This is a genomic window from Pseudomonas sp. NBRC 111133 (assembly GCF_001320605.1).
Taxonomy (GTDB): domain Bacteria; phylum Pseudomonadota; class Gammaproteobacteria; order Pseudomonadales; family Pseudomonadaceae; genus Aquipseudomonas; species Aquipseudomonas monteilii.
Genome location: NZ_BCBJ01000001.1, coordinates 1 through 113444 on the forward strand (window position 1 = coordinate 1; position 113444 = coordinate 113444).

Sequence of the window (113444 nt, forward strand, 5' to 3'; positions counted from 1 at the left end):
GGGAACCCGGGGCGATTCAGTGGACCTTGTCGGACGGTTCCATGTGTTCGACATCGGCGGCAACAAGATCAGGCTGATAGCTGGGGTGTCTTACAGCACGCAGCAGGTCTACATAAAGTATGTACTCAGCCACGCTGAATACGACAAAGATAAGTGGAAGGATTGAATATGAATGCTCTGGTAAAAGCTGCCGTCGACCACTGGGCCTTCGTGGCGCCTCTGCTCAGTTCGCCGAAAGACGAGGCTGCTTACGACACGCTGGTGGCTGCGCTTGACGAGCTGCAAGAGATCACCGGTTATGACGAAGGGCACCCGCTGGATGGCTTGGTGCAGTGTATGGCTAACCTGATCAGCGATTTCGATAAAAAGCACTTTCCCATCCCCGAAGCTACCGGCGTCGAAGTGCTGCGTTCCATCATGGAAGAGCACGGGGTCAGCCAACGCGACCTTCCCGAGATCGGCAGCCAGTCGACCGTCTCCCAGCTGTTGTCGGGCAAGCGCAAACTCAACGTTCGCCAGATCCGGGCGCTGGCCGACCGCTTCGGTGTGAACCCGAATGTGTTCCTTGGCTGACGTAGCGCAGTGATGAAAATGATATGTCGCCTGTACCGGCCCCTTCGCGGGCAAGCCCGCTCCCACAGGGATAGCGTGATCTCAAAGGCGACGTAGTACCTGTGGGAGCGGGCGTGCCCGCGAAGAGGCCCTCAAGATCAATCATGGCTGCTGATGCTGCTGATTCTGACTCAAATACTTGTCCACCGTAGGCTTGCCATCCGCTGGATCCCCCGCCACCTGCCACAACCGCCGTTCAATCCCCTGCGCCAGCAAATGCCCCACCGCCGCTTCAATTGCCGACAGCACGCACAGCTGCGCCGGTTCGTTGGTGGTGTAGCCCACCTCGGCTTCCAGCAGTTTCTTGAACTCGATGAACTTGAACACCCCGGCACTGCGCCCGACCGAGTAGATGGTCTTGCTGGTCATCACGTTGGCCAGCACCTGCCCGGTGCGCACGTCTACCGCTCGCAGGTTCACGGTCACCTGGTCCACCCGGTACTCGCGTGAGATGTCTATCCCCAGGTAGCGGGCGCCCTCCCCGCCGCTGCGCACGTTGGTGTCGTAGGCAATGATGCCGCCCTCCAGCATCAGGTTGGCGGCCTGCAGCGGTGGCAGCTCGCCCATGATGTTTTCCGGTACATCCGGTTTTTTCTGCGAAGCACGGATGATCTTGCGCTCGGTCAGCAGGTTCTGCAGGCCTTCACGCTCCAGCACCACGAACCAGCCGCTGGCGCTCAAGGCGTCCATCAGCATGCTGGCTGCGCCCTGGGTGACACTGGTGGAGAACGAGCTGGCCGGGGTGGGTTTGTACTGGCCGGTCTGGTCGCGGAAGCCGTACACCACGGCCATCAACCGGCCTTTGGGCCGTGGCATGTTGATCAGGTCGTAGTAGGTCGAGGCGCGTGGGGTCAGGGTCGGGGTTTCCGAGTCCTGTTCGGCCGACATGGGTTCGCGCAGGCTGCAACCACTTTGCAGGCCCAGGGCGGTGAGGATCAGCAGCGTGCTCAGCAGACGTTTCATGGTGTTCTCTCCCCAACAGAAAAGCCCTTCCCTCTCAGGGGTTCAGGCCGCTGACCTCAATGATCGAAATTTCTCCTGTGGCGCGATCGGTGACCTTGATGCTCAAGGCCCCGGAATCGTCGATGACGTCGATGAGAAACGCATCGGTCGCCATGCTGCCGGTGCTGCCGTTACTGATGTTGTCCAGCAACTGCGACAACATCCGCGACTCCAGCTGGTTGCTGAAGCGCTCCAGGGCCGTGGTGCCGGTAAAGGCCGAGGCACGGTCCTTGAGGTCGGGGTCGTCGTAGTCGTTCTGCGCCTGGGCGTTGTTCAACAGCCAAGTGCCGTTGAGCGGGTTGCCGCCAAAAGCCGGGTTGACCGGGGTGTACACCAGCTCGGTGGCCTGGACAGCACAGGCGCTGGCCAGCAGACAGGCGGCAATGCAACGTGGAATGCGGTGGTTCATAGCTCGTCCCTCTCCAAGTCGGTGGTGTCCTGTAGCAGGCGTTGCAGCTTGCGTTGAATGATCTGCTGCTTGACCAGGTCGGCGGCTGCAACGGCCTCGTCTTTGAGCTCGGTGGTGTTCGGGGGCAGGAAGCGGCGGTACATGACCTCACGTTCGAACTCCACGGTGACCAGGCTGCCCCAGCGCGCGTCCGGGCGTTCGCGTACCACCAGGTTGAAGTCCAGGCGGCTGGTGGCCCGCAGGCGGTCGGCGAAGTAGTAGTAAAAGTCGTGGCCGATGTGCGAGATGGTGTTGTCGACGATGAAGCCCTGCATCTCGTCCTCGCTTGAGGCCTTGGCCGACGTGGCCAACGCCAGCAGCATGCTCAGGCAGAGTGCGGCCAGGGTATTCATGGCGTGTCTCCCGGGCCGCTGTGGGTTTGTACGCCATCGGCACTTTCGCTGAAGGCCTGCTCGGCGACGAACTGCCAGTCGCTGTAGTGTTCCAGCCCTTCGAAACCGGTCCACTCGGCGCTGAAGCCACTGCGCTTGAACGGGGTGGCGTCCGAGCGGGTGTGCACCCCCGTGATGCGGCCGTCGATCGAGCGCAGAAGGCCCCACTCGTCGCTGTTGGTAATGGGGTCGGGGTAGAGCCTGCGAATGTGCCGCTTGGCCTGCGGAAAGCGGTTGTCCTGCAGCAGGTCGGCCAGGTCTTGCGGGTACTGGGCCAGGCCCGGCGAGGCGCGGTAGTAGCTGCGCAGGGCCTGGGCGTACTGGCTGCCCACCCACAGCAGTTGGCGTTCTCGGTCCCGCTGGGCGGCGCTGGCCCAGAGCGTGCCGGTGGCGGCCAAGGCCACGCTGCTGACTGCAATCAGCAAGAGCACGCCCAGGTAGGTGAAGCCACCGTTGGCCTTACCATTCAGCGAAGAGGCTGCCATCACGCGCCCTCCCTGTGGCACCGCTCTTGATATCGGCCACGCCGCCAGCCACGCCTTCAGGGGGTGGCACCAGCTGCCAGGCATCGCTGCGTTCGGTGATCGGGTCGACTGGGGTGTTGCGCAGGTAGCGCTGCTCTACCAACTGCTCCAGCGAATCCGGGTAATGGCCGGTGTCGCCGTAGTAGTGGTCCAGTGCCTCGCGCAGCACCGCCAGGCTCTGGCGCAGGGTGGCCTCGCGGGAGCTTTCCAGGCTGTTGAAGTAGCGCGGCATGGCGATGGTCAGCAGCGTGGCGATGATCGCCATCACCACCAGCAGCTCGATCAGGGTGAAGCCTTTGCTGCGTTTCATGGCTGTCACCATTGCTCGTAAGGGATGTTGTTGAGGCCTTTGCCGCGGGCCTTGGAGTACACGTCGAACACGTCTTCGCCTTCGCGCGGGTTGTCGGGGCTGCTGTCGTATGCGCGCAGTCCCCAAGCGCCTTCGTCCCTGTCCTTGGCCGCCACCAGCGGGTCGTGCGGGATGCGCCGCAGGAAGTAGAACTTCGCACCCTTGGCACTGCGCACGTCGCGCACGCCCTCCACCAGCACCTGGAGGTTTGGCGGGTAACCGCTGGCGTCCAGGCGCTTCTCGATGTAGCCGGCATCGAAAGCCCGCTTGTAGGCGTCGATGGCGTCGCGAATCTGGTACAGCGCGTCACGCAGTTGCTGCTCCTTGCCGCGGCGCACCACGGTTTCGGTCAGCGGCGCGGCCATGCTGGCCAGCAGCCCGAGCAGTGCCAGGGTCAGCACCACCTCGATCAGGCTGAAGCCCTGCATGCGGCGCGGCGCTTTCATGGCCGAGGGCTCCCGTTGACCGGGGCGACTGCCATCTGGCTGTCCATCACCGGCGCGTCGGTGGTCGGCGCATTGCCGGGTACGTCCATGGGTGGCAGCGGTGCCATCTGGCGTACCTGCATGGCCGACTCGGTACCGGTGGAAAACTCCATGTCCGACGGACTCTGGTACGGCAGGTTGCGCACGATGCGCGGGGTAATCGCCAGCACCAGCTCGCTTTTGCTCATGTCGTCCTTGTTGCTGCCGAACAGCCGGCCCAGGCCAGGAATATCGCCGAGCCCCGGAATCTTGTTGCCGCTGGCGTTGTGGTCGTTGCGCACAAGCCCGGCTAGCACCTGGGTTTCGCCATCGTGCAGGCGCAGGCTGGTCTGGGCGTTGCGGGTGTCGACCTGGACCGGAATGGTGCCCTGGCGGGTGGCCTCCAGCGGGGTGGCGTTACTCACTTCCAGCGCCACCTTGATCGCCACCTCGTTGTTCAGGTGCACGGTAGGCTGCACTTCAAGCTTCAAACCGACGTCCAGGTAGGTGACGCTTTCGGTGATCACCGGGCCCTGAGTGGACGGCACCGAAGTGGCGCTGATGATCGGTACCCGCTGGCCGATGTGAATACGTGCCTGCTCGCGGTTGCTGACGCGGATCACCGGGCTGGCCAGGGTGTTGATGTCCTTGTCCTGGGCGTTGATCTTGGCCTGCGGTGCTGGCGCAATGCTGATGCGGCTGGAATCGATGCCACGCAACTGGTCGAGCACGCTCACCGGCTTGCCGTCGTTGCTTAACACGCCGAAAGTGTTGGGCCATTGCAGGCCAAGGTCGAGGATGCGCGAAGTGGCCACTTCCATCACCTCCACTTCCAGCACCACCTCGGGGTTGGATTGGTCCTGCGACTGCAGCAACTTCTCGGCCATGCGCACGGCGTCCGGGGTGTCGCGCATGGTCAGAGTGTTGAGGCGCTCGTCAACGAACACGTCGCGGGTCTTGAGCATGGTCTTGACCATGTTCAGCGCGGTGTTGGCATCGATGCTGGTGAGGTAGAAGGTGCGCATGACCAGTTCCTGGTAGTCCTTGGTCTTCTGCGGCGAGTCGGGGTACACCATCACGGTGTTTTCGTTGACGATCTTCTGGCGCAGCTGGTTCTGCTCCAGCAGCAGCGCCACGGCGTCCTCGATGCGCACCTCGCGCACGAAGATGGTGGCCTTCATGTCCGGGCGCATGTCCTTGTCGAAGATGAAGTTGATGCCGGCAACCTGGGACAGCACTTCGAAGATGGTCTTCAGGTTGGCATCGCGAAACTCCAGGGTGACCGGCCGCTCCAGCTTGCTGCGCAGCTGTGGGTAGGGCTGCGCGGTGCGCGCCTGGACGTTCTCGATGTCGCTGCGCAGCGCCATGCCTTTCTGGTTCTGCGGGTCCAGGCGCAGCACTTCGCGCATGTAGCGCTCGGCACCGAACAGGTCGCCCTGGCGCAGCGCGGCCTGGCCCAGCGCAACACGCTCGTCGAGGGTGCGAATCAACTCCAGTTGGCGGATGCCTTCCTGGGCACGGCGGTTGTTCGGCTCAAGGGTCAGCACCCGCCCGTAGCCCATGCGGGCATTGGCGAAGTCATGGCGGATACGGTCGGCATCGGCCTGGGTGATCAGCGCCTCGACAGCGGCCTGACGGCTATGGGCCAAGGCGATGTTCAGCTCCGTATCGCGCGGGTTGTCGCGCAAGGCCTCTTCCAGCCGTGCGATCCCGGCTTCGTACTGGCCCTCTTTCATCAGCTGGTCACTGTCCTTGCGCACCGCACTGGAGCCGCAGCCGGCAATGGCCACGCACAGCGCCACCAGCAGGAACGGGGCAGGTTTGCACAGCTTTGACGACTTCATGGTGCACTCCCTACAGACAAAGTCTGCGACTGATGCAAAGGCAGGTAGACCAGGCTCAGCTCTTCGGCCGATACCCGATCGAGGCGGTAGGTGTCTTCGATCACGTCGCCCTGGCGCACGACGTAGAGTTTTTCACCGCTCTGCAAAAAGATTTGCAGGTCGTCGTTGGTACCCATGCGGCCGATGAACTGGAACGGAAGCTCAGGGGCGGCTGGGGCTGCGGCCACGACCGGCGCGGCGACTACAGGTTGTTCGGTGACGGTGGCCAGGGCCTGGGGTTTGGTCCATTGCTGCTTGGGGAACAGGTCTCTGGAGGCCTGTTCCGGCCCTTTCGCGGCTAAAGCCGCCCCCACAGGTTCGGCGGCGCCCACAGGCCCTGTGGGGGCAGGTTTACCCGCGAAGGCCGCGACGCCGTCGTCCTGGCCAAACCAGTGCCCCGGCGCCCAGGCCAACGCTGCACTTACGCCGAGGAAACCGGCCCAGATGACTGCACGTTGTGTGTTCATCACGACCTCGACAGGTAAAGGGTCATGCGCAGGCGGGCGTTCAGCTCGCTGTCGCCGATGCGTTTGCGTTGCAGCTCGAGGTCTTCCAGCACCAGGGTCGGCAGTTGCTTGAGCAGGCCCTTGAGGAAGCCGCGAATCTGCGGGTAGCTACACCGCACCGGCAGCACGATCTGGTAGCGCGCCAGCTGGGTCTTGGGGTCGATGTCCAGGGCATACTCGCCACGGGCCAGGCTGATGTGCTCGGCACTGGCCAGGTGGTAAAGGCGCTCGATCAGTTCGCTGGCCTGGGGCTGGCCCGGCAGCTGCTGGCGCAGGCTGTCGAGCGCCTGCTGCTCGGGTTTGACGGCGATTTTCAGCTCGCCACGCTTGATCCGCTCCACCTGTACGCTGGCATCCGCCTCGGTGGCACGCAGCTCGCGCACGTTCTGCCACTGCGGCAGCACTCCGGCGCACACCACGCCCACGGCCAGCAGGCCTACCGCCACCGCCGCCAAGCCGACCGGGCCAACGCGGCGCAGGCGCTCCTGGAGTATCAGGCTGTTCAGCTCAAGGGCGCGCATGGCCGGTCTCCCAGGTGGCGGTGAGGGTGAAGCGCACCGGGTGCTCAGGCTGCGCGGCCAACACCTCGTGGTTGAGCAGCGACACATCGCTGAGTTCGTCGCTGGCTTCCAGCCGCTGGTGGTACTGCAGCATCGCTTCCAGGTTGCGTGCCTCGGCGGCGATGCGGACCTGGCCCTTGCGTGCGTCCGGGGTCAGGCCAAGCAACGCCACGTCGTCCTGCGGCATGGCTTCGAGCATGCTGAACAACTGCTGCCATGGGCGTTGCAGTTGCTGCGACACACTGCGCATCTGCGCCAGGCGCTCGGCCTGCTCACGGCTGGCGGCCGTGCTTTGCGGGGCGGCAGTGGCCGGACGGCGGCCCAGTTGCTGCTCCAGGCTGTGCACGCTGTCTTCCAGCTCCACCTGCTCGCTTTGCAAGGTGTACTGAAGCAGTACCAGGCTTGCGACCAGGGCACTGCCCAAGGCCAGTAGCGACCAGGCCAACGGGCCGCTGCGCCGGGGTTGGAATTCCAGTTCGAGGCGGCGCATGTCAGGCCACCGCCCGCCACATGGCGCACAACGGGTCGGCTTCGCTGGCCGGCTGGCACAGCTGCACCGCCGCCAGTTGCGGCACGTCGCCCCGGCCTGGGGCATGCAGGTACACCCGGGGCAAGTGCTCGCCATACAATTCGCAGGTGCGCTCTATCAGCGCTTGCAGGGCCTGGTCACTGTCGGCGCAACCTTGCGCCAGCACTTGCTGCCAGGCGCCACCCGCAGCCAGCAGCAGCACGCTGCGGCGCGGCTCGGCCAGCACGAACAGGAAGTCACCCTGCGCCAGCTGTGACGAGCAGCGGTTGTAGGCGGCCATCAGGTACGGCTGCACCGAGCGCAGGCTCAGGCGGCTTTCCCGGCCCAGCCCCTGCAAGCGTTGCAGGAGGGCTTCGGGCAGCGCCGTGGCGATACGGGCGGCACCGGCAGGTTCGGGCGACAGCACGATGCGCCAGTCGTCCAGCGGCTGCCCGTAGAGGTTTTCGAAGCAAGCCCGGGCGTAGGCGTCCAGCTCGCGTGGGTGGCTAATGGCATCACTCCAGGGCACCAGGCAGAAGCGGCTGTAGCGGGCCGACAGCAGCACCCGCAACTGGGCGCCACGTACAGCATGCTCGGCCAGCAGCGCGGCCAGTGCGTCGACGGCAGCTTCCCAGGCTGGTTGGGCGGCGTCGCAACTGAACTCGCGGCTGCCCAGCCACTGGTGTTGGTCTTTGTGCCAGCAACCCAAGCCGACACCTTCGGCGCCGAGCACGGCACAGAAACGATCAGATGAATGTGACACGGTTGATCTCCTCAAGGGTGGTGCGGCCATCGCGGACCAGGTCCAGGGCCGAAGCGCGCAGCAGGCGCAGGCCGCGCTGGCAGGCGAGTGTCTTGATTTGCGACAGGGGGCGGCGCTCGACGATCATCTGGCGCAGATCGTCGTCCAGGTGCAGCAGTTCGGCGATGGCGCTGCGGCCGCGGTAGCCACTACCACGGCACTGGCCGCAGCCCTGCACGCGGACGAACTTCCAGCCGGCCACGCCCTCGCGGGTCAGGCCCGAGCCATACAGGGTGTCGTCATCGTGTTCGCAGGGCGTGGCGCAGTGCGGGCAGGCCAGGCGGATCAGGCGCTGGGCCAGCACCGCGTTGAGTGCGGAAACGAAGCTGTAGGGGTCGACCTGCATCTGGCTGAAGCGGCCGATCACGTCGAACACGTTGTTGGCGTGGATGGTGGTGAACACCAGGTGGCCGGTGAGTGCCGACTGCACGGCGATCTGGGCAGTGTCCGGGTCACGGATTTCACCCACCAGGATCTTGTCCGGGTCGTGGCGCAGGATCGAGCGCAGGCCACGGGCGAAGGTCAGGCCCTTCTTCTCGTTCACCGGAATCTGCAGCACGCCGGGCAGCTGGTACTCGACCGGGTCTTCGATAGTGATGATCTTGTCCACGCCGTGGTTGATCTCGCTGATCATGGCGTACAGGGTGGTGGTCTTGCCGCTGCCGGTGGGGCCGGTAACCAGGATCATGCCGTAGGGTTCGGCGGCCAGTCGGCGCAGGGCGCGCAGGGTTTCGTCGGCAAACCCCAGGGCCTGCAACTGCACGCCGCTGACCCGGTCAGACAAGTCCTGCTTGTCGAGCACCCGCAGCACGGCGTCTTCGCCAAAGATGCTGGGCATGATCGATACGCGGAAGTCGATTTGCCGGTCACCCACGGCGACCTTGAAGCGGCCGTCCTGGGGGACGCGCTTTTCACCGATGTCCAGTTCGGCCATGACCTTGATGCGCGAGATCACCTGGTCGGCAAACGCGCTGCCACTGGCCTTGCCCGCACCGTTGAGCACACCGTCGATGCGGTACTTGATGGTCAGGCCCTGGCCGGTCATGCCCAGGTGGATGTCACTGGCGTGCAGCTTGAGGGCGTCGTACAGGGTGGAGTTGACCAGCTTGACCACGCGGCTCTGGTCTTCGCTGATGCTGGCCAACGACAGGCGTTGCAGCGGGTCGCCTTCGCTGCTGGCCTCGGCGTCATGGTCGAGGGCATCGACGGCGTGGAAGCTTTCTTCGTGGCGGGCCAGGAAGGTGGCCAGCTCGGCGGCGTGGGCCAGGTAAAGTGGCGCGCCTTGCAGCACATCGTCGATCCAGGCCAGGCGGGCGGGGTCGAAGGGGTCGGCGAACACGCCCAGCAGTTGGCCGCCCTGCTCGATCAGCACGAATTCGCGTTTCAGGCACTGGGCCAGGGCCACCTTGTCGAAGCGCGGGGTACTGGCCAGCAGGCTGTGGCTGTCCAGCACTGGGTAGTGCAGGGTCAGGCCGAGGCGGCGGGTGAAGGTGTCCGGGCTGTCGCAGGCCAGGCGTTCCAGGCAATTGAGCAGGCGCTCGTCGATGGCTTGCAGGCGGGCCTGGGCCAGCAGGTCGCGGGGGTAGGCTGAGAATGGTGGTGGATTCTTCGCGGGCATGCCCGCTCCCACAGGTTCACTGCAAACCTGAAGATCACCCGAATCCTGTGGGAGCGGGCATGCCCGCGAAGAGGCCGGTGCAGGCTGTTGCAGATCCCGGGTTGCATCGAATGCTTCTGGCATGGCCTGCGACTCCGCTCAGGGGCGCGTCGCAGGCTGGCTCGGCCAGGGGTGCGGGCGCCGCTATTCCCCTGTGAGCAGTTGATCGTCGTCGGGCCTCGGGGGCTTGGCGCCATTACGGCGGCGGTCAGCCAACACCCAGCTTCCATCGTACAACTGCAGGGGGAACGATTCGTTCCTGTTCTGGCGTCGTTCGACGAACCCTTCCGCCGGGTTGTCCGTGGCCCTGCGCCGGCGCTCGATGCCCATCAGGTCGAAGATCGCACGAGCCAGTTCCACCAGCGGGAACGGCTTGAACAGGACATGGCTAACACCGAGTTCGGCGGCCCGCTCACGCACTTCGACAGTGGGGTGGGCGGTGATCAGCACGAAGTGGCACTGCCTGTTCTTGCGTACGGCCTCCAGAACCTGAAAACCCTCCATGTCGGGCAAGCGGTAATCCAGCACGATCACTTGCGGTGCCAGGCTTGCAGCCTGTTCGATACCACTGGCACCGTCGTGGGCAACATGAACTTCCAGGCCTTGCGCCTGCAGGTACGCTTGCAGGTTTTGCGCAAGGGTCTGTTCGTCATCGACTACCAATACTCTGTTCACCAAGGTCGACTCCCAAGTACTGCCCGGTTCCCCGGTCTGCGAAGTGCGCCCTTGTACAGGCTTGAGCAGGCTTCGTGCCAGGCGTGAATAGTCATGTTGCACCGCTGTAAGTCTTTGATTCTACTAAAGCGCATGCCAAATCCCGAATCGTGGCGGGCAGGCGCACCCAGCCTCTTCCCCACAAGCGGGGAAACTGATGGCACATTGCCAAACCTTAATTCCCCAGCTTTGGGGGAAACACCATCAGGGGCCTCAGTCTGCCACCTCCACGTTAGCGGCGTCGCGCAAACGTTGGCGTACCGAGCGGCGCGCATCCGCTTCTCGTGTAGCGATGAGCGCCGCCCTGGCCAAGACCAGGCCCTGCTCACGTATGACCGAAGGGTTATCACTTTGGTTCTGCGCTCCTTGCAGTCTTTCCCGATTGGCAGCATAGAAAGCCTCCACTTCAGCCTGGCTCGGCGTGTCGACTGCGCTGAGCTGGGCGTACACCTGCTGGGCCGCCATGTCTTGCCGGGTGTACTCAGTGTACTGTGCCCTATCGAAACCCGCCTGCGCCAGACGCCGCTCGAAAATTGCCGGGCTGCCGAACGCCGCTTCGACCTCGCCCACATGCGCCGACACCTGCGCGTCGCTGATGGCGATGCCTTGGCGCCGGGCTTCCTGCCACAGCAGCTCCTTGTCGATCAGCTCGTCCAGCGCTTGATCGCGCAGGCGTTTGTACAGGCCCGGGTTGCGTATGCTGGTCAGCGCGCGGCCCTGGGCGCTCAGGTATTCGCTGAAGTAACGCTCCAGGCGCGTCACGCCGATTTCCACACCATTGACCCGCGCCGCAGGCACATCGGCCCAGCTCGCCTTGGCCAGCACCAACAGCAGGCACAGCAACACAATACGCATGGCAGCCTCCGCTCAAGGGGTATCCGGCACCGGCCGGTACGGGGTAACCGAGGTAAAACGCGGCCCTGGTAGCGCCACGGCCACCACATGGGCGCCCGCCATTCCCTGGCGGCGGCCTGGGCCAAAGCCCAAGGCCGGGGTCAGGCCAGTGGCCACATCGTGCAGGCCTTCCAACGCGGCAATCAGTTGCTCGCGACTGGCGTCACGGCCTATCTGCTTCAGCGCTTCGCTCAGCAACCGTAGCGCGCACAGGGTGTTAACCTGCAACGATGCCTGGCGCGGGTCGAGGCCCTGGCGCTGCTGCAGGCCGGCCAAGGTCGCCAGCCCCTGCTCGGTCCAGTCTTCCGGCACATAGGGATAGGCCAGGAACACCCGTTGCGACCATTGCTTGGGCAAGTGCACCACCGCACCGGCCACCTGGCTGGAGGCGGCGAACAGGTAGGGCTGACGGCCTGCCGCCTGCAACGCGTCGGCCAATTCGACAAAGGCCTGGGCTCGGCCAAGGAAGACGATGCCCTGCCCGTCCACGGCCTGGCCATCGAAGGCCTGGATGGCGGGCGCCCAGCCTTGCTGCTGCAGGCGCTCGCGAACCTGTTCAGCCAATGCGGCCTGCTCATTGCCGGCATACACCACACGTAGCTCGCCCGGGGCCAGGCCCAGCGCAGCACGGGCATAAGCGGCCAGGCTAAGCAATTGCACGGGCAGGCCGGGCAGCGGGTCGAAGATCTGTGGGCTGCCGCCGCTACGTGGCGTGCTGCCGATCAGGGGCACATTCTGTGGCGCCAGCAAGGTTGCCAGGCGTTGGTCAAGCATGGGTGCCAAGGGTGAGATCAAAGCGAACACGCGCGCCTGCTCCAGCAACCGCTGCAAGGCTTGCTCGGCGCTGGCAGGGTCGAAGCCCGGATCAAGCACGACCAGCTCCAGGCGCCGCCCGTGTATGCCACCTTGCTGATTGAGTTGTAGCACGCCGTCTTCCAGCACCGCACGTACCACCTGCCCCGCTTCGGCCAGCGGGCCGTTCGCGGGTAACAAGGTACCCAGGCGCAGCACGCCCTCCTCTACACCGGGGTCGCGTTCCTCGGCCAGGCGCTTGAGGTAGGCGGTAAGGTTACGCTGGTCGGCCAAGGTCAGCTCGAAGCGTGGCATAGCCGGGTCCAGGCGGTTGCCGGCCGGGTCCACGCCATGCTGAATGGCCCGGGCCAGGCTGCTGTCGGTATAAGCCGGGTAGCTGCGGCCGTTGGCCTCGCGCGCGCCTTGGCCAAGTACCAGACGTTGCCAGTCGAGGCTGGGCGGGCGTACGCCACCTTCCGCGCGACCACGGCCGTCGTTGCCGTGGCAGCTTGCGCAGGGCAGCACACTGGCGGGCACCGCCATGTCGCTGGCCCCAACCCGGGCTTGCAGTTGGGCGTCACTGCTGGAGACGCCCTCGCGGTAGAGGCGTTTGCCGGCTAGCTCGTGGTCGGTCAGGTCCAGCGCAGAGGCCGAAGTAGCGCATGCCAAGCCAACAAGCAAAACCGCCCAGGTGTTCATGATACTCACCGGCCTGCCAGTGGCTGGGTCAGCAGCTGCATGCGCTGGGCAATGGCCATGGCTGGCGCATCCGGACGGATCTTGCTCCAGCGTTTGCCCGCCACATCACCGGCAATCAACTGCGTCGAATGCTGCTCGGGGCTTGGCAGAAACTGGCCGATACGCCCGAGCACCAGGTCGACATTGGCCTTGTCCCCGGTCAGGAACAACCAGTTCGGCCCATCCACCCCCTGTTTCTCGGCAAACGCCTTGAGCGCCTGCGGGGTATCGTTAAGCGGGTCGCTGCTGATCGAGACGAAGGTCACCTGGCTGGCCAGCTGCGGCCCCATGGCCTCGCGCACTTCACGCAGTTTGCGGGTGATCAGCGGGCAGGCGTCGGTGCAGTGGGTGAAGATCACGTTGAGCATCACCACCTTGTCCTTGAGCACATCGCTGTAAAAACGCAGTTCGCGGCCGTTCTGGTCCTTCAGCACGGTGTCGGTGAACCAGGCCTGGGCATCGCGGGTGCCGCCGCCGCTGGTCATCGCCTGGGGCGCCGGCTGTGGCGCTGGCGCTTGCGGCGCATGGCCCTCGTGGGCGAACGCCACCGAGGCAAGGATATACAGGCAGCCACCCAGTACCAGCCAGTCGAACGCGCGCATGCCAGCGCGGCGGGAAGTGACAGTGCTCATGGTTGCACCTCGTGATGGTCGGCAATGGCCGTGCTCTTGGCATGCACACGGCGGGCGCTGAGGCGGTTGATTTCTTCGATCAGTACCGCCGGGTCGGTGAAACCGTAGTAACGCGTCCAGTGCCCGCTGCGCCCGTCACCGACCAGAATCAGCGGCGGGTGCTGACTGAGGTCGGCACTGAAGCTGCCCAGGCCCTTGAGGGTTTCGGTGATGGCGTACGGGGTTCCGGTCAGCCAGCTCCAGCCTGGCCCCTTCTGGAAGGCCTTGGCGTAGTCTTGCAGGCGCTTGGCGTCGTCACGCTGCGGGTCCACGCTGATCGACACCAGGTGGATTTCCTCGCCTACCCGGCCACCCAGTCGTTGCTGGACCTTGCCCATGATCGACGACACCACCGGGCACACCGTGGTGCAGCTGGTGTAGATGAAGCCCATCACGACCAGGTGATCACCTACCAGGTCTCTCTCCAGCCGCACCGGCATGCCGTCCTGGTTCAGCAGCGAAACGTCGGCAAAGCGCACGCTGGTCTTTTCCTGGCTCGCCGCCGGAGGCGGCTCGGCGTGGCCTTTGTGATCGTGTCCGGCGTGGGCCAGGGCCAGGTTGCTGGCCAGTGCCAGGCTCAGGGCCAACAGTGTGAAAGCAGGCTGGGTGTTCATCGCACATTCCTCACGTCAGTCTGGGAAGCGTTGGTCGCTGCAGCCGGCAGGACGCGCAGGCTGGTGTAGTTCTCTTCGGCAAACTTGCGCCCCAGCGAAGGCGACTGCACATGCAGGTACCAAGCGCCAGCCTCGGGCAGGGTCAGGGCCGCCTGGTACACGCCCTCGCCCACCTCCCGCAGTTGCAGGTTGCGGGGCATCGACGACGGCGCCAGGAAGTAGCGCAAGCTCAGGTCATTCAGGCCCAGCCGTGGCTGGCCGTCGTCGCCGACAATGCGAACGCGCGCGTTGATGGCGCTGTGCTGCGACAACGGCTGGTCCAGGCCAATGAACTCGGCATGCGCGCCCTTGCGCTTGCCGGTATTAGGGGCTTCGGCCACGTCGGTGCTGAAGCAGTGGATGATTTGCGGCTGGTTGAGCAGGAAGGCCACGTCGAACTTGCCGGCGGCAGGCAGCTTCACCGTCGAGCTGTATACCCCAGGCGCCACCTCGCGCAGGCTGCGGTCGACGACGAGGGCGGCGCGGGCCTGGTGGCCACGGTTGTTGTAACCGGACATCGGCGCGTTCATGCCTTCGGCGTAGAAGTAGGTGGTGTTGTCCACCGGGTTGACCACGAACACCGAATTGTCGTCACGCGATACCGACAACCCCTGGGCCAGCGGCAGGTCACCGGCCTGGCGCGGCGCCGCCGGGCCTGCCTCGAAGCCCTGGACAATGGGCGAGCGCCCCTCACCGAGGCTGGACAGGTTGATCATGGTCACCTTCGGCGAAGCCAGCCCACGCACGTAGGCATAACCCTTGGTGAAGGTGAGCTGGTACGGTTCGGCCGCCACCGGGATGTGGTGGATCAGCTTGTCGGTACTGGCGTCGATCACCAGCGCCTGGTTTTCCAGGGTGTTGAGCACGATGCCGTAACGGCCATCACTGCTGAAGCGCATGGGCCCCAGGCCCTGCTCGGCCTTGACCGTATGGCGCAGCTGGTGGCTGCGGGCATCGAACACTCGCACGCTGCCTTCCTCGCCATCGACCACGTACACCGCCTGGGACAGCGCCGAATAGCTGAACGACAGCGGGTGCGGGCCCACCTTGATGGTTTTGGTCAGGCGCATTTCCGGGATGTCGATCACACTCAGGGTGCCGCTGTCACGGTTGCTGACGTAGGCAAAGCGCGAGTCGGCGCTGAACGCGATTTCGTGGTGCCCGGTGCCGGTGTTGAAGCTTTTCAGGGTCGTGCGCCCCGGCACGTCGATCACCGTGACCCCACCCTTGGCCGGGTCACGGCTGTTGTTGCCCACCCACAGCCGGTGCTGATCAGGTTGCAGGGCCACACGCAACGGCTGGTCGCCAGCGTCCAGGTCGGCCACGCGGGTGAAGGTTTCGGTATCGATCACCGCCACCTTGCCACGCTCGGGGATCGACACGAATACCTGCTTATCGTCGCTGGTGGCCGCCCAGTCCATGGGCCGCCCGGGCAGGTCGATGCGCGCCATGGTGCTGGTCACGCCGCCCACCGAGACGGTGGGGTCGATCACCGTCAGGCTGGCGTCGTTGTTCAGCATCAACAGGAAGTAGCTGTTCAGGTCGAGCAGCGGTCGGGCACCGATGCTGCTCTTGAGAAACAGCGCAACCCGCGCCTTGCAGCTCAGGTCACGGTCGCCCACCGGGGCCGACTGCGCCGGGTCGATCCACGCCCCCGGCGCCATACCCGATAGCGGCTGGCCACTGGTCTGGTCGCTGAGTTTGAAGCGGATGTTGGCGAAGCCGCCTTCTTTCAGCTCGCCCCCGGCCAGCGGCCGGGCCTCGAACTCCACGGCTACGCCATCCCGGATGAGCCGGTGCGGGGCCTGCGGTTCGGCCGTTTCCTGCAACAGCTCGCGGGGATCGCACCAGAGCTTTTCATACGCCACGCCCAGGCCGATCAGTGCCACGCCCAGTACTACCCCCAAGTAAGCAGGGCGAGTCTTCTTGTTCATGCTCGCGCTCCCCTTCCGTCACTGCGCCGGGGCCGTTGCCGGCGGCGCTTCGTTGGTCACCCGCAAAATTCCCCACAACCCCGAAAGGTTGCCGTAGGCGGCGTAGTCGCGGAACAGGTAGTCACCCGCCACCGCGTTGGCACCGCCGGCACTGGGCAGCATGAAGCTGAAGTGTGCCGCTGGCAGTACGCTTTCCTGGGCGCCGATGTACATGGCCATCGGGTTGTAGCCGAAGCGCACCGAGCCGATGCCGGGCAGGCTCATCGGGTAGCCATCCGCGTCGCTCTTCTCGGCCTGGTAGTTGTGCAACGGCCACAGGTGCCCATCGAGCTGGTAGGTAATACCGCGGCTGCCACCACTGGGCATCAGCACATGGCTGCGCACAGGCTGGCCGGGCTTGGCATACATCACCGGGGTTTGCGGGTCACCGCCAACCAGGGCGTTGCTGTAGGCCATGTGCGCGTTGGGCACATCGGCCAAGCCGAAGCCGTCGGCATGGCCGAACGGTGCATCCGGCGCCAGGCCAAAGCGCAGCCACAGCGGTTCGGTCTTGTAGTTCATGGCCATGTTGCCGTTGTCTTTCGGGTCGCCCGGCACGCCGTTGCCTTCGGTGGCGATGCCTTCGACCGGGCGGCCGTCAGCCCAGCGCATGTTCATCGAGCGCTGCCACACCGTGACCAGGTCGCGGTAGTCAGGCTGACCGGTAACCTTGACGGTTGCCTGGGCCCGGCTGGCGGTGTCCTCGGTCCAGGTTGCGGTTTGCGGCAGAATGCTCATGCCACCCACCAGGCCTTTCTGCGGCTGCTTGATGAAGTCCGACGGCGTCAGGTTCAGACCACCGAACTCGATTGCCGTGGTGTTGATGTTGTCCACCGTGCGGCCCAGTTGCAGCACCGGTTTGCCTTCGCGCTCCAGGTGGCCGGCGTAGTATTGGTACACCCGGCTTGGGTAGGCTCCGCTGTTGCCCGCCCGGGGTGGTACGGTCTGCACCGGGTTGGCACCCACGTTGGCACCGTCGGACTTGGTGATGTCGTAGGCCAGCAACTGGGCGTGCAGGCCCACATGGCTGGACGGCCGCATCAGGTTGTTGTTGAAGGCGGTGGCCCCTTCGCTGTCGAAGCGGTCACGCTTGACCACGTTCTGCATCACGGCCGTGCTTGGCAGGTCTGGCATCACCAGGGGCAGGCGGTTTTCCAGGGTGATGCTGATGCAGTCGCCCGCGTTGGCGCGCAGCACCAGCGGCTCCACCGGTACGCCAGCCTTGAGCTTGCCGGTAGTGGTGTCCAGGTCGGCCTTGCGCACGTACAGCACGGCGGTCGGGTCATGCAGCGGGGCGCTGTGGCCGCCGACGGTGAAGGTGGTGCCGTCCTCTTCATCCACCACCGTGACCTGCGGGATGCTGGTTTTGCGGCTGTTGAACACCAGCGTGCCGCCATTGGCCTTCAATGGCCCGCCGACATGCTGGCCCGCACCGGCCGGGTCGTTAATGCTGACGCCGTTGCGGTTCTCAAGGATGTCGTTGGCCAGCGCCGCGACAATCTCGTAGCTGCGTTTGACCGTGGTGCGGGTACCGATGCCGTTGGGGTTGGCCGTGGTTTTCGGGCAGATACCGTCAAAGTTCACGGTATTGCGCATGGCCACCGGCTGGGTGTTGTTCGGCAACGGGAACAGGTCGGCGCGTTGGGCGGTGTAGTTGCGCATCACCCCCCAGATACCGTTCCAGTAGCCTTCCAGCGCCGCGTCCATGGAGTACAGGTAATCACCATTGGTAGCGGCGGAGCTGGAAATCATCGACACCGGTGCCATGAAGCCCATCTGTTCGGAGATACCGATCATCTGCGAGGCCTTCCAGCCCGAGCTGGAGCTGTTACCGAAGCCCGAGCCATTCTGCAGCCACTTCACACCGTGCAGGGTGACGTTGTGCTCCTCTTCATGGCCACCGGCGTGCAGGCGCAGGCGCACGTTGTCGCCAGAGTAGGTGCGCAGCATGGGCGTGAACGGGTCGCCCGGTTCGCTGCCGGCCTTGTTGATGTGCGGTGGGAACAGCGTGGTCCCACCGGTTGGGCCAACGGCCGAGGTGATCGCCGACGGCGCCATGTTCATGGCCGGGATCGCACGGTCGGTACGGCTTTGCAAGGCATAGCTCAGGTCGCCGGCCAGGCCGTCCGCCTGCATGCCGCGTTTGCCGTCGGGGCCGACCTTGTTCGGGTCGAACACGCGCAGAGCCAGCGGCTCGTTGCGGTAGTTGACGACGAACATGCCCGGGTCATCCACCGAAATCGCCTGCGGGCAAGGCCGGCTTGGACAACCAGGGGCCAGGCCACCGCGCGATTCGACCACCGATTCCAGCAGGTTGGATGCCTTCTGCCGGACTGGCGGGTTGATGGCATAGCGGAAGCTGTCGGCCGTGGCCGGGTAGGACTGGCCATTGGGGATGCCGTCCGGGCCTGCGCCCACGTACACACCGGCTTCATAGGCGTGCTGGAAGTCGCTGTACTCCAGGAAGAACTCACGGTAGCTGTCGTTCTTGCCATCGCCATCGTGGTCGCCCGTCTTGATTACCGCTTGCCACGAAGTCGGCCCACCGTCCTGGCGTGTAGCCGGGTTGTACAGCTGTTCGCCGGTTTCGGCGTGGTACCAGGTAGAGCCGGCCGGCTCGGCCAGCACGGTGGCATACAGCCCCAATTGCTGGTGGGTCGATGGGCCGAGGTGGTCGTGGGTAAAGATGGTGCCCAGGCCACGGTCGACGTTGTTCACGTTCACCAACGGGTCTGCGAACCAGCGCTGCATGGCTGTGCGCGCGCCCAGCCAGTCGGCCCGGCCGAAGCGGCCGAAGAACGGGTGCTGCTTGGCTTGCGGGCAGGCGGCGGTGCCGTCGCGGCTGTCGCCCTCGGTGCAGCCGTTGTAGGCCCGTATGGCGTGCACACGCTCCACCACGCTACCGGGCGAGAGAACGCCGTCTTCGTAGTTCCAGCCGTTGGCCGAGCCGTCGGCGGCGGTCAGGTCCCACTTGGGCAGGTGGATGTGCTGGCCGATCACGTCGGTAGGGGTGCGTACCTGGTAGTCGTCCATTTCATAGAACGACGGGATCAGGTTGGTGTGGGTGTACATGGTGCAGTCGAAGGTGTTCATGCGCATCACCAGCGGTTCTGGCGGGCGCTGCTTGGTGATGACTGGCCAGGCGTCTTCCCACAGCGCCAGGATGCGCGCCTGCGGGAAGTGATAGCCGACCTTGTTGTACACCGCGTCGAACTGGATGTTGGCGCCCTTGTAGATGCGCGGGCGGTCGGCGGTGAAGGTGGACGAACCCCGGAAGTTCATGCCGGTGAGGCTCTCGCCGCTGACAAACTCGCCTACCCCCGAGGTTTGCGTCAGACGCTTGCCGCGGTCGTCCATGCAAGGTTCGTAGAACGGGGCGCCGGCCGTGGGCAAGGCACCGTTGGTGCGGAACGCCTTGGCAACGGGTTGGCTGCCGGGCACCAGGGCAAAGCTTGGGTGCTCGGCCTTGGCGTGGAACTGCATGGCGGCCTGTTCGACATCGGTGCCTTCTTCCGGCAGGTAGATGGGCTTGGCCTTGTGCACCACCTTGGAGAAGTCCAGCTTGGTAGTGGTGGTGACTGCTTCACCGCCTGCAGACACGCCGTCCAGCGCGTGCCGGCCCAGGCCGCCATCCCAGCCATCGACCTGGTTGGGGTCCAGGTTTGCCCACAGGGCTTTGCCGCTGTCTTTCAGCTGCCGGGCCAGGGCCGGGTCGAGCATGTCCAGTGGCGGGGTTGGCGGGCGGTTGCCCACGCTGCTTTCCATGCCGCCGATCCAGAACGGATAGCCTGGGTTTTTCAGCGTGCCATCGGCGTTGCGGTTGGCATCGGTGCGGTCGACCAGTGCCAGCGAACCGACTGCCTTGCGCGCTGGCGTTTCATTGGCGTGATCGTCGTCGCCTTCTTCTTCGTCGTCATCGTCATTGGCAGCGACCAGTTCTTCAGACAGTTTGGGCACCACCACCACTTTGCCCGGCATCGGCGCCATGGCCTTGCCGGGCAGCGGCACGATAGCCGGAATCGGCGTACCGGCGACGATCTCGCCATCAGGCAACGCCCGGGCGCCAACGGCCGGCTTTCCGCTGCGCAGGGCGAACGGCGTGCTGTGGAAGCCATTTTCGCCCTGCCCGCTCACCTCCAGCCGGGTGCCTTCCTCGAACACGTCATGTACCCGCCACATGGCCCACATGCCCTGGGCGAAGTGCGGGTAGAAGTGGCAGTGGTAAATCGCGTCGCCCGCCACCCGGTTGCGGTTACCCGAACCGCCGTTGGCGATTTCGTAGGTGTAACCAATGCCCGGGCCGATGCCTTGGGCGTCGATGTAGTCGGAGTTGTCGTCGTTGGGGTTGAACAGCCACTGGTGGCCATGCAGGTGGAAAATGTGCTGTTCGTGGCCATTGTGGGTGTTGCGGAACTTGGTGAAGTCGCCAATGTAGCTGTGGTGCACGTTGGCGGGTTCTGCCGGGTACAGGGCCATGTTGGCCTTGACGCCGACGGCGCTGGCCGGCGGCGTTTCGCCTGGGCGAATGTTTTCCAGGCCGACGTTGGCTGGCACGTCCACGAGGGTGCCGATATCGCCTACGGTGTGGGCACTGAGGAAGAACTCCTCGTACGCGCACGACAGGCAGTCGTGCATCGGCCCCACGCCCAGGCGGTTGGCGACCACTTCAGCGCCCATGCCGCCAGAACCGTAGTTGATCATGAACGAATCGCGGGTCGGCTCCAGCACATGGCCCATCACCGGGTCCGCCCAGTAGCCCGGGAAGGCTTGGGTGGCGGCGACCTCATCGGCAAACTGCGAGGCGAAGTCGCGGAACGCTTCCAGCCGGTTGGGCAGTGCCGGGTTGCGCTTGTTGACGCTCTCCAGCGGGTAGGTCGAACGCGGGAAGCTGCCATCGGGGTTCGGCCCCATGACGATGGCGTCGGTTTCGCTGTTGAGGATTTCATTGCCGTCGACCATGGCAATGATCGGCTTGCCGGCCTTGCCCTCAGTGAGCCACGGTTCGGCCTGCGGGTAGCGGGCCTGGTAATCGATCACCGGCTGGCCGGTGGCGGTGCGGCCGGTGGTGGCCAGGCGCATTTCTTCTTCGGTCAGGGTATTGCGGTAGGTTCGCCCACCTTTGGGTACAACCACCACCTGGCCAAACAGGCCGTTGGCAACGTTACCCGCCCCGCCCTGGCCGCCAAAGGTCGCGCCCTGGCTGGTGGCCGCAAAGGCCCCTTCACGCTCGGCGTACAGGGTGTAGCTGCGGGTGTTGCCGGGCGACACCAAGAAGTTGCCATTGCGGCCAGTGTTGGCGGCGATGTCGCCAATGCTGTTGACCGCCTGCATGCCGTTTACCTGGAAGCCGACATGCCGGTCATTGACCTGCTCGTCGGCAACGAAATGTTCACCACCTTCGTTTTCGACCTCGGTTTCCGGGCCTTCCTCCTCGCCTTCGACCTCGTTTTCTTCGGGGTCGATACCGTGCTTGTTGGGGTTGGCCTGGTACGCCAGCAGGTTGGTCAGGTTGACCGTGAGGCAGTCACCGGCGGCCACCCGCAGCACGATCGGCCGTGGGCGCTTGTCCGGGCGCAAGGTGACCTTGCCCGGGACAGCGGCCCCGCCCTTGCTGAGGGGGACCTGCTTGTCGTCCACCACATCTTCACGAAGGGCGAACATCATGCCGTTGGCGTTTTGTGCGCCAAGGCGGTTGAACATCAGGGGCTGGTCCAGCGCCACCACGTTGGCGACCAAGGTGCGCTGGCACTGCACGGCCGCCTCGCTGGTCGTTTCCCAGCCGAGCAGGGCCAGAACGAGTGATGACAGAAGGGGGCCTTTGCGTGGCGTAGACATGCTGCACCTCCGGGGCACGGGGACTCTGCGCAGGTGTGGAGCAAGGTGTGTGCCAGAAGAATATTTATATTCTTTTCAGTTAGTTACGGTAGCAACCGAAACAGATTGGGGAGGATCACCCGGCAGCAGTCCCCCGAATTGGGGGTATCTCGCTGAATTTCTTGAAGACGACGTGATCACTGTGGGAACGGGCATACCGTCACGCTGATCATGGTGTGGGTAAACCGTGAGTCGAACACGGCCAGGCTCATCAGCCCGTGCTGCATAATCGGCCGTACCTTGTTCCAGGCCTTGGTTGAGTGGAGGTCGAAGTCATCGATATTGCGATGCATACGGTCCCGCGCCTCGGCAATGGAGGCATTGGCCTTGTGCTGCAACTGGCGCAAGTGGGCACTCTGCAGGGCGTAGTACTCGCCCAGCTTCATCTTCACTTCCAGCTCGATCAGGTGCACGCCGTTGTACAGATACTGCGTCGCACTGTTCAGGTGCCGCACGGCGTTCTGAATACCGGGCGACATGCAGGGCGCAAGGCGTTGGCTGGCGGCGTTAAGGGCCCGCTGGATTTCGGCACGCGCGTTCTTGTCGATGTAACCCTGAAACTCGATTTCCTGCTGGTCATACTCCGCCTGGAACGCTGCCCGTTTCGCTTCGTCGTAGCGTTCCTCAAGCCGCTCGTCACGCTCCAACTGTGCCCGCTCCACCAACCGCTGGCGCTCCACCGTCAGGTCGGTGAACACCGGTGGTCCGTCGCCGGTCACGGGCTCCAGCGATAGCACCTTCTGCGCCGCCCACTCCCGGTGCATAGCACGAATGACATGCAGGAGCTGCGAGGTTTGCAGCTGGTAGGCCCGCATGGGGTCTTCGCGCCAGACCTAACGCCTCACCACCCAGTTCAAGCGCTGGTGGTTGAACTCCTGAATCAGGCCAACGGTGTCGTCAAGCACCACCGCCAGCACACCGTTCTCCAGCGTGGGCCGGTTCATCGCGTTGACCAGGTATCCCTTCAAGGCAAACCGGCGCAGCCAGCGGGTACGGAAGCCATGCGCACTGTCGAACGGCGAGCACCCATACTGCGCGTATTCGAGAACATCCTTGTCGACCTGCAAGTTGTCGGGCGTCATGGCGATGCCCAGCAACTCGGGATTGTGACGCGCCTGAGTCAGGTCTCCCCCTTCGAAGCGATGGGCAGGCGCCTGGCCCTGCTTGGAGGCATTCAACACACTCACCGGCCAAGGGTCGCTGGAGAAGGCCAGCCAGGCGCTGCCATAGCGGTCGGTGTCGATGTTGAGGAAGGACGAGGGAATGTCGTGGTTTTCATTCACGCATTTTCGGGCAGCGATGCGGGGAGGCTCTCTGACGACTCGTAGGGGTTGAAGCGGCGCAGATGGCCCTGCTCGCTCACTTCGTAGGCATGCCAGACCTGCTGGTCGAGCAGCACGTACAGGTGCGCCTCGAAATAGCGAGCAAGCAACAGAGGGGTATCGGTTGGGCCGGGCATGAAGGGGGCCTTGTCTTCCAGCGTGCTGAAGACGGGAACACTATCGGGGAATCAGTTCTTCAAAGAGTCTGGGACTTCCTAAACAGCTGTAGAATCTGTCTCTTCGAAAAATTACCAGACATTTCCTGGGCAACATCTTGATAAATGCTGGCCTCATGCAGTGGTCGTCAGCAAGTTACATCCCCATTGAGAGCAACTGTATTGCACAAAACCGGAAAGCTGGCGCGATCGCTGTGGGAGGGTCGTACCCGCTTCCACAGCGATCGCGCCAGCTTCCCTTCAGCCGACCAGACCGCGTACGCAGAAATACAGAATCGAAGGCCCCATCAAGCACCCCAACCCGGTATGGAAGGTAGCCGTCAACGCCCCATACGGCACCAACCGCCGGTCCGTCGCCGCCAGCCCCGCCGTCACCCCCGACACGGTCCCCGCCAAGCCACCAAACACCATCGCCGAACGCGGGTTATCCAGCGCCAACAGGCTCGCCGACACCGGTGTGAACACCATCACCAGGATCGCCTTGATCAGCCCGGTAGCAATCGAAAGCGCCATCACATCCGAGCTCGCCCCCAGCGCCGCCCCGGTCACGGGCCCGACGATATAGGTCACCGCGCCCGCGCCGATGGTGGTCATACTCACCGCATCGCGGTAGCCGAAGGCATAGGCCACCGCCGCGCCGACAATGAACGGCAGCACCGTGCCCAGCAACAACGCCACCGCGCCAATCATTCCCGCCTTGCGCGCCTCGGTGGCCTGCACTTCGAAGGCCGTGGCAACGATGGCGAAGTCGCGCAGCATGGCTCCGCCCATCAGGCCGATACCGGAGAACAGCGCCATGTCGGCCAGGCCCTTCTGCCCCCCGGTGACGGTGCCGCCTACCCAGGCCAGCACCAGGCCAATGACGATGGCGATGGCCGAGCCGTGCACCCGGCCGAAGGTGAGGTACTTCGACAGCACGACCGACAGCCACATGATGGCGCCCACCACGGCAAAAGCGGTGATCAGGCCGTTGTGTTCCAAGGAATTTTCAATGATCGGCCACATGTTCAACGACCTCCTGCAGGGGCAACCTGCGCGTTGGTTTCGGGGCTGGCATCAAGCGCGGGCAATGGCTCACCCCGATGGCTGCGGCTGATCAGAGCGATGGTCAAACCGCACACCAGTACCGCGCCTACGGCGGCCAGCAGCGCCACCGGCCCGCCGTGCAGGGCGGTGACCACGTTCTGCTGGGCCGCCATGGCCACCACGACCGGGATGTACATCGCGCCCCAGAAGCCCACCCCGAATTCACATTCCTTGCTCATGCCGCCGTTGCGGTGCATGTACAGCCGTGCGCAGATCAGCAGGATCATGGCGATGCCAACCCCGCCCACATTGGATTTGACGCCCAGCAGCACGCCCAGGAAATCGCCGACGATAACGCCGGCCAGCGTGCAGACCGCCAGCAGTGCCACACCATAGATAATCATTGTTGTTGTCCTCAGGTAGTGTCGAAGTTGCTTGTTGTTGTTCTTCGTAAACACACATTGATGCGGCTATCTCGATCACTGTGGGAGCGGGCTTGCCCGCGAAGCAGACGATGCGGTGGATGGCACGGGCTTCGCCCGTGCTCGCGGGCAAGCCCGCTCCCACAAGGACCGCGCAAGCTTCCAGATCTTGAACAAGACCGTTTTCAGATTGACCGTGCCAGCAGACTGCCTCTTCATCGGTTCTTGGCCACCTCCTGGCGCAGCAGCGCATCCAGGGTGTCCCAACGGGTACCTTCCACCGCCACCACCCTGCCCTGCTCAAACACGGGCCGGGCCAGCCCGCTGAGCACGCTGCCGGGTGGCATCTCAAGGTGCAGGCGCACGCCGCGTTCATAGGCATTGCGCAACGTAGCACGCCAGTCGACCACCCGCGCCATGTTGCCGGCCAGGTCGTCACGCAGGCGCTGAGGGTCGAACACAGGGCGTGCACTGCTGCCACTGAGGTACGTAATGCATGGTCGTTGCAGCTCGACCGTGGCAAAAGCATCGGCCAGCGCCGCAGCCGGGCCATCCAGCAACGGGCAATGCGACGGCACACTGACTGCCAGACACCTCGCCACGCCCTGGCCCTGCCGGCGAGCCCTGGCGGCCACCTCAGCCATCGCCGTATCGCTACCGGCAATCACAATCTGGTTTTCACTGTTGAGGTTGGCGACGTATACCTCACCACCCACTTCGATCAGCAGGCGCTCGACGGTGGCCAGGTCCAGGCCGCTTAGCGCGGTCATGCCGTAACCTTTCGGATAGGCACCTTGCATCAGTTCGCCACGCAAGGCGACCAGGCGCACGGCATCGGCAAAGCTCAAGGCACCCGCCACGACCGCTGCAGGGTAAGCACCAATCGACAAGCCCGCCACATAATCCGGTGCCGGGCTGCGTTGCATCAACCAGCGCGCCCAGGCCACGCCACTCAGCAGCAGGCACAGCTGCACGGCGCGGGTGTTATGCAGGGCTTGCTGGCTGTCCATCTCCAGCACCTGCTGGCCGAGGACATCACTGGCCTCTTCCAGCAGTTGCCCGCAACCTTCAGGCAGGCGTTGCAGCATGCTCACCTGCTGGGCACCCTGGCCGGGGAAGGCGAACAGGCTGCTCATGCGGCACGCTCCATCACGGCCCAAGGGTCGCTGACCAGGCGCGGGCCATGGGGCGACTTGAGCAGCACGCGGGGCGTAAAGCTGGCCCACTCGCGCAGGGCGACCGCACCCGCCGGGGTTTCCAGTTGTACATCGATACGGCACGGCGCGCAGTCGAGAATATCCAGCAGCTCCCGCGCCTGGGCGCGGGCCAGCGGTCGTGGCGTGCGCAGCAGCAGGTCCAGGTCACTGTCGGCGTGTACCACTTCACTGCCGGTCGCAAGCTGGTACCCCACCCCACCCGTCGGCCCCCAGGGCAAGCCACGGGCCTGCAGTACCGGGGTGACCGAAGCCAGTGCCTGCACTGCAGGCCATGGGCTTTGCTCATGCACGCGCAATGCTTCAGGGCCTTGATGACGCTGGATATCGGTCAGGCGCATCAAGGCACCCAACCGCTGCGCCCGGCCGGGACCGCGAAGCCCAACCGCCACCCAGCCCGCTTCACAGGTGGCACGGCGCACCACCACCGGCTGACCGCTTGCCAACACCTCCAGCGCCCACTGCGGCGCGTCCGTGGGTAAGCCCGACACAGGCATCCCCCACAGCAGGTCGTGCGGCCTTGGCGCATTCATCTCAAGCGCCCTGCCACTGGCGGCGCAGCTGTTCGCGCACCTGGCGCGAAGCACTGCGGTTTTCCCCCGCTAGCCGCGACGACAGGTCAGTCGAGCTACCAATATCGCGTACCGCTTCGGCCAGGCAGGCACGCACCTGCACAATGTCGGCGCTGCGCGGCGCCTCGGCGTTGTCCACGGTCAGGCGGCGCCACAGCAGGCCCAGCGAGGCGTAACTATCCAGGTCGTAGGCCATGGGCGGCACTTCGGCGGCCAGGGTCTCCAGTTGCTCGACGCTGCGCAGGGTAATCCGCGCCGCCGCCGCCTTGCCCATTGCATGTACCATCACGCCTTCATCGTCCAGAGCAATCAGGCGCTGGGCCTGATAGCCATGAGCCAGGAAGGCACCGGACATGGCCTTGCCAACCAGCAAACCGATTATCGGGTGCCCGGCCAGCCGCGCCTGGGCATAGGCCTGCACGGCACCGGCCAAGGCCTGATGGATACCCAAGGCCTCCTCACGGCGGCCATAGGCCTGGCTGGGTACATCGATCACCGCGACAATAGCCCGCTTCTGCCCGTTGCGGTCAGCCGCCACCACCTCGCTCACGGCCTTGGCCAGGCCCCAGCCTTCCAGCAGGCCGACCTCGCCCGAGCGGGCGCGGGGGAATGGGTTTTCAGCATCAGGCACCACGGCGATGAAGCGGGCCAGGCGGTTGTCCAGTTCGCCATCGATCACCCTCAACGACGCTGGGTAACCGGGCAACGCTTGCCCGCCGGCCAGGCCCGGCAACCAGTTCATGGCACGGTTCATTGGGCTTCTCCTTGATAAAGGGCGCGTACGGCAGCGGCATCCAGTTGCGGGCAGTCATCGCCCAGCCGGGCCAGCCTGCCCAGGAACCAGGCATGCTGGCTGGCGCGATCTGTGGAAGGTGCGTCCAGCAGTTGCAGCAAGCGTTCGCGCAGCGCATCGGTGTCGTCGGCCACATAGCCGTCCACCAATCCGCTTGCATGGCGCTGTTCGCCACCGGTCAGGCTCCAGATGAAGGGGCGGTCCTTGGCGTCGTACTCGCCGATGCCGGCTTCCTGCTCGATCACCTGCGGGCCGTTGAGGCCCAGGCGGGCTTCGCGGGTAACCAGCAGGTGGCTGCACAGGCCAGCGGCGATGGACATACCACCAAAGCAGCCGACCGAACCTGCGATCAAGCCGATCACAGGTTGCCAGGCCCGCAGTTCGACAATAGCGGCCTGAATCTCGGCAATGGCTGCCAGGCCCAGGTTGGCCTCTTGCAGGCGCACCCCGCCCGTTTCCAGCAGCAACACGGCGCACGTGGGGATGCCGTTGCGGTTATCTTCGATGGCCAGCTCCAATGCGCCGGCGATTTTGGCACCGCCCACCTCGCCCATGCTGCCGCCCTGGAAGCCGCCTTCGATGGCGGCTACCACCGTTTGGCGCTCGTTCAGCCGGCCCTTGGCGATCACCACCCCATCATCGGCCTGGGGCACGATGCCCTGGCGCGGCAACCAGGGTGACATCAGCCGATCGAACGGCCCCAGCAATTCACGGAAGCTGCCCGGGTCGAGCACGGCACGCGCCCGTTGGCGGGCGCCCAGTTCGACAAAGCTGCGGCTTTGCAGCAGGCGTTCAGTGTCAGTCATGGGCAATCTCCTCGAAGCCTTGCTCAAGGCGCAGGCGCACCACGCCAGGGGTGGCGCCGAAGTCATGGATATCGATGTTCACGGCCGGCCAGGCGCGGCCCTCGAACAGGTGCTGGAACAGATGCGCCCAGCGGGCAGCACTGCCGTTGACCGAGGTGACCACCTGGATGTTCAGGCTCCCGGCAGTGCCAGGCTCGATCAGTACTTCCAGGTCGCCAGAGCTGACGCAGCCCACCCGCGTGCGACCGCGCCCCGGTTCGGCGGCGGGAAATTGAAAATTCAGGGTTTCCATGTCACAGGCTCCCGGCTTTGTCGAAGAACAGGCAGGCGGCCAGCAAGTCGGCGGCGCCGCCCGGTGAGGCGTTCAGGTGCAGCAGGTGCTGGTCCAGCTGGCGCAGTTGCCGGCGCCCGGCCAGGGTAGCGCTGCCGCCTTCGGCCAGTACGGCCAGCGCGCCCTGCTGCACGGTGGCCAGGCCGGCTGGGCCGCTGCGCCAGAGCACGCAGGTGTCGCTAAGCACGGCCATGATCGCCAGCAGCGCGTCAAGCCGGGCATGTTGCTCGCTGGCACCGGCGGCGCGGCTGCGTTGCAGTTGTGGCAGGCCGTGGCCGATGACGGCGGGGAAGCCTTGTTGCGCCTGCTCACGGGCGCCGCCGGCGCCGTAGCGGCGGCGGACCTGCTGGCCATGGCTGTCTTGCGGGACCAAGACCGGGTCGTCCAGCAAGGCGAGGCGCCCGGCGCGGGCGGCCAGGGTGCTGGCGTCGGCCTGGGTATCAAGGGCTGTGGCCGCTACCAGCAGGCCCAGTGCCCAGATGGCGCCGCGGTGGGTGTTTACCCCGCCAGTGGTGGCGAGCATGGCAGCCTCGCCTTCGCGGCCGAGCTGGCCGAGCGAGGCGCGCAGGGGTTGGCTGATTTCGCCGAAGGTTTGGGCAGCTTCGGCCATTTGCCGCAGGCAGGGCCACAGTGACAGCGCCGAGGCGTGCATCAGGGCCAGCGACATGTCGGGGTGGGTGCCGTTGCTGCGGCGGTCGACCAGGCCGGGTTTGGGGGACAGGTCGGCTTCGTCGATCAGGGCTTCTACGGCCAGGTCGGCCAGGTGATCTGCCATTGGGATTTCGGTTGCCTGAGCGGGCCTCTTCGCGGGCAAGCCCGCTTCCACAGAGACAGCGATAGTTTCGAGAATCAGGTTGTGTGCGTTCATCACCAGCTCCTGAACCGTGCAGGCGGGTTGTAGAGGCCGCCGGACCACTCGACCAGGTCGGCGATGCTGCGCGCGGCCAGCAGTTCGCGGCTGGCGTCGGTGCGGCGGATGCCGAGGTCTTCGGGCAAGGCGATCAGGCCCTGTTGGCGCATGCGCAAGGTGTCTTTCGGGTCATGCCGCAGGCCGATGGCGGTGACCCCGGCCACGGCGGCAATCATCCGCTGGCGTTCTTCCAGGCTGCGGGCCTTGTACAGGTAGGCAATGCCCTCCTCGGTCAGCAAGTGGGTGACGTCGTCGCCATAGATCATTACCGGTGCCAACGGCATACCGGCTTTCTTGGCCACTTCCACGGCATCGAGGGTTTCCACGAAGGTGGGCTTGCCGCCTTCCTGATAGGTCTCGACCATTTGCACCACCAGCTTGCGGCCGCGTTCGAGCATGGTGTCCGGCACCGTCATGTCGAGCCAGGCCGGGGTGGCGTGGCGTCGGCCGCGCGGGTCGTGGCCCATGTTCGGTGCACCGCCAAAACCGGCCAGGCGGCCGCGGGTGACGGTGGAGGAATGGCCATCGCCATCCACCTGCAACGTGGCGCCGATGAACAGGTCGACCGCGTACTGCCCCGCCAGCTGGCACATCATGCGGTTGGAACGCATCGAGCCATCCCGCCCGGTGAAGAACACGTCCGGGCGCTGGGCGATGTAGCCCTCCATGCCCAGCTCGGTGCCGAAGCAATGCACGCTTTGCACCCAGCCGGTCTCGATAGCCGGAATCAAGGTTGGGTGCGGGTTGAGCGTCCAGTTGCGGCAGATCCTGCCCTTCAGCCCCAGGGACTCGCCATAGGTGGGCAGGATCAGTTCGATGGCGGCGGTGTTGAAGCCAATGCCATGGTTCAGCGACTGCACCTGGTGTTTTTCATAAATGCCACGAATGGCCATCATCGCCATCAGCACATGCACCGGCTTGATATGGCGCGGGTCGCGGGTGAACAGCGGCTCTATGTAGAAGGGCTGGTCGGCGACCACCACGAAATCGACCCAGGAGGCCGGGATGTCGACCCGTGGCAGGTCGTCCACCCGGTCCACCAGTTGGTTGACCTGGGCAATGACGATGCCGTCGCTGAAGGCGGCCGGCTCTACCAGTGCCGGCGTGTCTTCGGTGCTGGCGCCGGTGTACAGGTTACCGTCGCGGTCGGCCATGAAGCCGGCCACCAGGGTAACATTGGGAATCAGGTCGACCAGCAGCCGCGAGTAAAGCTCGATGTAGGTGTGGATGGCGCCGACTTCGAGCAGGCCATCTTCCAGCAGTTGGCCGATGCGCAGGCTCTGCGGGCCGGCAAAGGAAAAGTCGAGCTTGCGGGCGATACCGCGTTCGAACAGGTCCAGGTGCTCGGCACGGCTAACGCTGGGCATGATCATGTGCAGGTCGTGCAGGCGCCCGGGGTCGACCTTGGCCAGCGAGCGTGAGAGGAAGTCCGCCTGCTTCTGGTTGTTGCCTTCCAGCACCACCCGGTCGCCGGGGGCCAGCAACAGTTCCAGGGCTTCGACCATACGTTCGGTGGGCAGCACCACGCCGTCGGCGAGGTGGCGTACCCGATCAAGGCGGCGCTGCTTTTCGGCACGCCGCCGCGACCATTGCGGCGGTGGATTCTGCGTTATTGTCATGGTGACTCCACGGGTTCGCTGTCGTGGGGTCAACTTAGGGCTGTGCTGCCTGACGGATCAATCAAGCTACCGGTGGGTTCTTTACGCTCAGATTAATGATTTGCCGGGCTGCGCGACTGGCCAACGGCAAAAATGCACGATACCCCTGCATAATTGTCGATTGTGCAAGGCAAATTCGCATGACAGGATCCTGCGATCCTCCAGCGAACTCCAGACTTCACTTGGAAAATCAATAACAAAGCAGGGAGAACGCAATGACTGCGCACGCTCAAGCCTCGGTAACCGAGCATGTACTGGCCGAGGTCCGCAACCAGATCGGCCACCTGACCCTGAACCGACCCGCTGGCCTCAATGCCCTGACCCTGGATATGGTCCGTAGCCTGCGCCAGCATCTGGACCAGTGGGCAGAAGACCCGCGCGTGCGCGCGGTGGTACTGCGCGGCGAAGGCCCAAAGGGATTCTGTGCCGGGGGCGACATCCGCTCGCTGCACGACAGCTTCAAAGCTGGCGACATGCTGCATGAAACCTTTTTCGTCGAAGAATACGCCCTCGACCTGGTCATCCACCGCTACCGCAAGCCGGTGCTGGTGCTGATGGACGGCTTTACCCTGGGTGGCGGCATGGGCCTGGCCCAGGGCTGTGACCTGCGCGTGGTTACCGAGCGAAGCCGCCTCGGCATGCCCGAAGTCGGCATCGGTTATTTCCCGGATGTAGGTGGCAGCTACTTCCTGTCGCGCATCCCTGGCGAGCTGGGCATCTACCTGGGCGTCAGCGGCGCACAAATCCAGGCGGCCGACGCGTTGTACTGCGGCCTGGCCGACTGGTACCTGGCCAGCGACCAACTCGCCGCCCTTGACCAAGGCCTCGACCAGTTGAGCTTTGGCGACAACCCGCTCAAAGACCTGCAGAACCTGCTGGCCAGGCTCGGCACGCAGGTGCTGGACGATGCGCCACTGGAAAAACTGCGCCCGGCCATCGACCACTTCTTCGCCCTGCCTACCGTGCAGGCCATTGTCGAGCAGCTGCGCGCCGTCAGCATCGGCGACAGCCATGCCTGGGCCGTCGCCACTGCCGACCAGCTGGAAAGCCGCTCGCCGCTGGCCATGGCGGTTACGCTGGAGATGTTGCGCCGTGGCCGCTACCTGGGCCTGGACGACTGCTTCGCCATGGAACTGCACCTGGACCGCCAGTGGTTCCGGCACGGCGACATCATCGAAGGCGTGCGCGCGCTGATCATCGACAAAGACAAGCAGCCCCGCTGGAACCCGCCGACCCTGGCCGCGCTGCAGCAACAGCGGGTCGACCAATTCTTCGAAGGCCTGTGAGCCCGGGAGTACACAGATGCAAGACCTGGAACTGAGCGAAGAACAAATCATGATCCGCGACATGGCCCGGGACTTTGCCCGTGGCGAAATCGCCCCGCATGCCCAGGCCTGGGAAAAGGCTGGCTGGATCGATGATGGCGTGGTACGCAAAATGGGCGAACTGGGCCTGCTGGGCATGGTGGTGCCAGAGGACTTCGGCGGCAGTTACACCGACTACGTGGCCTACGCCCTGGCCGTGGAAGAAATTGCCGCGGGCTGCGGCGCCACCGGGGCGATGATGAGCATTCACAACTCGGTAGGCTGCGGCCCGTTGCTGGCTTACGGTACTGCCGACCAGCAACAGCAATGGCTGCCGCGCCTGGCCAGTGGTGAAGTGATCGGCTGCTTCTGCCTGACCGAACCGCAAGCAGGTTCCGAGGCGCACAACCTGCGCACCCGCGCCGAGCGGGTCGATGGCGAGTGGGTCATCAATGGCGCCAAACAGTTCGTCAGCAATGCCCGCCGCGCCGGCCTGGCCATCGTCTTCGCGGTTACCGACCCGGAGCTGGGCAAGAAAGGTTTGTCGGCGTTCCTGGTGCCCACCGACAACCCGGGGTTCAAGGTTGACCGCAGCGAGCACAAGATGGGCATCCGAGCCTCGGATACCTGCGCAGTTACCTTCGACAACTGCCGCATTCCTGCCGCCAATATCCTCGGCGAGCGTGGCAAGGGCCTGGCCATCGCCCTGTCCAACCTGGAGGGTGGCCGTATCGGTATCGCCGCCCAGGCCTTGGGCATCGCCCGCGCCGCGTTCGAGGCGGCACTGGTGTACTCACGTGACCGCGTGCAGTTCGGCAAGCCGATCAACGAGCACCAGAGCATCGCCAACCTGCTGGCCGACATGCAGGTGCAGGTGAATGCCGCACGGTTGCTGATCCTGCATGCCGCCCGCCTGCGCAGCGCCGGCAAGCCGTGCCTGTCGGAGGCGTCACAGGCCAAGCTGTTCGCTTCGGAAATGGCCGAGCGGGTCTGCTCGATGGCGATCCAGGTGCATGGCGGGTATGGCTACCTGGAGGACTACCCGGTGGAGCGGTACTACCGGGATGCGCGGATTACGCAGATTTATGAAGGGTCGAGCGAGATTCAGCGCATGCTGATTGCGCGGGAGTTGAAGCACTATCCCCTGTAATTGAACTGCAACAGGCCCTTTGTGGGAGCGGGCGTGCCCGCGAATCAGGCGATGCGGTGGATGGCACCGCCTTCGCCGGTGTTCGCGGGCACGCCCGCTCCCATAGGATTGGCGAGTGGCTTGAGAAAGCGTCAGTCGCCTAGCGCCAATACCGCGCATCATCAACCACCTGCGCATGCCCCTCGAACAGCGCCGGCAGTTGCTCCTTGAGGTAGTCGATCCAGGTCCGCACCTTGGCATCCAGGTAATGCCGTGACGGGTACATCGCGTACAGCGCACTTTCGCGCAGGCGGTACGGCGCCAGCAGCCGGCACAAGCGCCCCTGCTCGATGGCCTGGCTGGCAGTATAGAACGGCAACAGGCCGATCCCCATGCCCAGCTCACTGGCCACCAGCATGGCATCGGCCACGTTGGTGGAAAAATTGTCACGCGGTGCGATCACGCACTGATCCACACCCTGGGGGAATACCCAGTCGCCTTCATACATGGGATAAGCCATGCGCAGGCAACGATGCGCATGCAGGTCCTCGGGGCGTTCAGGCACGCCATGCCGCTCCAGATAGCTGGGTGCTGCGCAGGGGATACTGAAAATATTGCCAAGCGGCACAGCAATCAGCTGTGAGTCCGGCAGCGCACCGTCCACGGTAATCACCACATCGTGCCCTTCGGCCAACGGGTCGGGGTTGCGTTGAGACAGGGTCAGTTCGATGACCACTTCCGGGCACAACGCGTTGTAGCCCGCCACCAGCGGCATCAACAGCAGGCCCAGCCCGTGGGGGCAATGCAAACGCAGGTGGCCACGAGGCGTGAGGTGCGCGCCACGCGCCTCACCCACCGCTTCTTCGGTCAGCAGCATGATCTGCCGCGCCCGCTCCAGAAACCGCTCACCGGCCTCGCTCATGCGCAGGCGCCGGGTGGTGCGGTGCAGCAGACGGGTCTGCAGCTGGTTTTCCAGCTCGGCGACAATGCGCGAAACCTGCGCTGCAGAGATGTCCAGGGCATTGGCGGCTGCAGCGAAGCTGCCGCATTCCACCACACGGGCGAAGGTACGCATGGCATGCAGCATGTCCATGACAGTGTGCTCCTTGTTCAGTCTTATTCTTGCGTTACAGGCAGGAATCTATCACGGCTTAGCCCATTTATTGTGGATCACCAATGAATACATCATTAGCCATACATTGAACACAAGGAGCCTGCCATGAAACGTTCGATCGCTGTAATTGCCTTTGCCGCTGCCCTCAGCACGTTCGGTGCCTTCGCCGATACCGCCAAAAGCCAGCCTGTGAGCAGCAATTACGAGTACGGCATGCCGCTGGATGTGGCCAAAGTGATCTCCATTACCCCGGCCAGCAATGCCGCCGACTGCCAGGTTGGCACGGCGCATATGGTGTACGTCGACCATCAAGGCCAGAAACGCGAAGTGGACTACCGCGAAATGGGCAACTGCTCGCAGCAGTGAGTCAGGCCAGCACCTGGGTGATCCAGCCCACCTGCCGGTTGAAGTCGTCGATCTTTACCTGAGGCACCGCATCGCGAGCACGTTCGAAGTTGGCCAGGGTTTGCTGCTTCTGTTTCAGCATGCGCCGCCACTTCACCCGAAACGCCTCGCTTTTCTCCTGCAACAGCACCGGGCCGAAGTACAGCTGTTCAGCGGTGTACGCAGCCTCGCCGGGTTCGGCAACGATGATTTCGTAGTCGAAGCGGTTTTCCCGCAGCAGTTCTTCGTTGACGATGCGGTAACCGTTACCCGCCAGCCACTCGCGCAGCTCGCGCTCAGCACCATTGGGCTGCAACACCAGGCGCATGACGCCAGCAAGGCGCTGCTTGCCGGCCTGCAGAATGTCGCACATGGTGTCGCCCCCCATGCCGCAGATGCTGATCACCGAAATACGGTCGTCTGCCTCCACTGCGGCCAGGCCATCGGCCAGGCGCACGGTGATGCAGCCTTCCAGGCCGTTCCTGCGGACATTACGCTGGGCCGAGGCGAACGGTGTCTGCGCCACTTCCCCCGCTACCCCGGCCTCGATCACACCCCGCAGCATCAAGGCCACCGGCAGGTAGCCGTGGTCCGAGCCAATGTCGGCCAGGCGCGCGCCCTGTGGTACATGGGCGGCCACGCGCTCCAGGCGCCTGGACAAAGTCTGTTCGTTCACCGTAAACCCCCGGTTTTGCAATGGGGCGCGATTCTGACGGTGAACGCCGCGCATTTCAAACACCTGGGCACCCTCGACCCGCTCGCCCCGCTCGCGTAGGCTTGCCGCTTTCCTTCCGTTGCAAGGCAAGACACACCATGGCAAACGCAGACATCATCTACACCCCGGACCCGGACGCCGAGTCGATTTCGTCCGACGTCGCCGAATACAACGGCGTGCTGGTCACCACCCAGATCCCGACCCACGCCGATGGCAGCCTGGAACTGGGCGGCATCGTCGAACAAAGCGAATGCACCCTGCAGGCGCTGAAAGTGGCGCTGGAGAAAGCTGGCAGCGGCATGGACCGCGTGCTGCACCTGACCATCTACCTGACCGACATGGCCGACCGTGCCGCGTTCAACGAAGTGTATCAGCGCTTCTTCAGCAAGCCCTGGCCGGTGCGGGCCGCCGTGGGTGTGGCCTCCCTGGCGTTCGAAGGTATGCGCGTTGAAGTGACCGCAATGGCCGCCAAACGCTGACCTGCTCTTTGTGGGAGCCGCCTGCGCTCCCACCTTGCACCTCCCGGCACCCCGATGATGCCGCCAGCCCGTTTCGCCGCTACAATGCCCGCCTAAACCGTGACAGCCCGAAAATATAACGACATGTCCCTTCCAAAGAATCACCTGGAACTGCTCAGCCCTGCCCGTGACGTGGCCATCGCCCGTGAAGCGATCCTGCACGGCGCTGATGCCATCTATATCGGCGGCCCGAGCTTTGGCGCGCGCCATAACGCCTGCAACGAAGTCAGCGATATCGCCGAATTGGTCGAGTTCGCCCGTCGCTACCACGCACGCGTGTTCACCACCATCAACACCATCCTCCACGACAACGAGCTGGAGCCGGCGCGCAAGCTGATCCACCAGCTGTACGACGCCGGTGTCGACGCACTGATCGTGCAGGACCTGGGGGTGATGGAGCTGGACATCCCGCCGATCGAGCTGCACGCCAGTACGCAGACCGACATCCGTACCCTGGAGCGGGCCAAGTTCCTCGACCAGGCCGGTTTCTCGCAACTGGTACTGGCCCGTGAGCTGAACCTGCAGCAAATCCGCGCCATTGCCGCCGAAACCGACGCCGCCATCGAATTCTTCATCCACGGCGCGCTGTGTGTGGCCTTCTCCGGCCAGTGCAACATTTCCCACGCGCAAACCGGCCGCAGTGCCAACCGTGGCGATTGCTCGCAGGCCTGCCGCCTGCCGTACACCCTGAAAGATGACCAGGGCCGCGTGGTGGCGTTCGAGAAGCACCTGCTGTCGATGAAGGACAACAACCAGACCGCCAACCTGGCCGACCTGGTCGATGCCGGCGTGCGCTCGTTCAAGATCGAGGGCCGCTACAAGGACATGGGTTATGTGAAGAACATCACGGCCCACTACCGCAAAGAGCTCGACGCCATCCTCGAAGGCCGCCCGGCCTATGCCCGTGCCTCCAGCGGCCGCACCGAGCACTTCTTTCTGCCCGACCCGGACAAGACCTTCCACCGTGGCAGTACCGACTACTTCGTCACCGACCGCAAAGTCGATATCGGCGCCTTCGACTCGCCAACCTTCACCGGCCTGCCGGTGGGCGTGGTGGAAAAGGTGGGTAAGCGCGATATGCAAGTGGTTACCGACGTACCGCTGACCAACGGCGACGGCCTCAACGTGCTGGTCAAGCGCGAAGTGGTGGGCTTCCGTGCCAATATCGCCGAGCCGCGCGGCGAGTTCGTGGAAGACGGCCACACGCGCTACCGCTACCGTGTCGAGCCCAACGAAATGCCCGAGGGCCTCTACAAGCTGCGGCCCAACCACCCGCTATCGCGCAACCTCGACCACAACTGGCAGCAGGCCCTGCAACGCACCTCGTCCGAGCGCCGGGTCGGCGTGGAGTGGCACGCGGTACTGCGCGAGCAGCGCCTGATGCTGACCCTGAGCAGCGAAGAAGGCGTGAGCGTGCAGGTGGCTTTGGATGGCCCGTTCGGCGCGGCCAACAAACCGCAGCAGGCGCTGGACCAGTTGCATGACCTGCTCGGCCAGCTGGGCACCACGATGTACCACGCCGACAGCATCCAGCTGGACGCCCCGCAGGCGTACTTCATCCCCAACTCGCAGCTCAAGGCCCTGCGCCGCGAAGCCATCGAAGCACTGACCGAAGCACGCATCAAGGCGCACCCGCGTGGCGGGCGCAAGGCCGAGACCACGCCGCCACCGGTGTACCCCGAGTCGCACCTGTCGTTCCTGGCCAACGTGTACAACCAGAAAGCCCGCGACTTCTACCACCGCCACGGCGTGCAACTGATCGACGCGGCCTACGAGGCCCACGAAGAGCACGGCGAAGTGCCGGTGATGATCACCAAGCATTGCCTGCGCTTCTCCTTCAACCTGTGCCCCAAGCAGGCCAAGGGCGTGACCGGCGTGCGCACCAAGGTGGCGCCGATGCAACTGATTCAGGGTGACGAAGTGCTGACCCTGAAGTTCGACTGCAAACCGTGCGAAATGCATGTGATCGGCAAGATGAAGAGCCACATCATCGACCTGCCTACCCCAGGCAGCGCGGTGGCCCAGGTAGTGGGGCACATCAGCCCGGAAGACCTGCTGAAAACCATCCCGCGCGGGCCGCATTGATCTTCGATCTGTACGGGCCTCTTCGCGGCTAAAGCCGCTCCCACAGGGAAATCACAGCATTCGAAGCGGTGAAAATCCCTGTAGGAGTGGGTTCACCCGCGAACACTGGCGCAGCCGGTGCCATTCAACAAAGGCCTTGGCGTCAGTCAGCGAATCTGATGCTTGTGCAGCAGCCGGTAAAACGTCGGCCGTGAAATCCCCAGCACCTTGGCCGCCACACTCAGGTTGTCACTGTGCCGGTTCAGCACATCGCACAGTGCCTGGCGTTCGGCCCGGTGCTTGTACTCTTCCAACGTACCCAGCGGCTGTTGCTCCTGGTCGAGCAGCTGCAGCCCCAGGTCTTGCGCCTCGATCTGCCGCCCTTCGGCCAGCACCAGGCCACGGCGCACGCGGTTGGCCAGCTCGCGCACATTGCCCGGCCAGTCATGCCGGCCCATCGCCGCCAGGGCGTGGTCGCTGAACGAGCGCGGCCGGCGCCCGGTTTCCAGGCTGTAGAAATGAGCAAAGTGGCTGGCCAGCATCGAGAGGTCGCCATGCCGGTCGCGCAACGGCGCGGTCACCACCTGCAACACGTTCAGGCGGTAATACAGGTCTTCGCGAAAGCGCCCTTGCTCGATGGCCCGTTCCAGGTCCACATGGGTGGCCGCCAGCACGCGCACATCCACCGGGATCGGCTGGCTACCGCCCACCCGCTCAATGTGCTTTTCCTGCAGAAAACGTAGCAGGTTGGCCTGCAACTCCAGCGGCAAGTCACCGATTTCATCAAGAAACAACGTGCCCCCATGGGCCGCTTCGATGCGCCCGGCCTTACGCTGGTGCGCACCGGTGAAGGCGCCCTTCTCATGGCCGAACAGTTCGGACTGGATCAGGTGCTCGGGAATAGCCCCGCAGTTGATGGCAACGAAGGGCTGCTCGCTGCGTTGCGACTGGCGGTGCAGGGTGCGCGCCACCAGTTCCTTGCCGGTACCGCTCTCACCTCGGATCAGCACCGGCGACTCGGTGGGCGCCAGTTTGCCCAGCAATTTGCGTAGCTCACGGATCGGCCGGCTTTCGCCGAGCAGCTCGTGGGTGGCTTCATCCACCTTCACCGCCCCTTTGCCACGCAGGCGTGCCATGCCGAACGCCCGACCAAGGGTGACCTGCACGCGGGAGACGTCGAATGGCAGGGTGTGGAAGTCGAAGAACCATTCGCAGACAAAATCGCCGACGGCCGGCATGCGCAGTTGTTCGGCACTGAGCACGGCAATCCATTCGGTATTGCTGCGTTTGATCATGTCCTTGACCGCATCAGGGTGCCTGAGGTGCGAAGCCTGCAAGCGCAACAGGCCTACATCACAAGGATGGTCCAGCGCCCCGCCGAGCACGCAGCTGTCCACATCCCAGCCAGCGCTGCGCAGGCCAGGTAACAATCGATGGCAGTCGTCACAGGGGTCGACGATAAGCAAACGGCGTTGGGCGGCAAGCTGTTGCATGACCAATCCTTGGCGCCAGTTTTTGGTTTTATGAAGTAAAACAGTAAGTTGTGGCGCCCGTTTAACAGTAGCAACGAAGTTGACGGTTCCCAGTACCGTCTGTCTGTCGACGCATTTTTTTACAAAGCATCACGGGAATTTTCGCGTTTAATCGACATCACATGGCGGCGCAGGCAAGAACGGATCGACCCTGACAAAAAATTTTACATCCATTGTGTGACTTGCCCCCGGACAACGAGCATCAGTACACATAACCCCGCGCTGCGCTTCGCGATGATTGAGGCGACTTTGAAGCAACACGGACTTAACTTCGCTGTTTGGGACCATAGAGAGACCGAACCATGAACGCCCCGCTCCGTGTCAACGAAGCACTGCTGATTGCCGACCACGCCTTCGAACCTTTCCAGTGCGTAGCCTGGGATGCACCCAACGGTACTGGTGAACTGAGCCTGGCAGTGATCGACCGGACCAGCACCCGCATCGGCAGCAAACAAGTGTCTTCGCGCATCTATTCAGACCCGGCCCAGTGGGCCAGCCTGATCGAGGAAGTGCGCGCCGAACTGTGCGAAAAAGGCTATGACCTGCAACCATGGTCGATGCCGAAGTAAGAGCGCCCGGCAAACCAAGTGCGTGCAACGCCACGCACTTGTTCGAATGCAAAGTTGCTGTTCTGGCAACTTTCTCCATTGCGACATAGTGTCGCGCCAATACCATTCAGTCCAAGACTTTGAATTGCTGCAAGTGCTGGTAATCAGCCTGCAATTGCTCGGCCAGGCACTGTGCCCGCCCAAGGCGAACGGGTGAAAGTTCCATATCCACCAATAATGTTGGACAGGGCATGGGCTGTACAGCGCTCCCGAGCTGCAGGCGACCGTCGGTAAACACCAGGCAACGCACCGCTTCATCCGGATGGGCACGTTGCCGTGCCTGTAGCCAATGCCGTGCCTGTTCCAGGGCGGCGATCAGCGGCGTGCCGCCACCGGCACCCAAGGCTTGTAGCCAAGGCTGCAAGGCCGCCGAGGCCTTCAGGCCGTGGCGCTGCCATTGTGGCGTGCGTCCGCTGGCGGTCAGCAGGGCCAGCCGGGCGCGCTGGCGATAGGCCTGGTCGAACAGGGCTGCCAGCAGCCCTTTGGTCTGCGCCAGTGCCTGATGGCGACGGGTCGAGGCCGAGGCATCGACAATCACCAGCCACAGCTCTACGGGTTTGGCCTGGCGCTGTTGCCAGCATAGGTCCTGGCGCAGCCGTGGTCGCCCTTTGAGCAAGGTCGGCAGCCAAGCCACCCGCCCGGCCGCAGCACTGCGGGCCCGGCCACGGCTGGCCCCGGCCTGCTTGCCCGCGCCTGGTCTGGCATCCGCCCCTTTGGCAGGTGGCTGGCGAATGCTCAGGGCTTTTTTGCCCAGTTCGGCACCTCACGGCGCGCGCCGCTGGCTACCGGCTGCGCCGGCAATGCCCCCCAGTCGCCCTGCCCGCCCTGTTCGCCGGACCTGCTTGCACCCTGCTGTTCGGGCTGTTGCGGCGCCGATGGTGGATTGGCCTGGGGCGTAACGCGCCGGCGATGGCGCAAGGCAAACTCGGCCACCGCATCGACATCCGCTTCCTCGATGACCGCACCACCACGCCAGGCGCAATGGGCGCGTGCGGCACGCAGCCAGACCAGGTCTGCACGCAGGCCATCGACACCTGCGGCGTAGCAGCGCTCGGTGATCCAGGCCAGCGCCTGGTCATCCAGGGCAATGCCATTCAAGGCATGGCGCGCCGCCTGGCAGCGTTCGCGCAACTGCGCCTGGGCCGCAGCCCATTGTGCACAGAAGGCCTGCGGGTCGTTGTCGAAAGCCAAGCGGCGGCGAATGATCTGCTGGCGGGCGTCAGGCTCAGGCAGGCCTTCGAGGGCCACGTTCAGGCCGAAACGGTCGAGCAGTTGCGGGCGCAGCTCACCCTCTTCCGGGTTCATGGTACCGATCAACACGAAGCGGGCACTGTGCCGGTGCGAGATGCCGTCACGTTCGATGCGGTTGGTGCCACTGGCCGCCACGTCGAGCAACAGGTCGACCAAGGTATCGGGCAGCAAGTTGACCTCATCGACATACAACACGCCACCGTCGGCCTGGGCCAGCACGCCGGGCGAGAACTGCGCCTTGCCCTGCCCCAGTGCGGCATCCAGATCCAGGGTGCCGACCAGCCGTTCTTCACTGGCGCCCAGTGGCAGGGTGACGAACGGGCCCTCACCCAGCAGGTCGGCCAGGCCACGGGCCAGCGTACTCTTGGCCATGCCACGTGGCCCTTCGATCAGCACGCCACCGATTCTAGGGTCGATGGCGGTCAGGCACAGTGCCAGTTTCAGGTCGTCGGCGCCGACCACCGCCGCCAGCGGGAATTGTACGGGTTCACTCATTTCAAGCCTGTTCCTCGCCGTCGAGCAGTTGCTCCTCAAGGGCTTCGCGATACTCACCCGGTTCTTGCCACAGCCCACGCTGCTGGGCCTCCAGCAAGCGTTCGGTAAGGTCGCGCAGGGCCTCGGGGTTGTGCTCGCGCATGAAGTCGCGGGTTGCCGGGTCGAGCACATAGGCATCGGCCAGCCCCTGGTAATGATGGTCGTCGATCAGGTGCGTGGTGGCGTCAAAGGCGAACAGGTTGTCGACCGTCGCCGCCATCTCGAAGGCCCCCTTGTAGCCGTGGCGCTTCACGCCATCGATCCACTTGGGGTTGAGCGCACGGGCGCGGATGACCCGGTTCAGCTCTTCCTTGAGGGTGCGGATGCGTGGCCGGTCGGCCTGGCTGTGGTCGCCGTGGTAACTGGCCACGGCGGCACCGGACAAGGTTTCCGATGCGGCCAGCATGCCGCCCTGGAACTGGTAGTAATCGTTGGAGTCGAGCAGGTCGTGCTCGTGGTTGTCCTGGTTCTGCAACACCGCCTGCACCTTGGCCAGGCGTTGAGCGAACTGCGCGCGGGCCGGGGTGCCTTCGTCACTGGCGCCGTAGGCGTAACCGCCGTGGTTGAGGTAGACCTCGGCCAGGTCGTCGCGGCTGTGCCACAGGCGCCCGTCGATGGCGTTCTGTACCCCGGCACCATAAGCACCGGGCTTGGCACCGAATACCCGCCAGCCGGCCTGGCGTGCGGCCTGCTCGGCGTCCACGCCTTGCGCTTGCAGCGTGGCACGCTCGCTGCGCACCCGGGCAGCCAGGGGGTTGAGGTCGTCGGGTTCGTCCAGTGCGGCGACGGCCTGCACCGCTGCATCGAACAGGCGGATAAGGTTACCGAAGGCATCGCGGAAAAAGCCCGATACGCGCAAGGTCACATCCACCCGTGGGCGGTCGAGCAGGCTCAACGGCAGGATTTCGAAGTCGTCGACACGCTGGCTGCCAGTGGCCCACACCGGCCGCACGCCCATCAATGCCATGGCTTGGGCGATGTCGTCGCCGCCTGTACGCATGGTCGCCGTGCCCCACACCGACAGGCCGAGCTGGCGGAGGTGGTCGCCATGGTCCTGCAAGTGCCGCTCAAGGATCAGGTTGGCCGAGGCGAAGCCCAGGCGCCAGGCCGTGGTGGTGGGCAGGTTGCGCACGTCCACGGTGTAGAAGTTGCGGCCGGTGGGCAGCACGTCGAGGCGCCCACGGCTAGGCGCACCGCTAGGGCCTGCGGGCACGAAGCGCCCGGCCAGCGCTGCCAGCAGGCCATTCATTTCGGCTGCGCCGCAAGCGTCCAGGCTAGGGGCTACCGCTTCGCGCAAGGCCTGCACCACCTCGTGCACAGGCTGCCATTCGTTCTGCTCGGGTAGCGGTACCGTGCCGGCCAAGGCCTGGCTGGTCACTTGAAGTGCCAACAGCTCAAGGCGCTCGCGGGTATCTCCACAGGTGCGCCACGGATCGCTGCTCATGGCCTGCAATTGCGCTGGGCGTGCGCCCTGCCAGGGCTGCCCAAGCTCACAATCGAGCGGATCGAAGCCCGGCACCAAGGCCTTGGCCAGGGCACGCAACAAGCTGGCATTGCCGCCGCGCCCGTCGCCCCGTTCAACCCGTAACAGTGCCAACAAGGTATCCAGGCGCAAGCGCCCTTCGGGCGACTGGCCGAACACGTGCAGGCCATCGCGAATCTGCGATTCCTTCAGGTCGCACAGGTAGGTGTCCAGGCGCGGCAGCCATATGGCGGCATCGTCCAGCTGCCCCTCCAGCTGCAGCTCGCGGTCGATGTGGTTGGCCTTGACCAACTCCAGGATGTCGCGCTGCAATTCGCGGGCACGCCGTGGGTCGAGCATCTGCGCTTCATAGAACTCGTCGGCCAGCTGCTCCAGGTGGCGCAACGGGCCATAGGTTTCGGCGCGGGTCAGCGGCGGCATCAGGTGGTCGATGATCACCGCCTGGGTACGGCGCTTGGCCTGGGCGCCCTCGCCGGGGTCGTTGACGATGAACGGGTAGATGTTCGGTAACGGGCCGAGCAAGGCGTCTGGCCAGCACTGCGCCGACAAACCGACGCCCTTGCCGGGCAGCCATTCGAGGTTGCCGTGCTTGCCAACGTGGATCACTGCATCGGCGGCGAAGGCATGGCGTAGCCAGAAGTGAAACGCCAGGTAGCCATGCGGCGGCACCAGATCGGGGTCGTGGTAGACCGCGCTCGGGTCTACTTGGTAGCCCCGGGCCGGCTGAATGCCGACAAAGGTCAGGCCATAACGCAGGCCGGCCACCATCAGCCGCCCACTGCGGTACATCGGGTCCTGCTCGGGCGGCCCCCAGCGCTCCAACACAGCCTGGCGGTTGGCCTCGGGCAGGCGCTCGAAGGCGGCCTGGTAGTCGGCCAGGCTCAGGCTTTGGGCGCAGGGGCGCAGGTCCAGGTGGTCGAGGTCGTTGGTTACGCCGCCAAGCAGTTGGTGAATCAGTTGTGTGCCGCTGCCCGGCAATTCGGCCAGCGGATAGCCCTCGGCCTGCAGTGCCTTGAGAATGTTCAAGGCGGCGGCAGGTGTGTCCAGGCCGACGCCATTGCCAATGCGGCCATCGCGGGTTGGGTAGTTGGCCAGCACCAGGGCCACGCGCTTCTGCGCATTGGGCAGGCGCGCCAGCTCAACCCAGCGGCGGGCCAGCTCGGCCACGAAGTCCATGCGTTCGGGGTGGGCGCGGTAGCACACCACATCGGACTGGCTGCGCTCGCTGTGCCAGGCCATGTCCTTGAAACTGACCGGCCGGGTGATAATGCGCCCATCCAGCTCAGGCAAGGCAATGTGCATCGCCAGGTCGCGCGCGCCCAACCCCTGCTCGCTGGCTTCCCAGCCGGGCTGGTTGTCCTGTGCGCAGATGGCCTGCAATACCGGGATGTCGCGGCGGAACGGGCGCAGGTTGGGGCGTTCGGGGCTGGACAGGGCAAAACCGGTGGTATTGACCAGCACTTCGGCGCCGACCTCGTCCAGCCAGGCTTCGACCTGCTCCAGGCAAGCGCTTTCCTTGAGGCTGGCCACCGCGATCGGCAACGGGTTCAGCCCGGCAGCCTGCAGGCGCTGGCAGAACACGTCGACAAATGCGGTGTTGGCGGCCTGCAGGTGCGAGCGGTAGAACAGCAATGGCGCTACCGGATGCTCAGGGTGCCAATGCGGGTACCAGTCTTCCAGCGTGGTGCTGCCCTTGGCCGGGTGATACACCGCCGTGCGCGGCAAGGGCTGCGGCTCCTCCCAGGCATAGTCACGGCCCAGCCACTGGCTGGCCAGGCAGTTGAACAGGTTGATGGCGTTGGTCTTGCCGCCCTGGCGCAAGTAGTGCCAGAGGCGCTCGGCCTGCTCGCCAGCGACAGTGCCCAGGGCGGTCAGCTCCGGGTCCGGGCGGTCATCGCCCGGCACCAGAATCAGCTGCACGCCACGGGCGGCCAGCTCGACCAGTTGCTCAACGCCATAGCGCCAGTAACCGACACCGCCGTGCAGCGACACCAGGATGACTTTGGCATGGCGCAGCACCTGGTCGACATACAGGTCGACCGACGCGTGGTTTTGCACCTGCATCGGGTTGGCCAGACGCAGGCTGGGGAAGTCGTCTGGCAATTGCTCGGCGGTATCGGCGAGCAATGCCAGGTGTGAATCGCCGCTGCAGAGAATCACCAGCTCGGCGGGTGTCTGGCCGAGGTCGGCAATGCTGTCATCCGGCACGAAGCCGCCGGGCTGGGTCCGCAGCAGGTGCATGGGTCAGGCGCCCAGGGCCTGGCGCAGGCGCGCTTCCAACTGGGCTGCGTCAAGGTCCTGGCCAATCAGCACCAGGCGGGTGATGCGCGGCTCGTCAGCACGCCAGGCGCGATCGAAGTGTTTGTCGAAACGGGTACCCACGCCTTGCACCAGCAGGCGCATCGGCTTGCCCGGGATGGCGGCGAAGCCTTTGGCGCGCAGGATGCCGAACTCCACCACCAGCTGGGTCAGGGCGTCGAGCAGCAGGCTTTCGTCGGCTTCTGGCAGGTCGATGGAGATGGAGTCGAAGGCATCGTGGTCATGATCATCATGGTCGTCACCGTCGTGGTGCGAGTCATGGTGGGTACGGCGGCCATCGATGTGTGCCTCGGACTCGGCGCCCACGCCCAGCAGCACCTCCAGCGGCAGCTTGCCGCTGCTGGCTTCGATCACCTTGACGGCTGGCGGCAGCTCTTCGGCCACTTCGGCACGGACCTTGGCCAGGCCTTCGGCGTCGATCAGGTCAGCCTTGTTCAGTACCACCAGGTCGGCGCTGGCCAACTGGTCGGCGAACAGTTCGTGCAGCGGCGATTCGTGGTCCAGGTTAGGGTCGAGCTTGCGCTGGGCATCGACCTGGTCCGGGTAGGCAGCGAACGTGCCGGCAGCCACGGCCGGGCTGTCGACGACGGTGATGACCGCATCGACGGTGCAGGCATTGCGGATTTCTGGCCACTGGAAGGCTTGCACCAGCGGCTTGGGCAGGGCCAGGCCGCTGGTTTCGATCAGGATGTGGTCCAGGTCACCTCGGCGTGCCACCAGCTCGCGCATCACCGGGAAGAACTCTTCCTGCACGGTGCAGCACAGGCAGCCGTTGGCCAGCTCGTAGACGCGGCCACTGGCTTCTTCTTCGGTGCAGCCGATGCTGCACTGCTTGAGGATTTCGCCGTCGATGCCCAGTTCGCCGAATTCGTTGACGATGACCGCAATGCGACGGCCCTGGGCGTTGTCGAGCATGTGGCGCAGCAAGGTGGTCTTGCCCGAGCCGAGGAAGCCGGTGACGATGGTGACGGGGAGCTTGGCCAGTGTTTTCATGTCGCAGTGCCCTTGGCAGTGTGGCGCGGGCATGCAGGACGACAGCCACGGGCCAGGCCGGCCGAGCTTGTTCGCCACCGGATCACCCCGCCCGGTTTAAAGTCGAAAACGTGACGAGGCAGGTCTCCTGGCTCGCACCGTTCCATAGGCCTGACAAACAGCAGGCGGTGGCGGGATGACGCCTTCCCGCGCGCGGGCGCAGTGGCTGTGTCGATCCGTTATCGGTGCTTACAGTTGCGGGGGCAGCCGCGGCTTGTACCGCGTTCCCGTCTTAGCTTCGGCCTGGCCGAAGAACCTCGAAGTGGCAAGGCTACGCAGTGGCTGGCGGGTGGTCAACCGTTGCGCAGGGCTGGCTGACCACAAGGCACCCAACTGCGTTACAGTGGCGCCTTCAACTACGTTCAAGGATGCCCCATGCACCTCGCCCCCGCCATACCGGTACTGCGCATCTTCTCGGTCGACAAGGCCAAGGAGTTCTACCTTGACTTCCTCGGTTTCAGCGTGGACTGGGAGCACCGCTTCAGCCCGGACCTGCCCCTGTATGTGCAAATTCACCGCGACGGGCTGATTTTGCACCTTTCCGAGCACCACGGTGATGCCTGCCCCGGCTCCACCGTGTTCGCCCGCATCGACGACCTGCGCGCGCTGGAGCGTGAACTCCAGGATAAACAATACGGCTACGCTCGCCCCGAAGCCGAACGCCTGGACTGGGGCCTGCAGATGCAGGTGTATGACCCGTTTGGCAACCGCCTGCGCTTTTGCCAGCAGATCGATGACGAGGCCAACCCTTGAAAGCGTTGGGCAAGCGCGAAATGGCCCGGTTGGAGCGGGAACTGGTGGCGTGCCTGACCGAAGCCTGCGAAACCGCCAAGGCGGAAATCGTCGGTTTCAGTTGGCTTACCCACCGGCTCGACCCCGAGGATTTTCCGGGCAGCCTGCGCGTGACCTGGGTGTTCGAGCAAGAGGCCGACAAAACCGCTGCCGTGGCAGGCCAGGCGAAGGCGCGCATGCTGGCACTGACCAGCCAGGCGTTGGAGCAGGCAGAAATACAACTGGATCACCCTGCCTGGCACGTGCGCTTCGACAGCGAAGAGGCCTGCGCGCGCGGCCACGCCGGCGACTGGGGTAGCCGCTTGGCTGGGCGTTAAACCGAGTAAAGCACCCGCAAGCACTGCATTATCCTGTGGGAGCGGGCTTGCCCGCGAAGCATGCGACGCGGTGTATGGCACCGGCTTCGCCGGTGTTCGCGGGCAAGCCCGCTCCCACAGGATCCGAGGCGCGCTCACGGGCGACGACCAATACTCAAGCTTTACCCGTAATCTCCAGTTCGTTAGGCTCTACATTCCCCAACAAAGAGGTGTTCGTCCAATGCGCCACTGATGCCGCCGTCCCCTTCGACGGCCAGTCTTCAGCCTCCGGTTCGCTCCGGAGATGTCGCGGCATTTGTGGAGTTGTGCATGACGAACACGTCAATCCTGACGCTGGACAGCGTCTCCCTGACCTTGCCGGATGGCAGGCAGCTGTTTACCGACCTTAACGAAACCTTTGACCACCGCCGCACTGGCCTTGTCGGGCGCAATGGTGTGGGCAAGAGCTTGCTCGGGCAGATTCTGGCCGGCCAGCGCGAACCGAGCAGCGGCCATTGTCGACGCCTTGGCCGTATTCACCTGCTGAACCAGCAGGTGATCGGGCAGAGCGCCACGGTTGCCGACCTGGCCCAGGCCGGCACGCTGATCGCAGCGCTGGCGCGTATCGAGCAAGGCAGCATCGAGCCCCAGGATTTTGACACCGTAGGCGAGCGCTGGGATATCCGCGAACAATTGCAGATACACCTGCAACGCCACGGCCTGGGGCACCTGAACTGGCGCCAGCCCGCCAGCAGCCTGAGCGGCGGCCAGGCCATGCGCGTGGCGCTGATTGGCGCGTGGCTAAGCAATGCCGACTACCTGATTCTTGACGAACCCAGCAATCACCTGGACAGCGAAGCCCGCGCCCAGCTGCTGGGCATGATCGAAGCCTGGGACCGGGGCCTGCTGGTGATCAGCCACGACCGCAGCCTGCTGGCACACATGGTGCGTATCGTCGAGCTGTCCAGCCTGGGGTTGCAGGCCTATGGCGGCAATTACAGCTTCTATACAGAACAAAAGGCCAGCCAGACAACCCAGGCCCAGCAGCAACTCGCCCGGTTGAAGCAGGCGCAGCAACGCCAGGCCCGTGAACTGCAACGCCAGCGCGAAGACCTGGAGCGCCATCAGGCCCGGGCCGGGCGCCAGGCCAGGCACGCCAATCAGGCCAAAATTCTTGTCGATCGCCAGCACGAGCGCAGCCAGGCCACGGCGGGCAAGCAGCGTCGCGCCCACGGCGAAGCCCGGCAGGCCCTGCATGACCAAGTGCGCGATGCCGCCCGCAAGGTCGAGCAGGACACCGCCATTACCTTGCATGCCCCCACACCTCAGTGCCATGCAGGCCGCGAAGTGCTGGCCCTCCAGGCGCTTCGCCTGCCCCGTGGCACCCGCAAACCGATCGACCTGCGCGTATGCCTGGGCCAGCGGGTGGGTTTGGTCGGTGCCAATGGCAGTGGCAAGTCTACCCTGCTCAGGCTGCTGAACGGGGAATTACCGGCATCGCCTGACAACGTGCGCCTCACGGGCGAGACGGCCCTGCTCGACCAGCATTGCAGCACGTTATGCGGCCACAGCAGTGTGCTCGACCACCTGGGCAAGGCCAACCCGGCAATGGCGCAGGGCGAATTACGCAGCCGCCTGGCCCAGCTCGGGCTGGATGCGGCCCGTATCGAACTGCCCAGCAGCCTGCTCAGCGGCGGAGAACGGATGAAGGCGGCACTGGCCGCCGTGTTGTACCGCGAACGGCCGCTCGACCTGTTACTGCTGGACGAACCCGGCAACCACCTGGACCTGCCGTCACTGGCCGCACTGGAGCGCATGCTGGGGCAGTTTGGCGGGGCGCTCATGGTGGCATCCCATGATGCAGTACTGCTGCAAAACCTGGCGCTGGATGAGTACCTGCAGTTGTAGATACCGAAAAAAATGCATCGCAGGCTATCAATTCGTGACTGGCCGTTCCCGATCCGCCACGGATGTATTATGGTGGCGTGGTGCGCATATAACAGCAGCCCGAGCGATCGGGCACTTGCAAGACAATGAGGGTGTCATGAGCAACGAAAGCATTAATTGGGACAAGCTGGGTTTCGACTACATCAAGACCGACAAACGCTACCTGTCCGTATGGCGCAATGGCGAGTGGGACAAGGGCACCCTGACCGAAGACAACGTACTGCACATCAGTGAAGGCTCCACTGCCCTGCACTATGGCCAGCAGTGCTTCGAGGGCCTGAAGGCCTACCGTTGCAAGGATGGCTCGATCAACCTGTTCCGCCCGGACCAGAACGCCGCCCGCATGCAGCGCAGCTGCGCCCGCCTGCTGATGCCGCACGTGCCCACCGATGTGTTCATCGAAGCGTGCAAGCAAGTGGTCAAGGCCAACGAAAAGTTCGTGCCACCGCACGGCAAAGGCGCCCTCTACCTGCGCCCGTTCGTGATCGGCACCGGCGACAACATTGGCGTGCGCACCGCCCCCGAGTTCATCTTCTCGGTATTCGCCATCCCGGTTGGCTCGTACTTCAAGGGCGGCATGAAGCCGCACAACTTCCAGATCTCCAGCTTCGACCGCGCCGCCCCACAAGGCACCGGTGCGGCCAAGGTCGGTGGCAACTACGCCGCCAGCCTGCAGCCAGGCGCTGAAGCCAAGAAGGCCAACTTCGCCGACGCCATCTACCTCGACCCACTGACCCACACCAAGATCGAAGAAGTCGGTTCGGCCAACTTCTTCGGCATCACCGCCAACAACGAGTTCGTGACCCCGAAATCGGCCTCAGTACTGCCAGGCATCACCCGCCTGTCGCTGATGGAACTGGCACAATCGCGCCTGGGCCTGACCGTGATCGAAGGTGATGTCGAAATCAACAAGCTGGACCGCTTCATCGAAGCGGGCGCTTGCGGCACTGCTGCGGTGATCACCCCGATCGGCGGTATCGAGTACAACGGCAAGCTGCACGTGTTCCACGACTTGGAAAAGGTCGGCCCGGTTACCCAGAAGCTCTACAACGAGCTGACCGGTATCCAGAGCGGTGACGTAGAAGCACCGGCAGGCTGGATCGTCAAAGTCGCCTGAGGCGCTTTAGCAGTATGAAAAACGGGGCATGCCAGCAATGGCATGCCCCGTTTTTATTGGCCAGCAAGGCGCCGCTGCATCAGCAAATGCCGAGCTTTGTCGAACGCCCAGTTGTACAACACGGTGTAGGGCAGGATGATCACGAAGAAGCCCAGTTCCACCATGAACGCCTGCAGCAGCGAGATATCCAGCATCCACGCCGCCACCGGCAAGCACCACACCACCAGCCCGGCCTCGAAGCCCAGACCGTGCACAAAACGCGCACTGGCCTTCCAGTGGATACGCTCGGTCTGTACCCAGCGATCGACCAGCGCGTTGTAGACCATGTTCCACAGTATGGCGATCACCGACAGGGTGACCGCCAAGGCCCCCGCCGTCGCCAGCGATTTGCCCATTACCCAGGACAACAGCGGCGCACACAACAACACCGCGAACACTTCGTAACCTACGGCGTGAACCAGGCGCTCGGTGAAAGACACGTTTTTCATTGCAAAATCCATCCATTGCGTAAGTCGTGCTTTCCATTTTCTTTGGTAAAACTGATACTCGCGACATAGTTACCATCGGTTTTATCAATACCATGCGCTACTCACCCGAAGCTCTGGTTGCCTTTGTCGAAGCCGCATCGCTCGGTTCGTTCTCCGCTGCGGCGCGCAAACTGCGCAAAAGCCAGTCCACCGTCAGCATTGCCATTGCCAATTTCGAGGCGGATATTGGCTGCCCGCTGTTCGACCGGGGTGGCCGCCACCCCACGCTGAATGAGGCGGGCCGACAGGTGCTGAGCCACGTGGAGGCCATTCTTGATGCCAGCGCCCAGCTCGATGCCTTGGCGGTGCGGCTGGCGGAAAACGTGGAGCCGTTGGTGTCGGTGGTGATGTCGGACAGCTACAGCGTCACCTTCCAGGGCGCGGTAATGGCCCGTTTCGCCGAGCACTATCCACATACCGAATTGCGCTGCGGCCCAGCGGAGGACGCTGATGTGATCGACATGATCCAGCAGGGCCTGGCGCATGTCGGCATCCTTGCCACGCAACCCGGCTACCCCGCCGACGTTGCCGTTGCCCGCTTGCCCGAACAGGCGGAGTTTGGTGTGTATGTGGCCAGCGGGCATCCGCTGGCGGGCCTTGGGCAGGTGCAAACACAGCACCTCGAAAACGCCCGGCAGCTGTACATCAAGACCTACGCCCCCAGCCTGCATCACGGCCGTGGTCAGGCTTGGTCGGCACCGGATTACCTCACGTTGCTGGAGTTCGCCGTGCGCGGGTTTGGCTGGGCCGAGCTGCCGAGGGCGCTGGTGGCAAGGTTTGGCATCGAGTTGGTGGAGCTGCAGATGGCGGGATACCCGCGCCGTGTCAATATGGATGTGGCCTGGTCTAGCCGGCGGGCGTTGGGGCCGGCGGGGCAATGGCTGGTACGGCAGATGCTGGGGCGGTAGCCCTTCTTTGCCCCCTTGTGCACCAAAACGCAAGATCCAGTACACCCAGCGACAAGCCTTCCCCCCACCCTCCCCCTTAGCCTGTCACCACGCGCCGCCCCCGCTGCGGCACGCACCCAAAGCACAAGAACAAACGTTGGTGACCTATGCAGACAGTAGATCCGATCACCCTTGCGGTTGTCCGGGGTGCGCTGGAGACAGCGCAACGCGAAATGACCCTGACCCTGGAAAAGACCGGCCGGTCCAGTGTGTTCAACCTGGCCCACGACTATTCCAACTCGCTGTTCGACCACCTGCCGGAAATGATCCTGCAGGGCCAGGACATCCCCATTCACCTGGGCTCGCTGATCCCGGCCATGAAGTGCGTGGCCGAGTTCTTTGGCGACGACATCGCCGAAGGCGATGTGATCTACCACAACGACCCGGCCTACAAGGGCAGCCATATTCTCGACTGCTGCATGTACAAACCGGTGTACTACCAGGGCGAGCTGGTGTTCTGGACCGTGTGCAAGGGCCACCTGACCGACATCGGCGGCCCGGTGCCTGCCGGCTACAACCCCGACGCCAAGGAGATCTACGCCGAGGGCCTGCGCATTCCACCCGTCAAGCTGTGGGAAAAAGGCAAACGCCGCGAAGACGTGATCAACTTCATGCTCACCAACATGCGCGCACGCCCCTTCCAGGAAGGCGACCTCAATGCCCAGTACGGCGCTTGCAAGGTGGGCGAGCGGCACTTGCTGGAGCTGCTCGACAAGTACGGCGTGGTCCAAGTACGTGCCTGCATCGCCGAGCTGAAGGACATGGCCGACCGGCACATGCGCGCGCTGTTGCGCGACGTGCCGGACGGTGATTACAGCGGCACCGCCGTGCTCGAAGATGCTGGCCACGGCCTGGGCGAGCTGGCCATCACCGCCCATGTGCAGATTCGCGGTGACCAGGCCCATGTGAGCATCGACAGCCCGCCACAAGTGCCCTACTTCATCAACTCCTACGAGGGCAACTCGGTGTCGGGCGTATACCTGGGGCTGATGATGTTCGCTCAGGTGGCGCCGCCCTACAACGAAGGCCTGTACCGCTGCGTCACGGTCGATGTCGGGCCCAAAGGGACCCTGTGCAACGCCGAAGAACCGGCACCCCACGTCAACTGCACCACCACGCCGATGGAAACCCTGGCCGATGCCGTGCGCACTGCGCTGGAGCAAGCCTCGCCACAACGGGTGACGGCCTCCTGGGGGCATACCAGCGGTATCAACATTGCCGGCCATGACCCGCGCAACGGCAACAGCGAGTACGTGACCATGGTGCTGGCCTCGATCATTGCCGGTGCCGGTGCCAACAAGGTGATGGATGGCTGGCACGCGTGCGGCCCGCTGTGCTGCTTCGGCGCGCTGATGAGCGGTGACATCGAGCTGCTGGAACATGCCTACCCGGTGCTCATCCACCGCTACAGCCTGATGGCCGACAGTGGCGGCGCTGGCGAGTTTCGCGGTGGTTCGGGCACCCGGCTGGAGATCGAGCCGCTGGACCACGCCATGACCGTGGTCGGCTTCGGTGAAGGCCGGCAACTGCCCACCGCCGGTGCCGCCGGGGCACGCAATGCGCTGCTGGAGCCCAAGCTGGGCAGGCTGATCCACCGCCACGCCGATGGCAGCGAAGACCACTACACGCAAAACCCGATGCTCACCCTGCAGCCCGGTGAGCGAATCATCAACATCAACCCCGGTGGCGGTGGCTACGGCGACCCGCTGCGCCGGCCGATTGCCGCCGTCCTGCAAGACCTGCGCAACGGCCTGGTCTCGCCCCAGGGCGCAGCCCTGGAATACGGCGTGGTCGTCGATGCCGATGGCCAGCTGGATGAACCCGCAACCCGCCTTGCCCGCGCCCCGCACTGACCGGAGACCCATCATGCGCAACCAATATCGCCTGGGCATCGACGCCGGCGGCACCTTCACCGATTTCATCCTGGCCGACCGCGACGGCGGCGTGCAGCTGTTCAAAGCCCCGTCCACGCCGCAGGACGGCACCCTGGCCATTCGGGCCGGGCTGGCGCAGATCGCCGACGCCACCGGCCGCAGCCCGGCCGAGCTGATTGCCAACTGTGACCTGTGCATCAACGGCACCACCGTCGCCCTCAACGCGCTGATCGAGCGTACCGGGGTCAAGGTGGGCCTGCTGTGCACCGAAGGCCACGAAGACAGCCTGGAAATCCGCTTGGGGCACAAGGAAGAAGGCCACCGCTACGACGCCCACTATCCGCCAGCGCACATGCTCGCCCCCCGCCACCTGCGCCGCCCGATTGGTGGCCGCATCCTCGGCGATGGCCGTGAGCACAGCCCGCTGGACGAACGCGCCATCCACGCCGCCATCGACTACTTCCGTGCCGAAGGCGTAGAGGCCGTGGCCATTTCCTTCCTGTGGTCGGTGCGCAACCCCAGCCATGAGCAGCGTGCCGCCGAGCTGGTGCGGGCAGCCCTGCCCGGGGTATTCGTCTGCACGGGCTGCGAGGTGTTTCCGCAGATTCGCGAGTACACCCGCACCTCCACCACGGTGGTCAACGCCTACCTCAGCCCGGTGATGGCCCGCTATGTGGCGCGCATCGACAGCCTGTTCCACGAGCTTGGCGTGCAACAACCGGTGCGTTACTTCCAGTCCAACGGTGGCCTGGCGCCGGGGCACCTGATGCGTGAGCGCGCGGTCAATGCCATCAACTCCGGCCCCGCCTCGGCGCCCCAAGCCGGGCTAGCGGTGGCACGGCCATTCGGTATCGACAACGTCATTACCGTGGACATGGGGGGCACCTCGTTCGACATCACCCTGACCAACGCCGGGCGCACCAACTTCAGCAAGGATGTGGACTTCCTGCGCCAGCGCATTGGCGTGCCGATGATTCAGGTGGAGACGCTGGGTGCTGGCGGCGGCTCCATCGCCCACCTGGACGAGTTCGGCATGCTGCAGGTCGGCCCGCGCAGCGCCGGTGCCATGCCGGGGCCCGTGTGCTACGGCAAAGGCGGCAGTGAGCCCACGGTAACCGACGCCAACCTGGCGCTGGGCTACCTCCCGGATGGTGCACTGTTGGGCGGCAGCATCCGCCTAAACCGACAGGCCGCACTGGATGCCATACGCAGCAAGATCGCCGAGCCACTGGGCATCAGCGTGGAACGGGCGGCGTTCGGCATCACTACATTGGTGAACCTGAACATGGTCAACGGCATTCGCCGCGTGTCCATTGAGCGCGGCCACGACCCGCGCGACTTCGCCCTGATTGGCGCAGGCGGTGCGGCGGGCATGCACGTGGTCCGCCTGGCCGAGGAAATCGGCATGCAGACCGTGCTGATCCCCAAGGTGGCCTCGGGCTTGTGTGCGTTCGGCCAGATCCTGTCCGATGTACGTTACGACCAGCTCACCAGCCTGTCGATGCGCCTGGACGCCGGGCATGTGAACCTGGAGCAGCTCAACCACGCCCTTGCCGAACTGCGCCAGCAAGGCCTGGCCAACTTGCGCCAAGACGGCTTTGGCGACCAGGCCAGCAGTTGCCACTACACCCTGGAAATGCGCTACCAGGGGCAGATCCATGAATGCAGCGTGGAGCTGGCGCAGCATGCCCTGGATGAAGCAGGCCTGGCCGCGCTGATCAACCGCTTCCACAGCCGCCACCAGACCCTGTACTCGTACAGCGAACCCGACAGCCCGGTGGAACTGGTGAACCTTGAGTGCTCGGTAATCGGCCACCTGCCACGCCCACCGCAACCTGAGTTGCAGGGCCCGGCCGAACCGCCGGCAGCCACCCCGCAAAGCGTCCGGCCGATGCTGTTCAGCGCCGACGGCGCGTGGCAACCCACGCCCGTGTTCAACGGCAATCGTCTGCTGCCGGGGCAGACCGTGCAGGGCCCCTGCGTGATCGAGGAGGACACCACCAACATCGTCGTGCCGCCGGGCTGGCAGGCGCGCCTGGAGCCTTCGGCCACCTACCGGGTGACACGAGGGGCTTGATCAAACGGTCGGCGTGCGCCGATCATGGGCCTGAAAGCCGCCTGGCAGCCTCGCGTTGCCGGGCGGTTTGCACAATAACAAGAGCTGCTTGAGTAGCTTGCCTGCAGTTCCTTTTTTCAATGCTGCCCTCTTTGAAAAAGGACCCACCATGCCCACAGAACTCTCGACCCACGGCTGGGCTCAGCCGGAGCGCCAGGCGCGCTGGGCCGAAGCCATCAGCGACACCTATTTCCCATTGAGCCTGCAGTTTGCCACCGAACAGCCGTTCAATGGCCACCTGCAGCGCTGGAGCACGCCCAGCACGCCGCTCAGCCTGTCGCGCCTGCGCTCCAGCCCGTTGGGCTACTCGCGCAGCAAGGCGCACATCGGCCAGGACCATGAAGCGTTCTACCTGGTGACCGTGCCGCACAGCAGCGAGGTGCACTTCGAACAGGACGGTCACCCGATCAGTTGTCGCCCGGGTGGTTTCATCGTCGAGCGCGGCGACGCCCCCTACCGCTTCCATTACGGCACACAGAACGACCTGTGGGTGCTCAAGCTGCCTGAGCAGGCACTCAAGGCCAACTTGCTGGGGCACAAACGCTATACCCGGCATTGCTTCGATGCCAGTCAGGGCCTGGGGCGCATCTTCGTCGAACAGCTGGACCTGTGCGCCCGCCATTTCGATGCCAGCCCTGTGGCTGCCCGGCATTTGCTGCTGGAACAGGCCTCAGCCACCCTGTTGCTGGCCCTGCAACAGGACGACCGCGTACTGGGCAGCGAAGGCAGCAACCTCAGCACCCTGCACCTGACGCGGGTGGAGCAGTACGTGCTGCAACACCTGGGCGACCCCGAACTCACGCCACAAACCATCGCCAGCGCCTGCGGGCTGTCGTTGCGTTACCTGCACAAGCTGTTCGCGATCACGCCTTACACCCTTGGCGAATGGGTGCGCCTGCAACGCCTGGAGGCTGTGCACCGGCAACTGCGCGACCCGTATTGCCACCTGGCCATTGGCGAACTGGCGTTCCGCTGGGGCTTTGCCGATCAGGCGCAGTTCACCCGCGCATTTCGCCAGCAATATGGGTGCACGGCACGGGAGGTCAGGGCTGCACGTACGCACTGAACGGTGCAAGCGGCGGTCACTGCGCGACCGGAGTCAGTCTTAGGCCGCCACGTCCAGCACCTGCCAACTGTCATCCGGGTCGAAGCGTTTCATCGCCTTGGCCAGCCTGTCACCCTGTGGCCCGAGGTTTTTCTCGAACACCTGGCCGTCGTGGCTGATCATGAAGCTCATCACCCCAGTGTCGTCGTACCTGGCCGGCCAGACGACCATGGCAAAAACCACGGCTCATCTGGTTGCCTATCAGTAGCTGTACGCGCCGCCAGGGGCAGAGGGGCCTTGTGCATCGAGGATGCGGAAGTGGTAGCCGTACCAGTCATCACCCACCACATCCTGGCCGAACAGCGGGCCCAACGCTTCCGGCGGTTTTGGCCAGGAGCCGAAAGCCCGCCCGGTTCATCGATAGTCACTATCGAGCAGGGCAATTTCTACCGGGCGCCTTGGCCTAATAACCTTGCTCCATCGACTCGCCGCCCATGACCCCGGCCCTTGGAGCTACCCTGATGAACACCCTGGCCCGCCTACTTTTCGCCACCTTCGCCGTTTTTGCCATCGCCATCATGAGCGGCTGTGCCAGCCACCCGGAACTGCGCCCGTACACAGCTGAAGAAACCCGCCAGTTGCAGTTGGAAGCGCTACAGCGTCGCGGTCTTTCCCTTGACGACTACGAGCAGCAACGGCGGGTCATCCAGCGCGCTGACAACCTGCCTGTAGTAACGGAAGCCACCGACGCAGACACTTCGACCAAAGGCTGACAGGGGCAAGCAGCGGTTCCCTCGTTCCACCTGTACAGGTATCCTCTAGCGCTCAACCGCAAGCCTTCCAGGATGGAGACCATGACCAGGCCCCTTCTGTTGCTGAGCGCTGCACTGCTGTTTAGCCCTGTTCTACTGGCCCAGCAGATCAAACGCGAACTGGGCAGCTTCGACTTCACACTCGGCACCACACCCTCGCGCACCATGGCCCAAGGCCTTATCTCACCCAGTGCCGTCGGCGCCTTCCATGGTGGGCTGGACTTCAGTCACGCCAGTGGCTGGTACCTGGGCCAGTACGCGCCCAGCATGGGCGTTGCCCCCAACTCGACCCTGCGCCTGGACAGCTACCTGGGCTACAAGCACCATTTCGACAGCAGCCTGGGCTACGAGGTAGGGTTGATCCATTACAGTCAGCCGAATATCGCAGGCCCCGACAGTTACGCCCTGTACGGTGGCATCTCGGTGCTGGGCAGCCGTTTCGGCGGCGCGTTGCGCGATAACCCCAACAACCGCACCGGCACGCTGTTCGCCGACTTTGGCCAACTGCCGCTGTTCGATGTCGACCTGACCGTAAAGCTCGCCCACCACCAACTGGGTACACCGTTCACCATTGGCGACGGCAGCCAGGTGACTGCCTTTTCCGATTGGTCGCTGGAGCTGTCGCGGCCTTGGCTTGGCATCGACCTGAACCTGGTCTACAGCAACTCCAACCTCAGTGGCGGGGGTTGCGATGCGTATTCGGGCATGAACACCTATTGCGACAGCATGGTCACGCTCAAGGCACAGCGCAGGTTCTTCTAACGACGTGAGCGCCGCTTGACCCGATGCTACAACGCTGCAACAGCCTCGATCTCCACCAGCATGCCGTCCAGCGCCAGCCGTGGCACCGGGATCAGGGTGCAGGTCGGCTTCATGTGCGGCCCCCACGCCCTGTCCGCCTCCGCTACCCATTGGCGCAGGCGCGCTTCAGAATGCTCGACAATCAGCAAGGTCAGCTTGAACACCTGAGCCAGGCTGGCGCCTTTGGATGCCAACGCCAGCTCCAGGTTTACCAGCGCCTGGCGGGCCTGTTCGGCAAACAGGGGTGACAGCTGGCCATCGCTGTCCTCCCCGCCTTGGCCGGCGATGAACAACAGCCGACTGTCGGCGCGTACCTCGGCGACGTGGGAATAGGCATTGCCACTGGGATCGTAAAGGCCCTCGGGGTTGCTCAGCTGGAATACGGCTTGATGGGTCACGACATGCCCTCGATCGGATGGAAGAGTGGCGGAGTATCGGACCTTAAGTTAACTCGAGGTCAAGCGCAGCGTAGGACGTTTCGCACAGAAGGCGAACTGATGTGAACCACGCGTCTGTTTGCGCGGCGGCCGTCGCGCGCTAGATTACCAGCCCCGGCATGGAGGCCTGAATCCAACAAGGAAAAGCGCATGAGTAATTTTGATTTCCAGCTGGCCTATACCATCAAGCCGCACACCGCACGCGATGACGCCGATGCCGCCCAGGCACGGGTACACCTACGGGAAAATCTCGGCCTGGACACCGTTGAGCACATTGAGACCACCTTGCTTGGGACGGTCGAACTCAAGGGCTCCACGCTTGCAGAGCGCAAGCTCGAGGCTGAGAAACTGATTCACGAATATATTCATAATGCGCTCAAGCAGCTGCGTGTGCTGTCTACCGTGAAATTCTACGGCAGCCTGATGGTGAACGGGCTAGGCCCCGCCATACGCTTCGACATCCTGCCCAAGTGAGCCTCAACAGGCATCAGGCGCCCCCGCGCCTGATGCCGGACACCGTCACTTTTCCTGCAGTACCGCCCTGCCCTTTACCGCCCTGGGCCCGCGCCATGCCCAGCACAACAACCCGGGAAATGGCGCGTACACCACGAAGACGACCCACAGCATCTTGCGTTCGGCGCGCCGATCACTGCCAATGATGTGCCAGATCGCCCAGACCTCCAGCAGGATGACGAAGGCCGCGATGATGATCCAGATCGTTCCGATTTCCATGAGCGCTCTCCCATTTGGCGTGTAATGGGTTGGGTTTCAGCAAGCGCCGAGGGTTCAGATTGTTTTGTTTGGCGCCAGTGCAGCCCATTCAGTGTGGTGCTTGTTCCAGCGCCGACTTCAGCGCCGCCGCATCGATAAACGCCCGCTGGCCCACCAGCGCCCCCTGCTCCAGTTGCAACCACTGTACCTGGCCATCCTGCCCGGAATAACGGCTGGCCACGCGCCCTTCACGGTCAAGCAGCACACGGTAGTTGTATGCGCGCATGGCGGGGATGGCGAACAGCTTGCTGATGATCGCCGGCATGCGCTGGATGTCGGCAACAAACACGGCATGACGCGCCTCGAGGTAGCCCTTGGGCTGCTCGGCCAGCGCAGCCTTTACCATCTTTGCGCCGTCCATGTCGCGCGCCACCAGCAGGATCTGCGTGCCAGCATCAAGGCTGTAGGCCTGCTCATACTGGTCAAGCAGCGTGAACGGTGCCAGCTTGTCGCCCACCTCCAAGGCATTGGCCAGTAACGGCAACAGGCTGCACAGCAGGGCAATGACGTACTTCATGAAGGGTGTCCTCGGTAATAGGGGGCGGCATGGCGGCGAAGGGCCAAGCCAGGCAGGTTGCCTGAACACGACCTGAAATACGACACGCGCACCCGGGAGATTGTCTTTCCCCCAGCCAGCCGCCACACTCTGCGGGCCAGCCAGGAAGCGGAGACCAGAGTGCCAACGCCACGTCAGTTCAGCAAGAAGACCAGTACCAGCAACATGCTGCGACTGAAATCCACCAGCGCCAACGCCCAGGCTCCGTACAGGGTTGACTTCGTCCTGCTCGAACATTTCTCGATGGCCAGCTTTACCGTCGCCATGGATGTGCTGGTCACCGCCAACCTGCTGCGCACGGACAGCTTCCGGTTCACCCCGTTGTCGATGGATGGCGACCGGGTGCTCAGCGACCTGGGGCTGGAGCTGGTGGCCACTGAGCTGTCCGCCGAGGCGCTGAAGGAGCTGGACTTGCTGGTGATCTGCGGCGGCCTGCGCACGCCCCTGAAATACCCGGAACTCGACCGCCTGCTGGACGACTGCGCGGCCCACGGCATGGCCCTGGGTGGCCTGTGGAACGGCGCCTGGTTCCTAGGCCGCGCCGGGGTGCTGGACGACTACGGTTGCAGCATCCACCCCGAACAGCGCGCCAGCCTGTCCGAACGCAGCCCGCAAACACGCATTACCCCGGCCAGCTTTACCCTCGACCGCGACCGCCTCAGCGCCGCCAGCCCCAACGGTGCCATGGAGCTGATGCTGGGCCTGGTGCGCCGGCTGTATGGTGATGGCCTGGCCGAAGGCGTGGAAGAAATCCTGTCATTCTCCGGAGCGCGTTACCGTCAGGTTGGACCGGGGGCGAAGAAGTCCATGAGCCTGCACCTGCGCACCATCGTCGAACTGATGGAAAACAACCTGGAGGAAACCCTCAGCCTCGACCAGCTGGCCGCCTACAGCGGGCGCTCGCGACGGCAGATCGACCGGCTGTTCCAGGCCCAGCTGGGCACGTCGCCGCGGCGCTACTACATGGAGCTGCGCATCACCAAAAGCCGCCGCCTGCTGCAGTATTCCGACCTGTCGGTGATGGAAGTGGCAGTGGCCTGCGGGTTTGTTTCGGTGTCGCATTTCAGCAAGTGCTATGCGGCCTACTTCGGCTACCCGCCCTCGCGGGAGCAGCGGCTGGGCGAGTGAGCGCCGTTCAGGCGCGTATGTAACGCAGCACGGCGTCGCAAATCATGGCTTTGTGGCGCAGCTTGATCTCGTCATCGGACAGGTCGATCTGGAAGATCTCGCCGAAGGTATGGCGGTTCGACACCCGGTAGAAGCAGAACGCGCTCATCAGCATGTGCAGGTCGATCACTTCGATGCCGCCACGGAAAACCCCTTCCTGCACGCCACGGCGCAGGGTGTTACCCAACGCTTCGAGCACCAGGCTGCTCATTTCACGAATGGCCGGCGACTGCTTGACGTACTCGCCATAGTGGATGTTTTCAGTGCAGATGATGCGCACGAAATCGACGTTGCGGTCGTGGTGATCGAAGGTGAACTCAACCAGACGACGAATCGCCTGCTCGGCCGGCAGCGACTCCAGGTCCAGGCTTTGCTCGGTCTTGCGGATGTCGCCATACAGCTTGATCAGGCACTCGCAGTACAACTGCTCCTTGCTGCCGAAGTAGTAGTAGATCATGCGCTTGGAGGTGGCAGTGCGTTCGGCGATGGCATCGACGCGGGCGCCGGCCAGCCCTTGCTGGACGAACTCGTTGATGGCCGCCTGGAGGATATCCTCGCGCGTTTTCTCGGGGTTGTTCTTGCGCGTTCTGCGCCCCCCTTCGGTTTCAGGCTGGCCGAGGCCAACTACGGAATCACTCATACCCACTCACAGGCTATTTATTGGAATGAGGGGGATTATCCGTGAGCGCGGCCATGCAGGGAAGCGCGCTGTTGGTCGGGTAGCCATAAAGCCTCATGGGTGGCTGGCCGTGAAATCGTTCACGGCACGCCGCGGGCATCACTCCCGCTGGGCAGTATTGCGCTCCAGCGGCGGCGTCAGGTGCAGCACGCGGTTACGCCCGCCTTCGGCCAGCAAGTAACCACCTTTGCCATCCGCCACGATCGACTGTGGCGCCTTGAGGAAAGTCAGCACCGTGTGCTGAACGCCATCGGCGTCAACACGCAGCAGCCGGGCACGGTGGGTGTTGTCTTCACTGATCCACAAGCCGCGCTGATCACAGTACAGGAACGTCGGGTTGCGCAGGCCTTCGACCACCACCGGGTCGCTGCCATCGTCGGACAATGCGCGGACCTTGCCATTGGCCTTTTCGGTGTACAGCACACGGCCCGCGCAGCGGGTGAGCCCTTCGGTTTCGGTCAGGCCGGAACGCAGCACATCGAGCTGGCCGCTGTTCCAGTCGTAACGCATCAAGCGACCATTGCCTTTGCGGTCTTCGATGGCATACAGGTGGTCGCCGTCATTCCACAAGCCTTGCACGCTGTCGCCGTCGAACAGGGGGGTCACCTGGCCATCGCGGGCCAGGCTGACAGGTGCCCGGCCGCCTTCCTGACTGAACACCCACCCCCCTTGAGCCGCCACCATGCCGTCGGGCTTGGACAGGTTGTCGATGACCATGACCCGGTCGCCGGTCGCGGTGATCTTGAGGATGCTGCCACGGCCATCATCCAGCTCACGGCTGACCAGCAGGCTGCCATCGGCTTGCGGCAGCAGCGAGGCGGCTTTGGTCACATCGCGGTGCAGTACCTCGACATCCCAGCCGGAGGCAGCCTGAACCGGGTAGAAGCTCTGCCAGGCGAAAAAGCCCAAGGTGGCGGTAAGCAGACCGGTGGTGGCAGTCAGGGCGATGCGGGTGCTGCGCTTGCGCAGGATGTGCGGCATGTAGGGGCTCCTCGGGATTGCCGCGATGCTAGCAAGCGAATGTGAAAAAAATGTCGAGAAATGCAGAACATTACAAAAAACAAATGGATATAAAAATAACTAAACATTCTAACAAACAGGAATATAAAAATTGAAAGCCGAACGCCACCTCCTTAGGCTGGGCACATCGTTTCCCACTCGGTTTCAAGGAGCAAACCCATGCCAACCCGTGCTTTCTCTCCCCTGCGCCGGCTGTTGATCGGCGGCCTGCTGGCCAGTGTGGCCAGCGCCCTGCTGCCTTGGTCCGAAGCTCTGGCCGACGACGCCAAGACCCTGCGCATCGGCTACCAGAAGTTCAACAGTATCAACATCCTCAAAGGCAGCGGCGCGCTGGAAAAAGCGCTGGCACCACAAGGTGTAACCGTAAGCTGGCACGAATTTGCCGCCGGCCCGCAGTTGCTCGAAGCCTTGAGCACGGGTGCCATCGACCTGGGTCATGCCGCCGATGCGCCGTCCGTGTTCGCCCAGGCCGCCGGTAAACCGGTGGTGTACCTGGCTGCCGAACAACCCTACCCACGCGGCATCGGCCTGGTGGTGCGCGAGCAGGACCACCTGACCAGCGTGCAAGACCTGAAAGGCAAGCGCGTGGCCACCGGCCGCGGCTGGAACGCCCAGTACCTGCTGGCCGTAGCGCTGGAGCAGGCTGGCCTTACCTACAAGGACATTACCCCCGCCTACGTCAACAATGCCGCCGATGCCGTGGCTGCCCTGCAGTCCGGCAGTGTCCAGGCCGTCACCCTGTGGGACCCGTTCCTCGCCGCAGCAGAAAGCCAGCCCGGCCTGAAGAACCTGCGCGACGGTAGCGGCCTGTCCAACAACCGGACGTTCTACCTGTCCACCGCCAGCTATGCCGACCACCACCGTGCGCTGCTGAAAACCTTCTTCAGCGAACTGGGCAAGGTCAGCCAGTGGGCCAACGCCAAGCCTGCCGAGGTTGCCGCGCTATTGGCGCCGCAACTGGGCATCAGCGCCAACGTGCTGGAAGTGGCCAGCGAACGGCGTAACTACAATGCCGTGGCCATCACCCCGCAAATCGTTGCCGAACAACAGAAACTGGCCGATACCTTCCAGGGCCTGGGCCTGATTCCACGCAAGCTGCAGGTGGCCGATGCGGTCTACCCGGCTTCCGTCTTGCCTTGAGCGGAGCGCAGCCACCATGCCCCGCCCGATCCGCTTCAACGCCTTCAGCATGAACGCCGCCAGCCACCAGTCCCCCGGCCTGTGGCGCCACCCGCGCAACACCAGCGTGGCATTCAACCGCCTGAGCTACTGGACCGACCTGGCTCGCCTGCTGGAGCGCGGCCTGTTCGACGCCGTGTTCATCGCCGATGTGCTGGGCATCTACGATGTCTACCAAGGCGGGCCCGAAGCCGCCTTGCGCGGTGGTGTGCAGGTGCCGGTCAACGACCCGCTGCTGCTGGTACCGGCCATGGCCGGGGTCACCGAGCACCTCGGTTTCGGCGTTACCTTTTCGCTGACCTACGAACACCCCTACCCCTTCGCCCGGCGCATGTCCACGCTCGACCACCTGAGCAATGGCCGGGTTGGCTGGAACATCGTCACCGGCTACCTCGACAGCGCCGCACGCAACCTCGGCCTGGCGCGCCAGCTGGGCCACGACCAGCGCTACGACCTTGCCGAAGAGTACCTGCAGGTGCTGTACAAACTATGGGAGAAAAGCTGGGACGACGATGCCGTGCTGCTGGAGCGTGACAGTGGGCGCTATATCGAACCTTCGCGGGTGCACGCTATCAACCATGTGGGCGAGCACTTCCAGGTGCCCGGCATGCACTTGTGCCAGCCGTCGCCACAACGCACGCCGGTGCTGTTCCAGGCAGGTGCTTCGGCACGTGGCCAGCAATTTGCCGCGCAGCATGCCGAATGCGTGTTCATCAGCGGCCCGACGCCCACGGTGTTGCGCCGCTACGCCGACGGCATCCGCCAGGCCAGCGAGGCCGCCGGGCGGGGTCGTGATGAGGTGCTGATCTATGCGCAGGCGTTGCTGATCGTCGCCCCCACCCGGGAAGAAGCCGAGGCCCGCTTCGCCGAATACCGTCGCTACGTCGACCTGGACGCTGCCCTGGCACTGCTGTCGGGCTGGACCGGCATCGACTTTGCCGGCCTCGACCCCGACGCGCCGATCGAATATGTCGAAAACGATGCCGGTCGCGCCGCCCTGGCCGCGTTCACCGCCGCCGACCCCAAGCGCCGCTGGACCGTGCGCGAGGCCGCCGAATTCGTTGGCCTGGGGGGTCGCGGACCGGTGCTGGTCGGCTCAGCCGGCGAGGTCGCCGACCAGTTGGAAAACTGGCTGGACCAGACCGGCATCGATGGCTTCAACCTGACCTATGCCGTGCAGCCGGACGACCTGACCCATGTCGTCGATTTGCTGGTGCCCGAACTGCAACGCCGTGGTCGCTACCCTTCGAGCTACACCGAGGGCACCCTGCGCCACAAGCTGTTCGGCCAAGGCGACCAGCTGCCGGCACAGCACATTGGGCGTCAGGTTGACATTCAGCGATCAAATACCGGGTATTCCAACATTTAATTTGTGGATGCCACGCGCTCAACCCTATTCTGTCGCCACATCCCCTGCGCCGCACCGGCCGGTGCGGTTCACGGCATGGGGAGAGAACAACAAGTCGAGATCGTCCATGTCGAACCATTCGTACTTCGCCCCCCACGGTGGGCACCCGGCTCAAACCGAGCTGCTGACTGACCGTGCCATGTTCACCGAAGCCTATGCCGTTATCCCTAAAGGCGTGATGCGTGACATCGTCACCAGCCACCTGCCGTTCTGGGACAAGATGCGCATGTGGGTCATTGCCCGCCCACTGACCGGTTTTGCCGAAACCTTCTCCCAGTACATCGTCGAAGTGGCCCCGGAAGGCGGCAGCGAGCGCCCAGAGCTGGACCCGAACGCCGAAGCCGTGGTGTTCATCGTCGAAGGCGAGCTGGACATCACCGTCGAAGGCAAGCATCACACCCTGGTACCGGGCGGCTACGCCTTCCTGGCCCCGGGCGCCGAGTGGAGCCTGCGCAACAACAGCAAATCCAATGTGACCTTCCACTGGCTGCGCAAGCACTACCAGAAAGTTGAAGGCCTGGACGTACCCGAGTCGTTTGTTACCCACCGCGACAACGCCACCGTCATCGAAATGCCGGGCACCGAAGGCCGCTGGGTCACCACCCGCTTCGTCGACATGGCCGACATGCGTCACGACATGCACGTAAACATCGTCACCTTCCAGCCGGGCGGCGTGATCCCGTTCGCGGAAACCCACGTGATGGAACACGGCCTGTACGTGCTGGAAGGCAAGGCGGTGTACCGCCTGAACCAGGACTGGGTCGAAGTGGAAGCCGGCGACTTCATGTGGCTGCGCGCCTTCTGCCCGCAAGCCTGCTACGCCGGCGGCCCAGGCAAGTTCAGCTACCTGCTGTACAAGGACGTGAACCGTCATGTGCATTTGACGCTGAATCCTAAGCGCTAAGCTCAGGCTGATGCCCTAAGCCCGCCAATCTGGCGGGCTTTCCATTTGCCGCGCATACTGAAACACCCATCTCCCGCACGGTACCGGCCATGCCCCGCTGCCTGCTGCTTACCCTCCTGCTGCTGTGCACCCCTGCCCTGGCCGCCGATGCCTGGAACCTTGCCTACGACCGCGAAGGCATCCGCGTGTACCTCAGTGGCGTACCCGACTCGCCCTACCAGCAGTTTCGTGGTGTGAGCACCATGAAAGCCAGCGTGCGCACGCTCACCGACCTGCAGGAGAACCTGCGGGTGGCCTGCAAGTGGCTATATGCCTGTGACCAGATGCGCCTGCTGGACGTGGACGGGGCCGACACCTGGGTGTACCTGACCACCAACCTGCCCTGGCCGACCATGCCACGGGACATTGTGTTGAAGGTGAGCAGCGAACGCCTGGATGACGGGACGCTGCTGCGACACCTGAGCGCTGAGCCCGACAAGATTCCCCAGGTTGACGGGTTGATCCGGGTGCAGCACCTGAGTGGTGAGTGGCGAATGAAACCGTTGAATGAGCGGTTGACCGAAGTGACGTACCAGTTGCAAGCCGACCCGGCCGGAGATGTGCCGGGCTGGCTTGCCAATCGGTTCGTGGTGGATGCGCCGGTGGTAACCCTCAGAACCCTGAGGGCTGTCGCCGAACGTCAGCATTGAGGGCTATCCACCAGATCGCCTGGGTATCAGTCAAAATCGAAACCTGGCTCGCAAGTACCGATCGGGGTCAAGAAAGTACCCTCAGGGCACTGTATTTCTGGCACGCCTATACTGTTGACACCCCCACGGTCAGCTTGAGGCTGCTCGCTGAAGACGGCATCGTTGGCATGCGCAACCTGAACCAGGCCTGCGGCGGCCAGCAGTGTAATGAATGCTATTTTTTTCATTTTGGTTTCCTGTAACAACATTAAGGGACTTGCCCGAAAGATCCTATGCGCCACCCAACCCATGGGGCTTTAGGCAATTGCCTCCAGATCACTGGGAAGCCCACAGTTGCTGCGTGGGAAACATCATTGCAGCAGACAATGCCGTCGTGCGCTGACTGATCGCGCGCAGGCCCTATCGCCCTGAGTCAATTTCTGCCACTGTGCCCGCGCGGCGCGGACCAGCACGGTACGGGTGTCTGGCTCCAGCGCCAGCAGGCACAACACGAAGATCAGAAACAGCTGCGACAGCGCCGCGGTGACCTTGCCACCCGGCAGCTTGAACGTCGATTGCGCATGGCCCCCATGATGCAGAAGACGAAAAAGCCGATGATGGCGTACACCAGAATGATCGAAGTGCCGGACAGCGCAATGATTTTGCCCGAGCCCATGAACAACCCGGTACCCATTGCGCCATTGATCGAAATAAGCTGTATGTGCCGGTTTTCCAGCCGTCTTTTGAGCACTCGGCCCGCTTCCGGCGCGCTGCTTTTCGCGTTGCACGTTTGATGCGTAGTCAACTTCTTATTCTTTTTATGTAAAACTTCCACGCCCCGCAGCGCACCAACAAATTGAAACCAAGGTGCAGGTCTCATGTCATTCAAATGATGAGAGCGTAGGCAATAAAAAATCAAACTAATGCCTGATGCAACTTAGCAACGGACTTTCTTATTGTTTAAACGCACCGTCAGAACGTGCGCCTGAAACCGTCCCGCGAAAGCCGTTTCATTCTGCCAGCGGCCCAGGTCAAGCGGAACGCTACAGAATGCACACAGGCAAAGGGATTTTTTGCAGTGTGAAAAGCCCAGGTGACAGTTTGCACAATGCGCCTGTCAAAAGGCCTGACCCAGCGGTCACATCTTGTAGGTCGAGAGCAGGATGCTGGTCTCGGTATTCTCGATGTGCGGGATCGACCGAATGGTGTTCAGCGCCCGGTCGAAGGCTTCGAGGGTGTCGGCGCGCAGCTCTGCCATCAGGTCCCAGCGGCCATTGGTGGTATGGATGGCCACCACGTTGGGATGCCCGCGCAGCGCGTGCTTGACCTCTGCGGCGTGGTGGCCGCTGATGCCGATGCTGGTGATTGCCCGCACGCCCTGCTCCAGCGCGTCGGACCGCAGGCGTACCGTGTAACCAATGATCACGCCCTGCTCTTCGAGCCGGGTAATGCGGTTTTGCACGGTTGCCCTGGCCACCTTGAGCTTCTTCGCCAGGGTCAACACAGGGGTACGTGCATTGTCCCGCAACAGCGCAATCAGTTCCCGATCAATCGTATCCATAACGCCTGCCAATAATCAGATTGCTACTTTGGGGTGGCAGATTGTCTAGAAAGTTGATGAAACTGGCAACCTGCATTCTTCCGATTGACGCAACCTTTCATCAAAATGTTCATGCCACTTCAACAATCTTAAGCGTGCCGCCTGCCATGACCGGGGCAACCGCGCAATAACAAGGTGCAAGAGCATGACGTATTTCATTGATGTTCCAACCATGTCGGACTTGGTACATGACATTGGCGTAGCGCCGTTCATAGGCGAACTGGCTGAGGCCCTGCGTGAAGACTTCAAACGCTGGCAGGAGTTTGACAAGTCTGCGCGTGTTGCCAGCCATTCGGAAGTGGGTGTTATCGAATTGATGCCGATTGCCGACAACAACCGCTATGCCTTCAAATACGTTAACGGCCACCCGACCAATACTGCCAGTGACCTGCATACGGTAATGGCCTTCGGCGTGCTGGCCGATGTCGACACCGGTTACCCGGTGTTGCTGTCCGAACTGACCATCGCCACCGCCTTGCGCACCGCCGCCACCTCGTTGATGGCTGCGCAGGCACTGGCCCGGCCGAACGCACGCAAGATGGCGTTGATCGGCAACGGCGCACAAAGCGAATTCCAGGCGCTGGCCTTCCATAAGCACCTGGGTATCGAAGAAATCGTTGCGTACGACACCGACCCGCTGGCCACCGCCAAGCTGATTGCCAACCTCAAGGAATACAGCGGCTTCACCATCCGCCGGGTCGGCTCGGTAGCCGAAGCCGTGAAAGGCGCGGACATCATCACCACTGTTACTGCCGACAAGGCCTACGCCACCATCATCACCCCCGACATGCTCGAACCCGGCATGCACCTGAATGCCGTGGGCGGCGACTGCCCGGGCAAGACCGAGCTGCACGCTGATGTACTGCGCAAGGCCCGCGTGTTCGTCGAGTACGAACCACAAACCCGTATTGAAGGCGACATCCAGCAACTGCCGGCGGACTTCCCAGTCGTTGAGCTGTGGCGTGTACTGCGCGGCGATACCGAGGGGCGCCAGAGTGACAGTCAGGTCACCGTGTTCGATTCGGTGGGCTTCGCCCTGGAAGACTATACCGTACTACGGTACGTACTACAGCAAGCCGAAAAACGCGGCATGGGCTCGAAGATCGACCTGGTGCCGTGGGTGGAAGACGACCCGAAAGACCTGTTCAGCCACACCCGTGGCCACGCTGCCAAAAACCGCATCCGACGCGTTGCCTAACCGATGAGCAGCGCCGCCGCATCGAGCGTTCAGCGCGGCTGGTGCCGCTGGATGTGCACACCATCGAAATGGCCGGTGGCTCGGTGCGCTGCAAGATTGCGGGGATTCACCTGTCGCCGAGAATGGCTGCGGCCTGACCACTGACGCGGTCGGTGTAGGAGCGGCCTTGTCGTCAGGCACGCTATATCCCACCGCCCGCCAGCAACTGTGTCATCACGTCGGCCAACGCCTTGACCATCACATCCGCCGTCGGCCGATGCACGATGACGATTTCATAACTGTCGACCTCCGGCAGCCCCTGCCCCGCCCCCAGCACCCGATGCTCGCCAGTGGCCGCCCTTGGCGGCAGCAGGCTGACACCCATGCCATCGGCCACTGCCGCCTGGATACCACTGAGACTGGAGCTGGTGAAACTGATGCGCCAGCGCCGACCCATGCCTTCGATGGCGTTGATCATGTCTTCGCGGTACAGCCCCCGCGGCGGGAAGGTCACCAACGGGATCGGGTCCAGCTCGAAGGCGGGGGTGCGCGCACTGTCGATCCATTGCAGGCGCTCGGGCCAGCAGGCCACGCCCTCGCGGGTGTTGCGCCGCTGCTTGAGCAACACCAGGTCGAGCTCACCGTTGTCGTAGGCCTGGCTGAGGTCGCGGCACAGGCCGCTGGTCACTTCCAGCTTCACCTGCGGATGCAGGCGGCTGAAGGCCGATAGCGCATTGGTGGTGCGCCCGCCAACGAAATCTTCGGGCACACCAAGGCGCACGGTGGTGCCCACCATCGCCCCGGCCAGGGCTTCGAGCATCTGGTCGTTCAAGGCCAGCATGTGCCGGGCGTAGCCGAGCAAGGTTTGCCCGGCATCGGTGGGCAGCACATCGCGGTTGCCCCGCACCAGCAAACGGTGGCCGACCATGTCTTCCAGGCGGCGTACCTTCTGGCTGATGGTCGACTGTGTCGAGTGCAGGCGAGCGGCAGCGGTGGTGAAGCTGCCGCAATCGGCCACCACCACAATCGCGCGTAGCAGGTCGAGGTCGAACAGCGCCCTATTCGATTTAACGCTAATGGACATCTGGGTATTCAACGACTGAATGGCAAGACTGCGTTCTATCACGGCTAGTCGCCAAGGGCCACACCTTCACGCCGCGGGTCGGCGCCACCCGACCAACCCTCGCCACGGCGCTGGATGATCTGCATGCCGCTGGTCATGGTCATGGGCGTCACCTCATGCCCCCAGGCTGCCAACTGCCGGATCAGCGCCGGGCTGCTCAGCCCCGCTTCCACCTCGGTGCCGGCATTGCGGCTGCCAAAGTTGGGCAAGCCTGCGGCCTGTTGCGGGTCTAGCTGCCAATCCAGCAAGCCAACCAAAGCCTTGTTCACATAGCCGATGATCTGCGAGCCGCCCGGTGAACCCAGGCTGGCCACCAGATCACCCGACGCTCGCGAGAACACCAGCGTTGGCGCCATGGCCGACAGCGGCCGCTTGCCCGGCTGTACCCGGTTGGCCACGGGTTTGCCGTGCTCCTGCGCAATGAACGAGAAGTCAGTGAGGTGGTTGTTGAGCAGGAAGCCCTTGACCATCAGGTGCGAACCGAACGCCGCCTCCACCGACGTGGTCATGGCCAGGGCCTGGCCGCTGTCATCCACCGCGCTGAGGTGCGAGGTGGAAATGCGCAATGGCGAGCGATCCGGCGCCAGGGCCAAGTCGGCGCCCTGGGGTTGGCCCGGGCGAGCGCGCTTCATGCTGTGCTCGCCTATCTGCGCTGCACGGCTGGCCAGGTAGTCGGCGTCGGTAAGCGCCTTGACCGCGACCGGCACGTAATCGCTGTCGGCCAGGTACTGTGCGCGGTCGGCATAGGCCAAACGCTCAGCCTCGGCGATCAGGTGCACGGCCAGTGGTGATGCCTCCAGGCCAGCCGGGGATGCGCTCGCAAGCGGGCGCAACGCTGCCAGATCGCGCTGCGGCGTGGCGCGCTGTACGGCTTCGAGAATGCCCAGGGTCTGCAACACCGTCACCCCGCCCGAAGACGGCGGCGGCATGCCGCAGATGCGCCATGCCTTATAGGGGCCGCACACGGGCTCGCGCTCTTTGGCCTGGTACTGCTGCAAGTCCTGCAACGAGAGGTAACCGGCATTGGCATGGCTGCGTACCTTGGCCACGATGGCTTCGGCGATCTCGCCGGTATAGAACGCGTCAGGGCCTTGCGCGGCAACCTGATCGAAGGCATCCGCAAGCTCGGGGTTGCGCAGGATCGTTCCCACCGCCAGCGGCTTGCCCTGCTCATCCAGGAAGTAGCGGGCCATGGCCGGTGACCGGGCAATGAACGGGTCACCGGACACCAGGGCGTGAAGGCGCTCGGACACCGGGAAACCGTTGCGTGCAAGCGCGATGGCCGGCGCGAACAAGTCGCGCCAGGGCAGCTTGCCGTGCTGATCGTGGGCCAATTTCAAAGCACGTAGAACACCCGGCACGCCAACCGAGCGCCCGCCAATCTGCGCCGCCCTGAATGGCATCGGCGTGCCGTCGGCTTGCAGGAACAGCGCTTCCGTTACAGCGGCCGGCGCGGTCTCGCGGCCATCGAACGCCTGCACACGCTCGCCGTCCCAATAAAGGATGAACGCCCCGCCGCCAATACCGCTGGATTGCGGCTCGACTAAGGTCAGCACCATTTGCATCGCAATGGCCGCATCGATGGCGCTGCCACCGGCACGCAACATTGCCCGTCCCGCTTCGCTGGCCAACGGGTTGGCTGCAGCAACCATATGGCGGCTGGCCTGCACGGGCTGCAAGCCTGTGCGGTAGCCAGAGGCCAGCTCGGGAGGTGCGGGCAGCACCTGGTCGGCACAGGCCAGGCCACTGGCGGCTACCAGGCAAAGGGCGCTGATCAGGGGTGGGGAGAAATACATCGGCATGCTTCCTGCGAACTTCAAAAGCCCCGAAGATACCCTGTCGAACCCCTGAAAAAAACTAAGCCACTTCCTCGAACGGCAAGCCCACGTAGTTCTCGGCAATGTTCACCAACCCGGCCGGCGACGTCAGAAAGTACTCGCGGTCGGCCTCTTGCATCTTCTGGTCCCAGGCGTCCTTGTGGCTGCCGAAATCGTGCAACAACTGGGTCATGAACCAGCTGAAGCGCTCGCCTTTCCACACCCGGCGCAGGGCCAGCGGGGAGTATTGCTGCAGCAGGTCGGTGCGCCCTTCGCGGTAAACCTTGACCAGAATGCGATACAGGTAATTCACGTCCGACGCCGCCAGGTTCAGGCCCTTGGCACCGGTAGGCGGGACGATGTGCGCGGCGTCACCCACCAGGAACAGGTGGCCATACTGCATAGGTTCGACCACCAGGCTGCGCAGCGGGGCGATGCTTTTTTCCAAAGCAGGGCCGGTGACCAGGTCAGCCGCTACGTCGGCGGGCAAGCGAGCTTTCAGTTCATTCCAGAAGCGCTCGTCAGACCACGCCTCGACCCGGTCTTGCAAAGGTACCTGCAGGTAGTAGCGGCTGCGTGTTTGCGAGCGTTGGCTACACAGCGCGAAGCCACGCTCGTGGTGGGCATAGATCAACTCGTGATTGACCGGCGGCGTATCCGAAAGCAGGCCCAGCCAGCCAAACGGATAGACCCGCTCGTACTGCTTCAACACACCTTCGGGAATGCTCTGGCGCGACACACCGTGGAAGCCGTCGCACCCGGCGATGTAGTCGCAATCCACCCGGTGCAACTGGCCCTCCTTTTCAAACGTGAGGTAGGGCTTCTCGCCCTTCAGTTCATGCGGCTGGACATTGCTGGCCGAATAGATGATCGGCGCGCCAGTCGCTTCGCGGGCCTGCATCAGGTCGCGGGTGACTTCGGTCTGGCCGTATACCATGACGGTCTTGCCACCGGTCAGGGCTTTGAGGTCCAGGCGTTGGCGGCGCCCGCCGACCAGCAACTCGACCCCTTCGTGCACCAGGCCCTCACGGTCCATGCGCTCGGCCACACCGGCTTCGCGCAGCAGGTCGACAGTGCCTTGCTCCAGCACCCCGGCGCGGATGCGGCCAAGTACGTATTCAGGCGTCTGGCGCTCGACGATGACGTTATCGATACCGGCCTTGTGCAGCAGTTGGCCCAGCAGCAGGCCAGACGGACCTGCACCAATAATTGCAACCTGAGTTTTCATTGTTGTTGTCTCTGTTCGGACGATGCCGGCCCTGGACTGGCAGTGGGGCGGCATCTGCTGTTAGGGTTTGCCCTTGCATTTTTAATGGCAAAAAGCACTACGGACGTGTGCTATTCCATCTAAAACCTGCACTTTTATAAAAACGTTCGATTAACGGACAGGCTGCCCTTGATGAAATCCACCCTCCCCGGCGTTCCGTTGTTCAAGCTGTATGGCGAAAACCAGGCCTGGCCCGGCACCGACCTGCTGCATTGCGAATCGATCCCTGCACGCAGCCGCCTGCACCACTGGGAGATCAAGCCACACCAGCATGCCGAGCTGTTCCAGTTGCTGTATGTACAGCGCGGCCAGGCCCAGGTGGAGATCGAAGGGTTGCGCAGCGCCATCGGCGAAGCAGCGATCCAGGTGGTGCCGCCGATGACCGTGCATGGGTTTCGCTTCAGCGCCGATATCCAGGGCTATGTGCTCACCTTCGGCACCGCGCTGGTGGCCAAACTGGAACAGCGGCTGGGCATGCCGCTGGCGGTGCTGGCCCAACCTGCGTGCTACCCGCTTGGGCATGACCGTGTGCACCTGCGCAGCCTGATCGACACCTTGCAGCAGGAGTACCAGGGCAATGCTCCGGCGCGCGCGGCCATGCTCGAAGCGCTGGTAACCGCGCTGATGGTGTGGATCAACCGCCGCCAGCAACTGGGGCATGCACCGCGTAACCGCGCTGAACGCGACCGGCAGTTACTGGGGCAGTACCTGCGGCTGGTCGAGGCGCATTACCGCGAGCATCTGTCAGTAGAAGATTTTGCCGCACGGCTGAACGTTCCAAGCCTGCAACTGAACCAGCTGTGCAGGGCCTTGAGTGGGCAGACAGCGTTGCAGGTGGTACACCAGCGGTTGCTGCTGGAGGCGCGGCGTAGCCTGATTTATACGCGGATGAGCATCGGGCAGTTGTCGGATAGCCTGGGATTCACCGACCCGACGTACTTTGCCCGGTGGTTCAAGCGGTTGACGGGGGATACGCCGAACGGGTACCGACGCGCGGCGCAACCGGACTGATTGCGGCAGGTTGCTTGACGTATACGTCAACCTGCCTTCAGGATACCCGCATACCCCACGCCGAGCGCCAGCATGAGCACCCAGACCTACAGCATCTCCGACCTGTCCCGCGAGCTGGACATCACCACCCGGGCCATCCGCTTTTATGAAGAGCAGGGCCTGCTGAGCCCCGAACGCCGTGGCCTGGAGCGAATCTATTCGGCCCGCGACAAGGTCAGCCTCAAGCTCATCCTGCGCGGCAAGCGCATCGGCTTTTCACTGGCCGAGTGCCGCGAGCTGATCGAGCTGTACGACCCCACCAGCGGCAACCTTAAACAGCTCAACAGCATGCTGGCGAAAATCGCCGAGCGCCGCGCCCAACTGGAGCAGCAGATGCTCGACATCCACCAGATGCAACTGGAACTGGACACCGCCCAGGAGCGTTGCGAACAAGCCCTGGCCGCCACCCTGAACAACAAAGACAACCGCTGAACGCCACAGGAAACCCGCCATGTCCTTGCCCAAACACGTCCGCCTGGTCGAAGTTGGCCCCCGCGACGGCCTGCAGAACGAAGCCCAGCCCATCAGCGTTGCCGACAAGGTGCGCCTGGTCAACGACCTTACCGAAGCGGGCCTTGCCTATATAGAAGTGGGCAGCTTCGTCTCGCCCAAGTGGGTGCCGCAAATGGCCGGCTCTGCCGAGGTGTTCGCCGGTATCGACCAGCGCCCCGGTGTAACCTATGCAGCGTTGGCACCCAACCTGCGCGGTTTCGAGGACGCGCTGGCTGCCGGGGTGAAGGAAGTGGCGGTGTTCGCGGCCGCCTCTGAAGCGTTTTCGCAGCGCAATATCAACTGTTCGATCAGCGACAGCCTCAAGCGCTTCGAGCCGATCATGGAAGCTGCGCGCAACCACGGTATAAGCGTGCGCGGCTACGTATCGTGCGTACTCGGCTGCCCGTATGAAGGCAAGGTCAGCGCCGAACAGGTGGCCCCGGTGGCCCGCGCACTGCACGACATGGGCTGCTACGAAGTATCGCTGGGTGACACCATCGGCACCGGCACTGCCGGCGATACCCGGCGCCTGTTCGAGGTGGTCTCTGCCCAGGTGCCGCGCGCGCAGCTGGCCGGGCACTTCCACGACACCTATGGCCAGGCCCTGGCCAACGTCTATGCCAGCCTGCTCGAAGGCATCAGCGTGTTCGACAGCTCGGTGGCCGGGCTGGGCGGCTGCCCTTACGCCAAGGGGGCTACCGGCAACATCGCCAGCGAAGATGTGGTGTACCTGCTGCAAGGGCTGGGCATTGAAACCGGCATCGACCTCGACCGGCTGATCGCCGCCGGCCAGCGTATCAGTAGCGTGCTGGGCCGCGGCAATGGGTCGCGGGTAGCACGGGCGCGTAGCGCGCAGTGAGTAATACGGGTGTCACACAGGTGTGGGCGAAGTGTTACCGCCCCCACATTTCACAGCAAAAAATCGGGTAACAGGGAAACAAATCGGCAGAATTTCAGGCCAAGCACTTTTGAAGGAAATCGCTAAGCTACTGATTTTAAAGATTTTTAAAAAGTTGGCACGCAGCCTGCTATATCTCTGGTACAAGAACAATAAAAATGTGACACCCAATAAAAACAACAGGTAACGGCTCTGACATAACAAGAACAACACGGCAGAGGCGTAGCAAGCAGATTTTTTTGGAGTAGACACGCTTTTCAGGGGTACGCCCCGCGGTCTGGCACAGAACAATAAAACTACCTCAAGGTAGCGGCAGCCAGGTTCGGATCAGCCATGATGAAAGCAGGTCAGCGCTCAAAAAAATACGTTTGCTCTTGACCCCGCATGGGGGTCGCCCGCAACACCAGGACAGGCTGACAAAAACAACAAAAGGCCAGTCCCAATAATAAAAAAAGAGCAAGCAACAACGCTTTGAGGGGAGCTTCGGCTCCCCTCAGTGCTTCCCGCCCTCCTCCTTTCTTCTCCTTTCAGCCCCCTGATGCAGTAACCCGCCTTGCATTGTGGTCCACCCTGTAACCCTGCAAGGAGGACAACGCCATGCCCGTTGAAATCGACGAAACCACCCGCCGCTGCACCCTCACCGGCGAAAACCTGCGCATCGAGGGCGACGGCCCTGCTATCGAAATCGTCACCGACGAGCACCTGCGCATGTCAGTGGCCCTGCTGGCAGGCCAGCGCGTCCCCATCACCGAAGCCGAGGCCGATGCACTGACCGTAGCGGGTGCGGTGGATAGCCGCAGGCACCTGAAGGCCAGCGTGCCAGGCTCGGTAATTTAAGGCCTGGCGGTCGAAGCCGGGTAATCTGATATGGTTTTTATCGCAAAATCTGAGCCTGTGCTGATAACAGCCTCAGGGCCATAGTGCTCATGCCTGATCGAGGCCTGATGAGCACCGAGCCATGAACAATAGAATCCCTTTCACAGAGATCGCCCCCACCCCAGCCAGCTCCCGACCACGACACACCGACAGCGGCATTCACACCCGCAGCTTCAGCGGGCTGTACCGCAACCTGCGCATCGGCTTTGCCGGCGTCCTGTTCGTGCTGTTCTTCGGCACCGCGTGGCTGAACTGGAACGGCCGCCAGGCCGTGTTGTGGGACCTGGCCAACAGCAAGTTCCACATCTTTGGCGCAACCTTCTGGCCCCAGGACTTCATCCTGTTGTCAGCGCTGCTGATCATTTGCGCCTTCGGCCTGTTCGCCATCACCGTGTACGCCGGCCGCGTGTGGTGTGGCTACAGCTGCCCGCAAAGCACCTGGACGTGGCTGTTCATGTGGTGCGAAAAGGTCACCGAAGGTGACCGCAACCAGCGCATCAAGCTGGCCGCCGCGCCCTGGAGCCTGAACAAACTGGGGCGCCGCACCCTGAAACACAGCCTGTGGCTGGTCATTGGTATCCTCACCGGGCTGACCTTCGTCGGCTATTTCACCCCGATCCGCCCACTGGCCGCAGAACTGTTCACCTTGCAACTGGGCGGTGTGGCGCTGTTCTGGCTGCTGTTCTTTACCGCCGCCACTTACATCAATGCCGGCCTGCTGCGTGAAGCGGTGTGCCTGCACATGTGCCCGTATGCGCGCTTCCAGAGTGTGATGTTCGACAAGGACACCCTGGCCGTCGCCTATGACCCACGGCGCGGTGAGGCCCGTGGCCCGCGCAAGAAGGGCAGCGACGTCCAGGCCCAGGGCCTGGGCGACTGCATCGACTGCACGCTGTGTGTGCAAGTGTGCCCCACCGGCATCGATATCCGCGATGGCTTGCAAATGGCCTGCATCGGTTGCGCAGCGTGCATCGACGCCTGCGACGGGGTGATGGACAAGATGGGTTACGCTCGCGGGCTGATTGGCTACAAGTCCGAACACAGCCTGCAGGGCGGTACGACTCACTGGCTGCGCCCACGCCTGCTCGGCTACGCCGCGGCGCTGGTGGTGATGATCGCGGCGCTGGTGGTGGCCTTGCAACTGCGCCCGATGGTGTCGCTGGATGTGATCAAGGACCGCGGCCTGTTCCGTGAAAATGCCCTGGGCCAGATCGAGAACATCTACCTGCTCAAGGTCATCAACAAGACCGAGCGCACCCAGCACTATGCGTTGCGCCTGCTGGACGCCGACGGCTTCACCTTGCAGGGCAACACGGCGCTGGTCATCCCGGCGGGCGAAATGAGTGAACTGCCGGTGTCGGTGGCGATGCTCGCCGAGCGCCCGACCAGCAGCTCGCAAACACTCAGCTTCGAAATCAGCGAGCGTGACGACCCCGCCATCCGCAGCGTGGCCCACAGCCGCTTCGTCGCCCCCCTGAACCGTTGATCCCTTACACTGACGCCACCTTGCCTGCCAGGCTTCGACAGAAGGCCAGAATGAAACGCTACGAACGCTTTGCCGACGACATTGCCGAACTGATCCGCTCCGGGGTACTGGGCCCCGGCCAGCGCGTGCCCTCGGTGCGCTACGCCAGCCAGACCCACGGGGTCAGCCCTTCTACCGTTTTCCAGGCCTATTACCTGCTGGAGCGGCGCGGGCTAATCCGCGCCCGGCCGCGCTCGGGGTATTTTGTCAACGCCCACGCCCCGCGCCAGTTCAGCGAACCTCAGGCGTTGCAGCCGATCAGCGAGTCTACCGATGTCGACGTCAGCGCCTTGGTGTTTTCGATCCTCGACTCGATCAAGGACCCCAACACCATACCGTTCGGCTCGGCCTTCCCCAGCCCCGAACTGTTCCCGCTGCAACGCCTGTCGCGCTCGCTGGCCAGCGCCAGCCGCAGCATGGACCCGCGTATGGTGGTCACCGACCTGTCGCCCGGCAACCCGCAACTGCGGCGGCAGATTGCCCTGCGCTACATGGTTGGCGGGCTGATGCTGCCCATGGAAGAACTGCTGATCACCAATGGCGCACTGGAGGCCCTGAACCTGTGCCTGCAGGCAGTGACCCAGCCCGGCGACCTGGTGGCCATCGAGGCCCCGGCCTTTTATGCCTGCCTGCAGGTGCTGGAGCGGCTAAAGCTCAAGGCGGTGGAAATCCCGGTGCACCCGCGCGAAGGCATGGACCTGGGCGTGCTGGCACAAACCCTGGAGAAGCACCCGGTCAAGGCCGTGTGGTGCATGACCAACTTCCAGAACCCGGTGGGCGCCAGCATGCCGGAAGCCAAGAAGCAGGCCCTGGTGGAGTTGCTGGCGCGCCATGAGGTGCCGTTGATCGAAGACGACGTGTACGCCGAGTTGTATTACTCGCAACAGGCCCCCAAACCGGCCAAGGCCTTCGACACCCAGGGCCTGGTCATGCACTGCGGTTCGTTCGCCAAAAGCCTGGCACCGGGCTACCGCATCGGCTGGGTCGCCGCCGGGCGCTTTGCGCAAAAGATCGAGCGGCTGAAACTGATGACCTCGCTGTGTGCCTCGATGCCGGCCCAGGCGGCAATTGCCGACTACCTGCAGCACGGCGGCTACGACCGCCACCTGCGCAAGCTGCGCTACGCGCTGGAAGGCCAGCAGGCCAACATGCTGGCGGCCATCGCTCGCCACTTCCCGGCGCAGACGCGGGTCAGCCAGCCTTCCGGTGGCTACTTCCTGTGGCTGGAACTGCCCGAACAGATGGACGCCCTCAAGCTGTTCCACATGGCCCTGGCGCAAGGCATCAGCATCGCCCCCGGGCCGATCTTCTCGCCCACCCGGCGCTTTGGCAATTGCATCCGCCTGAACTACGGAAGCCCCTGGCATGACGGCGCCGAACGGGCCATGGAAACCCTCGGGCGGATCATCCGCTCCTTCTGACCATCGAACGCCCGGCTGCCGAACAACGGCTGCCGGGCATCCCCCCCCAACTGCATTGACCCGCTATTCGCATGCAGGTGAACACGCTAAAGTCAGAGCCTCCCCTTTTGTCGGACGTCGGCATGCCCTCCCGCGACCTGCGCTCACTGCGCCAACACGTCGAAGCCCTCCAGCGGCAGAACGCGCAACTGAAATCACAGCTTGCCAGCCTCCAGGACCACGATCAGAACTTCTACCGTTCGTTGTTCGACACCATGGACGAAGGCTTCTGCATCATCGAGTTCTTCGACGGCCCGCACGGCCCGCTCAGTGACTACGTGCATGTACTGGCCAACGCGGCCTACGCCAAGCACGCCGGCATCCCCAACGTGGTCGGGCAGAAGCTGCGCGAAATGGTGCCCGATGAAGCCGATGACTGGGTAGCCCGCTACGGCGCGGTGCTGCGTACTGGCGAGCCCCTGCATTTCGAGCAGGAGCTGGTCGCAACCGGCCACGTGCTTTCTATTACCACCTTCCGTGTGGAGCCTGCCGAGAAACGCCAGGTAGCGGTGCTGTTCAAGGACGTTACTGAACGCCGTCGGGCAGAGCAGGCCCTGCAACGCCTGAACGAAGAACTGGAGCAACGGGTAAGCGCTGCACTGGCAGAGCGACGGCTGTTCGCCGAGCTGGTCGACCACAGCGTGGTCAATGTGCATGTGGTCGACAAAGACATGCGTTGGCTGGCCATCAATCGCCAGGCGAAACATGACTTTCAACGGTTATTCGGGCGCACGCCTGAAATTGGCGATTACCTGCCGGACCTGATCGACGATGAGCCAAACGATCGGACGTTGAGCTTGGCCATGTGGCAGCGTGCCTTGGCGGGCGAGCAATTCGTCGAAATCGGTACATTCGGCAAGGCGCCCGAGCAGTACCATTACGAACTGCGTTTCAATGCTTTGCGCGACCATGAAGGCGAAATACAAGGCGCGTTTCTGTTCGCTTATGACATCAGCGAGCGGGTACAAGAGCAAGAGCGCCTGGCCAAAGCCGAGGAGGCCCTGCGCCAGGCGCAGAAGATGGAAGCCGTGGGCCAGCTCAGCGGTGGCATCGCCCACGACTTCAACAACCTGCTGGGCGGTATTCTGGGCGCGCAAGAGCTGATGCGCCAACGCCTGGACCAGTCACGCTTCGACACCCTCGAACCCTTGCTGGAGCTCTCCAGCGGTTCGGCTCAACGGGCCTCTTCGCTGGTGCACCGCCTGCTGGCGTTCTCACGCCAGCAGACCCTGCAGCCCTGCTCAACGCAAATGGCAACGTTGGTGGCGGGCATGGAAGAGCTGTTGCGCCGCACCATTGGCCCGGCCATCACCCTGAGCAGCCGGTTTGCCAGCGAGCTGTGGCCAACGTTCATCGACCCACCCCAACTGGAAAGCGCCCTGCTCAACGTGTGCATCAACGCGCGCGACGCCATGCCGGGGGGCGGCGCTATCGATATCGTCGGCGACAACCTGCTGCTTGATGAGGTCGAGGCCCAGGCGCTGGAACTGCCCGCCGGCGAATACGTGCGGCTGAGCATCATCGACAACGGCAATGGCATGTCGGCGGAGGTGGCCAAGCGGGCCGTAGACCCCTTCTTCACCACCAAGCCCATGGGCCAGGGCACTGGCTTGGGTTTGTCGATGACCTACGGTTTCGTGCGCCAATCGGGTGGGCAACTGCGCGTACTTTCGACGCTGGGTGAAGGCACACGCATCGAGCTGCTTTTGCCCCGCCACTACGAGCAACCCAAGCCGCCAGCCCCCAAACCGCAGCGCAAGGCACTGGAAAAAGGCAGTACCGTGGCGCGGCGTATCCTGTTGATCGAAGACCAGACGGCCTTGCGCCTGGTGGTTTGCGAAGTGCTGGAAGAGCTGGGTTACCGGGTTGATGCATTCGAGGACGGCCCCACTGCCTTGGCCTACCTGCAAAACGGCGAACGGCCAGACCTGCTACTGAGCGATATCGGCTTGCCCGGCGGCCTGAATGGCCGCCAGGTGGCTGAGCGCTGCCGCGAACGCTATCCGGACCTGAAGGTGCTGTTCATCACCGGCTACGATGAAAGCGCGGCGCTCAGTGACGGCCAGCTGCTACAAGGCACGCGGGTGCTAACCAAGCCGTTTGAACTGGAGGCGCTGGCCGAGCGGGTCAGTACCCTGCTTGAAGATTGACGGGCGCGTTCAGCGCCCGCCACCCAGGTCGATGAAGCTACCCGTGGAGTAGGACGCCTTGTCTGACAGCAACCAGAGAATGGCCTCGGCCACTTCTTCAGGGCGCCCGCCCCGGCCCATGGGCAAGCCGGGTTCCAGCTTGCTGACGCGGTCCGGGTCACCGGACAGCGCATGGAAGCCGGTGTGAATGTAGCCCGGGCGTACGCCATTGACCCGCACGCCCTCGCCTGCCACCTCTTTGGCCAGGCCAAGGGTGAAGGTATCGAGTGCGCCTTTGGAGGCGGCATAGTCGACATATTCGTTGGGTGAGCCCAGGCGTGCGGCCACCGATGACACGTTGACGATGGCGCCGCCTTGCCCGCCATGCCGGCGTGCCATGCGCAGCAGGGCGTGCTTGGCGCAGAGCATGGGGCCGACGACATTGGTTTTCATGACCTTGAGCAGGCGGAACTCGGACATATCCTCCACCCGGCTTTGCTGGCCGATGGTGCCGGCGTTGTTGACCAATGCGGTGACCGGGCCGAGTTCATCATCAACGCGCTGGAACAGCTGGATTATTTCATCCTCGACGCTGACGTCGGCGCGCACAGCAATGGCCTCGGAGCCCAAGGCGCGGACCTGGCCGAGGATGTCTTCGGCGGCTTGCCCGTCGGCGTGGTAGTTGATGCAGATACGGTAGCCCTGGCGAGCAGCCAGCAGCGCCGTGGCGGCGCCGATGCCACGGCTACCACCCGTGATGACGATGACGTTCTCCATGAATGTGCCAATCGTTTGGGAAAGGAGAGTCGACAATAGGCGAAACGGCTGTGCATGGGAATGACCAAAGTCAGCCCAAACACCGCCCCGCTCTCAATCTTGATCTTGCTTTTGCCCTATTAGCCCAGCTCAATGCCCCGCCGACGCCGCCTTGGCCGTAAACGGCGGCTTGGCAAACCACACCAGCAAGATCAACCCGGCAAACACCCAGGTCATCAAGGTGAAGTAATCCACCGTCGACATCATGTACGCCTGCCCATTGAGTATCTGCTCAAGTTGCGCATAGCTCTGCGGGTTAGCCCCACCCAGTTGCTCCAGCGTATGCCGGGTAGCCGGGTCGAACTGGCTGATATTCTCGCTCAGGTAAGCATGGTGCTGATCCGCCCGACGAATCCAGATCCAGGTCGTCAACGAAGCCGCAAAACTCCCCCCCAGCGTACGCAGGAAGGTCGCCAGCCCCGAACCATCGGCGATCTGGTGCGGCGGCAGATCAGACAGCAGAATGCTCAAGGTCGGCATGAAGAACAGCGCCACACCGATACCCATGAACAACTGCACCAAGGCCACATGCTGGAAGTCCACCTCACTGGTAAAGCCCGCACGCATGTAGCAGCTGGTACCGATCGCCAGAAACGCCAGCCCCGCCAGCACCCGCAGGTCGAACCGGTGCGCATACTTGCCCACGAACGGCGACATGATCACCGGCAGCAAGCCGATTGGCGCCACCGCCAGGCCCGCCCAGGTAGCGGTATAGCCCATCTGCGTCTGCAACCATTGCGGCAGGATCAGGTTGATGCCGAAGAACCCCGCATACCCCCCGACCAACACAAGGGTGCCGACCCGGAAGTTACGGTGCACGAACAGGCGCAAGTTCACCACAGGGTGGCGGTCGGTCAGCTCCCAGATCACGAACACGGCCAGAAACACCACCGAAATCAGGCTGCCGACGATGATGAACGAAGACTCGAACCAATCCAGGTCATTGCCTTTGTCCAGCACCACCTGCAACGCGCCGACACCGATGATCAACGTGAGCAGACCGATGTAATCCATCGGCTGGCGGCTGGTGACCACAGGCCGCGTACGCATCTGCTGGCGCACGACGGCGGCGGCGAACAAGCCGATGGGTACGTTGATGAAGAAGATCCACGGCCAGCTGTAGCTGTCGGTAATCCAGCCCCCCAGAATCGGCCCGGCAATCGGCGCCACCACCGTGACCATCGCCAGCAGGGCCAACGCCATCCCCCGCTTGGCCGGGGGGTACACGGCAATCAGCAAGGTCTGGGTCATCGGGTACAAAGGCCCTGCAACCACCCCCTGCAACACGCGAAAGCCGACCAGCTCCGGCATCGACTGGGCGATACCGCACAGGAACGAGGCCAACACGAACAGCAGCGTGGCCCAGATGAACAGTTTCACCTCACCAAACCGCCGGCTCAGCCAGCCGGTCAGCGGCAATGCGATGGCGTTGCTCACCGCGAACGACGTGATGACCCAGGTGCCCTGCTCGTAACTCACCCCCAGGTTGCCGGAAATGGTCGGCAACGCCACGTTGGCGATGGTGGTGTCGAGCACCTGCATGAACGTCGCCAGCGACAGGCCGATGGTGGTCAGCAACAGGCTCGGCGGCGTGAACTGGGCAGCGGCGTTGTTGCTCATCGCTGGGCCGTCTTGCCGGTTGCACTGTTGTCGTGAATCAGCCGGGCAATCAGGTCGTCTGCCTCGACCAGCTGGCGGTCGTACACCTGGGTGGTGTAGCTGGCCTGCTGCGGCGGCTGCTGGGCCAGGGCCGGGCCGCTCTGGTCGTGCAGGTCGACTTCCACCACCGTGGACAGGCCGATGCGCAACGGGTGGTCCTTGAGCTGGTCAGGGCTGAGGTGAATACGCACCGGCACCCGCTGCACGATCTTGATCCAGTTGCCAGTGGCGTTCTGTGCCGGCAACAGAGCGAATGCGCTACCGGTACCGGCCCCCAGGCTGTCCACCGTGCCGCTGTACTTGACCTCGCTGCCGTACAGGTCGGCGCTGATCTGCACCGGCTGGCCGATGCGCATGTCACGCAGCTGGGTTTCCTTGAAGTTGGCATCGATCCACACCTGGTCCAGCGGGATCACCGCCATGGTCGCAGTGCCCGGTTGCAGGCGCTGGCCCAGTTGCACGGTGCGCTTGGCCACGTAGCCGGTCACCGGTGCCACCAGGGTGGTACGGGCATGGTCGAGGTAGGCCTGACGCAAGTCGGCAGCAGCAGCCATCACTTCGGGATGCGAAGACACCACGGTGTCATCGACCAGCGCGCTGCTGGTGCTGAGTTGCTGGCGGGCACTGTTGACGGCCGCCTGGGCGACACTCAGGTCGTCGCGAGCATGGGACAGCTCTTCTGCGGCAATGGCACCGCTGTCGGCCAGCACCTTGCGCCGGTTGAAGTCCTGCTGTGCCTTGCGCAATTCGGCCTGGCGGGTTTCCAGCTGAGCCTTGAGCGAGTCGACGTTGCTGTACAGCCCGCGTACCTGCCGTACGCTGCGCGCCAGCTTGGCCTCGGCGGACTGCAGGGCCACCTCGCTGTCGGCCGGGTCGAATTGCAGCAACACCTGGCCGGCGTGGACCAGGTCGCCGTCATCGGCACCAATGCTGGTGACGGTGCCGGTGACCAGCGGGGTGATCTCCACCACGTTGCCATTGACGTAGGCATCGTCGGTGCTTTCGTGCCAGCGCCCGACCAGGCTGTACCAGGCCCAGGTGCCGATACCGGCAAGGATCAGCAACAACACCAGGCCAAGCAGCCAGGCCTTGCGCTTGCGCGACGGCTCGGGCGCGGCGGAGGGAGTCGGGGTGTCTGCGGGAGTGGCCATGACAATACCTTGGATAATTCGTGACAGGGTTCAACGGTCGCCAAAACGGCGGATCGTCAACGGGTCGCCAGCACTGAGCAGCACCTTGGCCAGCAGGCCTTCCAGGGCCTTGAGCTCTTCCGGTGCCAGCACGCCGCACAATTCGTTCATGGCAGCGGCGCCAATTTCCGGCAGGCGGTCCGCCAGGCGCTGGCCGTCGGCGGTGAGCGCCAGGCGCACCTGGCGGCGGTCGTCGGCGCAGCGGTTGCGCACGATCAGGTCCTTCTGTTCGAGGCGGTCGAGCATGCGGGTCATCGAACCGCTGTCCAGACCCAGGTAGCGGCACAGCTCGGCCGGGGTGTCCACCTGGTACTGGGTGACGATGATCAGCACCTTGAACTGCGCGGCGGTGACGCCCTCTGATTCAAGGTGCCAGTCGAGAATGCGGTCCTTCAGGATCGCTGCGCGGCCGAGCAACATGCCGATGGCGCAGGTCTGGAAGTTTTCGGGGGAAAAATGGGCCATCGGGGATTGCTCGGGTAATTGTGTGAAAATATTACTGCCTAGGCAGTGAATGTCAAAGCTTTAATTAGGTAGCTATTCAAAATTTCATGATTCATGTGCAAATCTGAAGCCCAGCGCCCTTCTCAGTGTGGGAGCGGGCGCGCCCGCGTACACGGGCGAAGCCCGTGCCATCCTGCGCGCTGCTTGTTTCGCGGGCACGCCCGCTCCCACAGGGATCTGTGATTGCTGTTAATATCGTGCGCTCAGGCCAAGTGCCGCAACAGCCCCGCAGGCAATCGCCATGCCCACCAGTTCTGCCAGGCTGCCCGCCTGCAAACGCTTCATCACCCGCCCCCGGTAGAGGTCCACGGTCTTTACGCTGATGCCCAGTTGCTCGGCAATCTCTCGGTTGTTCAACCCCTGGGCCAGCGGCACGAACACGTCACGCTCACGCGGCGTCAGGCCGTCGATACGCGCCTGCACCTGGGCCAATTCCTGATCGCCCTGCCGCGCACGCGTGGCGCGCTCCAGCGCGGCCTGCACGCTGTCGAGCAGCAACTGGTCGCTGTAAGGCTTTTCGATGAAGTCGCAGGCGCCAGCCTTGAACGCACGCACCACGATCGGCACATCGGCATGGCCACTCACGAAGATTACCGGTAGCGCCAGGCCGCGCTCGCGCATTGCCTGCTGTACCGCAAGCCCTCCCAGCCCCGGCATGCGCACATCCAGCAGCACACAGGCAGGCCCATCGTCGACGCAGGCATCGAGAAATGCCTGCCCACTGACAAAGGGCAAGGCCTGCAAACCCACAGATTCCAGCAGCCAGACCGTCGAGTCGCGCATCCCTTGGTCGTCATCGACCACATACACTTTCGCTTGCACCCTCAACTCCCCCCTTATCCCCTGCTGACCGCCAGGCGGCAGCACAATACCAGACCGCCGTTGTCACCCGCCCGCGCCCACAGGCTGCCGCCAAAGCCTTCGATCAGGCTGCGGCTCATACTCAAACCCAGGCCCAGGCCGTCGGCCTTGCTGGTGGTGAACGGTGTGAAGATATCGTCCAGTCGCGCGGGTTCCACACCCGGGCCCTGGTCAGCCACCTCGACCAGCACGCCGTCGCCATCACGCCCAGCGCCGAGCAGGATACGTGACGGCCGTTCGCCCTGCTGCTCGCGGTTGGCATCGATGGCATTGCGCAACAGGTTGAGCAGAACCTGTTCCAGCAACACCCGGTCGGCGTACACCAAGGGCAGTTGCGCACTCATGCGCAGCTCCACCGTCACTTGGTCGCGCGCGGCCTCCCACGCGCACAAGCGCATGGCCTCCTCGGCGACCTCGGTCACGTCCAGCGCCTGCAGGTTCCGTGGCCCCTTGCGCAGGAAGGCACGCAGCCGGCGGATCACTTCAGCGGCGTGGGTGGCCTGTTCGCTGATGCGCTGCAGCCCCTGTCCTACACGCTCACGGGCCTGCGGGTCGCGCTCGATGCTCGACAGGTAGCGCAAGCTGGCGTTGGCGTAATTGACCACCGCAGCCAACGGCTGGTTGATCTCGTGGGCGATGCCCGAGGCCAGTTCGCCGAGGGTGGCCAGCCGGGCACTGTGCGCCAGGCTTTCCTGGGCTTCGATGCGTAAGGTGATGTCGCGGGACACGCTGACCACCTCCACCACCGTGCCGGTGTAGGTTTCACGGATGGCCCGGCTGGCGATTTCGAACCAGCGGTAACCGCCCGCAGCCTGGCGTACCCGGCAGGTCATGGTGTGGTAGCCATCCTGGTCCAGCGCCGCTGCCGCCTGGCGCAGCACCTGCCGCCGCTCGCGCGGGTGCAGCAGGCTGTGCATGGGCATGCCGCGCAGTTGCTCGGGCCACAACCCGAGCAGGCGAAATGCGGCCGGAGAGGCATCCAGAAAGCGGCCATCGGGGCTGTGCCGGGAGATCAGGTCGGTGGTGTTCTCGATGATCAACCGATACAAGCGCCGTGCACGGCTGGCCTCGCGCGCGCCTTGGCGCTCTTCACTGGCGTCACGGCAGCGCCCTAGCACCTGCTGGCCCTGGTCATCAGGCATGAACGTCCACAGCACGATGCGCTCACCCACCTGTACTTCGACATCGGCAATCGCCCGGTGCTGGCGCAGGCAAGCACGTACCAGCGCGGCGCAGTTGGCCGGCAGCCAGCTGGCCAGCCCCGGGCCTTCATCTACCCAGGCTTGCAGCGCGGGGTTGAGCGCCAGCGGCCTGGCGTCATCGGCCAGCAGCAGGCTGGGTTGAGGGTCCTTGGCGAGCAAGGGATAAGCGCTCTTGTCCACAATAGGCGGCTCGTTGTTATAGTAGTCTTACTATATTGCTATAGTCGATATTCCTACTACCATAGCGATTCGCGTAAAACTGCGACAGAGGAAGGCGGCCTACCGTACGCCTTCCCGCACCCTGAACAGAGCTAACAATCAGCCACCGGGGGCCAAGCGCACAGGCTGCGCCTGCCTCCCTTACAGGATTACCGCATGTCGATCTATGCCCAGGGCCTGATGCCCGCTGCCGTCAACCATGTCGCCCTCACCCCGCTAAGCTTCATCGAACGCACTGCTGCCGTTTACGGCAACTACCCCGCCGTGATCCACGGCGCCATCCGCCGCAACTGGCAAGACACCTACCAACGCTGCCGCCGCCTGGCCAGTGCCCTGGTGGGCCGCGGCATCGGCCGTGGCGACACCGTGGCAGTGATGCTGCCCAACACCCCGACCATGCTCGAAGCCCACTTTGGCGTGCCCATGACCGGTGCCGTGCTCAATACCCTGAACGTACGCCTGGACGCCGAGGCCATCGCCTTCATGCTGCAGCACGGCGAGGCCAAGGTGCTGATCACCGACCGCGAGTTCCATGCGGTGATTGAAGCCGCCCTGGCGCTGCTCGAACATCCGCCATTAGTAGTGGACGTGGATGATCCCGAGTACGGCGAAGGCCGTGCGGTCAGCGAGCTGGACTACGAGGCCCTACTCGCCGAGGGCGACCCGGAATATGCCTGGGAGTGGCCGGATGACGAGTGGCAGGCCATTTCGCTCAACTACACCTCCGGCACCACCGGCAACCCAAAAGGCGTGGTCTACCACCACCGCGGCGCCTACCTGAACGCCTTGGGTAACCAGATGACCTGGGCCATGGGGCATCGCCCGGTGTACCTGTGGACCTTGCCGATGTTCCACTGCAACGGCTGGTGCTACCCCTGGACCATCACCGCCCTGGCCGGTACGCATGTTTTCCTGCGCCGGGTCGACCCGCAGAAGATCCTTAACCTTATCCGCGAACACCGGGTCAGCCACCTGTGCGGCGCACCGATCGTGCTCAACGCTTTGGTCAACATGCCGGAAGCCGCCAAGGCCGCCATCGAGCACCCGGTGCAGGCCATGGTGGCCGGCGCCGCACCACCCGCCAAGGTGATCGGTGCCGTGGAAGAAATGGGCATCCAGGTTACCCACACCTACGGCCTGACCGAAGTCTACGGCCCGGTGACCGTGTGCGCCTGGCATGACGAGTGGGACGAACTGACGCTGGAAGAACGCGCGCGCATCAAGTCACGCCAGGGTGTGCGTTACCCGACCCTCGACGGCCTGATGGTCGCCGACCCGCAAACCCTCGAGCCGGTGCCGCGCGACGGCAACACGCTGGGCGAGATTTTCATGCGCGGCAACACGGTGATGAAGGGCTACCTGAAAAACCCCGAAGCCACCGCCGAAGCCTTCCGCGGCGGCTGGTTCCACACGGGCGACCTGGCGGTGTGGCATGCCGATGGCTATGTAGAGATCAAGGACCGACTCAAGGACATCATCATTTCTGGTGGCGAGAACATTTCCACCATCGAGGTCGAGGACGCCCTGTATAAACACCCGGCGGTGCTCGAGGCCGCCGTGGTGGCGCGCCCGGATGAAAAATGGGGAGAAACCCCATGCGCCTTCGTAGCCCTCAAGCCTGGCCGGGAAGACACCCGCGAAGCCGACATCACCAGCTGGTGCCGCGAGCACCTGGCCGGGTTCAAGGTGCCCAAGACCGTGGTGTTTGGCGAGCTGCCGAAAACCTCCACCGGCAAGATCCAGAAGTACGTGCTGCGCGACCGGGCCAAAGCCCTCTGAAGCCGTAGCGGCCTCTTCGCGGGCATGCCCGCGAAGAAGTCAATCCTGATTTCTCCCCTTCAAGAGCCAACGATGACGACCTATTCAGCCCCCCTGCGCGACATGCGCTTTATCCTGCATGACGTATTCAACGCCCCGGACCTGTGGGCCCGCCTGCCCGCCCTGGCCGAGCGCATCGACGCCGACACCGCCGACGCCATCCTCGAAGAAGCCGCCAAAGTCACCGGCCAGCTGATCGCCCCGCTCAGCCGCAACGGCGACGAACAAGGCGTGCACTTCGAAGCAGGCCAGGTCACCACGCCAGACGGTTTCCGCGAAGCCTGGCACACCTACCGCGAAGGCGGCTGGGTCGGCCTGGGCGGCAACCCGGCGTATGGCGGCATGGGCATGCCGAAAATGCTGGGCGTACTGTTCGAAGAAATGCTCTACGCCGCCGATTGCAGCTTCAGCCTGTATTCGGCCTTGAGTGCTGGCAGCTGCCTGGCCATCGATGCCCACGCCAGCGAAACGCTCAAGGCAACTTACTTGCCCCCCCTGTACGAAGGCCGCTGGGCGGGCACCATGTGCCTCACCGAACCCCACGCCGGCACCGACCTGGGGCTGATCCGCACGCGCGCCGAACCCCAGGCCGATGGCAGCTATCACATCAGTGGCAGCAAGATTTTCATCACCGGCGGCGAGCAGGACCTCACCGATAACATCGTCCACCTGGTGCTGGCCAAACTGCCGGATGCGCCCGCTGGCGCCAAAGGCATCTCGCTGTTCCTGGTGCCGAAGTACCTGGTCGAGGCCGACGGCAGCCTGGGCGTACGCAACGCCGCCCATTGCGGCTCGATCGAGCACAAGATGGGCATCAAGGCATCGGCCACCTGTGTCATGAACTTCGATGGTGCCATCGGTTACCTGGTGGGCGAGCCGAACAAGGGCCTGGCAGCCATGTTCACCATGATGAACTACGAGCGCCTGTCTATCGGCATCCAGGGCATCGGTTGTGCCGAAGCCTCTTACCAAAGCGCCGCCCGTTACGCCAACGAACGCCTGCAAAGCCGCGCCGCCAGCGGCCCGCAGGCGCAGGACAAGGCGGCCGACCCCATCATCCACCACGGCGATGTACGGCGCATGCTGCTGACCATGCGCAGCCTCACCGAAGGTGGCCGGGCGTTTGCCGCCTACGTTGGCCAGCAGCTGGACCTGGCCCGTTACGCTGAAGATGCCGGCGAACGCGAACATGCCCAGCGCCTGGTGGCGCTGTTGACGCCAGTGGCCAAGGCGTTTTTCACCGACAACGGCCTGGAAAGCTGCGTGCTTGGCCAGCAGGTGTATGGCGGCCACGGCTATATCCGCGAGTGGGGCCAGGAGCAGCGGGTGCGTGACGTGCGCATCGCGCAGATTTATGAAGGTACCAACGGTATTCAGGCCCTGGACCTGCTCGGCCGCAAGGTACTGGCCGACGGCGGCCAGGCGCTGGCCAGCTTTGCCGCCGAAGTGCGGAGTTTCAGCGTGGATGCCCCGTTGCACCGCGAAGCCCTGCAGGCAAGCCTGGCGCGGTTGGAGGCGACCAGTGCGTGGCTGCGGGCGCGTGTCGGCGAGGACGCCAATCTGGTCAGCTCGGTGGCGGTAGAGTACTTGCAGCTGTTCGGGCTGACAGCATATGCCTACATGTGGGCGCGGATGGCGGCGGTGGCGTTGGCCAAGCAGGGCGAGGACGCTGACTTCCATGGGGCCAAGCTGGCGTGTGCGGCGTTCTTTTTCCAACGGGTTTTGCCGCGTGGGTTGGGGCTTGAGGCCAGTATTCGGGCGGGTAGTGACAGCCTTTATGGGCTGAAGGCGGCGCAATTCTGATAGGACGTTTGGGGCGCTTTGCGCCCCTTTCGCGACACAAGGCCGCTCCTACAGGGGCGGCGCGACTCCTTGTAGGAGCGGCCTTGTGTCGCGATGGGCTGCGCAGCAGCCCCAAGGATCTCAGCCTGCATTTACGTGCGCGAAGGGTTCTCAAACGCTGAAAAACCGTTGCAAATCCGACGAAAAAACGGCACAACTGATAGTCATTCGCCATTACGTCGGTTCTCGGGAGCCCTCTGGCAAGGGTAGAATGCGCAAAACCCGGAGCCGCAATGAACCACGACCGCCTCAATCCCAGCCCAGACGATGCCATCACCGACGCCGCCGCGCATTGGTGCATGCGCCTGCACGCCGAAGACTGCACGGCTGGCGAGCGCGAGGCTTTCGCCCGCTGGCTGGCGGCAGATCCGCGGCATGCCGAGGAATACGAGGCGATGCTGGAAATCTGGCAAACCGCCGACCTGTTGCCACGCACCGCCACTGTCGTCGAGTTCAACCCGCCTGCCCGATACCCTGCGCGTCCACGCAGCTGGCGCCCGCTGGCATCTGCCGCAGCCATCGCCCTGGCGGTACTGCCGCTGGCCGGCTGGGTGGGTTGGGAACAAGGTTGGCTGCCCAACCACTACCAGCACTTCGAAGCCAGTGACCGCATGCAGACCGTGGAGTTGAGCGACGGCAGCACGGTGCAGCTCAACCTCAATACCGAGCTCACCTACCTCAACTACAAGGACCAGCGCCAGGTCACGCTCAAGCGCGGCGAGGCGTTTTTCAAGGTGCAGCACGACAGCAACCACCCGTTCATCGTGCGCGCCGGTCGCGGCCAGACACGGGTCACCGGCACCCAGTTCAATGTGTGGAAATACCAGGACCAGGTCAAGGTCACCCTGGTGGAAGGCTCGGTGCTGGTGTCCAGCGACGGCAGCACCGGTGGCTATCGCCTTGGGCCTGGCATGCAGGCCAGCTACCACCAGGGCGATTTCGAGCCCCAACTGGAGCAAAGCGACGACTACAGCAACAGCCTGGCCTGGCGCAGCGGCAAGCTGGTGCTCGACAACCTGAGCCTGGAACAGGCGCTGCCGGTGATCAACCGCTACCTCGACGCGCCGCTGCTGCTGGCCGATGCCAGCACCGGTCGCATCCGCATCAGCGGCATTTACAACACCCGTGAAGTGGGGCGCCTGGTCAACAACCTGCCCAAGGTGCTGCCGGTCTACCTGACCCGCAGCAAGGACGGCAGCACCGTGCTCAACCGCATCTCGCCGCCGCCCGACAAGGGCTGACGCCCTCCCCACCTTACAAGGTCATCGCAGCCAGCCAGCCGAACGCCAGCAGCGGCAGGTTGTAGTGGATGAAGGTCGGCACCACGGTGTCCCAGATATGGTGATGCTGGCCGTCGACGTTCAGGCCCGAGGTTGGGCCCAGGGTCGAGTCCGAAGCCGGCGAGCCCGCATCTCCCAAGGCACCGGCAGTGCCAACGATGCACACCGTGGCCAGCGGGTCGAAACCCAGTTGCACGCACAGCGGCACGAAGATCGCGGCCAGGATCGGCACAGTGGAGAACGACGAGCCGATACCCATGGTCACCAGCAGGCCCACCAGCAGCATCAGCAAGGCGCCGACGCCCTTGCTGTGGTCGATCCACTGCGCCGAGGTTTCCACCAGGCTTTTCACCTCGCCGGTGGCCTTCATCACATCGGCAAAGCCCGAAGCGGCAATCATGATGAAGCCGATCATGGCCATCATCTTCATGCCCTCGGTGAACAGGTCATCGGTGTCCTTCCATTTGACGATGCCCGACAGCGAGAAAATCAGAAAGCCAACCATGGCCCCGATGATCATCGAATCCAGCAACAGCTGGACGATGAACGCTGCGGCGATTGCCAGCCCGGCCACCAGCAGTGTCAGCGGGTTGTACTGCACGCTCACCTGCTCCACCTGCTCGATGCGGGCCAGGTCGTAGTCACGCTTCTTGCGGTAGCTGATGAAGACGGCCAGCAACAGGCCTGCGAGCATGCCTGCCGCCGGGATGGCCATGGCGTGGGTCACATTGACGCCACTCACATCGACACCGGCACGGGCAACGTTGGCCAGCAGAATTTCGTTGAGGAAGATGTTGCCAAACCCCACCGGCAGGAACATATATGGGGTAATCAGCCCGAAGGTGATGACGCAGGCAATCAGCCGGCGGTCGATGCGCAAGCGGGTCAGCACATACAAAAGCGGCGGCACCAGCAGCGGGATGAAGGCAATGTGGATGGGCAGGATATTCTGCGACGACACCGCCACCACCAGCATCAGGCCAATCATCAGCCATTTGACCTTGCCGCCATTGGCGTGGCCCTGGCGATCGATCATGGCCAGTGCACGGTCAGCCAAGGCATGGGCCAGGCCAGACTTGGCGATGGCCACGGCAAAAGCGCCCAACAGTGCATAGGACAAAGCCACCGTGGCACCACCGCCCAGGCCGCCGTTGAAGGCCTTGAGCGTGCCTTCGACGCCCAGCCCTCCGACCAGCCCACCGACCAGGGCGCCAATGATCAGGGCGATGACCACGTGCACGCGGGACAGGCTGAGTATCAGCATGATGCCGACCGCGGCGATCACTGCATTCATGGTTGGCTTACCTCATTACGACAGAAAAAAGCGCGAACTCTGAAGCAGTGGGCGGCAGATGTCAAAAGCGCCATGTTGCGGCGCATTACCAATGCTTAAAAGAACACGCGATCCCCTGTGGGAGCGCAAGCGGCCGCAACAATTAAATTGAACGTTTGAATAAAGAAAAAACCGCGCCGGCCGACACAGTCGCTAGCCACACTCTTATTACAAGGGATCCCCCCATGCCTTTGCGACAACTTTCCATCCAGTGGAAGATCACCCTGCTCGCCGGTCTCTGCCTGGCCGGCATCGTCACTTTGCTCGTCGGCCTGTCGCTGTACCGCATGGACCACAGCTCAGACCTGGTCAAGGCCAGCAGCATGCAAATGCTGACCGAGGCGGCGCAGTCGCGCATCGAATCGCAAGGTGAGGTGCAGGCGTTGAACATCCGCCGCCAGTTCATGGACGCCTACCAGTACGGCGCCGGCTTCGCCCGTCAAGTGTTGTTCTTGCGTGAACAGGCGGAGAAGCGCTTTCTCGATGCCTTCGACCTGCGCGAGGACATGACCCGCCAAGTGCGCGCCGCACTGCAGGCCAACCACGACCTGCTTGGCCTCTCGCTGGTGTTCGAACCCAACGCACTGGACAGCAAGGACAGCCTGTTTGCCGGCAAGGCGGAGCTGGGCAGCAACGAAACTGGGCGCTTTGCCCTGTACTGGTCGCAACCACGCGCCGGCCAGCTGACCGCCATGGCGCTGCCCGAGCATGACATGGCCAACACCGAGATCGGCCCCAGCGGCCAGCCGGCCAACACCTGGTGGGTGTGCCCGCGCACCACCGGCAAGGTGTGCGTGGTGGAACCGTACTTTTACGACATCGATGGCCAGCAGGTGCTGATGACCAGCATCGTCTTCCCGCTGACGGTCAACGGCAAGATCATTGCCACCCTGTCCATCGACATCAACCTCAACAGCCTGCAGGCCCTGAGCCAGGAAGCCAGCCGCAGCCTGTACGAAGGCCGCACCACGGTCGGCATCCTCAGCCCGGTCGGCCTGCTGGCCGGCTACAGCGCCGACGCCAGCAAGCTGGCCCAGCGCTTCGATCAGGTAGACCCGACCAAGGGCGCCGAGCTGGTGCGCAAGCTGGCCGATGGCAAGATGACCATCCTGCACGACCAGCAGCGCCTGAAAGTGCTGGCCGCGTTCCGGCCGATCCCCGACGCCCATCCTTGGGGCGTGCTGCTGGATGTGCCGGAAAACGCCCTGACAGGGCCTGCCGAAAAGCTGAAGCAGGAACTGGACACACTGAACACCAGCGGCACCCTGCTTGAGCTGGGCCTGGGCCTGGTTGCAGCCATTGCCGGCCTGCTGATGGTGTGGCTGATGGCCCGTGGCGTTACCCGTCCCATCCTTGGCGTGGCCGCCATGCTCAAGGACATTGCCAGCGGTGAAGGCGACCTGACCCGCCGCCTGACCTACCAGAAACAGGACGAGCTGGGCGAACTGGCCGGCTGGTTCAACCGCTTCCTCGACAAGCTGCAGCCGACCATCGCCGAGGTCAAACGCTCGGTGCAGGCCGCCCGAGGTACCGCTGACCAGTCCTCGGCCATTGCCAGTGAAACCAGCGCCGGCATGGAACAGCAGTACCGCCAGGTCGACCAGGTGGCCACCGCCTCGCACGAAATGAGCGCCACCGCTCAGGACGTGGCCCGCAGCGCGGCCCAGGCCGCGCAGGCTGCCCGCGACGCCGACCAGGCCACCCGTGAGGGCCTGGCGGTGATCGACCACACCACCACCAGCATCGATGCCCTGGCCGCCAACATGAGCGACGCCATGGCCGAGGTCCAGGGCTTGGCGCAGAACAGCGAGAAGATCGGCTCGGTGCTGGAGGTGATCCGCTCGATTGCCGAGCAGACCAACCTGCTGGCCCTCAACGCGGCCATCGAGGCTGCCCGCGCAGGTGAAGCCGGCCGTGGCTTTGCCGTGGTGGCCGATGAAGTGCGCAACCTGGCCCGGCGTACCCAGGAGTCGGTGGAAGAAACCCGCCAGGTGATCGAGGCCTTGCAGGCCGGCACCCGCGAAGTGGTCGGCGCCATGGACAACAGCCATCGCCAGGCCCAGGGCGGCGTGGAGCAGGTTGGCCAGGCCGTGACGGCATTGCAGCGTATCGGTCAGGCGGTGAGCGTGATTACCGACATGAACCTGCAGATCGCCTCGGCCGCCGAGGAGCAAAGCGCGGTGGCTGAAGAAATCAACAGCAACGTGGCGACCATCCGCGATGTCACGGAGTCGCTGTCGGGCCAGGCCAACGAGTCGGCGCGGGTCAGCCAGTCGCTGAACAGCCTGGCCAACCAGCAGCAGGCGCTGATGGACCAGTTCCGCGTCTGAGGCAGGCAGGGCCGCCTCGTGCGGCCCTGAATACCGCTCAAACCTCGTCGTCTACACTTGCCTGCACCCAAGGCGCGGCAAACGACGAGGTCTGGATGAAGAAGCTTTCAACACTGCTGGCCGGCCTGCTGCTGGCCGTATGCCTGGCAAGCACTGACAGTGCTGCTTCGGCAGAACAACGCCCACCCATCCATTTCGGTGCCATCGGCTGGGAAAGCGGCGCCCTCACCACCGAAATCCTGCGGCTGATCGTGGAGCGCGGTTACGGCTACCCCACAGACACCCTGCCCGGCAGCACGCTCAGCATGGAGGTGGCCCTGGCCCGCAACGACCTGCAAGTGATCGCCGAAGAGTGGGCCGGACGCAGCCCGGCGTGGGTCAAAGCCGAGCAGGCAGGCCAGGTATTCGCACTGGGTGATACGGTGAAGAATGCCGAGGAAGGCTGGTGGGTGCCTGCGTATGTAATCGAAGGGGACGCCGCGCGCAAACTGAAGCCCATGGCGCCCGAATTGCGCCATGTCGACGACCTCAAGCGTTACCCGCAGGTATTTCGTGACCCCGAGTCACCCGACAAAGGTCGCTTCCTGAACAGCCCCAGTGGCTGGACGTCGGAAACGGTCAACAGCCAGAAGCTCAAGGCATACGGCCTGGACAAGCTGTACACCAACTTCCGCAGTGGCTCCGGCGCTGCGATGGATGCCGAAATCGGCTCAGCCATTCGCCGTGGTCAGCCGGTGTTGTTCTACTACTGGAACCCGACGCCATTGATGGGGCGCTACAAGCTCATCCGGCTTGAAGAACCACCGTTCGATGCCCAGGCCTGGGCCACCCTCACCGATGCCAGCAACCCCAACCCGCAGGGCAGCCGTTCGCTGCCGGCGAAGTTGTCGATTGGCGTGTCCAAAGCCTTTCGTGAAGGCTACCCGGACCTGGTGACGGTGTTCGAACAGGTCGACTTGCCGATCGACCGGCTCAACAAGGCGCTGGCCGACATGAGCGAAAAACGCACGCCGCCGCGCGATGCCGCCCTCACCTTCCTGCGTGACAACCGTGACGTCTGGAAGGCCTGGCTGCCCAGTGAAGTCGCCGCCAAGGTCGAGGGCAGCCTGTGAGCAACGGCTTCCCGCAGGCCTTGCAGTTTTCCTTTGCCGACAGCGTCAACCGGCTGGTCGATTGGCTGGTACTGAACTACGGCGATCATTTGCGTAGCGTTTCCGACCAGTTGCTGCAACTGCTGGTAGGCCTGGAAAACCTGCTGCGCCTGTTGCCGTGGTGGCTGCTGTTGCTGCTGGTCGGCGTGCTGGCCTGGCACGCCAGCCGAAGCCTGCTGCGCAGTGCGGTGCTGATGTCGCTGCTGGCCCTGATCGGCATGATCGGGTTATGGGACAAACTGCTGCAAACCTTGGCCTTGGTGCTGGTGAGTACCGGTTTGTGCGTGCTGGTGGGCATACCGCTGGGCATTCTGCTGGCTGCCAGGCCACTGGCCAAGCGGCTGCTGTTACCGGTGCTGGATGTGATGCAGACGTTGCCCGCTTTCGTTTACCTGATCCCGGTGCTGATGCTGTTCGGCCTGGGCAAGGTGCCCGCCGTGTTTGCCACATTGATCTACGCCCTGCCGCCGCTGGTGCGCTTGACCGAACTGGGCCTGAGCCAGATCGACCCCTCGCTGCTACAGGCCGCGCACGGTCTAGGGGCCAGCCGCTGGCAACGCCTGCGGCGTGTTGCCCTTCCGCTGGCGCTGCCGAGCATCATGGCCGGGCTGAACCAGTCGGTAATGATGGCCCTGTCAATGGTGGTGATGGCTTCGATGATCGGCGCCCGCGGGTTGGGTGAGGATGTACTGGTGGGGATCCAGACGCTGAATGTGGGGCAAGGTGTGGAGGCCGGGCTGGCAATTGTCGCATTGGCCATGGTGATTGACCGGATCAGCCAGGCGTATGGGCGCAACGGGCGCTGAACAGTGTTGCCGGCGATAGGGTCGGGCCTGAGAATACAGCTCTGTCAGCTTGAAACCGGACCTCATCCGCATGTCCCTCAAAGCCTTGCGCACCCTGGTAACCATCGCCCGCCACGGCACCTTCGCCCGCGCCGCCGACCTGCTCAGCCTCACACCTTCGGCAGTGAGCCTGCACATCAAAACCCTTGAAGACGAATTGCAAGTGACCTTGTTCGACCGCAGCCGTCGGCAGGTGGTACTGACCGAGGCCGGCCAGTTGGCCGTGGCGCGTGCCGAAACCATCCTGGGCGCCTATGACGAACTGGCCGACGCCCTGGCCAGCGGCCCGAGCCTGCGTGGCCGCCTGCGCCTGGGGGCCATCCACACGGTGCTGGCGCGGCGCCTGCCCAAGGCACTGGTCTGGATCAAGACCCACCATCCGCAATTGCATATCAGCGTGGCATCGGGGATGTCGGCGGAACTGGCGCGGCGCGTGGAGGACGGCGAACTCGATGCAGCGATCACCACCGAACCGGTCAGCCCCTACCCGCAAAGCCTGGACTTCACACCGTTGTTCGAGGACCGCTTCTGGGCCATCGCCAGCCCGGAACTGGCTGGGCACAGCGTAGCCGAGTTGCTGGCCAGCCAACCGTTCCTGCGCTTCGACAAACGCGCGTGGGCCGGGCGGCAGATCGAGCAGGAACTGCGCCGCCAGCATCAGCAGGTGAGCGAGCAGATGGAGCTGGACAGCCAGGAGGCCCTGGCGCGCATGGCCGTAATGGGCCTGGGCGTGGCGATCATCCCCATGGCGGACGACGACCTGCAACGCCTGCCACCCGCCACGTGCCTGCCGTTTGGCGAGCCACAACTGACCCGGCGGGTGGTGTTGCTGGAGCATGAGAAAAGCCAGCGGCGGCATTTGAGTGCGGTGTTGAAGACTGCGCTGGAGGCGTAGTTGCACATAGCTGCCTGCTCTAGCGTGATCTCTGTGGGAGCGGGCGCGCCCGCGAACACCGGCGCAGCCGGTGCCATCCACCGCGTTGGATTCTTCGCGGGCACGCCCGCTCCCACAAATGACGCGTAGGGCATCTAGCGTGCATTTTTTCTCAACAGTCGGTGCAGAAAACAACGTTTTTACAAACCCTTTCGCACCCGTAGTCTGTGCGCGTACCCGACCACGGAACGTCGACCATGCTCCCGTTGCTGCTGACCACCCTGCTACCGATCATCCTGCTGATTACCTTGGGCACCTTCCTGCGCCTTCGCGGCTTTCTGGCCGAAACTTTCTGGCCGGGTGCTGAACGCCTGAGCTACTACGTATTGCTTCCCTCGCTGTTCCTGCACGGCCTGGCCACGGCCAACCTCGACGGCGTGCCAGTACTGGGGATGGTCGGTGTGCTGATGCTGTCGACCCTGGCCGGGGCGCTGCTGCTGGTGCTGTACCAAGGCGCAGTGAGCCACGACGGCGCCGACTTCACGTCGGTCTTCCAGGGCGGTATCCGCTTCAACAACTACATTGGCGCCACACTGGCCGCCGGCATCTACGGCAGCGCCGGCATCGCTCTGGCCGCGGTGGCCAATGCCGCCATCGTGCCCTTGGTCAACCTGCTGTGCGTGCTGGTGTTCGCCCGTTTCAGCGCCCGCCACAGTTCACCGGCCACGGTGCTGAGGGCGATTTTCGCCAACCCGTTGATCGTCGGCTGCGCGGGCGGCTTACTGCTGCGTGTGACCGGGCTGGGCCTGCCGCCCGGCATCGAACCCACGGTCAAGGCGCTGGGCCAGGCCGCCCTGCCGATGGGCCTGCTGTGCGTAGGCGCGGCACTGGGTGGCGCCAGCCTGGGCCAGCAGGTGCGCCCGTTGATGGCGGCCTCGGCGTTCAAGTTCCTGGTCATGCCGCTGACCACCTGGGGCTTGTGCCGCCTGGTTGGCCTGAGTGGCCAGGCAGCGGTCGTGGCGGTGCTGTTCCAGGCCCTGCCTACCGCCTCTTCGTCCTACGTGATGGCCCGGCAAATGGGTGGCAACGCCCCGCTGATGGCCACCATCATTGCCCTGCAGACCGTGGCCGCCGCAGCCACCCTGCCTTTGGTACTAATGCTTACGCTTGGCTAGACTGGTATCAACCCCTCTCCCGGAAGCTAGCCCATGCGCCTTGCCTGGATCCTAATCGGCTTGACCTCGGCCCTGCTCGCAGGCCCCTTGCACGCAGCCGACACCGCCAAGGCCGCAGTGGCTGAAGACAAGGCCGAAGTGCTTGAAGAAAAGGTGGTGGAAAACGCCCCGCCCCCCAAGAAATCAGAAAAACTGACCCCAGGTGAAGCCCAGGCGGTCGATCCCGCCGGCCAGGCACCGCTGGACGACAGCATCACCTGCCTGGCCCGCACCATTTACTGGGAGGCCAAGGGCGCCGACGCCGAAGACATGTCGGCTGTGGCCAGTGTGGTGCTCAACCGCCTGGGCCACGATGGTTTCCCCGATACCATCTGCGGCGTGGTCAAACAGGGCGTGGAAACCAAGGCCTGCCAGTTTTCCTGGTGGTGCGACGGGCGCCCGGACCAGGTCGAGGAAGCGCAACGCTACGATGTGGCCAAGGAAATCGCACGCAAGGCGCTTAACCAACAGTTGAAAGACCCCACCGGCGGCGCCCTGTACTTCCACGACCGCACCGTGCACCCCGAATGGGCCAAGGCCTACCGCAAGACAGCGCAGACCACACATTTCCTGTTCTACAAGCCGAATCAGGCGTTGGCCCGTTGATGCGGTACCGAGCAATCAGAAACCGATGCGACCTGAAAACTTGACCAGCCGTGGGTCACCCTGGGCTACCTGGGAGGTTGGGAACAGTTGGCGTTTGAGGATTGTTTCTAGCCAATGTTACGAATGATTACCAAGTAATCGCACTTTTGTGCCAACCAGTGGTCTACTCCCTCTTTTGCCGCCCGCAACGATTGCCGGCGTTTTCATTGCTTTGCACCCGCCAGGGGCCAAAAGCCCCGGGCTTGTGTAGGATGAGCAGCGCATACCACGACGCTGCCAGTCATAGGGAGATCCACATGCGCGTCCTGTCATCCGTTGCCGCCTTGTCGCTGGGCCTGGTCGTCTCGACCGGGGCACTGGCTTTCACCGGCGAAGAGGCGCAACTGATCGATTCGATCAATGTCTACCGCAGCCAGGCCCAGCCCTGCGGTGGCGAGGCGTCGCTGGAGCTGCCGCCGCTCAACAGCGACACCCGCCTGGCGCTTTCGCCAGAGGGCACCCGTGACCTGCAGCAGGCCATGACCCGCGCCGCCTACCCCATGGTCAACGTTCAGGCCATCAGCCTGTCGGGGCCACGCGACGCGCGCGCTGCCATGCACGCCATCGAAGAAAGCTTTTGCCAGGTAGTGCTCGACCCCCAGTTCGTCGATATCGGTGTCAGCCAGGAGGGCCGCGACTGGCGCATCGTACTGGCCCGCCCACTGCTCAGTGGCCGCCTGGGTGACTGGCAGGCCGAAGGGCAGAAGGTGCTGCAGGAAATCAACGCCGCGCGCAAGCTGCCACGCCAATGCGGTGGCCAACCCTTCGCCGCCGCCCCAGCCCTGAGCTGGAGCACCGCACTGGCCGGCGTCGCCGCCAACCACACACGGGCCATGGCCAACCAGAACTTCTTCGACCACATCGACAAGGAAGGCCGTACCCCAGGTGACCGGGCGGAACTGGCGGGTTACCTGTATCAGCAGATTGGAGAGAACATTGCGGCCGGGCGTGATACCGCGCACAAGGTAGTCGAAGGCTGGCTACAGAGCCCGGGGCATTGCGCCACGCTGATGAACCCGGACTTCCGCGAAATGGGTGCGGCTTATGCGGTGGACCCTAAGAGTGATGCTGGGATCTACTGGACGGGGTTGTTCGGGACGCCGCAGTAAAACCGCTGGAATCGGGGCTGCTGCGCAGCCCCAAGGGTTTAGCTGACGGGCATCAGTCCTACTGCTTACCTGTCCGTAACTCAAAGGCCGTACACCCAAACCGCCGTCGCACACATTTGCCCAGGTAACTGGCATCGCCCAGCCCTACTTCATCGGCAATCTGCGCCAGGCTGTGGCTGGAATTGAGCAAGCGCCAGCGCGCCTGCTGCAAGCGCATCTCCAGCCACCAGGCCTTGGCGCTCATGCCGTGGCTGGCCTGAAATTGCCGGTCGAGCTGACGCCGGCTGATGCCCAGTTCAGCCGCCAGTTGCGCCACTGCCAACGGCGTGCCCAAGTGATGGCGCATCAGCGCCTGCGCCCGCTGCACCTGCCGCCCCTGCCCGGCGGCCAGCTCAAGCGAGCGCAGGGTATGACGGCTGTCGCGGGTTTCGTCCACCAGCATGTCAGCCAGCCCTTTGAGCGCCCGGGTTCGCCCGCAGGCCTGTGACAACAACGCCACCGCCAGGTCGATGGCCGCCGTACCTCCTGCACAGGTGATACGGTTGCCGTCAATGCAATACAGCTGCTCACGCAGCATCTGCAACTGTGGGAAAGCTGCACGAAACTCGGCTTCGTGGCGCCAGTGCACCACCACCTTGTGCCCTTGCAACAGCCCGCAGGCAGCCAGCAGGAACGCGCCGTTGTCGACCCCTACCAGCTTGACCCCGGCTTTGCCGGCCCGCCTGAGCAAGGCCTGGTAGCGCGGCGCCAACGCGGCGGTGGCCATGGCATTGCGCCCGCCGAACACGACCAGATAGTCGAAACGGGACAGATCGACCTGGCCGGCATCAGCCTCCACCTGAACCACCGCGCCACTGCTCGATGGCACCGGGTCGAGGCTGATCCCTGCCACGGTCCAAGTGCAGTAGCGCTGCTGACTGTAGTCTTCGTCATCGGCGCTGAAGCGTAACTTGTCGAGAAAGGCGCCGAACGGCAACAGGGCAAAATCCGGTAACGGCAGGATCAGCAAACGGATATCAGGCAGCATGGCGTTGCGTCCAGAAACGACTGTTCAATGTCCAGATACTACCCTTGATGGGCGCAGTTCGCGCCATAAACTGGCACCCTCCACACCAATAAGGCACTTGCGCAAATGGCACTCGACACCTGGCTGATCTACCTACTGGCCAGCATTGGCCTGTCACTGACCCCAGGCCCCAACAGCTTGCTGGCCCTGACTCATGGTGCCTTGTACGGCGCCCGGCGAACGTTGTTCACGATCGTTGGCGGGGTGTTCGGCTTCAGCGCCCTCATCGCCCTGGCGATGTTCGGCCTCAGTGCCTTGCTGCAAACCTCAGCCTCGGTGCTGAGCGTGTTGAAATGGTTGGGGGGGGCTTATTTGGTCTGGTTGGGCATCCAGCTGTGGCGCAGCCCGGGGCTGCACCTGGAACTGAACGAGCGCAGCGCTCGGCTTGGCAATGCCGGCCTGTTCCGCCAAGGCCTGTTGTCGGCCATGGCCAACCCCAAGGTGCTGCTGTTCTATGGGGCCTTTCTGCCCCAGTTCATCGACCCGCAACGCGGCTTGATGCTGCAGTTCGTGGTGATGGCGGCGACCTTCGCCAGCGTCGAGTTCCTGGTCGAGTACCTGCTGGCGCGGTTGGCATTTCGTATTCGGCCTTGGCTGGCCAAGGGGGGTAAAGGTTTCAACCGTTGCTGCGGCAGCCTGTTTGCCCTGATCGGTGTGGCGCTGCCGCTTGGCCGATGACGCCCCTTGTCAGTTGCCCCGGGCCTTGAACAGGAACACCAGCAATGCTAGGCCGGGCAAGCCTGCGCCCACCAGTGCCACCCCCTGCCAGCCGAACTGGCTGAACAGCGCACTGGCTACCGCCGAACCCAGTGCCCCGCCCAGGAAGATGCTGGTCATGTACACCGCGTTCAACCGCCCGCGGCTGGCCGGGTCCAGGGCATACACTTCGCGCTGGCCAATGACCATGTTCATCTGCACCGCAAAATCCAGCAGCACACCGGTAAGGCCCAGGCCGATCACGCTGTAACCCGGCGCCGTCAGCCCCAGCAACAAGGCCGCCGGCGCCAGCAGCAGGGCCAGCAGCGAGCCGGCCCGAGCATGCCCGGCATCGGCCAGGCGACCAGCCAAGGGCGCGGCAACGGCCCCCACCGCCCCCACCAGGGCAAACACGGCAATCTGGCTCTGCGACAGGCCATGCTCACCCGCCAACGCCATCGGCACGGCTGTCCAGTACAGGCTGAACGCTGCAAACATCAGTGCCTGGTACAACGAGCGTTGGCGCAGCAGCGGATAACGGCGCAACAGCGTGAGCAACGACAGCATCAACCCGGCATAACTGGCCTTGTGCTCGGGCCGACGCTGCGGGAGGGTCAGCGCCAGCAGCAGGATGATCGCCAGCATCACCCCGGCGGCGCCAATGAACACAGCGCGCCAGCCCAAGTGGTCGGCCACCAGGCTGGACAACGGCCGCGCCAGCAGGATACCCAGCAACAGGCCGCCCATGATGTTGCCCACTACCCGGCCACGCTGCGCCTCTGGCGCCAGGTGCGCTGCCAGTGGAATGAGCATCTGCACCGCCACTGAGCTGAACCCGATCAACAGTGCATAGCCCAGGAACAGCTGGCCCTGGCCGCTGCGGCTGGTGCCCGCCAACAGCAGGCTTACACAAGCCAGCACAGCGGTGCCGACCATCAACCGGCGGTTTTCCAACAGGTCGGCCAGCGGCACCAGCAACAGCAGCCCCAGGGCGTAACCGAACTGGGTGAGAGACACGATCAGGCTGGCATGTTCGGTGGACAGCCCAAGGTCCGGCGCGATCAGGCCGACAATGGGCTGGGCGTAGTAGATGTTGGCAACGATCGCGCCACAGCAGAACGCCAGCAGCACGACCAGGGCCCGGCTCAGGCCGGTGGCTGCGGGCTGGGCGGCGGCAAGGGAGGGATTCATGCGAGGTTCCTCGGCAAGGGGTGGAATATGCCGGCTACCTTACCCAGACGCCTCAGCGCAGAGAATCCGCTGCTGGCGCAACGCGGCTTTGCACGCTGAGCAATGCCGCGGCTACCGCTCCAGCAGCGCTGCGCAAAAGTCGATGAACGCATTCACCCGCCGCGAGCCACGGTGGTTGGGCAGGTACAGGGCATTGATGCTGTTGTTGGCCATGCCTGGGCTGACCTGCCAGTCGGGCAACACCCGCTGCAGGCGCCCGACCTGCACATCCTCGCGTACCAGCCAGTCGGCCAGCAGTGCGATGCCGCTGCCCCCCAGCGCGGTTTCACGCAACATGTCGGCATTGGCGCTGCGCAACGGCCCGGTTACGTTCAGCTCCAGGCTGTCCTGCCCGCGCGCCAGGCGCCAGGGCCGTGCCTTTTGCCCGTAACGGAAGCGCAGGCAGGCGTGCTCCAACAGTTGCCGGGGGTGTTGCAGCGGGTCACGCCCGGCCAGGTATGCCGGGCTGGCCACCAGCCACCGCTCGAAGCGGCCAAGCTGGCGGCACACCAGTTCGTCATTGGGTGAGGGGTCGCCCAGGCGAATCGACAGGTCATAACGGCCGTCCAGCAGATCATCCAGCCGGTCGCTGAGGTCGATGTCCAGCTCCAACGCCGGGTGCCGCGCCAGAAACGGCCCCAGGTGCGGGGCGATGACCCGCCTGCCGAACTCCACCGGCAGGCACAGCCGCAAGACACCGACGGGCTCCTCGCCACGGTCGGCAACACTGGCATCGGCCTCGTCCAGCGCCTCGAAAATGCTGCGGGCCCGCTCGTAGTAACGGGCCCCGGCCTCGGTCAGGCTGACCTGGCGTGTCGAGCGATTGAGCAACGAGGCGCCCACGGCCGTTTCCAGGGCATCGACCAGGCGGGTTACCGACGACGTCGCCAGCCCAAGCCTGCGCGCAGCCGCAGAAAAGCCCTGGGCATCGACGGTAGCTACGAACATCTTCATCGCCAGGAGTTTGTCCATCTGCTGCACGTCTTCCAAAACTCAGAAAGTTCTTACAAACCGCAGGGCGGGTCAAGAAGCGCGCTATGCGGCGATTGCGTCCATAGTGAAACCACTCCCATTCCAGCGAGGCTTCCCATGACACTCAACAACCTGCTGACTGCCCTGCCACACTGCGACCCCACCCGTGCCGAGCGTGTAGATGAGTTGCTGAGCCGCCCTGGCTTGCGCGTGGAGCGTATCGTTTCCAGCGGCCAGGTCAGCCCGCCCGGGTTCTGGTACGACCAGGCCGAAGGTGAGTGGATCGTGCTACTCAGCGGGGCTGCCGGCCTGCGTTTCGAACACGAGCAGCACACCCGCCTTCTGGCGCCGGGCGATTGCCTGGACATCCCGCCGCACTACCGCCATCGCGTGGAGTGGACTGCGCCTGGAGTGGCGACGGTCTGGCTCGCCGTTTTTTACAGCAGCAACGCGCCTTGGCCGGTGTGACGGCGGCCAAACACCCACTCGACCAACGTATGAATGCAAAATTATTAACCAACATGAACATATCGTTTAATGCATTTTTAAGCACATGATCTAGACTTTTAGCCACATCTTCGCAAGTTCAGCCCTGCGACAATCAGCCTCACAAAATTATGTACCAACTTGTTAATTAGCAAGCTAAGGGCTTAGACTGCGCGCATTCCACCTGCTGAGATCCCTGGCATGAACGAAACACCGCGCGCCTCTGGCGCCACAAACATCCTCCTGGTTGGCCTGGGCGTAATCATCGCCCTGCTCGGCCTCCTCCTTGCTGCTGGCGGCGTCAAGCTGGCCGGCCTGGGCGGTTCCTGGTACTTCTTGATCGGCGGCCTGGCCATGGCCATCGCCGGTGTGCTGATTGCCCGGCGCAAGCGGGCAGGCGCCTGGCTGTACGCGGCATTCATGGTGGGTACCGCCCTCTGGGCGCTGATCGACGCCGGCCTGGTGTTCTGGCCGCTGTTCTCGCGCCTGTTCATGTTCGGCGCAATCGGCATGGTCGTGGCGTTGGTCTACCCGCTGCTGGCGCGTGCCAACGGCGCCAGCGCCGGCCGTGGTGCCTACGGCGTTGCCGGGGTGATGGCCGTGGTGCTGGTGATCGCCGCCGGCAACATGTTTGTTGCCCACCCAAGCGTTGCCCCCACTGGCAACGGCCCGGTCATGACCCCGGTCGAGGATGGCAAGCAGCAGAAAGACTGGGCCCACTACGGCAACACCGAAGGTGGCAGTCGCTTCGCCGCGCTGGACCAGATCAACCGCGACAACGTCAACAAGCTGAAAGTAGCCTGGACCTACCACACCGGTGACGTGGCCATCAGTGACGGCAACGGTGCCGAAGACCAGCTGACCCCGCTGCAGATCGGCAACAAGGTGTTCATCTGCACCCCGCACAACAACCTGATCGCCCTGGATGCCGACACCGGCAAAGAGCTGTGGAAAAACGAAATCAACGCCCAGTCCAAGGTCTGGCAGCGTTGCCGTGGCATGGCGTACTTCGATGCCACCGCCGCCATCGCCCAGCCAACCCAGCCGAACAGCTCGCCGATTACGGTGGCAAGCGTGCCGGCCGGTGCCAACTGCCAGCGTCGCCTGCTGACCAACACCATCGACGGTCGCCTGATTGCTGTCGACGCCGACAACGGCGAGTTCTGCCAAGGCTTCGGCAACAACGGCCAAGTGGACCTGAAAGCGGGCCTGGGCAACGTACCGGACTCTTACTACCAGCTGTCCTCGGCACCGCTGATGGCCGGCACTACCGTGGTGGTCGGCGGCCGTGTTGCCGACAACGTCCAGACCGACATGCCAGGCGGCGTGATCCGTGGTTTCGACGTGATCACCGGTGAAATGCGCTGGGCCTTCGACCCGGGCAATCCGGAAGATCGCCAGGCACCGCAGGGCGACAGCACCTACGTGCGCAGCACCCCGAACAGCTGGGCACCGATGTCCTATGACCCGGCGATGAACACCGTGTTCCTGCCGATGGGCTCGTCGTCCACCGACATCTACGGCGTGGAGCGCAGCAAACTGGACCACACCTACGGCGCTTCGGTGCTGGCCCTGGACGCCACCACCGGCAACCAGAAGTGGGTATTCCAGACCGTTCACAACGACCTGTGGGACTTCGACCTGCCCATGCAGCCGAGCCTGATCGACTTCACCAAGGACGACGGCCAGTCGGTACCTGCGGTGGTGATCGGCACCAAGGCCGGGCAGATCTACGTGCTCGACCGCGCCACCGGCAAGCCGCTGACCCAGGTCGACGAAGTACCGGTCAAGCCAAGCAACATCCCGAACGAGCCGTACTCCCCAACCCAGCCGAAGTCGGTGGGCATGCCGCAGATCGGCGCACAAACCCTGACCGAGTCGGACATGTGGGGCGCCACCCCGTATGACCAGCTGCTGTGCCGCATCGACTTCAAGAAAATGCGCTACGACGGCCTGTACACCGCGCCGGGCACCGACCTGTCGCTGAGTTTCCCGGGTTCGCTGGGTGGCATGAACTGGGGCAGCATCTCAACCGACCCGGTGCATGGCTTCATCTTCGTCAACGACATGCGCCTGGGCCTGTGGATCCAGATGATCCCGTCGCAGAACAAGGGTGGCGCAGCGTCCGGTGGCGAAGCACTGAACACCGGCATGGGCGCTGTACCGCTCAAGGGCACCCCGTATGCGGTGAACAAGAACCGCTTCCTGTCGGTCGCCGGCATTCCGTGCCAGGCCCCGCCGTTCGGCACCCTGACCGCTATCGACATGAAGACCCGCCAGGTGGCCTGGCAGGTTCCGGTGGGCACTGTTGAAGACACCGGCCCGCTCGGCATCCGCATGCACCTGCCGATCAAGATCGGCCTGCCAACCCTGGGCGGCACCCTGTCGACCCAAGGCGGTCTGGTGTTCATCGCCGGCACCCAGGACTTCTACCTGCGCGCCTACGACAGCAGCAACGGTAACGAAATCTGGAAGGCCCGCCTGCCAGTGGGCAGCCAGGGCGGCCCGATGACCTACGTCTCGCCGAAGACCGGCAAGCAGTACGTGGTGATCACCGCTAGCGGCGCACGCCAGTCGACTGACCGTGGCGACTACGTGATTTCTTACGCACTGCCGTAAGACCGCGTCGCCTGCTTCGCGGGCAAGCTCGCTCCCTCAGGATACTCACTGCCCTTACGAACTGTGCAGTCCTTGTGGGAGCGGGCTTGCCCGCGAATGGCCCTCAAAAATAATTCGAGATTTAGCAATGCCATCCGCAATTCGCATCACCCCCACCCTGCTGCTGGCCCTGGCCAGCACCACCGCCCTGGCCGACGGCGACCTGATGACCCGCAGCACCCTGACCGGTGACTGGGGAGGCCTGCGCCATCAGCTGGAAGACGACGGCGTCAAGTTCACCGGCGACTACAGCGGCGAAACCGCCTACAACGCCCACGGTGGCCTGCACCGCTCGGCGCGTTATTCGCAGAACCTGAAGCTGGGCGTGCAGTTCGACCTGTCCAGACTGTATGGCCTGGACAACGGTGGCAAGGTCCAGCTGACCATCAACGACCGTCGCGGCAACAGCGCCTCGGAAGACCTGGTCGGCAACCGCCTGCCAATCCAGGAAAACTTCGGCGGCCTGTATACGCGCCTGACCGAGCTGAGCTACGAGCGCACCCTGTTCACCCCGGCACTCAACGTCAAGCTGGGTTACATGGCCATGGGCAACGACCTGGGCGGCCTGGACAGCGGTATCCTGTGCAACTTCATGAACGCCGGTTTTTGCGGCCACCCGCTGAACATGTCGGGTGGCAGTGGCTGGACCAACTACCCCAATGCCCACCTGGGCGTGCGGGTAAAGTATGACCTTTCGCCTGCCTGGCAATTGCGCGTAGCGGCGTTCAACGTCGACCCCGAGAGCAATGGCAACTCCAGCCGTGCCTGGCACCTTGGCCCAAAGCACACCACGGGCACCGTGGTGCCGGTGGAGTTGGTGTACAAGCTGCAGGGTGAACTGCCGGGCGAGTACAAGCTGGGCTACTACTACGACAGCTCCGACGTGAAACGCATCGGCAGCGAGGATGAAGTGTCTGGCCGTGGCGGCCATTACATGCTGGTTGACCAGGCCGTGTGGAACGACCAAGGCTCGCCAGGCCGCAGCCTGCACGCCTTCGGCCAGTACTCGGCGTCGAGCAAGGCGGCCTCGCCGTTCACCAAGTGGTATGGCGCCGGTGTGGTGCTGTACAAGCCGTTCGAAGGCCGCCCGAAAGATACCGTGGCGCTGGGTTATGGCCGTGCCGTACCCAACCCGCGTAGCCGCGACGTGCTGGAGGATGCTGCCTTCAATGCCGGCCAGCAGTTCCCCGACATCGACAGCGCCGAGCAACTGATCGAACTGAGCTACGGCTACCAGGCCACACCTTGGCTGAACCTGCGCCCGGATGTGCAATACATCATCGAGCCTGGGGCGTTCTCCGGGAAGGACATCGACAACGCGTTGGTCGTTGGCTTGCAGGTCAAGGCCAGTTTCTAAATTGAAAAGGGCCGCATTGCGGCCCATTCGCCATCAAACTGGCACAAACTGGCCCCTCGGTCTTTACTCACCCCGTCAGCGCAAGGGAGAGCCAGGCCAATGAGCACTGCAACGGAAGGCAAACTGAACGTCTGGGCGCTCGCTGCCCTGGTAGTGGGCTCCTTGGTCGGCGCCGGTATCTTCTCGCTGCCAGCCACCTTCGGCCGTGCCACCGGCGGCTTGGTGCCATCATTGCGCGGTGCATCGCCGGCCTGGGCATGCTGATGCTGGCCTTCGTGTTCCAGACCCTTGCCCGCCCCCGCCCGGACCTAGACTCAGGCATCTACGCCTACGCCAGCGCCGGCTTCGGCAGCTACCTGGGTTTTGCCTCGGCTTTT

105 protein-coding genes, 3 pseudogenes and 1 riboswitch (1 of these 109 running past the window's edge) are annotated in these 113444 nt (G+C 63.9%); of the genes and pseudogenes, 49 read left to right on the forward strand and 59 right to left on the reverse strand.

Annotation, left to right across the window (positions count from 1 at the left end; all coding sequences use genetic code 11):
- Positions 1 to 166, forward strand: a 166-nt coding sequence (locus tag APH36_RS30375) for a type II toxin-antitoxin system HigB family toxin (protein WP_177337064.1), incomplete at its 5' end; no start/stop codon positions are given.
- Positions 167 to 168: 2 nt separating this feature from the next.
- Positions 169 to 573 (forward strand): type II toxin-antitoxin system HigA family antitoxin, encoded by a 405-nt coding sequence (locus APH36_RS00005; RefSeq protein WP_060496915.1) that lies wholly within the window; start codon positions 169 to 171, stop codon positions 571 to 573.
- A 141-nt stretch (positions 574 to 714) separates the two neighbouring features.
- On the opposite strand, the gene APH36_RS00010 is transcribed toward APH36_RS00005, so the two are convergent.
- From APH36_RS00010 to mdcA, 29 genes and pseudogenes are all read right to left on the reverse strand, one after another.
- Positions 715 to 1575 (reverse strand): CsgG/HfaB family protein, encoded by an 861-nt coding sequence (locus APH36_RS00010; RefSeq protein WP_060496916.1) that lies wholly within the window; start codon positions 1573 to 1575, stop codon positions 715 to 717.
- A 34-nt stretch (positions 1576 to 1609) separates the two neighbouring features.
- Complete coding sequence (locus tag APH36_RS00015; protein WP_060496917.1) at positions 1610 to 2023, reverse strand: curli assembly protein CsgF; 414 nt, start codon at positions 2021 to 2023, stop codon at positions 1610 to 1612.
- Positions 2020 to 2415, reverse strand: a complete 396-nt coding sequence (csgE, locus tag APH36_RS00020) for a curli production assembly/transport protein CsgE (protein ID WP_060496918.1) — start codon at positions 2413 to 2415, stop codon at positions 2020 to 2022. The genes APH36_RS00015 and csgE overlap by 4 nt, the downstream gene beginning before the upstream one ends.
- Positions 2412 to 2939 (reverse strand): type II secretion system protein, encoded by a 528-nt coding sequence (locus APH36_RS00025; protein WP_060496919.1) that lies wholly within the window; start codon positions 2937 to 2939, stop codon positions 2412 to 2414. The genes csgE and APH36_RS00025 overlap by 4 nt, the downstream gene beginning before the upstream one ends.
- A complete protein-coding gene (locus APH36_RS00030; protein ID WP_016713967.1) occupies positions 2914 to 3288 on the reverse strand; it encodes a type II secretion system protein in 375 nt (124 codons plus the stop codon). The genes APH36_RS00025 and APH36_RS00030 overlap by 26 nt, the downstream gene beginning before the upstream one ends.
- A 5-nt stretch (positions 3289 to 3293) precedes the next feature.
- Positions 3294 to 3773 carry a type II secretion system protein gene (locus APH36_RS00035; protein ID WP_060496920.1) on the reverse strand — a complete coding sequence of 160 codons (480 nt, stop codon included), beginning with the start codon at positions 3771 to 3773 and terminating at the stop codon, positions 3294 to 3296.
- Positions 3770 to 5635 (reverse strand): secretin N-terminal domain-containing protein, encoded by a 1866-nt coding sequence (locus tag APH36_RS00040; protein WP_060496921.1) that lies wholly within the window; start codon positions 5633 to 5635, stop codon positions 3770 to 3772. The genes APH36_RS00035 and APH36_RS00040 overlap by 4 nt, the downstream gene beginning before the upstream one ends.
- A complete protein-coding gene (locus APH36_RS00045) occupies positions 5632 to 6141 on the reverse strand; it encodes a hypothetical protein (RefSeq protein WP_060496922.1) in 510 nt (169 codons plus the stop codon). The genes APH36_RS00040 and APH36_RS00045 overlap by 4 nt, the downstream gene beginning before the upstream one ends.
- Positions 6141 to 6701: a GspMb/PilO family protein gene (locus APH36_RS00050; RefSeq protein WP_060496923.1), complete on the reverse strand. Its 561-nt coding sequence runs from the start codon at positions 6699 to 6701 to the stop codon at positions 6141 to 6143. The genes APH36_RS00045 and APH36_RS00050 overlap by 1 nt, the downstream gene beginning before the upstream one ends.
- On the reverse strand, positions 6688 to 7230 hold the full coding sequence (locus APH36_RS00055) for a hypothetical protein (RefSeq protein WP_060496924.1): 543 nt from the start codon (positions 7228 to 7230) through the stop codon (positions 6688 to 6690). Before APH36_RS00055 ends, APH36_RS00050 begins: the two co-directional genes overlap by 14 nt.
- A gap of 1 nt (position 7231) precedes the next feature.
- Positions 7232 to 8011, reverse strand: a complete 780-nt coding sequence (locus APH36_RS00060) for a hypothetical protein (RefSeq protein WP_060496925.1) — start codon at positions 8009 to 8011, stop codon at positions 7232 to 7234.
- Complete coding sequence (locus APH36_RS00065; RefSeq protein ID WP_060496926.1) at positions 7995 to 9668, reverse strand: GspE/PulE family protein; 1674 nt, start codon at positions 9666 to 9668, stop codon at positions 7995 to 7997. Before APH36_RS00065 ends, APH36_RS00060 begins: the two co-directional genes overlap by 17 nt.
- 183 nt (positions 9669 to 9851) lie before the next feature.
- Positions 9852 to 10385, reverse strand: coding sequence for a response regulator (locus APH36_RS00070; protein ID WP_060497129.1), 534 nt, complete (start codon positions 10383 to 10385; stop codon positions 9852 to 9854).
- Positions 10386 to 10634: 249 nt separating this feature from the next.
- Complete coding sequence (locus APH36_RS00075) at positions 10635 to 11276, reverse strand: SurA N-terminal domain-containing protein (protein ID WP_060496927.1); 642 nt, start codon at positions 11274 to 11276, stop codon at positions 10635 to 10637.
- 12 nt (positions 11277 to 11288) lie between these two features.
- Positions 11289 to 12806, reverse strand: a complete 1518-nt coding sequence (locus APH36_RS00080; RefSeq protein WP_256219057.1) for an ABC transporter substrate-binding protein — start codon at positions 12804 to 12806, stop codon at positions 11289 to 11291.
- Between the two features lie 5 nt (positions 12807 to 12811).
- On the reverse strand, positions 12812 to 13477 hold the full coding sequence (locus tag APH36_RS00085) for an SCO family protein (protein WP_060496928.1): 666 nt from the start codon (positions 13475 to 13477) through the stop codon (positions 12812 to 12814).
- Positions 13474 to 14130 carry an SCO family protein gene (locus APH36_RS00090; protein ID WP_060496929.1) on the reverse strand — a complete coding sequence of 219 codons (657 nt, stop codon included), beginning with the start codon at positions 14128 to 14130 and terminating at the stop codon, positions 13474 to 13476. Before APH36_RS00090 ends, APH36_RS00085 begins: the two co-directional genes overlap by 4 nt.
- The gene (locus tag APH36_RS00095; protein ID WP_060496930.1) at positions 14127 to 16103 is read right to left on the reverse strand and encodes a cytochrome D1 domain-containing protein; all 1977 of its coding nucleotides are present in this window, start codon (positions 16101 to 16103) and stop codon (positions 14127 to 14129) included. The genes APH36_RS00090 and APH36_RS00095 overlap by 4 nt, the downstream gene beginning before the upstream one ends.
- An 18-nt stretch (positions 16104 to 16121) precedes the next feature.
- A complete protein-coding gene (gene mnxG / locus APH36_RS00100; protein ID WP_060496931.1) occupies positions 16122 to 21977 on the reverse strand; it encodes a manganese-oxidizing multicopper oxidase MnxG in 5856 nt (1951 codons plus the stop codon).
- A 194-nt stretch (positions 21978 to 22171) separates the two neighbouring features.
- Positions 22172 to 23424 (reverse strand): annotated as a pseudogene (locus APH36_RS32435) (T6SS effector BTH_I2691 family protein); the annotation flags it as partial.
- A 330-nt stretch (positions 23425 to 23754) separates the two neighbouring features.
- The gene (madM, locus tag APH36_RS00120; RefSeq protein ID WP_060496935.1) at positions 23755 to 24519 is read right to left on the reverse strand and encodes a malonate transporter subunit MadM; all 765 of its coding nucleotides are present in this window, start codon (positions 24517 to 24519) and stop codon (positions 23755 to 23757) included.
- A 2-nt stretch (positions 24520 to 24521) separates the two neighbouring features.
- Complete coding sequence (madL, locus tag APH36_RS00125; RefSeq protein ID WP_060496936.1) at positions 24522 to 24944, reverse strand: malonate transporter subunit MadL; 423 nt, start codon at positions 24942 to 24944, stop codon at positions 24522 to 24524.
- A 233-nt stretch (positions 24945 to 25177) separates the two neighbouring features.
- A complete protein-coding gene (gene mdcH / locus APH36_RS00130; protein ID WP_060496937.1) occupies positions 25178 to 26098 on the reverse strand; it encodes a malonate decarboxylase subunit epsilon in 921 nt (306 codons plus the stop codon).
- Positions 26095 to 26709 carry a malonate decarboxylase holo-ACP synthase gene (locus tag APH36_RS00135; protein WP_060496938.1) on the reverse strand — a complete coding sequence of 205 codons (615 nt, stop codon included), beginning with the start codon at positions 26707 to 26709 and terminating at the stop codon, positions 26095 to 26097. Before APH36_RS00135 ends, mdcH begins: the two co-directional genes overlap by 4 nt.
- A gap of 1 nt (position 26710) precedes the next feature.
- Positions 26711 to 27502, reverse strand: coding sequence for a biotin-independent malonate decarboxylase subunit gamma (gene mdcE, locus APH36_RS00140; RefSeq protein WP_060496939.1), 792 nt, complete (start codon positions 27500 to 27502; stop codon positions 26711 to 26713).
- Complete coding sequence (locus APH36_RS00145; RefSeq protein ID WP_060496940.1) at positions 27499 to 28347, reverse strand: biotin-independent malonate decarboxylase subunit beta; 849 nt, start codon at positions 28345 to 28347, stop codon at positions 27499 to 27501. The genes mdcE and APH36_RS00145 overlap by 4 nt, the downstream gene beginning before the upstream one ends.
- Positions 28340 to 28639 carry a malonate decarboxylase subunit delta gene (locus APH36_RS00150; protein ID WP_060496941.1) on the reverse strand — a complete coding sequence of 100 codons (300 nt, stop codon included), beginning with the start codon at positions 28637 to 28639 and terminating at the stop codon, positions 28340 to 28342. Before APH36_RS00150 ends, APH36_RS00145 begins: the two co-directional genes overlap by 8 nt.
- A 1-nt stretch (position 28640) precedes the next feature.
- Positions 28641 to 29546, reverse strand: coding sequence for a triphosphoribosyl-dephospho-CoA synthase (locus APH36_RS00155; RefSeq protein ID WP_060496942.1), 906 nt, complete (start codon positions 29544 to 29546; stop codon positions 28641 to 28643).
- The gene (gene mdcA, locus APH36_RS00160) at positions 29546 to 31207 is read right to left on the reverse strand and encodes a malonate decarboxylase subunit alpha (protein ID WP_060496943.1); all 1662 of its coding nucleotides are present in this window, start codon (positions 31205 to 31207) and stop codon (positions 29546 to 29548) included. The genes APH36_RS00155 and mdcA overlap by 1 nt, the downstream gene beginning before the upstream one ends.
- A 254-nt stretch (positions 31208 to 31461) precedes the next feature.
- Here mdcA and APH36_RS00165 point away from each other — a divergent pair, with 254 nt between their 5' ends.
- Complete coding sequence (locus APH36_RS00165; protein ID WP_060496944.1) at positions 31462 to 32532, forward strand: enoyl-CoA hydratase/isomerase family protein; 1071 nt, start codon at positions 31462 to 31464, stop codon at positions 32530 to 32532.
- 16 nt (positions 32533 to 32548) lie between these two features.
- Positions 32549 to 33700, forward strand: a complete 1152-nt coding sequence (locus APH36_RS00170) for an acyl-CoA dehydrogenase family protein (RefSeq protein WP_060496945.1) — start codon at positions 32549 to 32551, stop codon at positions 33698 to 33700.
- A 139-nt stretch (positions 33701 to 33839) separates the two neighbouring features.
- Here the strand turns inward: APH36_RS00170 and APH36_RS00175 are convergent, their stop codons facing one another.
- A complete protein-coding gene (locus APH36_RS00175; protein ID WP_060496946.1) occupies positions 33840 to 34772 on the reverse strand; it encodes a LysR family transcriptional regulator in 933 nt (310 codons plus the stop codon).
- A 126-nt stretch (positions 34773 to 34898) separates the two neighbouring features.
- On the opposite strand from APH36_RS00175, the gene APH36_RS00180 reads away from it, so the two are divergent.
- The gene (locus tag APH36_RS00180; protein ID WP_060496947.1) at positions 34899 to 35159 is read left to right on the forward strand and encodes a DUF2790 domain-containing protein; all 261 of its coding nucleotides are present in this window, start codon (positions 34899 to 34901) and stop codon (positions 35157 to 35159) included.
- A 1-nt stretch (position 35160) separates the two neighbouring features.
- Here APH36_RS00180 and APH36_RS00185 read toward each other — a convergent pair whose 3' ends face one another.
- Positions 35161 to 35853: a tRNA (adenine(22)-N(1))-methyltransferase TrmK gene (locus tag APH36_RS00185; RefSeq protein ID WP_060497131.1), complete on the reverse strand. Its 693-nt coding sequence runs from the start codon at positions 35851 to 35853 to the stop codon at positions 35161 to 35163.
- A 137-nt stretch (positions 35854 to 35990) separates the two neighbouring features.
- Between APH36_RS00185 and APH36_RS00190 the strand changes: the two genes are divergently transcribed.
- The gene (locus tag APH36_RS00190) at positions 35991 to 36371 is read left to right on the forward strand and encodes a RidA family protein (RefSeq protein ID WP_003247927.1); all 381 of its coding nucleotides are present in this window, start codon (positions 35991 to 35993) and stop codon (positions 36369 to 36371) included.
- 123 nt (positions 36372 to 36494) lie between these two features.
- Positions 36495 to 38495: a U32 family peptidase gene (locus tag APH36_RS00195; protein ID WP_060496948.1), complete on the forward strand. Its 2001-nt coding sequence runs from the start codon at positions 36495 to 36497 to the stop codon at positions 38493 to 38495.
- Between the two features lie 146 nt (positions 38496 to 38641).
- On the opposite strand, the gene APH36_RS00200 is transcribed toward APH36_RS00195, so the two are convergent.
- The gene (locus APH36_RS00200; protein WP_060496949.1) at positions 38642 to 39967 is read right to left on the reverse strand and encodes a sigma-54 dependent transcriptional regulator; all 1326 of its coding nucleotides are present in this window, start codon (positions 39965 to 39967) and stop codon (positions 38642 to 38644) included.
- A gap of 341 nt (positions 39968 to 40308) precedes the next feature.
- Here APH36_RS00200 and APH36_RS00205 point away from each other — a divergent pair, with 341 nt between their 5' ends.
- Complete coding sequence (locus APH36_RS00205; RefSeq protein WP_013972506.1) at positions 40309 to 40575, forward strand: hypothetical protein; 267 nt, start codon at positions 40309 to 40311, stop codon at positions 40573 to 40575.
- Positions 40576 to 40681: 106 nt separating this feature from the next.
- On the opposite strand, the gene APH36_RS00210 is transcribed toward APH36_RS00205, so the two are convergent.
- The 4 genes from APH36_RS00210 to cobW form a co-directional block, all read right to left on the reverse strand.
- Entirely contained in the window at positions 40682 to 41248 is a 567-nt protein-coding gene (locus APH36_RS00210; RefSeq protein WP_060496950.1) for a VWA domain-containing protein, read from the reverse strand.
- 101 nt (positions 41249 to 41349) lie between these two features.
- On the reverse strand, positions 41350 to 42360 hold the full coding sequence (locus APH36_RS00215; RefSeq protein ID WP_060496951.1) for an ATP-binding protein: 1011 nt from the start codon (positions 42358 to 42360) through the stop codon (positions 41350 to 41352).
- 1 nt (position 42361) lies between these two features.
- Positions 42362 to 46123 (reverse strand): cobaltochelatase subunit CobN, encoded by a 3762-nt coding sequence (gene cobN, locus APH36_RS00220; RefSeq protein ID WP_060496952.1) that lies wholly within the window; start codon positions 46121 to 46123, stop codon positions 42362 to 42364.
- 3 nt (positions 46124 to 46126) lie between these two features.
- Positions 46127 to 47194: a cobalamin biosynthesis protein CobW gene (gene cobW, locus APH36_RS00225; RefSeq protein WP_003247913.1), complete on the reverse strand. Its 1068-nt coding sequence runs from the start codon at positions 47192 to 47194 to the stop codon at positions 46127 to 46129.
- Positions 47195 to 47293: 99 nt separating this feature from the next.
- Positions 47294 to 47508: riboswitch (cobalamin riboswitch) on the reverse strand.
- A gap of 100 nt (positions 47509 to 47608) precedes the next feature.
- Between cobW and APH36_RS00230 the strand changes: the two genes are divergently transcribed.
- The 4 genes from APH36_RS00230 to APH36_RS00245 all read left to right on the forward strand — a co-directional run bounded on the left by APH36_RS00230 (position 47609) and on the right by APH36_RS00245 (position 51385).
- On the forward strand, positions 47609 to 47986 hold the full coding sequence (locus tag APH36_RS00230; RefSeq protein WP_060496953.1) for a glyoxalase superfamily protein: 378 nt from the start codon (positions 47609 to 47611) through the stop codon (positions 47984 to 47986).
- Complete coding sequence (locus APH36_RS00235; protein ID WP_060496954.1) at positions 47983 to 48342, forward strand: hypothetical protein; 360 nt, start codon at positions 47983 to 47985, stop codon at positions 48340 to 48342. The genes APH36_RS00230 and APH36_RS00235 overlap by 4 nt, the downstream gene beginning before the upstream one ends.
- 309 nt (positions 48343 to 48651) lie before the next feature.
- Positions 48652 to 50229 (forward strand): ATP-binding cassette domain-containing protein, encoded by a 1578-nt coding sequence (locus tag APH36_RS00240; RefSeq protein WP_060496955.1) that lies wholly within the window; start codon positions 48652 to 48654, stop codon positions 50227 to 50229.
- Positions 50230 to 50365: 136 nt separating this feature from the next.
- Positions 50366 to 51385 carry a branched-chain amino acid aminotransferase gene (locus APH36_RS00245; protein WP_012272061.1) on the forward strand — a complete coding sequence of 340 codons (1020 nt, stop codon included), beginning with the start codon at positions 50366 to 50368 and terminating at the stop codon, positions 51383 to 51385.
- A gap of 53 nt (positions 51386 to 51438) precedes the next feature.
- Here the strand turns inward: APH36_RS00245 and APH36_RS00250 are convergent, their stop codons facing one another.
- Entirely contained in the window at positions 51439 to 51873 is a 435-nt protein-coding gene (locus APH36_RS00250; RefSeq protein WP_060496956.1) for a multidrug/biocide efflux PACE transporter, read from the reverse strand.
- A gap of 92 nt (positions 51874 to 51965) precedes the next feature.
- On the opposite strand from APH36_RS00250, the gene APH36_RS00255 reads away from it, so the two are divergent.
- From APH36_RS00255 to APH36_RS00270, 4 genes are all read left to right on the forward strand, one after another.
- The gene (locus tag APH36_RS00255) at positions 51966 to 52820 is read left to right on the forward strand and encodes a LysR family transcriptional regulator (RefSeq protein ID WP_060497132.1); all 855 of its coding nucleotides are present in this window, start codon (positions 51966 to 51968) and stop codon (positions 52818 to 52820) included.
- Positions 52821 to 52966: 146 nt separating this feature from the next.
- Positions 52967 to 54712 carry a hydantoinase B/oxoprolinase family protein gene (locus tag APH36_RS00260; RefSeq protein ID WP_060496957.1) on the forward strand — a complete coding sequence of 582 codons (1746 nt, stop codon included), beginning with the start codon at positions 52967 to 52969 and terminating at the stop codon, positions 54710 to 54712.
- Between the two features lie 13 nt (positions 54713 to 54725).
- Complete coding sequence (locus APH36_RS00265) at positions 54726 to 56810, forward strand: hydantoinase/oxoprolinase family protein (RefSeq protein ID WP_060496958.1); 2085 nt, start codon at positions 54726 to 54728, stop codon at positions 56808 to 56810.
- Positions 56811 to 56958: 148 nt separating this feature from the next.
- Complete coding sequence (locus APH36_RS00270; protein ID WP_060496959.1) at positions 56959 to 57915, forward strand: helix-turn-helix domain-containing protein; 957 nt, start codon at positions 56959 to 56961, stop codon at positions 57913 to 57915.
- A 39-nt stretch (positions 57916 to 57954) separates the two neighbouring features.
- On the opposite strand, the pseudogene APH36_RS00275 reads toward APH36_RS00270, so the two are convergent.
- Positions 57955 to 58242: pseudogene (locus APH36_RS00275) on the reverse strand (DUF2950 family protein).
- A gap of 173 nt (positions 58243 to 58415) precedes the next feature.
- Between APH36_RS00275 and APH36_RS00280 the strand changes: the two are divergent.
- Positions 58416 to 58667: a hypothetical protein gene (locus tag APH36_RS00280; RefSeq protein WP_060496960.1), complete on the forward strand. Its 252-nt coding sequence runs from the start codon at positions 58416 to 58418 to the stop codon at positions 58665 to 58667.
- 81 nt (positions 58668 to 58748) lie between these two features.
- Positions 58749 to 59468, forward strand: a complete 720-nt coding sequence (locus APH36_RS00285) for a TorF family putative porin (RefSeq protein ID WP_060496961.1) — start codon at positions 58749 to 58751, stop codon at positions 59466 to 59468.
- 26 nt (positions 59469 to 59494) lie between these two features.
- On the opposite strand, the gene APH36_RS00290 is transcribed toward APH36_RS00285, so the two are convergent.
- Positions 59495 to 59905, reverse strand: coding sequence for a RidA family protein (locus tag APH36_RS00290; protein WP_060496962.1), 411 nt, complete (start codon positions 59903 to 59905; stop codon positions 59495 to 59497).
- Between the two features lie 189 nt (positions 59906 to 60094).
- Between APH36_RS00290 and APH36_RS00295 the strand changes: the two genes are divergently transcribed.
- Positions 60095 to 60418 carry a hypothetical protein gene (locus tag APH36_RS00295; RefSeq protein ID WP_060496963.1) on the forward strand — a complete coding sequence of 108 codons (324 nt, stop codon included), beginning with the start codon at positions 60095 to 60097 and terminating at the stop codon, positions 60416 to 60418.
- 45 nt (positions 60419 to 60463) lie between these two features.
- Here the strand turns inward: APH36_RS00295 and APH36_RS00300 are convergent, their stop codons facing one another.
- Positions 60464 to 60676 (reverse strand): PLDc N-terminal domain-containing protein, encoded by a 213-nt coding sequence (locus tag APH36_RS00300; RefSeq protein ID WP_060496964.1) that lies wholly within the window; start codon positions 60674 to 60676, stop codon positions 60464 to 60466.
- Between the two features lie 88 nt (positions 60677 to 60764).
- Positions 60765 to 61232, reverse strand: coding sequence for a hypothetical protein (locus APH36_RS00305; RefSeq protein ID WP_060496965.1), 468 nt, complete (start codon positions 61230 to 61232; stop codon positions 60765 to 60767).
- Positions 61233 to 61391: 159 nt separating this feature from the next.
- Here APH36_RS00305 and APH36_RS00310 point away from each other — a divergent pair, with 159 nt between their 5' ends.
- Positions 61392 to 62399, forward strand: a complete 1008-nt coding sequence (locus APH36_RS00310) for a GlxA family transcriptional regulator (protein ID WP_060496966.1) — start codon at positions 61392 to 61394, stop codon at positions 62397 to 62399.
- Positions 62400 to 62406: 7 nt separating this feature from the next.
- Here the strand turns inward: APH36_RS00310 and APH36_RS00315 are convergent, their stop codons facing one another.
- Positions 62407 to 63078 (reverse strand): TetR/AcrR family transcriptional regulator, encoded by a 672-nt coding sequence (locus APH36_RS00315; RefSeq protein ID WP_060496967.1) that lies wholly within the window; start codon positions 63076 to 63078, stop codon positions 62407 to 62409.
- A 138-nt stretch (positions 63079 to 63216) separates the two neighbouring features.
- A complete protein-coding gene (locus tag APH36_RS00320) occupies positions 63217 to 64098 on the reverse strand; it encodes a hypothetical protein (protein WP_060496968.1) in 882 nt (293 codons plus the stop codon).
- Between the two features lie 198 nt (positions 64099 to 64296).
- Here APH36_RS00320 and APH36_RS00325 point away from each other — a divergent pair, with 198 nt between their 5' ends.
- The 4 genes from APH36_RS00325 to APH36_RS00340 all read left to right on the forward strand — a co-directional run bounded on the left by APH36_RS00325 (position 64297) and on the right by APH36_RS00340 (position 68317).
- Entirely contained in the window at positions 64297 to 65277 is a 981-nt protein-coding gene (locus tag APH36_RS00325) for an aliphatic sulfonate ABC transporter substrate-binding protein (RefSeq protein WP_060496969.1), read from the forward strand.
- 16 nt (positions 65278 to 65293) lie between these two features.
- Positions 65294 to 66685, forward strand: coding sequence for an LLM class flavin-dependent oxidoreductase (locus APH36_RS00330; RefSeq protein WP_060496970.1), 1392 nt, complete (start codon positions 65294 to 65296; stop codon positions 66683 to 66685).
- Between the two features lie 106 nt (positions 66686 to 66791).
- The gene (locus APH36_RS00335; RefSeq protein ID WP_013972924.1) at positions 66792 to 67628 is read left to right on the forward strand and encodes a bifunctional allantoicase/(S)-ureidoglycine aminohydrolase; all 837 of its coding nucleotides are present in this window, start codon (positions 66792 to 66794) and stop codon (positions 67626 to 67628) included.
- A gap of 89 nt (positions 67629 to 67717) precedes the next feature.
- Positions 67718 to 68317, forward strand: coding sequence for an START domain-containing protein (locus APH36_RS00340; protein ID WP_060496971.1), 600 nt, complete (start codon positions 67718 to 67720; stop codon positions 68315 to 68317).
- A 26-nt stretch (positions 68318 to 68343) separates the two neighbouring features.
- On the opposite strand, the gene APH36_RS00345 is transcribed toward APH36_RS00340, so the two are convergent.
- From APH36_RS00345 to APH36_RS00355, 3 genes and pseudogenes are all read right to left on the reverse strand, one after another.
- The gene (locus APH36_RS00345; RefSeq protein ID WP_060496972.1) at positions 68344 to 68544 is read right to left on the reverse strand and encodes a hypothetical protein; all 201 of its coding nucleotides are present in this window, start codon (positions 68542 to 68544) and stop codon (positions 68344 to 68346) included.
- Between the two features lie 332 nt (positions 68545 to 68876).
- Positions 68877 to 69047: pseudogene (locus tag APH36_RS30395) on the reverse strand (amino acid transporter); the annotation flags it as partial.
- 387 nt (positions 69048 to 69434) lie between these two features.
- A complete protein-coding gene (locus APH36_RS00355; protein WP_012272037.1) occupies positions 69435 to 69857 on the reverse strand; it encodes an Lrp/AsnC family transcriptional regulator in 423 nt (140 codons plus the stop codon).
- A 184-nt stretch (positions 69858 to 70041) separates the two neighbouring features.
- Between APH36_RS00355 and APH36_RS00360 the strand changes: the two genes are divergently transcribed.
- Entirely contained in the window at positions 70042 to 71094 is a 1053-nt protein-coding gene (locus tag APH36_RS00360; RefSeq protein ID WP_060496974.1) for an ornithine cyclodeaminase, read from the forward strand.
- Positions 71095 to 71135: 41 nt separating this feature from the next.
- Positions 71136 to 71231, forward strand: coding sequence for a hypothetical protein (locus tag APH36_RS32440; protein WP_353511564.1), 96 nt, complete (start codon positions 71136 to 71138; stop codon positions 71229 to 71231).
- A gap of 44 nt (positions 71232 to 71275) precedes the next feature.
- Here the strand turns inward: APH36_RS32440 and APH36_RS00365 are convergent, their stop codons facing one another.
- The 3 genes from APH36_RS00365 to pobA all read right to left on the reverse strand — a co-directional run bounded on the left by APH36_RS00365 (position 71276) and on the right by pobA (position 75241).
- A complete protein-coding gene (locus APH36_RS00365) occupies positions 71276 to 72157 on the reverse strand; it encodes a LysR substrate-binding domain-containing protein (protein ID WP_060496975.1) in 882 nt (293 codons plus the stop codon).
- Between the two features lie 44 nt (positions 72158 to 72201).
- The gene (gene ggt / locus APH36_RS00370; protein ID WP_060496976.1) at positions 72202 to 73992 is read right to left on the reverse strand and encodes a gamma-glutamyltransferase; all 1791 of its coding nucleotides are present in this window, start codon (positions 73990 to 73992) and stop codon (positions 72202 to 72204) included.
- Positions 73993 to 74053: 61 nt separating this feature from the next.
- Complete coding sequence (gene pobA / locus APH36_RS00375; RefSeq protein WP_060496977.1) at positions 74054 to 75241, reverse strand: 4-hydroxybenzoate 3-monooxygenase; 1188 nt, start codon at positions 75239 to 75241, stop codon at positions 74054 to 74056.
- A 171-nt stretch (positions 75242 to 75412) separates the two neighbouring features.
- Here pobA and APH36_RS00380 point away from each other — a divergent pair, with 171 nt between their 5' ends.
- The 7 genes from APH36_RS00380 (at position 75413) to APH36_RS00410 (ending at position 83731) form a co-directional block, all read left to right on the forward strand.
- Positions 75413 to 76291, forward strand: a complete 879-nt coding sequence (locus tag APH36_RS00380) for a helix-turn-helix domain-containing protein (RefSeq protein ID WP_060496978.1) — start codon at positions 75413 to 75415, stop codon at positions 76289 to 76291.
- Positions 76292 to 76363: 72 nt separating this feature from the next.
- Positions 76364 to 76762, forward strand: a complete 399-nt coding sequence (locus APH36_RS00385) for a MerR family DNA-binding transcriptional regulator (RefSeq protein ID WP_019099730.1) — start codon at positions 76364 to 76366, stop codon at positions 76760 to 76762.
- Between the two features lie 19 nt (positions 76763 to 76781).
- Positions 76782 to 77681, forward strand: coding sequence for a hydroxymethylglutaryl-CoA lyase (locus tag APH36_RS00390; protein ID WP_060496979.1), 900 nt, complete (start codon positions 76782 to 76784; stop codon positions 77679 to 77681).
- Between the two features lie 636 nt (positions 77682 to 78317).
- Entirely contained in the window at positions 78318 to 78557 is a 240-nt protein-coding gene (locus APH36_RS00395) for a DUF3203 family protein (RefSeq protein ID WP_060496980.1), read from the forward strand.
- 121 nt (positions 78558 to 78678) lie between these two features.
- Positions 78679 to 80082, forward strand: a complete 1404-nt coding sequence (gene ccoG, locus APH36_RS00400; protein WP_060496981.1) for a cytochrome c oxidase accessory protein CcoG — start codon at positions 78679 to 78681, stop codon at positions 80080 to 80082.
- 50 nt (positions 80083 to 80132) lie between these two features.
- Entirely contained in the window at positions 80133 to 81542 is a 1410-nt protein-coding gene (mapR, locus tag APH36_RS00405) for a GntR family transcriptional regulator MpaR (protein ID WP_060496982.1), read from the forward strand.
- A 122-nt stretch (positions 81543 to 81664) separates the two neighbouring features.
- Positions 81665 to 83731, forward strand: coding sequence for a PAS domain-containing sensor histidine kinase (locus APH36_RS00410; protein ID WP_060496983.1), 2067 nt, complete (start codon positions 81665 to 81667; stop codon positions 83729 to 83731).
- A 9-nt stretch (positions 83732 to 83740) separates the two neighbouring features.
- Here the strand turns inward: APH36_RS00410 and APH36_RS00415 are convergent, their stop codons facing one another.
- The 6 genes from APH36_RS00415 to APH36_RS00440 form a co-directional block, all read right to left on the reverse strand.
- Positions 83741 to 84487: an SDR family oxidoreductase gene (locus tag APH36_RS00415; protein WP_060496984.1), complete on the reverse strand. Its 747-nt coding sequence runs from the start codon at positions 84485 to 84487 to the stop codon at positions 83741 to 83743.
- A 129-nt stretch (positions 84488 to 84616) separates the two neighbouring features.
- Positions 84617 to 86146, reverse strand: a complete 1530-nt coding sequence (locus tag APH36_RS00420) for a DHA2 family efflux MFS transporter permease subunit (RefSeq protein WP_060496985.1) — start codon at positions 86144 to 86146, stop codon at positions 84617 to 84619.
- Positions 86143 to 87336 carry an HlyD family efflux transporter periplasmic adaptor subunit gene (locus APH36_RS00425; protein ID WP_060496986.1) on the reverse strand — a complete coding sequence of 398 codons (1194 nt, stop codon included), beginning with the start codon at positions 87334 to 87336 and terminating at the stop codon, positions 86143 to 86145. Before APH36_RS00425 ends, APH36_RS00420 begins: the two co-directional genes overlap by 4 nt.
- Positions 87337 to 87366: 30 nt before the next feature.
- Complete coding sequence (locus APH36_RS00430; protein ID WP_060496987.1) at positions 87367 to 87840, reverse strand: MarR family winged helix-turn-helix transcriptional regulator; 474 nt, start codon at positions 87838 to 87840, stop codon at positions 87367 to 87369.
- A 228-nt stretch (positions 87841 to 88068) separates the two neighbouring features.
- Entirely contained in the window at positions 88069 to 88701 is a 633-nt protein-coding gene (locus APH36_RS00435) for a response regulator transcription factor (protein ID WP_082426309.1), read from the reverse strand.
- A 14-nt stretch (positions 88702 to 88715) separates the two neighbouring features.
- On the reverse strand, positions 88716 to 90122 hold the full coding sequence (locus APH36_RS00440) for a sensor histidine kinase (protein ID WP_060496988.1): 1407 nt from the start codon (positions 90120 to 90122) through the stop codon (positions 88716 to 88718).
- A 195-nt stretch (positions 90123 to 90317) separates the two neighbouring features.
- Here APH36_RS00440 and APH36_RS00445 point away from each other — a divergent pair, with 195 nt between their 5' ends.
- The 3 genes from APH36_RS00445 to APH36_RS00455 all read left to right on the forward strand — a co-directional run bounded on the left by APH36_RS00445 (position 90318) and on the right by APH36_RS00455 (position 95062).
- Positions 90318 to 91940, forward strand: a complete 1623-nt coding sequence (locus APH36_RS00445; protein WP_060496989.1) for an acyl-CoA synthetase — start codon at positions 90318 to 90320, stop codon at positions 91938 to 91940.
- Positions 91941 to 92012: 72 nt separating this feature from the next.
- Complete coding sequence (locus tag APH36_RS00450; protein WP_060496990.1) at positions 92013 to 93782, forward strand: acyl-CoA dehydrogenase C-terminal domain-containing protein; 1770 nt, start codon at positions 92013 to 92015, stop codon at positions 93780 to 93782.
- Between the two features lie 272 nt (positions 93783 to 94054).
- A complete protein-coding gene (locus APH36_RS00455; RefSeq protein WP_060496991.1) occupies positions 94055 to 95062 on the forward strand; it encodes a FecR family protein in 1008 nt (335 codons plus the stop codon).
- Between the two features lie 13 nt (positions 95063 to 95075).
- Here APH36_RS00455 and APH36_RS00460 read toward each other — a convergent pair whose 3' ends face one another.
- Complete coding sequence (locus APH36_RS00460) at positions 95076 to 96395, reverse strand: Na+/H+ antiporter family protein (protein ID WP_060496992.1); 1320 nt, start codon at positions 96393 to 96395, stop codon at positions 95076 to 95078.
- A 224-nt stretch (positions 96396 to 96619) separates the two neighbouring features.
- On the opposite strand from APH36_RS00460, the gene APH36_RS00465 reads away from it, so the two are divergent.
- From APH36_RS00465 to APH36_RS00495, 7 genes are all read left to right on the forward strand, one after another.
- On the forward strand, positions 96620 to 98764 hold the full coding sequence (locus tag APH36_RS00465) for a methyl-accepting chemotaxis protein (RefSeq protein WP_060496993.1): 2145 nt from the start codon (positions 96620 to 96622) through the stop codon (positions 98762 to 98764).
- Between the two features lie 95 nt (positions 98765 to 98859).
- Complete coding sequence (locus APH36_RS00470) at positions 98860 to 99876, forward strand: ABC transporter substrate-binding protein (protein WP_060496994.1); 1017 nt, start codon at positions 98860 to 98862, stop codon at positions 99874 to 99876.
- Positions 99873 to 100721, forward strand: a complete 849-nt coding sequence (locus tag APH36_RS00475; protein WP_060496995.1) for a proline/glycine betaine ABC transporter permease — start codon at positions 99873 to 99875, stop codon at positions 100719 to 100721. Before APH36_RS00470 ends, APH36_RS00475 begins: the two co-directional genes overlap by 4 nt.
- Positions 100722 to 100791: 70 nt before the next feature.
- Positions 100792 to 101655: a LysR family transcriptional regulator gene (locus APH36_RS00480; RefSeq protein WP_060496996.1), complete on the forward strand. Its 864-nt coding sequence runs from the start codon at positions 100792 to 100794 to the stop codon at positions 101653 to 101655.
- A gap of 236 nt (positions 101656 to 101891) precedes the next feature.
- Entirely contained in the window at positions 101892 to 102809 is a 918-nt protein-coding gene (locus tag APH36_RS00485; RefSeq protein ID WP_060496997.1) for an AEC family transporter, read from the forward strand.
- A gap of 33 nt (positions 102810 to 102842) precedes the next feature.
- Complete coding sequence (locus tag APH36_RS00490) at positions 102843 to 103454, forward strand: cell wall hydrolase (protein ID WP_060496998.1); 612 nt, start codon at positions 102843 to 102845, stop codon at positions 103452 to 103454.
- A 296-nt stretch (positions 103455 to 103750) separates the two neighbouring features.
- Positions 103751 to 104602 carry a CAP domain-containing protein gene (locus APH36_RS00495; RefSeq protein ID WP_060496999.1) on the forward strand — a complete coding sequence of 284 codons (852 nt, stop codon included), beginning with the start codon at positions 103751 to 103753 and terminating at the stop codon, positions 104600 to 104602.
- Between the two features lie 58 nt (positions 104603 to 104660).
- On the opposite strand, the gene APH36_RS00500 is transcribed toward APH36_RS00495, so the two are convergent.
- Complete coding sequence (locus APH36_RS00500) at positions 104661 to 105629, reverse strand: GlxA family transcriptional regulator (protein ID WP_060497000.1); 969 nt, start codon at positions 105627 to 105629, stop codon at positions 104661 to 104663.
- Positions 105630 to 105734: 105 nt separating this feature from the next.
- Between APH36_RS00500 and APH36_RS00505 the strand changes: the two genes are divergently transcribed.
- Positions 105735 to 106346: a LysE family translocator gene (locus tag APH36_RS00505; protein WP_060497001.1), complete on the forward strand. Its 612-nt coding sequence runs from the start codon at positions 105735 to 105737 to the stop codon at positions 106344 to 106346.
- 9 nt (positions 106347 to 106355) lie between these two features.
- Here APH36_RS00505 and APH36_RS00510 read toward each other — a convergent pair whose 3' ends face one another.
- Together APH36_RS00510 and APH36_RS00515 are read right to left on the reverse strand one after the other, a co-directional pair.
- The gene (locus tag APH36_RS00510; protein WP_060497002.1) at positions 106356 to 107555 is read right to left on the reverse strand and encodes an MFS transporter; all 1200 of its coding nucleotides are present in this window, start codon (positions 107553 to 107555) and stop codon (positions 106356 to 106358) included.
- Positions 107556 to 107666: 111 nt separating this feature from the next.
- Positions 107667 to 108566, reverse strand: a complete 900-nt coding sequence (locus APH36_RS00515) for a LysR family transcriptional regulator (protein ID WP_060497134.1) — start codon at positions 108564 to 108566, stop codon at positions 107667 to 107669.
- Between the two features lie 117 nt (positions 108567 to 108683).
- On the opposite strand from APH36_RS00515, the gene APH36_RS00520 reads away from it, so the two are divergent.
- The 5 genes from APH36_RS00520 to APH36_RS32450 form a co-directional block, all read left to right on the forward strand.
- Positions 108684 to 109034: a cupin gene (locus tag APH36_RS00520; protein WP_060497003.1), complete on the forward strand. Its 351-nt coding sequence runs from the start codon at positions 108684 to 108686 to the stop codon at positions 109032 to 109034.
- A gap of 219 nt (positions 109035 to 109253) precedes the next feature.
- Positions 109254 to 111671 (forward strand): glucose/quinate/shikimate family membrane-bound PQQ-dependent dehydrogenase, encoded by a 2418-nt coding sequence (locus APH36_RS00525; protein ID WP_060497004.1) that lies wholly within the window; start codon positions 109254 to 109256, stop codon positions 111669 to 111671.
- A gap of 127 nt (positions 111672 to 111798) precedes the next feature.
- Positions 111799 to 113067, forward strand: a complete 1269-nt coding sequence (locus APH36_RS00530; RefSeq protein ID WP_060497005.1) for a carbohydrate porin — start codon at positions 111799 to 111801, stop codon at positions 113065 to 113067.
- A gap of 99 nt (positions 113068 to 113166) precedes the next feature.
- Positions 113167 to 113331 (forward strand): hypothetical protein, encoded by a 165-nt coding sequence (locus APH36_RS32445; RefSeq protein ID WP_223623869.1) that lies wholly within the window; start codon positions 113167 to 113169, stop codon positions 113329 to 113331.
- On the forward strand, positions 113325 to 113444 hold the 5' end (the start) of the coding sequence (locus APH36_RS32450) for an amino acid permease (protein ID WP_060497006.1). The gene runs 186 nt beyond the window's last position; only the first 120 of its 306 coding nucleotides appear in the window; it begins with the start codon at positions 113325 to 113327; its stop codon lies off the right edge, out of view. Before APH36_RS32445 ends, APH36_RS32450 begins: the two co-directional genes overlap by 7 nt.

Bases quoted from the DNA above. Each gene is read 5' to 3' on its own strand.
- APH36_RS00005 (WP_060496915.1), top strand. From the start codon at position 169: ATGAATGCTCTGGTAAAAGCTGCCGTCGACCACTGGGCCTTCGTGGCG.
- APH36_RS00010 (WP_060496916.1), bottom strand. From the start codon at position 1,575: ATGAAACGTCTGCTGAGCACGCTGCTGATCCTCACCGCCCTGGGCCTG.
- APH36_RS00015 (WP_060496917.1), bottom strand. From the start codon at position 2,023: ATGAACCACCGCATTCCACGTTGCATTGCCGCCTGTCTGCTGGCCAGC.
- csgE (WP_060496918.1), bottom strand. From the start codon at position 2,415: ATGAATACCCTGGCCGCACTCTGCCTGAGCATGCTGCTGGCGTTGGCC.
- APH36_RS00025 (WP_060496919.1), bottom strand. From the start codon at position 2,939: ATGGCAGCCTCTTCGCTGAATGGTAAGGCCAACGGTGGCTTCACCTAC.
- APH36_RS00030 (WP_016713967.1), bottom strand. From the start codon at position 3,288: ATGAAACGCAGCAAAGGCTTCACCCTGATCGAGCTGCTGGTGGTGATG.
- APH36_RS00035 (WP_060496920.1), bottom strand. From the start codon at position 3,773: ATGAAAGCGCCGCGCCGCATGCAGGGCTTCAGCCTGATCGAGGTGGTG.
- APH36_RS00040 (WP_060496921.1), bottom strand. From the start codon at position 5,635: ATGAAGTCGTCAAAGCTGTGCAAACCTGCCCCGTTCCTGCTGGTGGCG.
- APH36_RS00045 (WP_060496922.1), bottom strand. From the start codon at position 6,141: ATGAACACACAACGTGCAGTCATCTGGGCCGGTTTCCTCGGCGTAAGT.
- APH36_RS00050 (WP_060496923.1), bottom strand. From the start codon at position 6,701: ATGCGCGCCCTTGAGCTGAACAGCCTGATACTCCAGGAGCGCCTGCGC.
- APH36_RS00055 (WP_060496924.1), bottom strand. From the start codon at position 7,230: ATGCGCCGCCTCGAACTGGAATTCCAACCCCGGCGCAGCGGCCCGTTG.
- APH36_RS00065 (WP_060496926.1), bottom strand. From the start codon at position 9,668: ATGCCCGCGAAGAATCCACCACCATTCTCAGCCTACCCCCGCGACCTG.
- APH36_RS00075 (WP_060496927.1), bottom strand. From the start codon at position 11,276: ATGCGTATTGTGTTGCTGTGCCTGCTGTTGGTGCTGGCCAAGGCGAGC.
- APH36_RS00080 (WP_256219057.1), bottom strand. From the start codon at position 12,806: ATGAACACCTGGGCGGTTTTGCTTGTTGGCTTGGCATGCGCTACTTCG.
- APH36_RS00085 (WP_060496928.1), bottom strand. From the start codon at position 13,477: ATGAGCACTGTCACTTCCCGCCGCGCTGGCATGCGCGCGTTCGACTGG.
- APH36_RS00090 (WP_060496929.1), bottom strand. From the start codon at position 14,130: ATGAACACCCAGCCTGCTTTCACACTGTTGGCCCTGAGCCTGGCACTG.
- APH36_RS00095 (WP_060496930.1), bottom strand. From the start codon at position 16,103: ATGAACAAGAAGACTCGCCCTGCTTACTTGGGGGTAGTACTGGGCGTG.
- mnxG (WP_060496931.1), bottom strand. From the start codon at position 21,977: ATGTCTACGCCACGCAAAGGCCCCCTTCTGTCATCACTCGTTCTGGCC.
- madM (WP_060496935.1), bottom strand. From the start codon at position 24,519: ATGTGGCCGATCATTGAAAATTCCTTGGAACACAACGGCCTGATCACC.
- madL (WP_060496936.1), bottom strand. From the start codon at position 24,944: ATGATTATCTATGGTGTGGCACTGCTGGCGGTCTGCACGCTGGCCGGC.
- mdcH (WP_060496937.1), bottom strand. From the start codon at position 26,098: ATGAGCAGCCTGTTCGCCTTCCCCGGCCAGGGTGCCCAGCAGGTGAGC.
- APH36_RS00135 (WP_060496938.1), bottom strand. From the start codon at position 26,709: ATGAATGCGCCAAGGCCGCACGACCTGCTGTGGGGGATGCCTGTGTCG.
- mdcE (WP_060496939.1), bottom strand. From the start codon at position 27,502: ATGAACCGTGCCATGAACTGGTTGCCGGGCCTGGCCGGCGGGCAAGCG.
- APH36_RS00145 (WP_060496940.1), bottom strand. From the start codon at position 28,347: ATGACTGACACTGAACGCCTGCTGCAAAGCCGCAGCTTTGTCGAACTG.
- APH36_RS00150 (WP_060496941.1), bottom strand. From the start codon at position 28,639: ATGGAAACCCTGAATTTTCAATTTCCCGCCGCCGAACCGGGGCGCGGT.
- APH36_RS00155 (WP_060496942.1), bottom strand. From the start codon at position 29,546: ATGAACGCACACAACCTGATTCTCGAAACTATCGCTGTCTCTGTGGAA.
- mdcA (WP_060496943.1), bottom strand. From the start codon at position 31,207: ATGACAATAACGCAGAATCCACCGCCGCAATGGTCGCGGCGGCGTGCC.
- APH36_RS00165 (WP_060496944.1), top strand. From the start codon at position 31,462: ATGACTGCGCACGCTCAAGCCTCGGTAACCGAGCATGTACTGGCCGAG.
- APH36_RS00170 (WP_060496945.1), top strand. From the start codon at position 32,549: ATGCAAGACCTGGAACTGAGCGAAGAACAAATCATGATCCGCGACATG.
- APH36_RS00175 (WP_060496946.1), bottom strand. From the start codon at position 34,772: ATGGACATGCTGCATGCCATGCGTACCTTCGCCCGTGTGGTGGAATGC.
- APH36_RS00180 (WP_060496947.1), top strand. From the start codon at position 34,899: ATGAAACGTTCGATCGCTGTAATTGCCTTTGCCGCTGCCCTCAGCACG.
- APH36_RS00190 (WP_003247927.1), top strand. From the start codon at position 35,991: ATGGCAAACGCAGACATCATCTACACCCCGGACCCGGACGCCGAGTCG.
- APH36_RS00195 (WP_060496948.1), top strand. From the start codon at position 36,495: ATGTCCCTTCCAAAGAATCACCTGGAACTGCTCAGCCCTGCCCGTGAC.
- APH36_RS00200 (WP_060496949.1), bottom strand. From the start codon at position 39,967: ATGCAACAGCTTGCCGCCCAACGCCGTTTGCTTATCGTCGACCCCTGT.
- APH36_RS00205 (WP_013972506.1), top strand. From the start codon at position 40,309: ATGAACGCCCCGCTCCGTGTCAACGAAGCACTGCTGATTGCCGACCAC.
- APH36_RS00215 (WP_060496951.1), bottom strand. From the start codon at position 42,360: ATGAGTGAACCCGTACAATTCCCGCTGGCGGCGGTGGTCGGCGCCGAC.
- cobN (WP_060496952.1), bottom strand. From the start codon at position 46,123: ATGCACCTGCTGCGGACCCAGCCCGGCGGCTTCGTGCCGGATGACAGC.
- cobW (WP_003247913.1), bottom strand. From the start codon at position 47,194: ATGAAAACACTGGCCAAGCTCCCCGTCACCATCGTCACCGGCTTCCTC.
- APH36_RS00230 (WP_060496953.1), top strand. From the start codon at position 47,609: ATGCACCTCGCCCCCGCCATACCGGTACTGCGCATCTTCTCGGTCGAC.
- APH36_RS00240 (WP_060496955.1), top strand. From the start codon at position 48,652: ATGACGAACACGTCAATCCTGACGCTGGACAGCGTCTCCCTGACCTTG.
- APH36_RS00245 (WP_012272061.1), top strand. From the start codon at position 50,366: ATGAGCAACGAAAGCATTAATTGGGACAAGCTGGGTTTCGACTACATC.
- APH36_RS00250 (WP_060496956.1), bottom strand. From the start codon at position 51,873: ATGAAAAACGTGTCTTTCACCGAGCGCCTGGTTCACGCCGTAGGTTAC.
- APH36_RS00255 (WP_060497132.1), top strand. From the start codon at position 51,966: ATGCGCTACTCACCCGAAGCTCTGGTTGCCTTTGTCGAAGCCGCATCG.
- APH36_RS00260 (WP_060496957.1), top strand. From the start codon at position 52,967: ATGCAGACAGTAGATCCGATCACCCTTGCGGTTGTCCGGGGTGCGCTG.
- APH36_RS00265 (WP_060496958.1), top strand. From the start codon at position 54,726: ATGCGCAACCAATATCGCCTGGGCATCGACGCCGGCGGCACCTTCACC.
- APH36_RS00270 (WP_060496959.1), top strand. From the start codon at position 56,959: ATGCCCACAGAACTCTCGACCCACGGCTGGGCTCAGCCGGAGCGCCAG.
- APH36_RS00280 (WP_060496960.1), top strand. From the start codon at position 58,416: ATGAACACCCTGGCCCGCCTACTTTTCGCCACCTTCGCCGTTTTTGCC.
- APH36_RS00285 (WP_060496961.1), top strand. From the start codon at position 58,749: ATGACCAGGCCCCTTCTGTTGCTGAGCGCTGCACTGCTGTTTAGCCCT.
- APH36_RS00295 (WP_060496963.1), top strand. From the start codon at position 60,095: ATGAGTAATTTTGATTTCCAGCTGGCCTATACCATCAAGCCGCACACC.
- APH36_RS00300 (WP_060496964.1), bottom strand. From the start codon at position 60,676: ATGGAAATCGGAACGATCTGGATCATCATCGCGGCCTTCGTCATCCTG.
- APH36_RS00305 (WP_060496965.1), bottom strand. From the start codon at position 61,232: ATGAAGTACGTCATTGCCCTGCTGTGCAGCCTGTTGCCGTTACTGGCC.
- APH36_RS00315 (WP_060496967.1), bottom strand. From the start codon at position 63,078: ATGAGTGATTCCGTAGTTGGCCTCGGCCAGCCTGAAACCGAAGGGGGG.
- APH36_RS00320 (WP_060496968.1), bottom strand. From the start codon at position 64,098: ATGCCGCACATCCTGCGCAAGCGCAGCACCCGCATCGCCCTGACTGCC.
- APH36_RS00325 (WP_060496969.1), top strand. From the start codon at position 64,297: ATGCCAACCCGTGCTTTCTCTCCCCTGCGCCGGCTGTTGATCGGCGGC.
- APH36_RS00330 (WP_060496970.1), top strand. From the start codon at position 65,294: ATGCCCCGCCCGATCCGCTTCAACGCCTTCAGCATGAACGCCGCCAGC.
- APH36_RS00335 (WP_013972924.1), top strand. From the start codon at position 66,792: ATGTCGAACCATTCGTACTTCGCCCCCCACGGTGGGCACCCGGCTCAA.
- APH36_RS00340 (WP_060496971.1), top strand. From the start codon at position 67,718: ATGCCCCGCTGCCTGCTGCTTACCCTCCTGCTGCTGTGCACCCCTGCC.
- APH36_RS00345 (WP_060496972.1), bottom strand. From the start codon at position 68,544: ATGAAAAAAATAGCATTCATTACACTGCTGGCCGCCGCAGGCCTGGTT.
- APH36_RS00355 (WP_012272037.1), bottom strand. From the start codon at position 69,857: ATGGATACGATTGATCGGGAACTGATTGCGCTGTTGCGGGACAATGCA.
- APH36_RS00360 (WP_060496974.1), top strand. From the start codon at position 70,042: ATGACGTATTTCATTGATGTTCCAACCATGTCGGACTTGGTACATGAC.
- APH36_RS00365 (WP_060496975.1), bottom strand. From the start codon at position 72,157: ATGTCCATTAGCGTTAAATCGAATAGGGCGCTGTTCGACCTCGACCTG.
- ggt (WP_060496976.1), bottom strand. From the start codon at position 73,992: ATGTATTTCTCCCCACCCCTGATCAGCGCCCTTTGCCTGGTAGCCGCC.
- pobA (WP_060496977.1), bottom strand. From the start codon at position 75,241: ATGAAAACTCAGGTTGCAATTATTGGTGCAGGTCCGTCTGGCCTGCTG.
- APH36_RS00380 (WP_060496978.1), top strand. From the start codon at position 75,413: ATGAAATCCACCCTCCCCGGCGTTCCGTTGTTCAAGCTGTATGGCGAA.
- APH36_RS00385 (WP_019099730.1), top strand. From the start codon at position 76,364: ATGAGCACCCAGACCTACAGCATCTCCGACCTGTCCCGCGAGCTGGAC.
- APH36_RS00390 (WP_060496979.1), top strand. From the start codon at position 76,782: ATGTCCTTGCCCAAACACGTCCGCCTGGTCGAAGTTGGCCCCCGCGAC.
- APH36_RS00395 (WP_060496980.1), top strand. From the start codon at position 78,318: ATGCCCGTTGAAATCGACGAAACCACCCGCCGCTGCACCCTCACCGGC.
- ccoG (WP_060496981.1), top strand. From the start codon at position 78,679: ATGAACAATAGAATCCCTTTCACAGAGATCGCCCCCACCCCAGCCAGC.
- mapR (WP_060496982.1), top strand. From the start codon at position 80,133: ATGAAACGCTACGAACGCTTTGCCGACGACATTGCCGAACTGATCCGC.
- APH36_RS00410 (WP_060496983.1), top strand. From the start codon at position 81,665: ATGCCCTCCCGCGACCTGCGCTCACTGCGCCAACACGTCGAAGCCCTC.
- APH36_RS00415 (WP_060496984.1), bottom strand. From the start codon at position 84,487: ATGGAGAACGTCATCGTCATCACGGGTGGTAGCCGTGGCATCGGCGCC.
- APH36_RS00420 (WP_060496985.1), bottom strand. From the start codon at position 86,146: ATGAGCAACAACGCCGCTGCCCAGTTCACGCCGCCGAGCCTGTTGCTG.
- APH36_RS00425 (WP_060496986.1), bottom strand. From the start codon at position 87,336: ATGGCCACTCCCGCAGACACCCCGACTCCCTCCGCCGCGCCCGAGCCG.
- APH36_RS00430 (WP_060496987.1), bottom strand. From the start codon at position 87,840: ATGGCCCATTTTTCCCCCGAAAACTTCCAGACCTGCGCCATCGGCATG.
- APH36_RS00445 (WP_060496989.1), top strand. From the start codon at position 90,318: ATGTCGATCTATGCCCAGGGCCTGATGCCCGCTGCCGTCAACCATGTC.
- APH36_RS00450 (WP_060496990.1), top strand. From the start codon at position 92,013: ATGACGACCTATTCAGCCCCCCTGCGCGACATGCGCTTTATCCTGCAT.
- APH36_RS00455 (WP_060496991.1), top strand. From the start codon at position 94,055: ATGAACCACGACCGCCTCAATCCCAGCCCAGACGATGCCATCACCGAC.
- APH36_RS00460 (WP_060496992.1), bottom strand. From the start codon at position 96,395: ATGAATGCAGTGATCGCCGCGGTCGGCATCATGCTGATACTCAGCCTG.
- APH36_RS00465 (WP_060496993.1), top strand. From the start codon at position 96,620: ATGCCTTTGCGACAACTTTCCATCCAGTGGAAGATCACCCTGCTCGCC.
- APH36_RS00470 (WP_060496994.1), top strand. From the start codon at position 98,860: ATGAAGAAGCTTTCAACACTGCTGGCCGGCCTGCTGCTGGCCGTATGC.
- APH36_RS00480 (WP_060496996.1), top strand. From the start codon at position 100,792: ATGTCCCTCAAAGCCTTGCGCACCCTGGTAACCATCGCCCGCCACGGC.
- APH36_RS00485 (WP_060496997.1), top strand. From the start codon at position 101,892: ATGCTCCCGTTGCTGCTGACCACCCTGCTACCGATCATCCTGCTGATT.
- APH36_RS00490 (WP_060496998.1), top strand. From the start codon at position 102,843: ATGCGCCTTGCCTGGATCCTAATCGGCTTGACCTCGGCCCTGCTCGCA.
- APH36_RS00495 (WP_060496999.1), top strand. From the start codon at position 103,751: ATGCGCGTCCTGTCATCCGTTGCCGCCTTGTCGCTGGGCCTGGTCGTC.
- APH36_RS00500 (WP_060497000.1), bottom strand. From the start codon at position 105,629: ATGCTGCCTGATATCCGTTTGCTGATCCTGCCGTTACCGGATTTTGCC.
- APH36_RS00505 (WP_060497001.1), top strand. From the start codon at position 105,735: ATGGCACTCGACACCTGGCTGATCTACCTACTGGCCAGCATTGGCCTG.
- APH36_RS00510 (WP_060497002.1), bottom strand. From the start codon at position 107,555: ATGAATCCCTCCCTTGCCGCCGCCCAGCCCGCAGCCACCGGCCTGAGC.
- APH36_RS00515 (WP_060497134.1), bottom strand. From the start codon at position 108,566: ATGGACAAACTCCTGGCGATGAAGATGTTCGTAGCTACCGTCGATGCC.
- APH36_RS00520 (WP_060497003.1), top strand. From the start codon at position 108,684: ATGACACTCAACAACCTGCTGACTGCCCTGCCACACTGCGACCCCACC.
- APH36_RS00525 (WP_060497004.1), top strand. From the start codon at position 109,254: ATGAACGAAACACCGCGCGCCTCTGGCGCCACAAACATCCTCCTGGTT.
- APH36_RS00530 (WP_060497005.1), top strand. From the start codon at position 111,799: ATGCCATCCGCAATTCGCATCACCCCCACCCTGCTGCTGGCCCTGGCC.
- APH36_RS32445 (WP_223623869.1), top strand. From the start codon at position 113,167: ATGAGCACTGCAACGGAAGGCAAACTGAACGTCTGGGCGCTCGCTGCC.